The following is a 113,190-nucleotide window of genomic DNA, read 5'->3' on the forward strand; positions in this document are numbered from 1 at the left end:
GCGGCCTGCTGCTTCAGGCGGATCGCGGCCGACAGCCCGGCCGGGCCGCCGCCGACGATCACCACGTCGTATTCCATCGACTCGCGTGGGCCGTACTTTGCGATCAGATCACTGGACGACATATCTTCTTTCTTCCTTGCTTGCTGAGCGCTTTTAGCCGCCCGATCAAAACTGCACTTCGCTCAGCGCGAGCACGCCCGCGTCGCCCTTTGCGGCCAGAATCGACGTCTCGAGGCCGCCTGCCTGCGCGAGAATGTGCTCGGCGTAGAACTGCGCGATCGCAATTTTCGCGCCGTAAAACTCTGCGTCGTTCGCGAGTTCGCGTTGCGAGACGAGCAGCGCGCGCGCCATTTGCCAGCCGCACAGCACGATGCCCGCGAGCTTGAGGTACGGCACGCTGCCCGCGAACACCGCGTTCGGGTCGCGCTTGACGTTCGTAATCACGTAGTCGACGACGTTCGCGAGTGCGCGTGCCCCCTTCTCCAGTTGCTCGCGCATCGATGCTGCCGCCGAGCCGCCGGTCTGGCCCAGTTCTTCAGCGGTCCGGGCGATCTCGCCCAGCAGCGCCTTCGCAACCGCGCCGCCGTCGCGCACCGTCTTGCGGCCCACCAGGTCGTTCGCCTGGATCGCCGTGGTGCCTTCGTAGATGGCGAGAATGCGCGCGTCGCGGTAGTACTGGGCCGCGCCCGTTTCCTCGATGAAGCCCATACCGCCATGCACCTGGACGCCAAGGCTCGTCACTTCGTTGACCATTTCCGTGCTCCAGCCCTTCACGATCGGCACGAGGAATTCGTAGATCGCGAGATTGCGCGCGCGCACTTCGGGGTCGGCATGGTAGTGAGCGTGGTCGCTATAGGCGGCGGCGACATACGCGAGCGAGCGAGCGCCCTCGGTCATCGCGCGCATCGAGGCGAGCATGCGGCGCACGTCCGGATGATGGATGATGGTCGCCGGCTGCTTGAGCGAGCCGTCCACCGGGCGGCTCTGCACACGCTCCTTCGCGTACGCCACCGCCTTCTGGTACGCGCTGTCCGCCACGCCCACGCCCTGCATGCCCACGCCAAAGCGCGCCGCGTTCATCATGATGAACATGTATTCGAGGCCGCGGTTCTCCTCGCCCACCAGATAGCCGATCGCGCCGCCGTGGTCGCCGTACTGGAGCACGGCCGTCGGGCTCGCCTTGATGCCGAGCTTGTGTTCGATCGAAACGCAATGCACGTCGTTGCGCGCGCCGAGCGAGCCGTCGTCGTTGACGAGGAACTTCGGCACGACGAACAGCGAAATGCCTTTCACGCCTTCGGGCGCGCCGGGCGTGCGCGCCAGCACGAGGTGAACGATGTTCTCCGCCATGTCGTGCTCGCCCCACGTGATGAAGATCTTCGTGCCGAAGACCTTGTACGTACCGTCGCCTTGCGGTTCGGCGCGCGAGCGCACCAGCGCCAGGTCGGAGCCGGCCTGCGGCTCGGTAAGGTTCATCGTGCCGGTCCAGTCACCGGAGATGAGCTTCGGCACGTAACGCGCCTTCAGTTCGTCGCTGCCCGCGGTGAGCAGCGCCTCGATGGCGCCGTCGGTGAGCAGCGGGCACAGCGCGAACGAGAGGTTCGCCGCGTTGAGCATTTCGATGCAAGGCGTAGCGATCAGCTTGGGCAGCGCCTGGCCGCCGAATTCGGACGGATGCTGCAAACCCTGCCAGCCGCCCTCGACATACTGGCGGAACGCCCCTGCGAAGCCGGGCGTCGCCGTGACCTCGCCGTCGCGCCAGCTGCTGGGCGCGCGGTCGCCTTCCACGTTCAGCGGCGCGATGACTTCGCCGGAGAGCTTCGCGCACTCGTCGAGCACGGCCTGCGCAGTGTCGATACCGGCATCTTCGAAACCCGGCAGGGTTGCGACGGCGTCGATGCCGGCCAGCTCTTTCAGCACGAACAGCATGTCCTTGACGGGGGCGTTGTAGCTCATGATCGGTCCTTCCAGTCACTCAGGGTCAAATGGGATGCGCCGCCGGGCCAGGCTTGCCTGGGTGGCCACCTTGCGGCAGTACAGGACGGATCGTAGCGTCAACGGATCGCAAAACCACTGTCCAAACCGGACCACATGGTGACAATTCTGGCCACACTGTCGGCTGCGGCGCCCGCCCTTCATGGGCGGGCATCGTCACTCTGTGCCCGCCGACGCTCAACCGCGCCGGCGGTAAGTGCCGGGCGTGCTGCCCGTCCAGTGGCGAAAGGCGCGGTGAAAGGCGCTGGGGTCATCGAAACCCAGATCGCCGCCAATGGCCGCGATCGTGTCCTGGGTGTCGGTGAGGCGCTGGATCGCCACGTCGCGGCGCAGTTCGTCCTTGAGCGCCTGGAACGTGGTCTCCTCCGCGGCGAGGCGCCGGCAGAGCGTGCGCACCGAGCAGTGCAGGCTGCCGGCCGCCGCTTCGATGGTCGGCAGATCGGGCAGTTGCGCGGCCAGGTACTGGCGCACGTTGTGGCTCACGAGCTGCTCGCTGAAGGTTTCGAAGATCCAGTCGCCGGGCGAGCGCGCGAGAAACGCGCGCAGGTTGCGCTTGCTCTGCCGGATCGGCATGTCGAGATAGGCGGCGCTAAAGCGCATCAGCGTGGCTTCGCAGCCAAAACGCACAGGACCTGAGAAGAAATAGCGGTGATCGAGCGCGTGCGGCGGCTGCGCGCAGGCGAAATCGACTTGCAGGAGCGGAATGCGCTGGCCGATCAGCCAGGACGACACGCCGTGCGCGAGCTTGAGCATCAGCTCCTGGCCGAGCGGCCCGATCGCACCGAATGCCGGGTTGGCGCGTAATGCCACCTGGGCCACGAGCCCCTGGCGGCGCGATTCGAGCCGGAAATCGTCGAGCACGATGTGGAAGAACTGGTCGAAGCGGTGCAGCGCCGTTTCGAGGTTGCGCGCGTCGAGCAGGCTCAGGCAGAGAAACTTGAGCGTGCCGCTGCGCAGCGGCCGGCTGAAGATGCCGGGCATCTCGTCGTCGAGTTCGATGGCGAGCGTCTGGTAGAGCGTGGAGAACTGCTCTTCCGTGACTCGGCCGCCCGGCCTCGCGAGCAGTTCCAGCGCGATGCCCGCCTCGTTGAGATAGCGGCGGATCACGGCGGGCTCGGCGCCCGCGCCGGCGAGAAAGCCGTTGACGAGCGAGATGGGAACGGTGGCGCTAGGCGATGGCATGCGTTGACGATAGGAGGCCGCGAAAACGGACGGACATAGGTGTGCGCCCGCGCGCCATTCTAAATCGGCACGGCCGAAATCACCTGGCCCCCGCCCCTGGAATGTATTCAACCGCATTTGCTGGCGACGATGTCCGTTAACATCGCGCGCAATGAGACGTCGTGATTATTTCCAGTTTTTCGAACGAAACATGTAATTGAACACTTACGCGCGATCGATACTTTTGCCTTCCGATTTAATTTGAGATAAATCAGGATTCACATGCCCGGTTGTCCTGCACAAATAGTTCGAACCGCTTATTTACCTTGCGCCGCGCAATGCCTGTTTTGCCGGGAAAGTCCGGCGCATGGCCTGTTCCGTACGCAATTGGCATAACGCCCGTCATAAAACTGCAATCCATTGACGCCTTTAATTTGGCTAATTTCCGCCGATTCACCTCCCCTATCGGACCAAAGTCTTATTGCCAGACTGCGCGCCCGATATCAGATTGAGCGCGTAGCGGCACGGGTTCCGCTCTCGCGGCATGTGATCCGCGCTGCAGACTCAGGCACAAGCAAGTTGACGGCTTGGCGCGCAGCGCGAGATCTGCGACCCAACCGGCTCGTACAGGAGACCGCGCATGTCCGAATCGACGTCTACGCCCCACCCCGCTGCCAAGCCCGATAGCGCCGCCACGCCAGCCGCCGCCAACAAGCTTCGCCTCGGCGCGCTCACCGCCCTCGTCGTGGGCTCGATGGTGGGCGGCGGTATCTTCTCGCTGCCGCAAAACATGGCGGCCAGCGCCGACGCCGGCGCGGTGCTGATCGGCTGGGCGATCACCGCGGTCGGCATGCTCATGCTCGCGTTCGTGTTCCAGTCGCTGGCCATACGCAAGCCCGAACTCGACGGCGGCGTCTACGCTTTCGCGAAAGCCGGCTTCGGCGACTACATGGGCTTCGGCTCGGCATGGGGCTACTGGATCAGTGCGTGGCTCGGCAACGTCGGCTACTTCGTTCTCCTGTTCAGCACGCTCGGCTACTTCTTCCCGGTGTTCGGCGAGGGCAACACGCCGATCTCCATCCTCTGCGCCTCGGTGCTGCTCTGGGCGCTGCATTTTCTCGTGCTGCGGGGCATCAAGGAGGCCGCGATCGTCAACCAGATCACCACGGTCGCGAAGCTGGTGCCGCTGTGCCTGTTCATCATCATCTGCGCGTTTGCGTTCCGCTCCAGCACCTTCACGGCCGACTTCTGGGGACAAATGAATCCCAAGCTCGGCAGCGTGACGAACCAGGTCCGCGGCATGATGCTCGTGACCGTGTGGGTGTTCATCGGCATTGAGGGCGCGAGCATCTTCTCCGCGCGCGCGGAAAAGCGCAGCGATGTCGGCAAGGCCACGGTCATCGGTTTCGTCGGCGTGCTGCTCCTGCTCGTGCTCGTGAACGTGCTGTCGCTCGGCGTGCTCACGCAGCCGAAGCTGGCGGCCCTGCAAAACCCTTCGATGGCGGGCGTGCTCGAAAACGTGGTCGGCCACTGGGGCGCGATTCTCATCAGCGTGGGGCTCGTCGTGTCGCTCGCGGGTGCACTGCTCTCGTGGGTGCTGCTGTGCGCCGAAATCATCTTCTCGGCTGCGCGGGACCACACGATGCCAAACTTCCTGCGCAAGGAAAACGCGAAGCACGTACCGGCCAACGCGCTGTGGCTCACCAACGGCATGGTGCAGATCTTCCTCGTCATCACGCTGTTCTCTAAGGGCACGTATCTCTCGCTCATCTATCTCGCGACCTCGATGATCCTGCTGCCCTACTTCTGGTCGGCAGCCTACGCATTCCTGCTCGCGCTGCGCGGCGAAACGTATGAGGCCGACAGCGGCGAGCGCAACAAGGACCTCATCATTGCGGGCGTCGCCGTGATCTACGCGATCTGGCTGATTTACGCCGGCGGCCTCAAATACGTGCTGCTGTCCGCGTTGCTCTACGCACCGGGCATCGTGCTGTTCGCGCGCGCAAAACGCGAGGTCGGCCAGCCCGTGTTCACCAACGTCGAGAAGTTCGTGTTCGCCGCTGTGCTGATTGGCGCATTGCTGGCGGCTTTCGGCCTGTACAAGGGCTTTCTCACCCTCTGATTCGAGGAGTCTCATGATGACTACGGACACTGTCGCCTTCGGCGTCAATTCCGAGGCAGGCAAGCTGCGCAAGGTCATGGTATGCGCGCCGGGCCTCGCGCATCAACGCCTCACACCCAGCAACTGCGACGAGCTGCTTTACGACGACGTGATCTGGGTCAGCCAGGCGAAGCGCGACCACTTCGACTTCGTGACGAAGATGCGCGAGCGCGGCGTGGACGTCCTCGAAATGCACAATCTGCTCACGGAAACGGTGCAACACCCCGAAGCGCTCAAGTACATCCTCGATCGCAAGGTTCGCCCCGAGACCGTGGGCGTGTCGCTCGCCGGCGAGGTGCGCAGCTGGCTCGAAGGGCTCGAGCCGCGCAAGACCGCGGAATTCCTCATTGGCGGCGTGGTTGCCGAAGATATTCCGGATACCGAACAAAGCAAGATCCTCAAGGAATTTCGCCGTTATCTGGGCTATTCGAGCTTCGTGCTCGCGCCGCTGCCCAACAGCACCTTTACGCGCGACACGACCTGCTGGATCTACGGCGGCGTATCGCTCAACCCGATGTACTGGCCGGCGCGCCGGCAGGAAACGCTGCTCACCACGGCCATCTACCGGTATCACCCCGAATTCGCGGGCAAGGACTTCCAGGTGTGGTACGGCGACCCCGACGAGGACCATGGCGCGGCCACGCTCGAAGGCGGCGACGTGATGCCGATCGGCAACGGCGTCGTGCTGATCGGCATGGGCGAGCGCACGAGCCGCCAAGCGATCGGCCGTCTCGCGCAGAACATCTTCGCCAAGGGCGGCGCCGAGCGCATCGTCGTGGCGGGCCTGCCCAAGTCGCGCGCGGCCATGCACCTCGACACGGTGTTCAGCTTCTGCGACCGCGACCTCGTGACGATCTTCCCCGAAGTGGTCGACGAGATCGTGCCGTTCTCGATTCGCCCCGACGACAAGAGCCCATCGAAACTCGACCTGCGCCGCGAGGAAAAACCCTTCGTGGACGTCGTGGCCGAGGCGCTGGGTTTGAAGAGCCTGCGCATCGTCGAGACCGGCGGCAACGCGTTCGCGGCCGAGCGCGAGCAATGGGACGACGGCAACAATGTGGTGTGCGTCGAGCCCGGCGTCGTGATTGGCTATGACCGCAACACCTATACGAATACGCTGCTGCGCAAGGCCGGCGTGGAGGTCATCACGATCACGGCGAGCGAACTGGGCCGCGGGCGCGGCGGCGGCCACTGCATGACTTGCCCGATCATACGCGACGCCGTCGATCTCTGAGCGTCGCCACTTATGCGCATTCCCACTGCATTCGCAACGGAGAAACGACATGGCTTTCAACCTGCGCAACCGCAGCCTGCTTAGTCTGATCCATCACAGCAACCGCGAGCTGCGTTATCTGCTCGACCTCTCGCGCGACCTCAAGCGCGCCAAGTACACGGGCACCGAGCAGCAGCACCTCAAGGGCGTCAACATTGCGCTGATCTTCGAAAAGACCTCGACGCGCACGCGCTGCGCATTCGAAGTCGCGGCCTACGATCAGGGCGCGAACGTCACCTATATCGATCCGACCTCTTCGCAGATCGGCCACAAGGAGAGCATGAAGGACACGGCGCGCGTGCTGGGCCGCATGTACGACGCGATCGAGTACCGCGGCTTCAGGCAGGAGATCGTCGAGGAACTGGCGAAGTTCGCCGGCGTGCCGGTATTCAACGGACTGACCGACGAATACCACCCCACCCAAATGCTCGCCGACGTGCTCACCATGCGAGAGCATTCGGACAAGCCGCTCACGCAGATCAGCTACGCGTATCTCGGCGACGCGCGCAACAATATGGGCAACTCGCTGCTGCTCATCGGCGCGAAGCTCGGCATGGACGTGCGCATCGCGGCGCCGAAGTCGCTCTGGCCGCATGACGATCTCGTCGCCGACTGCAAGAAGTTCGCCGAGGAAAGCGGCGCGCGCATTCTGCTGACCGAGGACCCCAAGGCCGCCGTCAAGGACGTGGATTTCGTGCACACCGACGTGTGGGTCTCGATGGGCGAGCCCATGGAGGCGTGGGGCGAACGCATCAACGTACTGCTGCCCTATCAGGTGAACATGGCGCTCATGAAGGCGAGCGGCACGCCGCATACGCGCTTCATGCACTGTCTGCCCGCCTTCCACAACAGCGAGACGGTGATCGGCAAGCAGATCGCCGACAAGTATCCGGAGCTCAAGGGCGGTGTCGAGGTCACGGAGGAAGTGTTCGAGTCGCCGCTGAATCTGGCCTTCGAACAGGCGGAAAACCGCATGCACACGATCAAGGCGATTCTCGTCTCGACGCTCGCCGACATTTGAGCGCTACCGCTTGACGGCGCGCGTGCGCCGCGCGGCCGGGTTGCGAACCTGGCAACGCGGCGCATGCGCTCCGCTTCACCGACACGCATCACCTTGGGAGTCAGACATGCGAATCGTGATTGCGCTTGGCGGCAACGCACTGCTGCGTCGCGGCGAGCCGATGACGGCGGAGAACCAGCGCGAGAACGTGCGCCTCGCGGCCACCCAGATCGCGCAGATCGCGCAGGGCAACGAACTGGTGATCGCCCACGGCAACGGGCCGCAGGTCGGCCTGCTCGCGCTGCAGGGCGAGGCCTTCAAAGACGTGCCGGGCTACCCGCTCGACGTGCTCGGCGCGCAGACCGAGGGCATGATCGGCTACATGATCGAGCAGGAACTCGGCAATCTCCTGCCGTACGAGGTGCCCTTCGCGACCATCCTCACCCAGGTCGAAGTGGATGCCAACGATCCGGCGTTTCAGCATCCGAGCAAGCCGATCGGCCCGGTCTACACGAAGGAGCAGGCGGAAAAACTCGCCGCCGAGCGCGGCTGGGCCATCGCCCCGGACGGCGACAGGTTCCGCCGTGTCGTGGCGAGCCCGCGGCCGAAGCACATCTTCGAGATCCGCCCCGTGAAATGGCTGCTGGAGCGCGGCACGATCGTGATTTGCGCGGGCGGCGGCGGCATTCCCACGCTCTACGGCGAAGGCCACAAGCTGGGCGGCGTGGAGGCCGTGATCGACAAGGATCTGTGCTCTGCCCTGCTCGCGCAGGAACTGGAGGCCGACATGCTCATCATCGCCACCGACGTGAACGCCACCTACATCGACTGGAGCAAGCCGTCGCAAAAGGCGATCGCGAGCGCGCATCCCGACGAACTCGAGAAGCTGGGCTTCGCGGCGGGGTCGATGGGGCCGAAGGTCATGGCGGCCGCGGAGTTCGCACGCAACACCGGCAAGGATGCGGTGATCGGCGCGCTCGCCGATATCGTGGCGATTACCCAGGGCAAGGCGGGCACACGCGTGAGCACGCAGAGGCCTGGCTTGATCTTCTATTGAGGCTGGCCCGCCCGGCCTCGGAGCGGGCGCCTCGAAACGGCGCCTGAAAATGCAGGGCGCGCACCGCAGCCGGCGCAGCCGCGGTGTGCGCCCTGCTGTGTGTTTGCGTGGCGCCTACTCCTCGCGTGCCGGCGGCATGACCTGGGCGCTGATGGTGTGATCGCGCCAGAACAGGTTGTTAATGCGGCCCTGCAAGCGGCGCAATCCCTCCTCGCTCGCCGCGTGAAAGGTGAGCAGCGCGCCGGGACGGCCTGCCCCCTCGATGCGCTGAATCGCATCGTACGGCGGAAAACCGTAGCGCTCCAGAAACTCGTTGATTTCGGCGTCCGTGACGTGTTCGTCGATATTGCCCAACAGCAGCTCGGCCATGGTCTACCCCTCGTGAGCGTTCAATCGTGATGATAGTGTGGTTTGATCCGGCGCGACGACGAGCTGCGCCGGATCGAACGCGATGCCGCTCAGTACTTCTCCTGCACGTAGCGATAAGGATAGTCCGGGTCGCGGTAGCCTTGCGGCTTCTGGCGCTCGGGCAGTGTGACCTTTTCGCGCGGCAGCGCCTTGTACGGAATGGTGTTCAGAATATGGCTGATGACGTTCAGACGCGCGCGTTTCTTGTCATCGGATCGGACAACGAACCATGGAGATTCGGGCGTATCCGTCATGTCGAACATCTCGTCCCGCGCGCGTGAATAGTCGTACCACCGGCTATACGACAGGAGGTCCATGGGCGAAAGCTTCCAGATCTTGCGCGGATCGTTGATACGGCCTTCGAGGCGCCGGGTCTGCTCTTTCTGGCTCACTTCGAGCCAGAACTTGATGAGGATCGTGCCGGAGTCGATGATGGCGCGCTCGATGAGCGGCACGCCGCGCAGGAAATCCGTCGCCTGTGCCGAAGTGCAGAATCCCATCACGCGTTCGACGCCTGCGCGGTTGTACCAGCTGCGGTCGAACACCACGATCTCGCCCGCGGCGGGCAGCAGCGGCAGGTAGCGCTGGAAATACATTTGCGACTTTTCGCGCTCCGTCGGCGCGGGCAGCGCGAATACGCGAAACACGCGCGGGCTGACCCGTTCGGTGAGCGCCTTGATCGTGCCGCCTTTGCCTGCGCCATCGCGGCCTTCGAACAGGATGCAGACCCTGAGGCGCTTCTGGACCACCCACTCCTGCAAACGAACGAGTTCGCCATGCAGGCGTTCGAGTTCCTTTTGATAGGCCTTTTCGCTGAGTTTTTCCGCCGGTTCGGCTGCGCTCGCGGCCTTGACTTCCTCTTTCTTCGCCATAGAATCGCTCCCCGCTTCGGACGCCTCACACGAGGCAACATCCACTATGGTGTGTGGGCGAGGGGCGCGCAATAGGACTTTGGACTCAGGGACTTTGGACTCAGGTCCTGGCCGTCTTGACCTCAGGTCATCACGCTCGCGTACGAGCGCATCATTCGTGCGCGTAGTTGAACTCGGGCATGGCCTTCAACTGGGCCTTGTCGGCCTGCAGCACGATCTGTTTGCTGTCGATGCGCAGGTCGTTGAACGGCACGGCCACGAGATGCTGGCCCAGGCCGAGAAAGCCGCCCACGGAGAGAATCGCGAACGCGCCTTGATTGGGCGACTCGAGCACGATGTCGTCGATCGCGCCGATTTTGCTGCCGCTATTGTCGTAGACGTCGGAGCCCACGAGCTTCGAAGCGCGAAAGCCGGTCCCCGACTGCACTGTCGCCATGCGCTGCACGGCGATCGATTGCGCAGCGCCCTGCGCGAGCGCGGCAGACGGCACGCCCAGCGCGCACCCGAACGCGATGGCGAGCGCGCAGATGCGGTGACAAGCCAGCGCCTGCAAATCTGGCGGCGAATTCAACGCGCAATTCGATTGTGTCGTCATGGTATCCCCCTCCCTTGTGCGAATGCACGGTGAATACCGCCTCAATGCAAGCGCTGTGCCCGGCGCACTTCATGCCTGCGCGAGCCAATGCTCGATCAGCGGCCCGCGTTCGCCGTAGAGGGGATCGCTCGCGGGATAGGCAAGCGCCTGCATGGCGCGCAACTCCGCCGACGTCAACGCCTCGCGGCGGATGTCCCATTGCTGCCCGCGCGGATAGCCGCCCGCCACGCGGAACCCGCCCGCGAGCGATAGCAGGCAATGGCCCGTGCCGGCCGGCAGCAGCAGCGCGTCGCCGGCACGCACGCGCAGCACGCGCCCGCCCGGGCCGCCAAGAATCAGTTCGGCCGTGCCGGCGAACACGCCCAGCACTTCATGCGCCGTGGAGTGGAAATGGTGGTAGTCGAACACGCCGTCGAGCCATTGCACCGGCCAGCCGTTCGCCTCGAAACGCTCGTTGAACGCCTGTGCCAGGTCATGGGCGCCCGGCGCCAGCGCGCGCCGATAGACGATGACAGGAAGCCGGGCGTTGTTCGGCACCCATCCGTGCTCGGCCAGGAGAAAAGTTTCGACGCCGCTTTGGCGTTGGGCCGGACGGCTTTCGCGCAGATTGCGCGGAGAATGAAAGGCGCGATTTTCGTCCATCGTCTTACTCCCTCGCATCGCTGCCGCCCGCCGCAGCCGATGCGTTCGCCGCGCCGTTTGCCGTTTCTTTTGCTGCGCCCTTTACCGGCTGTTTCGGGCGATGCGGTTTGTGCTTCGAGGAATGCGTCGTTCGCGTGGGCTGTGCGCCTTTGCCGGCGGGCACGCCTTGCTCGACGCCCTGGGTCGGCGCCGGGTACACGCCGTTGGCCTTCGCCCCGCTCGACTCCGTGGCAGGCGCCGTGGTCGGCCGGTCCGCGCCGGTGTTGTCCTGCGCGAGCGCCACGCCCGCCGCGGCTCCCTCCTGGACGAGTGCCAGCGCGAGCGCGCCGGCCATGCAAACCTTCGTCGAGTGCAAAGTCATCGGTCCTCCTTCAATACGATGCGAGCCCGGGTGCGAGGACCCCGCGACGTCGCAGCGAGCGCAAAGTCCCCTCGCAAAGGAGCAGCAACCCGCGTACCGGCCCGGCCCGGGCGCGTCGCGTGGCACGGCGTTTGCGGCCAGCCGGGCAAATGGATTCGCGCGAAGACAAGGCCGAGGCGCCGCGGTGCCCCATCAGGCGCACGCTTCGCGCATCCCGGAGAGGTCTATGCCTGCGAATCTTCTGGCCGCCACCCGTGTTCGACGCGGTCCCGAGGCTCATCTGCCGACCGAGGAGCCCGACGACCCGCATCGCCCGCCACCCCCTCCCGTGCCGGACCCCGAGCCGCCGCCCGTGCCGGAAGGCGACCCGCCGCCTGAAGCGCCGCCCGAGCGGCTGTGCTGGCGCCACCGCGCCGCCAGGATGCGACAGTGCCCAGACGCCGGCTGTCTTCATGGGCGACCTTCCAGAAGCGCGTGTTCCCGACCAGGCGGCGGGCCTGCCGTTACAATCGCGTCCGGCGTCAACGCCGCGCAAGCCCGATGGCGCCGCCCGCCCCCATTTTTTCGCATCGCATCATGGCCCGCATCGAGCTCCACTTTCCCGAAGACCAGTTCTACTACTCGACGCATCTCACTGTGCGCGTCACCGACATCAATTCGGCCAATCACCTCGCCAACGATTCAATGATTTCGATGATTTCCGAGGCGCGCGCGCGATTTTTGTTCGACGCGGGCATCGAGGACATGAAGGACGCACACACGAGCATCATCGTGACCGATCTCGCCACGACCTATCGCGCAGAAGCCTACGCGCGCGACGCGCTGTGCTTCGAGGTGGGCATCATGGATTTCAACAAGTACGGCGGCGACGTCATCTTCCGCATCACGCGGCCCGCCGATGGCGCGCTCATCGCCATGGCGAAATCGGGTTTCGTGTTCTTCGACTACGAAGCGAAAAAGGTCGTGCCGATGCCGCAGGCCTTCCGCGACAAATTTCCGCGGGTCAATACGCTCGGCTGAGTCCAGGGCCGCTCAGCGCGGCTGGAACATGATGAGCGCCATGCCGGCGAGCGTGAAGCCGATGCCGGCCCAGTCCCACGGGCTCGGCCGGATCGCCTCGACGGCCCAGAGCCAGAGAATCGCCACGCAGACATAGACGCCGCCGTAGGCCGCATAGGTGCGGCCGGCGGCCGTGGGATGGAGCGTGAGCAGCCACGCGAAGAGCGCAAGCGAGGCCGCGGCGGGCACGAGGAGCCACGCGCTCGCGCCTTCGCGCAGCCAGCGGTAAGGCAGATAGCAACCGACGATCTCGGCGAGCGCGGTCACGACGAAAAGCACAAACGTCTTCATGGGCGGCGGCGAGTGGCTGGGGCGCCCATGGTAACGCAAGCGGCGAGGCCGCCTGCGCGATCTTCGCAAGGTACCGCCCAGTTCCCTTCTGGTCCCTTCCGGCGGCCTCAGGGCCGCTCTCCGCGGGCCAGCCGCGCTTCGATCTCGTTCACCACGGGCAGCAGATCGGCGACGCTGTCGATCACATAGTGCGCACCCGCCGCGCGCAGGCGTTCCGCGGCCGCGCCGCGGCGGCGCGCGAATTCTTCGGGCGCGAGGGCGCGGACTTCGGCCTCGGTCATGCCGAACGCGTTGCCGCTCACCGCGACACCCACCGCCCACGTTCCGCCGTTGATGCCCTCCTCGATGCCGACTTCGGTGTCGTCCACCTTGATCGCATCTCGCGCGAGCCACACGCCGAGTTGCGGCAGCGTGCGGTAGATCATGTACGGCGAAGGCCGGCCCTCGGGCGTGTCGCCCGTGCACACGATGCTGTCCGGATCGAAACCTTGCGCCTTCGCGCCCGGCACGATCTGGTCGATGATCTCGCGCGTGTAGCCCGTGGTCGAGCCGATGCGCACGCCGTCGGCGCGCAGTGCGGCGGTCACGGCCGCCACGCCCGGAATCACGTCGCTGTACTGCGCGGCCACGGCGATGTTCTTCGGCACGAAGACGTCGTACACGGCGTCGATATCGGCTTCGCCCGGCGCGTGGCCGTAGCGTGCTTCCCATGCCGCCGCGACGCGCGGCAGCGCCATCAGCGCCGCGATGTGCGGACGCTTGGCCATGCCCATCGGAGCGCGCGCCTCGTCGATCGTGACCGGCACGCCGAATTGCTCGAAGGTCTCGACGAAGGCGCCCATTGGCGCGCGCGATCCGTAGTCGACCACGGTGCCGGCCCAGTCGAAGATCACCGCCTTGACGTGTTTCATGACATGCATCCTGCTGAAAAATCGATGGTATGGAGTCTTGACGATCTGCGCGCGTCAAGTGTCAAGCGGCGAGCGCCTCGCGTGCGCCGAGGTCGACCGGCGCGGGCGCAGCGCTTGCCACGCCGAGCGTGCGCAGCGCGGCGCCGCACGCGGCCACGACGCGGCGCATGACGGTTTCGTCCAGCGCGCCGATGCAGCCGACGCGAAAGCTCTCCACGCTCGTCAGCTTGCCCGGATAGATGATGAAACCCTGCGTCTTCATCAGTTCGTAGAAGCGCGCGAAGTCGAATGCGGGATCGGCCGGCGAAAAAAACGTGACGATGATCGGCGAGCGCCAGGCTTCGGTCAGCAGCGGCTCGAAACCGAGCCCGCGCATGCCCTCGACGAGCACGTCGCGGTTGCGCGCATAGCGCGCGAGGCGCCCCGTCTGACCGCCTTCGAGCGCGTGCAGCCGCAGCGCCTCGATGAAAGCGGCCACCGCGTGCGTGGGCGGCGTGAAGCGCCACTGGCCGGTGCGGTTCATGACATCCCACTGGTCGTAGAGGTCGAGCGCGAGCGAGTGGCTCACACCCTTTGCGTTGTTCAGGACTTCTTTTTTCGCGATCACGAAGCCGAAGCCCGGCACGCCCTCGATGCACTTGTTAGCCGAGGAGACGAACGCGTCGCAAGGCAGCGTGCGCACGTCGAGCGGCACGGCGCCGAACGCGCTCATCGAGTCGATCAGAAGCCGTCGCCCGTGGCGGGCCGTCACGGCCGCGATCTCCTCGATCGGGTTCAGAATGCCGGAACTGGTCTCGCAATGGACGGCGACGACGTGCGTGATGCCGGGGTTCGCGACCAGCAGATGGTCGACGTCTTCGGCGCGCGGCGGCAGGTAGTCGCCGGTGTCGTGCACGGTGTGCTGGCGGCCGAGGTAGCGCAGCGTCGTGGCGATGCGCTTGCCATACGCGCCGTTGGCGAGCACGAGCGCGTGGCCGTCGCGCGGCACGAAGCTGCCGAGCATCGCCTCGACGCAATAGCTGCCGCTGCCCTGCAGCGGCACGCAGTCGTATTCCCCCTGCTCGTCGCCTGCAATCTGAAGCAGCGCGGCGCGCAACTGCGCGGTCATGGCACGGAAGTCGGCGTCCCACGAACCCCAGTCGCGCTGCATCGCGGCCTTGGTCGAGGCCGCGGTGGTAAGCGGCCCGGGGGTCAGGAGATACGGCTCGGCGTGGGTGGTCATGCGGGCTCCAGTAGGCGTCGGAACAGTCGATCCCGACACGTTAGCGCGACACGAGTCATCGGTAAAATCGATATAATCGATGTCGATATAAGCTGAACTTATCACCTGTTTCCGGAGTGCCTGGACATGCAATACGCGCAGTTGCGAGCTTTTCACGCGGTCGCCGAACACGGCGGGTTCTCGCGCGCCGCGCAGGCGCTCTCACTCACGCAGCCGGCCGTGTCCGATCACGTGCGGCGGCTCGAACAGGATTTCGGGGTCAAGCTTTTCGAGCGCGGGCCTCGCGGTGTGGAACTCACGGAACTCGGGCGACGGCTATTCGCAGTGACGCGTCAGATGGTGGCGGGCGAACGCGACGCGCGGAGGCTGCTCGAAGCGGCAGGAGCGCTCGAATCCGGCGAACTCGCCCTCGCCGCCGATGCGCCCGACCTCGCCATCAAGCTGATCGGGGCGTTCAGGCGGCGCTATCCAGGGGTGGTGATCAAGCTCTCGATCGCGAACGCGACCGAATGCATGCGCCGCGTCCTCGCGAGCGAAGCCGACGCCGCGATCACGGCGGCACGCCAGGTGCACAGCCGGCTGCAGGCCCGCGTGCTGCGCGAGGAACCGCTGGTCGCGGTCGTGCCCGCCGAGAGCCCCGCCGCGAAAAAGCGCCGCATGACTTACGAGGAACTCGTGCGCGAGCCGATGGTGTTTCGCGAGACGCATTCGGTCACACAGCAATTACTCGAAGCCGAACTTGTGCGTAAAGGACTCCAGGTCCAGCCTGTGCTCTACGTGGATGGACGCGAAGCGCTGCAGACGGCGATCGCGCAAGGCGTGGGTGCGGGCGTGATCGCGCATGCGGAATTCGGCGAGTCGCGGCGCATTCGCATGCTGCCGCTCGTGGACTGCCAGGTGCGCATGGTCGAATCGCTCGCGCGCCTCGCCGATACGTCCTCGTCGAATCTGCTCGACGCGCTCTTTGCCACCCCGCTCGATTGAGCGGCGGGAGAGCCGTCAGGACACCACGATAGCGGTGCCAACGGCATGGAGCAGATCGCGCAGCGTTTCGGCCTGCTCCATGCGCGCGCCGTGGCGCAGGTGAATGCGCAGCGCCCGGCCCGCGATGCCGTCGACCGGGCGCGCGAGCCACAGCTCGACGGCGAGCCCGAGGCCGTCGGGCGCATCGGGCACGACCGGTTCGACGACGCGCGGCTTGAAGGAGGCGGATTCGGACATGACGAGACCTCGTCGGTGGCGGGATCGACTTCATCGTAGCGAGGCGACACGCCCGCGCCAAACGAGAAATCCGCGTATGCAAATGAGCGCCGCCCCGCATTGGATCGCGCGGGCAGCGGTATGCGCGCCTCGCTCGCGCCGCGCGCCGCTTCGCGGCGCCTGCGGGCGTGCCTCTTTTACCAGCAGCGTGTGGTCGCGAGTGGCAAACTGAACGCATCGTTGCGCGGCCGTCCTGCAACGAGATGGGAGGACCTTTTCATGGAACGCCCCTTTACCGATCGCCGCGAAGCGGGCCGTTTGCTCGCCGGCCCGCTCTCGGCCTACGCGGGCAGACGCGACGTCATCGTGCTCGCGCTCCCGCGCGGCGGCGTGCCGATCGGCTATGAAGTCGCAAAGGCGCTGCGGGTGCCGCTCGATGTCCTGCCCGTGTGCAAGCTCGGCCTGCCCTGGCAGCCGGAACTCGCCATGGGCGCGCTGTCCTCGAACGGCGCGCAGTACGTGGACAGCGCGCTCGTACGCAGCGCCGGCGTGAGCGAGGCCCAGTTGCAGAGCGCCATGGCGCTCGCACGCATCGAGCTTGGCCGGCGCGAGGCGCGCTATCGCGGGGAGCGTGCCCCGCTTGCGGTGGCGGGCCGTGTGGCGGTCGTCGTCGACGACGGCATGGCAACGGGCGCGTCGCTCAAGGCGGCAGCGCTCGCGCTCGCCACGCTTGGCCCCGCGCGCATCGTCGCGGCGCTGCCGGTCGCGCCCGCGGGCTCGCAGGACCGGCTCGGCGGGACCGTAGACGAATTCGTCTGCGCGCGCACGCCCGCGGCGTTCTACAGCGTCGGCCAGTTCTATCTCGACTTCGATCAGGTCAGCGACGACACCGTCCGCGAACTGTTGGCTCAGGCGGCGGCGGACGACGCGAACGGCGCGGCGCAGATCTAGGCTGCGCCGGTTGCGCCGCCCTCACGGCCGCCGCCCTCGCGCCTTATCGCACCGGATTCGACGCCGCTTCGCCCACCACCGTTTGCCAGGGCCGCACGCGCCAATGCTTCACGAGCCCCGAGCGCACATACGGGTCGGCGCGCGCGAACGCTTCGGCCGCGGCGGGGCTGTCGCCCTGGAAAAGCAGCAGCGCGTTGTCGACGGGATCGGCAATCGCACCCGCCAGCAGCAACTCGCCGCGCTCGACGGCGGCCCACGCAAGCTTCAGATGCGCGCTGCGGTGTTCGGGGCGGCGTTCGAGGTAATCGTCTGCGAGTTCATACATCAAGAGGTAATGCATGCATGTTCTCCGTGCTGTTGCGGCCGCGCCGGGCCGGGTCGGCGGCCGATAGCGAACATTGTGCCGTAGCGCGCGCGTCAACCGAACACATTGCTGCGTCGTTTTAATGGCGGCTTTGCCATAATGGCGGCGCGCGCAAGGCGCACCGGCCATTCACGGCTGGCCGCACGTCAACTGAAAACGTCCAAAGTCAAGGGAGTGAACGATGAAGATGCAATCCGTCATGGCTGCAATCGTGTTGAGTGGCGCGCTGGCCGCGCCGGCCTTCGCACAGACCGCGGCACCGGCTTCCGCACCGGCGGCGAACAGCCAGCAGAACAAGATGAAGGCATGCAACGCCCAGGCCGGCGACAAGAAAGGCGACGACCGCAAGGCATTCATGAAGCAGTGCCTTTCGGCTGCCGGCGCCCCCGCTCCGGCGATGACCCAGCAGGAGCGCATGAAGGCGTGCAACACCCAGGCCGGCGACAAGAAGGGCGACGACCGCAAGGCATTCATGAAGACTTGCCTCTCGACGAAGAGCTGAGCGAAGCGGGTCCGGGCATCCTCCCGCACCCTGGTACCTCCTTCTGCACCCGCAGGAACCGCGCGCCGAAGCAGTTTTGCTGCGGCGCGTTTTTTTATGCGCCGGTTTTGTGCGTTGCAGCGGTTCCTCGGCCGCCGCGCGCCTGTGTCTTCGGTTGTGCGAATCAACGTCGACGTATGCGAAATCGCGTGGTTTCGCGCGGATTTGCGTCATTCCCTGCCTTCGGACGCGCCGTTTTTCTCCTATGATGGCTGCAGCGGCGGCCCCTCCCCGCGACATCACACATTAGCCATCGGGCTGCCGCGTTGACGTTGATGCCAATGGCATCGAACGGAGGCGCAGATGGCATGGAGACACAAGAACCGCTGGTTTCGCCGCTGGCTCATGGTGATCACCTTCTGGCTCGTGCCGGTGATGATCGTCGCGGTACGCGAGGTTCAGGACGAGATGGCGTATAACCGCGCGGATTTGCAGCGCGCGCTGACCACCTGGACCTTCACCGACGCCGAGCGCGACGCCGGCGCCCCGCTGCGCTGCCACGGCACGCCCGAAACCGCGCGTACCGCCGGCTGCCCCGCCGCGGTGCTCGCGGCGAATGCGCAGCGCCGGCAGGAAGCGCGCGACGAATACGCCGTTCGGCGCACGACGCTGGCCGGCTACCTGTGGCACGCGTTCGTCGGTTACTGGGTCGTGCCCGCTGCGGCGCTGCTCGCGATCGGCGTGCTGATCGGAGGCGTGAAGCGCGCCCTGCGGCGGCCCGCGGCCAAGCCCGTGCCGGAGCGCTAGCGTTTTTCGTGCCTGCCTCACCGCGCAGCGTGTGTGCTGCGCAGCCTCAAAGTGCGGGTCGGGACGTTCGGGTATAACGACTGGACGCCGTGACATCGCGGCGCCCGGAAACAAGAACGGAGAACAAGATGACCGCATCCCGCATTCTTTTGAAGGCTTCTGTCGCAATCGCCGTCGGCGTCGCGGCACTCTCGGGCTGCACGACCACCGGCAGCGAAGCCCCCAACGCCGCGACCAACGCGTCGCGCGCCCAGTCGATCAACGCCGACGTCGACGCCACCCTGTCGCGCCTCTTTCAAACCGTGCCAGGCTCGCGCGAGCTGGTCGGCAAGGCCCGCGGCATCCTCGTGTTTCCGCGCGTGATCCAGGCGGGCATCGGCGTCGGCGGCGAACACGGCGACGGCGCGCTGCGCGTGGGCGGCAGCACGGTCGGCTTCTACAGTACGTCGTCGGCTTCGGTCGGTGCGACGTTGGGCGTGCAGTCGAAGGCCGTCATTTATCTCTTCATGACCGAAGACGCGCTTGCGAAATTCCGCAATTCGAGCGGCTGGTCGGCAGGCGGCGACGCATCGGTCGCGCTCGTCAAGGTCGGCGCGAACGGCTCGATCGACACCACCACGGCCACCAAGCCCGTGCAGGTCTTCGTGCTCACCAACAGCGGGCTGATCGGCGACCTCTCGCTCGGCGGCACGAAAATCACGAAACTCGACCTCTAAGCGCACCGCGAACGTCCGCGTGCTCAACTCGCGGACGTATCGATCACCTTGAAGCGCGAGCGCTTGTTCGCGCGAATCACCGCCTCATACGCCTGCACGTACTCCTGCGCCATGCGGTGCGAGGTGAACCGCTCTTCGAAGCGGCGCCGCACGCCGGCGCGCGGCACGCGCGCGATACGGTTCACCGCCGCCACGGCGCCGATCTCGTCCTCGACGATAAAGCCCGTCACGCCCTCTTCCACCACCTCAGGCACCGCGCCGCGATTGAACGCGACCACGGGCGTGCCGCACGCCATCGCCTCGATCATCACGAGGCCGAACGGCTCGGGCCAGTCGATCGGGAACAGCAGCGCGTGCGCGCCGGAGAGGAATTCGGCCTTCTGGCCGTCGTTGATCTCGCCCACATACTCGACGTGCGGCAGCGCAAGCAATGGCTTGATATCGCGCTCGAAATACTCGCGGTCGGCTTCGTCGACCTTCGCGGCGATCCGGATCGGCAGCCCGCAGCGCCCGGCAATGCGTATCGCCGTGTCGACGCGTTTTTCAGGCGAAATACGGCCGAGAAACGCGAGATAGCGCGGCTCGACGGGCTGCGGCGTGTAGAGCGTCTCGGGCAGGCCGTGGTAGACCGTGCGCAGCCAGCGCGCCTGCGGCATCGGCTGGCGCTGTGCGTTCGAGATCGAGATGACGGGCGCGGTGTTGAACGTATCGAAGACCGGCTGCTGCTCAGGCAGGTCGAGACGGCCGTGCAGCGTCGTCACGAACGGCGTTTCCTGGCGCTTGAACACCGAAAACGAGTAGTAGTCCATATGGAAATGCAGCACGTCGAACTGGTCGGCCTGGCGGCGCACCATTTCCATGAGGAGCATGTGCGGTGCGATGCGGTCGCGAATGCCCGGGTCGAGCCGCAGCGCGCGTGGCCACACGGGCTCGAGCTTCGCGCTCGTGAGCGAATCGCCGCTCGCGAACAGCGTGACGTCGTGCCCGAGTTCGACCAGCGCTTCGGTGATATACGACACCGCGCGCTCGGTGCCGCCGTAGAGCTTCGGAGGGACAGATTCGGTCAGCGGGGCGATCTGCGCAATTCTCATCGAGTGTCTCCAGGAAACGGGGCCGCGTTGCCCGTTCTCGCGGTGCCGGCCATTCCAAGCCGGGTCCGGGCGCCCATCGGCGACGCAGCAGATGTCCCATTATTCGGCAAGTCGGGCGCGCGCGCCGCCAGTCTTTCAATTTCTATACGGTGTTACATGCCGAAACAACCCTGCGTTTGCCCTGACGGCCTACCTGGCGGGCCATTTCCAGGCCGGCACGTCGAGCGCGTCCGGATCGGCGAATCCGGTTGCGCCGAGGCGCCGTTCGAGCACGACCGACTGGCTGCCGGCCTCGCGCTCCAGCGCCGCCACGAGCCGCGCCGCATGCGAGACGACGATGACCTGCGAGTGCCGCGACGCCCGCGCGATGAGCCGCGCGAGCGACGGCAGCAGGTCCGGATGCAGGCTCGTCTCGGGCTCATCGAGCACCAGCAGGCCTGGCGGCCGCGGGCTCAGCAGCGCCGCCGCGAGCAACAGGTAGCGCAAGGTTCCGTCCGACAGTTCCGCGCCGCGCAGCGGCCGCAATAGCCCCTCCTGGCGCAGCGCCACTTCGAAGCGCCCTTCGTGATTCACGATTTCGACGCGCGCGCCCGGAAAGGCGTCGCCGATGGCGGTATCGAGCGCCCCGCCGTCGCCGATCTCGCGGATCGTCTGCAGCGCGGCGGCGAGGTTGGCGCCGTCGTCGGCGAGCACCGGCGAATGCGTGCCGATCTGCACCTGGCGCGCGCTCGCGTGCTCGTCGGTGCGGAAGTGGTCGTAGAAGCGCCAGGAACGAATCTGCTCGCGCACGGCGATCATTTCGGGCGCGCTGCGCGGGTCGGCGTACTCGGTCATCATGCTGTCGAAGCTCGCCACGGGCTGCGCAAGCGTCGTCCACTCGCCCGCGGCGTCGCGGATGCGGATCGTCGGCCCCTGGCGGTCCACGAGCAACGCCGAGGGCCGCAGGATCGGCCCGCTCCAGATGCATTCGCGCTTGATCGCCGGGTCGAGCGAAAACTGCGAAGTGGACGAAGGCAGCGGCAATCCCAGATCGATTGCGTAGCCGAAGGCGTCGCCCGCGAAGCCCAGGCGCAGGCTCACCGCATCCTTGCGCACCGTGCCCTGCACCGCGTATTCACCCGCCGCGACCGCGCGCGAGAAGCGCTCCGGCCCCGCCCACAGCGTGGACTGCAGGCCGCCCTCGCGCGCCAGCGACGGAATCACGCCGCCGCGCGCCGTGAGCGCGAGCAGGCGCAGCGCGCGATACAGATTCGACTTGCCGCTGCCGTTCGGACCGGTCACGACGTTGAGCGCACCGAGCGGCACGATGAGTTCGCGCAGCGAGCGGTAGTTGGCGATGGCGAGCGTGGTCAGCATGGAGGTGAGCGGGGGGTACGTGTCAGTTCCGTATCCGTTGCGTGGCGGGTGTCTCGATCAGCCACGCATCATACGCAATCGTGCCGGCGCGCGAACCGCCTGTGTGCCATATCCATCAGCGCGGCTGGGGCACCGCCGCCAGATCGCGCAGGAAGCTGTCTCGCCACACGCCGAGATCGTTGCGTCTAAGCGCCTCCATGTTGGTCCGGTAGCGCGCCTGACGCTCTTCGAGCGGCATCGACAGCGCGCGCTCCAGCGCTTCCGACATGCCGGTCGCATCATGAGGATTCACGAGCAATGCGCCCGTGAGCTCGGCCGCCGCGCCAGCGAAGATCGACAGCACGAGCACGCCCGGATCGTCGGGATTCTGCGCGGCCACGTACTCCTTGGCGACGAGGTTCATGCCGTCGTGCAGCGGCGTCACATAGCCTATCTGCGATTCGCGAAAGAGCGACATCAGTTTCCAGCGGTCGTACTGCTGGCTCAGATAGCGGATCGGCGTGTAATCGAGGCCCGAGTAGCGGCCGTTGATGCGCCCGGCCTCCCGCTCCAGTTCCTCGCGTATCACCTTGTAGCTCGCGACATCCGAGCGGGTCGGCGGCGCGATCTGCACGAGCGTGACCTTGCCGCGCCATTCGGGCGACGTTTCCAGCAACTGCTCGAACGCATGGAAACGCTCGACGAGCCCCTTCGAATAGTCGAGCCGGTCCACGCTCATGATGAGCTTGCGCCCTTCCAGACTCTGCTTGAGGTCGAGCACGTGCTGGCGGCTTTCGTAACGCGCGGCCTGCTCGGCGATCTCGTCCGGAAACACGCCGATGCGGTAGACCCCCGTGCGCAGCTTGCGGCCATACGCCTCGACCTCGCCGTGCTCGGGATTGTCGGCGCGCTCGCGGACCTTGCCGCGCGCCTCGCGCGCGATGTAGTCGTGGAACGCCTGCTGGTCGTTCTGCGTCTGGAAGCCTAAAAGGTCGTAACAGCACAGCGATCTCACGAGTTCGTCGTGCGGCGGAATGGTCTGCAGCACCTGCGGCGAAGGAAACGGAATATGCAGGAAGAAGCCGATGCGGTTGCGCACGCCTTCCGAGCGCAGCGCTTCGGCGAACGGAATCAGGTGATAGTCGTGAACCCAGATGTTGTCGTCCGGGTGGATCAGCTTCATGAGCTTGTGGGCGAGCCACGCGTTCACGCGGCGATAGCCCGCGTATTCGTCGCGCTCGTAGCGCGCGAGGTCGTTGCGGTAATGGAAGACCGGCCAGAGCGTGGCGTTCGAGAATCCGCGGTAGTACTGATCGTAGTCCTTGCGCGTGAGGCCGACGGTCGCAAAGGTGACGTGGCCTTCTTCGACGAGCGTCGGCCCGGCGTTCGCCACCGTCTCGCTCACCACGTCGCCGCTCCAGCCGAACCACACGCCGCCCGCGTCCTTCAGCGCGCCGAATACGCCGACCGCGAGCCCGCCTGCCGAGCCCTTCGTCTCCGTCGGCGTCGCCACGCGGTTGGAGACGACTATCAGTCTGCCCATCTTGCTGTTCCTCCTCCTTTCCCTCTCGACCGCTATCGGCGGCTATCGACCATTATCGCGGCGGTTTGGCTCGCGCGCCGGGCCGTGCGTCTCCAGTTCCTCGTTGCCCCCCGGCACGCGTGTGCCCGTCACGGGATCCGCTTCAGTATGTGCCGCCGTGCTCGCCGCCGCCTGCGGCGCCGGGCGGCGCACGAAGGACGGCAGTTCCCCGGTGCTGCTTTCGAGCTCCGCCGAAACCTCGGCGCGCGCGCGGGGCAGGAATTGCGCATAGTGCTCGTTGACGAAATCGAGCAGCCCTTCGCGCACGCGGCAGCGCAAATCGAAATTCAGGCCCGAGTCGCGCGAACTCACCAGCACGCGCACCTGCATGGCGCGCTCGTTGGCGTCGGTGACCTGCAAAACCTGCACACGGCGGTCCCATTCGGGCGCACCGTCGACGATGCGCGCGAGCGCCTCGCGCAGCGGCGCAAGCGGCATGCGGTAGTCGAGCCAAAGAAACACCGTGCCGATGATCTGCGAGCTGCTGCGCGTCCAGTTCGCGAACGGATTCTCGATGAACCATTGCAGCGGCACGATGAGCCGCCGCTGGTCCCAGATCCGCACCGAGACATAGGTGCCGGTGATTTCCTCGATGCGCCCCCACTCGCCCTCGATCACGACCACGTCGTCGAGCCGGATCGGCTGCGAGAGCGCGATCTGCAAGCCGGCGATCAGATTCGCTAGCACGGGGCGTGCCGCGATACCGGCAACGAGACCGGCAACCCCGGCCGAAGCGAGCAGGCTCGCGCCGATCTGCCTCACGTTCGGAAAGGTCATGAGCGCGGCGCCCACGCCCACGATGATGATGAGGACCATGACCGTGCGCGCCAGCACGCGGGCCTGGGTGTGGATGCGGCGGGCCTGGAGGTTGTCGGCGATGTCGAGCGGATGGGCGGCGATGATGGCCTCGCCGATGGCCGCCGCACAGCGCACCGAAAGCCAGGTGATCGCGGCGATCAGCGCGAACGCGCACAGCTCGCGCAGGCCGCTGATGTGCCGGAGCGTGTCGGGCGCCTGCCACCAGACGAATTCGATCGCGAGGATCGCGAGCACGGCGAGCGCCGGCTTGCGGATATGGCGCAAGAACACGCTGACCCGCGGATACGGGCGTGCGATGCGCAGCAGGATGCGGCCGCCGGCCCAGTGCAGGCCGAACGCGAAAACGAGCGCGAGCACGCTCACGAGCAACGTGCCGAGCCAGTCCTGCAGCGGCGCGTCGGTGAAATGGGAGAGATCGTCGAGTGTCGGCATCTGCGGCCAGTTCCTCCTGAGCATCCTGAGCACCAGGGCGACGCTTGGAAACGGCACGGGCGCCAAGCCCGCGGACGGCCACGGCGACGATTCAGCTGGCCTCGCAGCAGCCTCGATGGTGAACGGCGCGGCGGTGGTCGGTGCCGCGCCGTGTTCCAGCTATGTCTATCTACACGCTACGGGTTACGACTTGAACCGGCCGGCTTCAACTGCCGTTGCCGGTCTTGCAGGGAAACGCCTTGCCGAGCCCGAGCGAGATGGCGGTACTGGCGTTGTAGCCGGCCACGTTCGGGTTGTCGGCAATGTACTTGCGCACCGCGTCGGTGAGCTGCGCCGAGCGCGCATCGGGCGGCAGGCAGAAGTATTGACCCACGCGCGGCCCGGTCGTGCCGCCGATGGCGTCGATGGTGTTGAAGATGCCGTCCGCGGCACCTTCGATATAGGCAGCGCACGCGCTGCGCGAAGCCACGTCGGTCTTCGTGCACAGCCGGTTGAGGTCGCTTGCCGTGAATGCGAAAGCGGAGAGCGGCAGCGCCATCGCGCCCGCACAGATCAGAACCCGCAGCATGGTTCTCCTTGAGTTGTCTTGAGGAGCGGCGCTTCGATCACAGCGGGCGCCGCGGGCGGCCGGGTTGGTTCAGTGCGGCCGTCTTCATCCCCATTATTTTGCACTGTTTTGCGGCGCTGCCGGGCTCGCCGTGGAGAGGCCAGCCTGCGTCATGCGCGCCGTGAGGTCCTTGATCGCGTCCGGCGCCTTGTACTGGCGAGCGAAATCGAGCGCCGTCATGCCGATCTGGTTCTTCGCGCCAAGCGTCGCGCCGTGCTCGAGCAGCATCTGGAGCGTCGTGAGATGGTCGCCGCGCGCGGCCATCATGAGCGGCGTCGTGCCGTTGGGCGACAGCGCGTTGACGTCGGCCGAATAGCCTATCAGGAGTTTCGCGACATCGTCGTTGCCGTTCGCGGCGGCGTAGTGCAGCGGCGTCCAGCCCTTCTTGTTGACCTCGGCGCCCTTGGTGATGAGGAGCTTCACGAAGTCGACGTCGCCGTTGAGCGAGGCGAGCATCAGCGCGTTTTCGCCTGCACGGTCTTCGGCGGCGATGTTCGTCTTCGGGTTGTCGAGCAGCACCGCCCCGACCTTGTCGGACTTCTCGCGCGCTGCGATCACGAGGAGCGGCATGCCCTGGTCGTCGGTGGCGTTCGGGTCCATGCCGTCTGCGAGCGCTTTTTGCACGCCCTTGTCGTCGTCGAACTTGACGCTCTTGATGAGCGAGTCGATCGGGGCGGCATGTGCCGCGGCGCCGAACAGCGTGGCGGCGACGCCGAGCACGAGCGCGGCGGCGGTACGGCGAACGGGGTTGGCGGCGTGCGGAAGCGGTTTCGAGTTCATGTCAAGCCTTAACATTATCTTCTATCTAGTTGATATTTAGCACATTGGCAGCATGCGGTTCGCGATTCAGGCCTGTGGCCGGATCTTGAAGAGCCGGAAAAAGTTCTGCGTGGTGACAGCGCCAAGTTCGGCGTCCGGCAACCCGCGTTGCTGCGCAATGAATCTTCCGACATGGCTCACGTACGCAGGTTCATTGGGTTTGCCACGAAATGGCACGGGCGCGAGATAGGGCGAATCGGTTTCGATCAAAAGGCGCTCGATCGGCACGCGGCGCGCGACCTCCTGCACGTCCGTCGCGCTCTTGAACGTCACGATGCCCGAAAGCGAGATGTAAAAATTCTGCGCGAGCGCGCGCTCGGCAATCGCCCACGGCTCCGTGAAGCAATGCATCACGCCGCCAGGTTCCCCCGCGCGCTCTTCTTCCATGATGCGCAGGGTATCGTCCGAAGCGGCCCGCGTATGGACGATGAGCGGCTTGCCCGTGGCGTGCGCCGCACGAATGTGCGTGCGAAAGCGCTCGCGCTGCCACTCCATGTCGGCGATCGTGCGCTCGCCCAGACGATAGTAATCGAGCCCCGTTTCGCCGATCGCCACCACTTTCGGGTGCTCAGCCAGCTCGACCAACTCGGCCACGCTCGGCTCGCGCATGTGCTCGTGGTCGGGATGTACGCCCACCGACGCGTAGACGTTCTCGTAGCGGCTCGCGATGTCAAGCACCGAAGGCAGCGTCTCGAGGTCCACCGACACGCACAGCGCATGCGTGACGGCGTTCGCGCGCATGTTCTCGAGCACCTGCGGGAGGCGGTCGCCGAGGCCCTCGAAATTGATGTGGCAATGTGAATCGACAAACATGGGTGGTCCTGCGACGAAAGTTTCGGGCCTGACAGTGGACGTCAGGCGAACAGTTCACGATAGCCGAGAAAGAGTTCCTCGAACACGAGGCGCGCATTCAGCGGATGGTTTTCCACGGCGCGTTGCTGCGTAACCGTCTTCAGGTAGCGCGCGAGCGCTGCGGCGTCGAGCTTCGCGGCGCAGCGCGCAAGGCCGCCGGCGGCCTGCGGAAAGTAGCGCGGGCGGCCCGCCGTGCGTTCGGCGAGCAGATCGTAGACCCAGCGCTGCAGCCAGCCGAGCACGAGCGGCACCGGCAGTTTTTGCAGCGTCTCGCCGCAGGCAAAGGCGTCGCACGCCGGGCCCGCCGCGAGCTGCGTCAGAGTCCAGTCGCGCAGCGTGCGGTTTTCGTCATGCGCGAGCGCAAGCGCCGCGAGCGGCGCGCCGCCGGCCTGCGCGAGCAGCGCTGGCGCATCGTCCACGCCCTGCTGCGCGAGCCAGGCCGCGGCGGCTTCGGGCGCGGGCGTGGCCATGGGCCACTGGCGGCAACGGCTGATGATGGTCGGCAACAGGCGGTCGATGCGCGCCGACACCACGAGGAACACCACGCCTGAGGGCGGCTCTTCGAGCGTCTTCAGCAGCGCGTTCGCGGCAGCGACGTTGAGCGCCTCGGCCGGATACAGCACGACCACGCGCAGGCCGCCGCGATGCGAGCCCACGCTCGTGAAGTCGAGCAGCGCCCGCACCTGCTCGATACGGATTTCCTTGCTTGGCGCGCGCCCCTTCTTGCCCTCTTCACCTTCGGCTTTGTCAGCCTTTTCGGCTTTGGCCTCATCGTCGCCGGCCTGGCCGATTTCGGCCGCCAAGGCCTCGGGCACGACGATGCGGTAATCCGGATGATTGCCCTGGACAAACCAGTTGCATGCCGCACAGGCGCCGCACGGCTCGCCGTTGGCCTGCGGCGCTTCGCAGAGCAGCCCCTTCGCCAGATGCTGCGCGAACTGGAGCTTGCCGATGCCCGCCTGGCCATGCAGCAGGAGCGCGTGCGGCCAGTGGCTGCGCAGTTGCTGCAGGCGTTGCCAGTCGTCGGTTTGCCAAGGATAGATCATATTAAAAATCAATCGGTTAAACGATCTTTGGGAGAATTCACACGAAGATCGCGCAGCCCTATCAGAACGCCAAATATTGCCTTGAAATCAAAGCGCTGCGATCACATGCTCGAGTTTCTGGCGAATCGCATCGATACCTTGCGACGAATCGACGATGGCGAAACGATACGGCGCCTCTTCTGCGCGGCGCAGGTATTCGGTGCGCGTGCGCTTGAAGAACGCGTCGGACTCGCTTTCGAAGCGATCGGGCTCGCGCGCCGCGCCGCGCCGTTCGCTCGCCGTGTCCGGCGGCAGGTCGAACAGCACCGTCAGGTCCGGCTGGAAACCGCCCTGCACCCAGCGCTCCAGTGTTTCGAGCTTGTCGCGCGGCAGCCCGCGGCCGCCGCCCTGGTACGCGAAGGTGGCGTCGCTGAAACGGTCGGACAGCACCCAGTCGCCACGCGCGAGCGCGGGCTCGATCACCTTGGCGAGGTGCTCGCGGCGCGCCGCGAACATCAGGAGCGCCTCGGTTTCGAGGTCCATCGGCTGATGCAGCACGAGCTCCCGGATCGACTCGCCAAGCGGCGTGCCGCCGGGCTCGCGCGTCATGACGACCGTACGGCCCGTCGGCGCGAGTTTCTGGGCGAGCTGATCGCAAAACCACGCGAGATGCGTGGTCTTGCCTGCGCCGTCGATGCCCTCGAACGTGATGAATCGGCCCCGCGCCATTTAGTTACCCCGGATGTATTTGTCGACGGCCTTGTTCTGGTCGACAAGATTGTCAGAAAAAACGCTGCTGCCGTCGCCGCGCGCCACGAAGTAGAGCGCCGCCGTCGATGCCGGATTGAGTGCCGCCTGGATCGCCGCAGCGCCGGGCAGCGCAATGGGCGTTGGCGGCAACCCGAGGCGCAGATAAGTATTGTAAAGAGTGTCCGACTGCAGATCGCGCTTGCGCAAATGGCCTACGTAGTTCTCACCCAGACCGTAGATCACGGCGGGATCGGTCTGCAGCGGCATGCCCACTTTCAGGCGGTTCGAGAACACGGCCGCCACGAGCGCACGGTCGGCGGCGCGGCCCGTCTCCTTTTCGACGAGCGAAGCGAGCGTCAGCGCCTCGTAGGGCGACTTGAGCGGCAAGCCGGGCGCACGCGCGGTCCACGCTTCGTTCAGGCGCGTCTGCATCAGGCGGTACGCGCGCCGGTACACGTCGAGATCGCTCGAACCCTTGTCGAACAGATAGGTGTCGGGGAAAAACAACCCCTCGCCGCTGCCGTCCGGGGCGGGCGGCGCGCCGATCGCGGCAAGCAGTTCGGCATCGCTCATGTTTGCCGTGTCGTGGCGCAGCGCGGGGTTCGCGTCGAGTTCGGCGCGCATGTGCCTGAAGGTCCAGCCTTCGATGATGGTGGCGACGGACTCGTTCACGTCGCCTAGCGCCATCTTCTGCAGCACCTCATAGGGCGTGATACCCGCCTTGAACTCGTAGTTGCCCGATTTGAGCTGGCTCTGCAAGCCAAGCACGCGCGTCATGAGCACGAAAAGTTGCGTCTGCACGGGCACGCCGCCGCGCCGCAATTGCAGCGTGACGCTGCGCACGGTGCTGTGCGGTTTGATAGTGACGTCGAGCTGTGGAGCGGCAAGTTCGAGCGGCGTGGTGGCCCAGCGCCATACGCCGCCCGCCGCGGCGGCGCCAATCACGACTAGCGCGGCGCCGGCAACAAGGCATTTCTTCAGAAGGGACATGGAAACACGACTCAGGGGGACCTCATATAATAACTGCTTGCCTTCGCTAAAGTCAGGATTGACTGTTCCCCGAATCCATGAACTCATCGCTCGATCCCGCTTCCACGCTTTCCGCTCCTGAATCCACGGCCGGCTTCGACGCCGTTCTGAAAGGCGGCGCTTACGCGATCCTGCCGCAGTTCGGCGTGATCGACGCCAATGGCGACGACGCCGCGACCTTCCTGCACAGCCAGCTCACCAACGACGTCCAGCATCTCGACGCAGCCGGCGCGCGCCTCGCGGGCTACTGCTCGCCCAAGGGGCGTCTCCTCGCCTCGTTCCTCACCTGGAAAACCGGCGACACGATCCGTCTCCTGATCTCCAGGGACGTACAGGCAGCGGTGCAAAAGCGCCTGTCCATGTTCGTGCTGCGCGCCAAGGCCAAACTCACCGACGACAGCGACACGCTGCTCGTGGTGGGGCTCGCGGGCGACGTGCGCGGCGCGCTCGCGAGCGTGTTCGACGCATTGCCCGACGGCGTGCACGTGAAAGTGGACGACCCCGCGGGCACGCTGATCCGCGTGCCCGACGCGGCCGGCGTGCTGCGTTATCTGTGGGTCGGCCCGAAGGAAGCGGTGCAGGAACGACTCGCGAAGCTCGACGGTGCGCTCAAGCGCGTATCGCCTGCGGTTTGGGACTGGCTCGACATTCGCGCGGGCGAGCCGCGCATCACGCAAGCCGTAAGCGAGCAGTTCGTGCCGCAGATGGTCAATTACGACGTGCTGGGCGGCGTGAACTTCCGCAAGGGCTGCTACCCTGGCCAGGAAATCGTCGCGCGCAGCCAGTATCGCGGCACGATCAAGCGCCGTACCGCACTCGCCAATGTGGCCGCGAGTCTGGACGCCGCGCACGCGGGCGTCGAACTCTTCCATTCGGACGACCCGAGCCAGCCTTGCGGCATGGTCGTGAACGCCGCCGCCGCACCCGAGGGCGGTGTCGATCTGCTCGCCGAAATCAAGCTCGCCGCGCTCGAAACGGGCAGCGTGCACCTGGGCGCCGCGGACGGCCCCGCGCTGCGCGTGCTGCCGCTGCCGTACGCGTTGCCGGTCGAAATTTGACGCCGCTCGCTGTGTCCATCGCGAGCGAGGCGCCCTGCGTCTCACGTCGTGTGGGCGCGGCCCGACTCCCGACCCTGCAAGGGCCAACTGCATGTGCCTGATCGTCTTCGACTGGCGTCCGCGCGCGAGCGCCGGCGCGCTTTTCACGCTCGCGGCCAACCGCGACGAGTTCCTGCGCCGCACCGCCGACCCGCTGCACTGGTGGAACGCCTCGGACGACATCACGTCGCCAGGCAGTTCGGCAACGGGCGTGCTGGCGGGCCGCGATCTCGTGGGCGGCGGCACCTGGCTTGGCATGACGCGCAGCGGCCGCTTCGCCGCGCTCACGAACTATCGCGCGCCCAACGACATGCGCCCCGACGCGCCCACGCGCGGCACGCTCGTCTCGCGCTGGCTCACCGGCGCGCAGGGTCTGCCCGATACGCCGCTCGGTTATCTCGACGAGATCGCGCGCTCGGGCGACCTCTACAACGGCTTCAACCTGATCGTCGGCGACTGGGCGAGGCGCGAGATGGCGTGGTACTGCAATCGCGCGGACCGCGCGCCTGCCTTGCTGCCCGAAGGCACGCACGGCATTTCGAACGCCGTGCTCGACACGCCGTGGCCCAAGCTCGTGCGCAAGCGCGAGGAACTCGCGCAACTCGCGGGGGGCGACGCGCAAGTCCCGCTCGCGCGGCTCGTGGACATGATGCGCGACCCGCAGGTCGCGCCCGACCGCGAGTTGCCCGCCACGGGCATTTCACTGGAGCGCGAACGCGCGCTTTCCGCGGCATTCATCGAAACGCCCGACTACGGCACGCGCGGCACCACGGCGCTGCGCGTCACGCTGCGCGGCGCCCTGCTGGACGTGGAAGCGCTGGAGCGCAGCGACGACGATGGCTCGCACCGCGTCGTGCGCCCGGGCGCCTTCGAGCGGCGCGAGACCTATACGGTCGAAAGAGGCTGAGCGCGTTTCAGGTGCCCGTGCCGAACGCCAGGCGCAGCGCACGGGCGGCCTGCTGCTGCGCGCGCCGCGCTTATTGCGGCACTTTCTTGACTTCAGGTTTGAGCGAGAGCGGATCGGTCGGGTTGCGCAATGTTTCGATATCCTCATGACGCAGGTGCACCGAAGGGAGAATCTGCGGATGCGTGAGGATATAGAAGCGCCCTTCCCGCACGGCGTCGAACGTCGCCTTTGCGACGTCGTCGGGCGTGAGCTTGCCCGAACGCACCGCACGCTGCAACTGCAGGTCGGCGGCTTGCTGCGAGCGCGTGGGCGGCGCTTCGTTGCGCAAGTCTTCGGGGCGGCTGCGCCCGGCGTTTGCAATGCCGGTGGACACAAAGGCCGGACACAGCAGCGAGCAGCTCACCTTGTCGGTCACGTTCTTCAAGTCGTGATAGAGCGTTTCGGTGAGCGAGACCACAGCATGCTTCGACGCGTTGTACACGCCCATGGCGGGCGGCGAAAGCAGCCCCGCCACCGAAGCCGTGTTGACGATATGCGCGCGCTCGCCCTGCGCGAGCATCACCGGCGTGAAGCTGCGCACGCCATTGGCCACGCCCATCACGTTCACGCCGAACACCCAGTCCCAGTCCTTCGCGCTGCTTTCCCACACGAAGCCGCCGGTGCCGACGCCCGCGTTGTTGAAGAGTAGATGGACTTTGCCGTAGGCGTCGAGCGCAGCCTTTGCGAGTGCGTCGACCTGTGCGGCATCGCGCACATCGGTGCGCACGCCGACCGCCTGCGCGCCGCCTTCGCGCAACGCATTGACGGTTTCGTCGAGCAGCGCCTGATCGACATCGGCGAGCACGAGCTTCATGCCGAGCGCGGCGGCCTGCTGCGCGAACGCGCGGCCAAAGCCGCTTGCCGCGCCCGTGATGACGGCCACGCGGCCGTCGAACTCAAACGGTTCGGACATTGCGAATCCTGCGGTGAAGGTTGCGGTGAATACTGCGGACGGAAAAGCAAAGCGCCCTTTCCGGGCGCTTGCGCCAAACAGTGAAACGGTTAGATCAGCTTGACGAGTTGCTTGCCGAAGTTCTGGCCTTTGAGCATGCCGAGGAACGCGCCGGGCGCGTTCTCGAGCCCCTCGGCGACGGTCTCGCGATACACGAGCTGCTGCTTCGCGACGAGCGTACCCAGCTCCATCAACGCCTGCGGCCACACTTCCATGTGCTCGCTCACGATAAAGCCCTGCACGAGCAGGCGCTGCGTGAGCAGCAGTTGCGGATACTTGAGCGGCATAGGCTCGCGGTCGTAACTGGCGATCATCCCGCATAGCGCGATGCGGCCAAATGCGTTCATGCGCGCGAGCGTAGCGTCGAGCACCGCGCCGCCGACGTTCTCGAAATAGCCGTCCACGCCGTCCGGCGTTGCGGCCTTGAGGTCCTGATAGAGATTGCCGGCCTTGTAATCGACGCAGGCGTCGAAGCCGAGCGTCTCCACGACATAGCGGCATTTCTGCGCGCCGCCCGCGACACCCACCGCGCGGCAGCCCGCGCGCTTCGCGAGCTGGCCGACCACGCTGCCCACCGCGCCGCTCGCCGCGCTCACGACGACGGTTTGCCCCGCCTTCGGCTCGATGATGCGGTTCAGGCCGTACCACGCGGTGACACCCGGCATGCCCACCGGCCCGAGGTACGCGGAAAGCGGCACATGCGTCGTATCGACGACACGCATGTCGAGGCCGTCTGAGGTGCCGAACTCCTGCCAGCCGAACATGCCCACGACCTTGTCGCCGACCTTGAACTTCGCGTTGCGCGACTCGACCACTTCGCCCACCGTTCCGCCGATCATCACCGAGTCGAGCGGCTGCGGCGCCGCGTACGACTTGCTGTCGTTCATGCGCCCGCGCATGTACGGGTCGAGCGACAGGTAGTGGTTGCGCACGCGCACCTGGCCGTCTTCGAGCGGCGCGAGCGGTGTTTTGACGAGGCGGAAGTTATCGACGCTCGCGGCGCCTTCCGGGCGCGAAGCGAGCAGGATCTGGCGATTGGTCTGGGTCATGGCGTCCATGTTGCTTCGTTGGGCGCGGCGAGCGTTGTACACCTGCCGCGCAGGAAAACAGCAATCGGGTGCACACGAGCAACGCCCTCGCACGCGCCCGATCGCGCATTTAACCGTCGCTCGGGCCCGGCCGCGCACCGGGGTCGCTGCGCAGACGCTGACGCGTCACGTCGCGGCCCACCGCAAGCCGGCGCATGTACTTGAAGGTGCCGAGCGCCTTGGCGACGAAATGGCCTTCGCTGTCGCGAATCTCGCCTTCGCAATAGGCCATGGTGGTGGAACGGTGCAGCACGCGGCCAGTGGCGCGCAACTCGCCGCGCCCCGGCTGCATGAAGTTCACTTTCATTTCGACGGTGACGACGCCCACGCCGTCGGCGGCGACGCTGCGCGCCGCCATCGCGAGCGCGATATCGGCGAGCGTCATCGTGACGCCGCCGTGCGCGACGTCCCACGTATTCAGATGCCGTTCGGCGAGCGGCAGCACGACTTCGCTCGCGCCGTCGCGCGCGCTCACGAGTTGCGCGCCGAGATGCTCGACGAAGGGACTCTCGATGACCGTGAGCGACGCTTGCGGTTGTGGTGCGTCTTCGCCTTTTGGCGCGCCGCCGCCCTGCGATTGATCTGCGGTACTGGTCATGATGCGCCTCAGACCACGTAATCCACGCACTGGCGCGACTCGGCCACGAGCTTCGCGAACTGCTTCACGACGAGATGTTCGGGGTGGTCCTGATAGCCGTCGAGCGCGGCCTGATCGGCGAAATCGGCAATGAGTACGAGGTCGAACGTGGAAGCCAGGCCCGGCTCGGCCACACCGGCTTCGAGGTGCAGCGTGCCCGGCACGAGATCGCGGCAGCCTTCGAGCAAGGCCTTGAACTTCACGACATTCTCGGCACGCGTCGCGCCTTCGGCCGACTCCTTGAACCTCCACATCACGATATGACGAATCACGAACTCACCTCTTGCAGTCTGCATGGAAACAGGCGCCGCACCGTACGCGCGCCGACAGCCGTCATGATACCCGCAGCGGCTCGGGCGCGAGAGCGGCCCGGCGCGCGTATGGCGCGTATGGCGCGTATGGTGCGTACGGCAGCGGGAAAGCGATGAAATCGTGTGTGCGGCAGCGGGCATGTCCACTGCCGCACCGCGCATCACACGACTTCGAAGAGGCCGGCGGCGCCCTGCCCCCCACCGATGCACATCGTCACCACGACGAACTTCGCGCCGCGGCGCTTGCCTTCGACAAGCGCATGACCCGTGAGGCGCGCGCCCGACACGCCATACGGGTGGCCGACGGCAATCGCGCCGCCGTTCACGTTCAGGCGCTCGGCGGGAATGCCGAGCTTGTCGCGGCAATACAGCACCTGCACCGCAAACGCTTCGTTCAGCTCCCACAGGTCGATGTCCTCGACCTTCAGGCCCGTCTGCCTGAGCAGTTTGGGCACCGCGAACACGGGACCGATGCCCATCTCGTCCGGCTCGCAGCCCGCCACCGCGAAGCCGCGGAAAATGCCGAGCGGCTGCAGGCCTTCGCGCTCCGCGACTTTCGCGTTCATCACGACGCAGGCGCTCGCGCCATCCGAGAACTGGCTCGCGTTGCCGGCCGTGATGACGCCGCCCGGCATCGCCGTGCGGATCTTCGCAACGCCTTCGAGCGTGGTGTCGGCGCGAATGCCCTCGTCGGCGGCGATCGTCACTTCCTTCGTGACGAGTTGGCCCGTGGCCTTGTCGGCCACACCGGCAAGCACCGTCATCGGCACGATTTCGTCGTTGAAGAGACCCGCTGCCTGTGCGGCCGCCGCGCGCAACTGCGACTGCACGCCGTACTCGTCCTGGCGCTCCTTCGGGATTTCATAGCGCTTCGCGACGTTCTCGGCCGTTTGCAGCATGCTCCAGTAGATTTCGGGCTTGTGCTGGTTGAGCCAGCCTTCGGCCATCATGTGGCGGTTCATCTCGTTCTGCACGCACGAGATCGATTCCACACCGCCCGCGACGAACACATCGCCTTCCCCCGCGATCACGCGTTGCGCGGCAAGCGCGATCGTCTGGAGTCCGGACGAACAGAAGCGGTTCACCGTCATGCCCGGCACGCTCACGGGCAGGCCCGCACGCAACGCGATCTGGCGCGCGATGTTCGCACCCGTTGCGCCTTCGGGGTTCGCGCAGCCCATGATCACGTCTTCCACGCGCGCGGGGTCGATCTTCGCGCGCTCGACGGCGGCTTGCGTCACATGCCCGCCGAGCGTGGCGCCGTGCGTCATGTTGAAGGCGCCCTTCCAGGATTTGGCGAGGCCCGTGCGGGCGGTCGATACGATTACAGCGTCAGTCATGCGATGTCTCCCACTACGAATATTGAATCCAGAGGATGTCTTTGCCTGGACGTTCAAGCGGACAAGGCCAGCACCCCGGCCGATTGCGCGCGCTTCACACCGGCGGCAAGCAATTGCTGCCACGCGGCGGCAAGCGAGCCGTTCAGGTCGATGGCGCGCGAGGCATCTTCGATCAGCACGGTTTCGAAGCCCGCGGCGCGCGCGTCGAGCGCGGACCACGCCACGCAATAGTCGGTCGCGAGGCCGCAGCAGTACACGCGCTTCACACCCACGTCGCGCAGATAACCCGCGAGGCCCGTAGGCGTCTTGCGGTCGGCTTCGAGAAACGCCGAGTAGCTGTCCACATCGGCGTGATGACCCTTGCGGATCACCGCGCGCGCATGCGGCACGTCGAGGTCGCGATGCAGCGCGGCGCCTTCGGTGCCCTGCACGCAATGCACGGGCCACAGCACCTGCTCGCCGTAGGGCAGCGCCATCGTCCCGAACGGTGCGCGTCCCGCGTGGTTGGCCGCAAACGAAACGTGCTGCGCCGGGTGCCAGTCCTGCGTGAGCACCACGTTGCCGAAGCCCTGCGCGAGCCGGTTCGCGACCGGCACGACTTCATCGCCGAGCGCAACGGCAAGCGCGCCACCCGGCATGAAGTCGTATTGCAGGTCGATCAGCAGGAGCACGTCGTCTGCGCTTCTCATGATGTTCGTCCGCCTGTTCGTCCGCTTTTGCGTCCGTAAGTGATGCTTAGTTGAATGTACCGCCGCTCGCAGCCAGCTCGACGATCGAAGGCGCGACTTCCCACGCCTCGCCGTTGCGCTGCTGCGCATAGCGGCGAATCGCGCGCTCGACGTTGTAGAGGCCCACCGTGTCGGCGTACAGCATCGGGCCGCCGCGCCACAGCGGGAAACCGTAGCCCGTGAGATAGACCATGTCGACGTCCGACGCCTTGGAGGCGATGCCCTCCTCGAGAATCTTCGCGCCTTCGTTGACGAGCGAGAACACGAGACGCTCGACGATTTCCTCATCGCCGATCTTGCGGCGCTCCACGCCGGCTTCCTTCGAGTACGCCACGATCATCTCGTCGACGAGTTTCGACGGCAGCGCGTCGCGCTCGCCCGCCTTGTAGTCGTACCAGCCGGCGCCGGTCTTCTGCCCGAAGCGGCCGGTCTCGCACAGACGGTCGGCGATCTTCGAGTACTTCATGTCCGGGTGTTCCTGATAGCGGCGCTTGCGAATCGCCCAGCCGATATCGTTGCCGGCCAGGTCGCTCATGCGGAACGGGCCCATCGCGAAGCCGAACTTCTCGATCGCGCGGTCCACTTGCGCGGGCAGTGCGCCTTCCTCGAGCATATAGAGCGCCTGACGCACGTACTGCTCGATCATGCGGTTGCCGATGAAGCCGTCGCACACGCCCGACACCACAGCCGTCTTGCGGATCTTCTTCGCGACCTGCATGACGGTGGCGAGCACGTCCCTGGCCGTTTCCTTGCCGCGCACGACTTCTAGCAGCTTCATTACGTTGGCAGGACTGAAGAAGTGCAGGCCCACCACGTCCTGCGGGCGCTTCGTGAATGCCGCGATCTTGTCGACGTCGAGCGTCGAGGTGTTCGAGGCGAGGATCGCGCCAGCCTTGGCGACTTCGTCGAGGCGCTTGAACACCTGCTCCTTCACGCCGAGTTCTTCGAACACCGCTTCGATGACGAGATCGGCCTGCTTGAGGTCGTCGTAGGAGAGCGTCGGGCTGATGAGCGCCAGGCGCGCTTCCACCTTCTCCTGCGTGAGCTTGCCCTTCCTGACCTGCGCTTCGTAGTTCTTGCGGATCGTGGCGAGGCCGCGATCGAGCGCTTCCTGCTTCGTTTCCAGCAGCGTGACCGGCACGCCCGCGTTGAGGAAGTTCATCGTGATGCCGCCACCCATCGTGCCCGCGCCGATCACCGCAACTTTCTGGATCTCGCGCGTGGGCGTGCCCGCCGGCACATCGGGAATCTTGCTCGCCGCGCGCTCGCCGAAGAACGCGTGCCGCAGCGCACGGCTTTCCGGCGTCTGCACGAGTTCGAGGAAGCATTCGCGCTCGAACCCGAGGCCCAGGTCGAAGCCCTGCTTCACACCCGCCGCAACAGCATCGACACACTTCACCGGCGCGGGATAGTGCTTCGCCATCGCGCCAACGGTGTTGCGCGAGAACTGCAGGAAGCCTTCGGCGTTCGGATGTTCGATTTTGCGATTACGCACGAGCGGATGGGGGCCCGGCTTGTCGGCCGCCTTGCGCGCGAAAGCGACGGCCTCTTCGAGCAGATCGCCCTGCGCCATGGCGTCGAAGAGCCCCGACGTCGCGAGCTTTTCGCTCATCACCGGCGCGCCCGTGACGATCATGTTGAGCGCGGCTTCGAGGCCGATCGCACGCGGCAGACGCTGCGTGCCGCCCGCGCCCGGCAGAATGCCGAGCTTCACTTCGGGCAGTGCGATCTGCGCGCCGGCAGCGGCGACACGGTAGTGCGCGCCGAGCGCCAGTTCGAGACCGCCGCCCATGGCCACACTGTGGATCGCGGCCACGACCGGCTTCGCGCTCTTTTCGACCTCCCGGATGACGGTGTGGAGCGTGGGCTCCTGCATCGCCTTCGGCGTGTTGAATTCGGTGATATCCGCGCCGCCCGAGAACGCCTTGCCGGCGCCCGTGATCACAATGGCCGCAACGGCCGGATCGCCCGCGGCACGTGCGAGACCCTCGACAATGCCTGCGCGGGTCGAATGCCCGAGGCCGTTGACGGGCGGGTTATTGAGCGTGATGACGGCGACGCCGTCGCGAGTCGTGTAGTCCACTGCCATTTGCCTGCCTCCATGCTTGCGGGCCGCGAGGTGCGTCGTCGGCTTCATTGTCCGACATTCCCGGTCAGCAGGCAGAATACCCAAAAAAGAACGTTCGTTCAATTTTTTGCTGCGCTGCGGATGCCAGGGTTTGTACCGAACGGATGAAGCCGGCGGGTCGGCGGGCAAAAACCGGAAGAAAAAAACGCAGCCGGATGGCTGCGCCGGAGAACCTTGCGCGGCTGCGCGGGCGGTTCGGGGTGGCTTATCCGCGCTTCGCGGCGTCTTGTGCCGGATCGAACGGACAGCCCTCCACTGCGAGCGCGGTCGGCAACACGTAGGCGCGGAACTGCTCGCGCAGCTTGAGCTTTTGCAGCTTGCCCGTTGCCGTGTGCGGTAATTCGTCGACGAACACGGCGTCGTCGGGCAGCCACCATTTGGCGACCTTGCCTTCGAAGAAGGCGAGCAGTTCTTCACGCGTGACCGCCGCGCCGGGCCTCTTCACCGCGACGATGAGGGGCCGCTCGGTCCAGCGCGGGTGCGCGCAGGCAATGCACGCAGCCTCTGCGATGGCCGGATGCGCCACTGCGATGTTTTCGAGGTCGATCGAGCTGATCCACTCGCCACCCGACTTGATCACGTCCTTGCTTCGGTCGGTGATGTGCAGGAAGCCGTCGGGGTCGATCGTGGCGACGTCGCCGGTGGGGAACCAGCCCTCCACGAGCGGCGAGCCGCTTTCCTGGCGGAAGTAGCGGTCAATCACCCAGGGCCCGCGCACGTGCAGGTCGCCGAACGTCACCCCGTCCCACGGCAGTTCCCGCCCGTCCTCGCCGACGATCTTCATGTCCACGCCGAAAATCACGCGTCCCTGCTTTTCGAGCAGCGCGCGCTGGGCCTCGCGCGGCCGCTTCGATTGCGCCCAGTTGAGCTTCGAAAGCGTGCCGAGCGGCGACATCTCCGTCATGCCCCACGCGTGGATCACCTGCACGCCGTATTCGTCCTCGAAGGCGCGCAGCATGGCGGGCGGGCACGCCGAGCCGCCGATCACCGTGCGGTTGAGCGTGGAGAAGCGCACGCCCGCGCCGCGCATGTAGGCGAGCAGGCCGAGCCAGACAGTCGGCACGCCGGCCGAGGCAGTCACGCCTTCGGCCTCCATGAGTTCATAGAGCGACTTGCCGTCGAGATCCTTGCCGGGCAGCACGAGCTTCGTGCCCGCGAGCGGGGCCGCATGGGGAATGCCCCATGCGTTCACATGGAACATCGGCACGACGGGCAGAATCGCGTCGAGCGCGGAGAAGCCCATCGCATCGGGCAGCGCCGCTGCGTAAGCGTGCAGCACCGAAGACCGGTGCGTGTAGAGCGCCCCCTTCGGGTTGCCCGTGGTGCCGGAGGTGTAGCAAAGGTTCGAGGCGCTGCGCTCGTCGAGTTCGGGCCACGTGTAGCGGCCGTCCTGCGCGGCGAGCAGCGTTTCGTAGCAGAGCACTTGCGTGCGCATTGGCGGCCGGTGCGACTCGTCGCACAGCGCGATCCAGCCGCGCACGTTCGGGCATTGCGGCGCGAGCGTATCGACGAGCGCGGCGAACGTAATGTCGAACAGCACATAGCGGTCGTCGGCGTGATTGACGATCCAGGCGATCTGCTCGGGAAAGAGCCGCGGATTGATGGTATGACACACGGCACCGAAGCCGGTCACGCCAAAATAGGCTTCGAGGTGCCGGTAGCCGTTCCAGGCGAGCGTGCCCACGCGTTCGCCCGGCGCCACGCCCAGCGCGATGAGCGCCTGGGCGAGCTGCTTCGAGCGCGCCTCGCACTCGCGGTACGTGTAGCGATGAATGTCGCCCTCGATGCGGCGCGAGACGATCTGCGCGCTGCCATGGTGGCGCGCCGCATGCGCGATCAACGACGGGAGCGTGAGCGGCACATCCATCATCTGTCCCAGCAGCGGCGCACTCATCGGTAGCAGTCTCCTCGCGGTGATCGGCGTTGTGTGTCGTGTCTTTCGTGTTTGACTTCGCGTTGGCCTTTCGCGTATCGGGCCGGCACGCCGGCAAGCTTCGGACGCGCTCCAGCACGCCGCCGGGTGCGGACTTACAATATCGAGTATTCAACAGGCCCTCAATATGTCGTTTTCACCAGGCACTACCGAATCCCAAGGCGGCTCGTCCGCTGCGCACACGCCCGCCACCGGTCCGCTCGCCGACTTCGAGCGCGCATTGACCGTGCCGCGCGACAATGCCTTCGCCGCACTCGGCGCCCGCTTTTACACGCGCCTGCCCGGCGCGCCGCTGCCTGCGCCTTACGTCGTCGGCTTCTCGAAGGGCATGGCCGCGCAACTCGGGCTCGATGCATCGGTTGTTGGCGATCCCGCGTTCGCTGGGTTCTTCTGCGGGAATTTCACGCGCGAGCGCTCGCCTTCGACCATGTCGCACGCAACGGTCTACTCCGGCCACCAGTTCGGCGTATGGGCGGGCCAGCTCGGCGACGGCCGCGCGCTCACGCTCGGCGAGGTCGAGCACGACGGCAGGCGCAACGAGGTCCAGCTCAAGGGCGCGGGCCGCACGCCCTACTCGCGCATGGGCGACGGCCGCGCGGTGCTGCGCTCGTCGATCCGCGAGTATCTGTGCTCGGAGGCCATGCATCATCTCGGCATTCCGACGACGCGCGCCCTCACGGTGATCGGCTCCGACCAGCCCGTGCGCCGCGAAGAGATGGAAACGGCTGCAGTCGTCACGCGCGTGTCGCCGAGCTTCGTGCGCTTCGGCCACTTCGAGCACTTCTATTCCCACGACGACGTGGACGCGCTGCGCGCGCTCGCCGACCACGTGATCGCGCGCTTCTATCCGCAGCTGCGCGAAGCCGACGACCCGTACCTCGCCCTGCTCGACGAAGCGGTGCGCAGCACGGCCGCGCTGATGGTCGAGTGGCAGGCCGTGGGCTTCTGCCACGGCGTGATGAACACCGACAACATGTCGATCCTCGGCCTCACCATCGACTACGGTCCGTTCGGCTTCATGGACGGCTTCGACGCCAACCACATCTGCAATCATTCGGACTCGCAGGGCCGCTACGCGTACCGCATGCAGCCGCAGATCGCCTACTGGAATCTCTTTTGCCTCGCACAGGCGCTCGTGCCGCTGTTCGGCGCGCACTACGACATCGCCGACGAAAAGAAGCGCGGCGAGCGCGTGGTGGCCGACGCGCAAGGTGTGCTCGAACGCTTCAAGGGACACTTCGCGCCCGCGCTCGAAGCGCGCATGCGCGCGAAGCTCGGCCTCGAACACGAGCGCGAAGGCGACGACGCACTCGCGAACAAGCTGTTCGAAATCATGCATGCCAACCGTGCCGATTTCACGCTGACGTATCGCCATCTCGCGGGCGTTTCGAAGCATGACGCGAGCGGGGATGCGCCGGTGCGCGATCTCTTTCTCGATCGCGCCGCCTTCGACGCCTGGGCCGCCGACTACCGCGCGCGCCTTGCACACGAAACACGCGACGACGCCGCGCGCGCCGAGGCGATGAACCGCACGAATCCGAAATACGTGCTGCGCAATCACCTCGCGCAAACGGCGATCGAGCGCGCCGCCCAAAAGGACTTCAGCGAAGTCGAGCGGCTCGCGAGAGTGCTCGAGCGGCCATTCGACGAGCAGCCCGAGAACGCGTCGTACGCAGGGCTGCCGCCCGACTGGGCGAGTTCGCTCGAAGTCAGTTGCTCTTCGTGAACGCGCCCCCATCTATGCGATCCTTGTTTCCCACCCGACAGGAACCCGACATGAGCCAGGACGACCACAATTCCCCCTCCTACCCCGGCTACAAGTCCGACGAGCAATGGCGCGAGCAGCTCGACGAAGGCCAGTACCAGGTCACGCGCCATGCGGCCACCGAGCGCGCCTTCACGGGCAAGTACTGGGATCATTTCGATCGCGGCGTGTACGACTGCGTGTGCTGCGGCACGCCGCTCTTCGAGTCCGACACGAAATTCGACGCGGGTTGCGGCTGGCCGAGCTACTTCCGGCCGATCAACGGCGAGGTGATCGAGGAGAAAACCGACCGCACGCACGGCATGCTGCGCATCGAGGTGCGCTGCAGGAACTGCGGCGCGCACCTCGGCCATGTGTTCGAGGATGGTCCGGCCCCGACGGGCCTTCGGTATTGCATCAATTCGGCTGCGCTACAATTCGAGCCCAAGTGAACGCTGGCAAGGCAGCCCCGCGCCCCGCGCGGGGCGCCGCTGGGTAATCCGGGGCCTTGAAAGCGTCGTGCCCTCTTTTGCCGGGCTCATTTCGTCAACTCTCAGGCCGATAATGAAATTCCTGTTTGACCTGTTCCCGATCATCCTCTTTTTCGTCGCCTTCAAGCTGTGGGGCATCTTCACGGCGACGGCCGTGGCGATTGGCGCTACGCTCGTGCAGATCGCGTGGGTCGCGTTCCGTCACCGCAAGGTCGACCCGATGCTGTGGCTTTCGCTCGGTATCGTCGTCGTGTTCGGCGGCGCCACGCTGATGCTGCACGACGAAACCTTCATCAAGTGGAAGCCCACCGTGCTCTACTGGGCGTTCTCGGTCGTGCTGCTCGTTTCCCAGCTGGCATTCGGCAAGAACCTGATCGAAGCGATGATGGGCAAGCAGATCACGCTGCCGCCGCGCATCTGGACGCAACTGAACTTCGTCTGGTCGATCTTCTTCGCGCTGCTCGGCATTCTCAATCTTTTCGTGGCGTTCCACTTCTCCACCGACGCCTGGGTCGACTTCAAGCTCTTCGGCGCGACCGGCATCCTCGTGGTGTTCATCGTCGGCCAGAGCCTGTGGCTTTCGCGTTACATGAAGGAGGAAGAATGAGCGACGTCTTTCTCAACGCCAGCCCCGCCGAGCGCATGGCGCTCATCGAAACGCGCCTGAGTGCGGCGCTTGCGCCCGTTTCCATCGACGTGCGCGACGACAGCGCGCAGCACGCCGGACATGCGGGGGCCGCTGCCGGCGGTCACTATCATGTCACGATCGTTGCGCTCGCATTCGCGGGGAAAGCCCGCGTGGCAAGGCATCGCATGGTGTATGATGCGCTGGCCGAGGCCATGCAGCGCGGCATTCATGCACTCGCGATCACGGCGCTCACGCCCGAAGAAGCCGCGGCGCTGCCCCGGTAGCCCACGTTAGATTTCGTTGTTTTTGTTCGCCATTTTGGTTCGCCCCGTTAGGACTTTCCGATGACCTTGAAGAAAACCCATCTTTGGGTGTTGCTGGCTGCGTGCGCGGCGGCTCCCGCCTTTGCGCAGAACATCGCCGTCGTGAACGGCACGCCGATTCCCAAAGCGCGCGCCGATGCGCTGGTCGAGCAGCTCGTGCATCAAGGCCAGCAGGATTCGCCGCAGCTGCAGATGGCCGTGCGTGAAGAGCTCGTGAATCGCGAAATCCTCATGCAGGAAGCCATTCGCGAAGGCATTCCGAACAAGCCGGACGTCAAGGCGCAGATCGCCGTGGCACAGCAAACCGTCGTGCTGCGCGCGCTGATCGAAAACTTCGTGAAGAACAACCAGCCGAGCGACGCCGAAGTCAAGGCGCGCTACGACCAGTTGACCAAGGATGCGGGCGGCAGCGAATACCACCTGCACCACATCCTCGTGGACAACGAGCAGCAGGCCAGGGACCTCATCGCGAAGATCAAGGCCGGCGCCAGCTTCGAAGACCTCGCAAAGCAGTACTCGAAGGACCCGGGCTCGGCGAAGAACGGCGGCGACCTCGACTGGTCCGATCCGAAGGCTTATGTGCCGGAATTCGCGGCTGCGGCCACGCACCTGCAAAAAGGCCAGATGACCGATACGCCGGTGCACACGCAGTTCGGCTGGCACATCATCCGCGTGGACGACATCCGCCCGGTCACGCCGCCGCCGCTCGAGCAGGTGCGCCCGCAGATCGTCCAGCAGATCCAGCAGGAAAAGCTGCAGGCGTTCGAAGAAAATCTGCGCAAGCAAGCGAAGATTCAGTAAGGCTGCACGCGGCTCTGAGTGCTGCAAACAACCCCGCGACCGTCAAAGGCGCGGGGTTTTTGTTTGCCGCTACCCTGGCGCTCGTTGAACCGCCGCAAAAAATGCGGCGATTAACGCAGGTATTCGCCCCAAGACCTCACCGGGTAGCGCCCAAAAAGCAAAAACCCCGGCCCGCACTCGCCATCGAGGCATGACCGGGGTTTTCCGCCGGGGCGAGTTGCCCTGCCCCGGCATCAAACGTCCGCGAGGGGCGTCAGCCCACCCACTTGCGCGCGTTCTGGAATGCACGCATCCACGGGCTCGCCTCGCCCCAGGCTTCGGGGTGCCAGCTCATCGTCACCGTGCGCTGCACGCGCTCGGTGTGCGGCATCAGCACCGTGAAGCGGCCGTCGGGCGTCGTAACCGAGGTGATGCCTTGCGGCGAGCCGTTCGGATTGAACGGGTAGGCCTCGGTCGCCTGGGCGCGATGGTCGACGTAGCGCATCGCCACCGCCACCTTCGAGATGTCGCCCTGCTGCGAGAAGTCCGCGAAACCTTCGCCGTGCGCGACCGCCACCGGAATGCGCGAGCCTTCCATGCCATTGAAGAAGATCGACGGCGAGCCCTGCACTTCCACCAGCGAGAAGCGCGCTTCGAACTGCTCCGACTTGTTGCGCGTGAACTTCGGCCAGGCTTGCGCACCCGGAATCATCGAGGCGAGGCTCGACATCATCTGGCAGCCGTTGCAGATACCGAGCGCAAACGTGTCCTGACGCGCGAAGAACGCCGCGAACATGTCCGCGAGCTTCGCGTTGAAGCGGATCGTCTTGGCCCAGCCTTCGCCCGCTCCCAGCACGTCGCCGTACGAGAAGCCGCCGCAGGCCACCGCGCCCGCGAAGTCGGCGAGCGTGGCGCGGCCTTCGAGCAGGTCGCTCATGTGGACGTCGTGCGCGTCGAAGCCGGCGCGGTCGAACGCGTACGCGGTTTCGAGGTGCGAGTTCACGCCCTGCTCGCGCAGGATCGCCACACGCGGACGCGCACCCTTGCCGATGAACGGCGCGGCGACGTCCTCGGCCGGATCGAACGTGAGATGCGGCTGCATGCCCGGATCGGCGGCGTCGAGCAGCGCGTCGTATTCGGAATCGGCGCACGCGGGGTTGTCGCGCAGACGCGCAATGCGCCAGCTCACTTCGCTCCACACGCGTTGCAGTTGCGCACGCGGCGCTTCGTAGATGCGTTTCGCGTCGCGGTAGATTTCGATCGAGTCGCGATTGTTCAGCGTGCCGATCACGTGCGAGCACACCGACAGGCCATGCTGACGCAGCACGCCCATCACGGCGTCGCGCTGCTGTGCCGGCACCTGGATCACCGCGCCGAGTTCTTCGGAGAAGAGCGCGCGCAGCGTGCGGTCTTCGCGGCGGCCGCTCGTCTGCTTCGCCCAGTCCTTGGCGTCGCCGTAGTCCGATTCGTGCTCGCTGTCGAGCGTGAGCATGTCCACGTTCAGCGACACGCCGGTGTGACCCGCAAAGGCCATTTCGCAGACCGTCGCCCACAGGCCGCCGTCAGAACGGTCGTGGTACGCGAGCAGTTGCTCGTTCGCGTTCAGTTGCTGGATGGCCGTGAAGAACTGCTTGAGGTCTTCGGCGTTGTCCACGTCGGGCACCGCGTCTCCGACCTGCTGCGTGACCTGCGCGAAAATGCTGCCGCCCATGCGGTTCTTGCCGCGGCCCAGATCGATCGCGATCAGCACCGACTCGCCCACTTCGTCGGCGCGGCGCAGTTGCGGCGTGAGATGGCGGCGCACGTCGTCGACCGGCGCGAACGCCGAGATGATGAGCGAAACCGGCGCGACCACTTCCTTCGCCACGCCTGCTTCGTTCCACTTCGTGCGCATGGAGAGCGAATCCTTGCCCACCGGAATACCGATGCCCAGCGCCGGGCACAGCTCCATGCCGATCGCCTTCACGGTGTCGTACAGTGCGGCGTCCTCGCCCGGCGCGCCGCACGCGGCCATCCAGTTCGCAGAGAGCTTGAGCTTGTCGAGCGCCAGGATCGGTGCGCTCGCGATGTTGGTGATCGCCTCGCCCACGGCCATGCGGCCCGATGCGGGCGCATCGATCACGGCGAGCGGCGTGCGCTCGGCCATCGTCATCGCTTCGCCCTTGTAGCCGGCGTAGTCGAGCGCGGTGATCGCGCAGTCGGCCACCGGCACCTGCCACGGACCGACCATCTGGTCGCGCACCGTCGTGCCGCCCACCGAGCGGTCGCCGATGGTGATGAGGAACGACTTGCTGCCCACGGTCGGGTGGCGCAGCACGCTTTGCGCGACTTCGTCGAGCGAGACGCCCGTGACCTCGACCGGCGCCAGCGGCACGCTCGCGTGCTCGACGTTGCGGTGCATGCGCGGCGGCTTGCCGAGCAGGATGTCCATCGGCATGTCGACGGGCTGGTGGCCGCCGTTGGCCGCGAGCGCCGCTTCGTCGGTGTCGATGAGCTTCAGGTCGCGCGCGTCGGTCGCAACGCCCACGACGGCAAACGGGCAGCGTTCACGCTCGCAGATCGCCTGGAATTCCGCCAGATCGGCGGGTGCGATTGCGAGGACGTAGCGTTCCTGCGATTCGTTCGACCAGATTTCGCGCGGCGAAAGGCCCGACTCCTCGAGCTGCACCTTGCGCAGTTCGAAGCGCGCGCCCTTGTCCGCGCCGTCGACGAGTTCCGGGAAGGCGTTGGAAAGGCCGCCCGCGCCCACGTCGTGAATGCTCAGGATCGGGTTGCGCTCGCCCAGCTGCCAGCACGAATTGATGACTTCCTGCGCGCGACGCTCGATTTCCGGGTTGCCGCGCTGAACCGAGTCGAAGTCGAGTTCGGCGGTGTTGGTGCCGGTGGCCATCGAGCTGGCCGCGCCGCCGCCCATGCCGATGCGCATGCCCGGGCCGCCGATCTGGATGAGCAGCGTGCCGGCCGGCAGATCGTGCTTGTGCGTGTGTTGCGCGCTGATGTTGCCGAGGCCGCCCGCGATCATGATCGGCTTGTGATAGCCGCGCACGGTGCCCGCCACGTTCTGCTCGTAGGTGCGGAAATAGCCGCCGAGGTTCGGCCGGCCGAATTCGTTGTTGAACGCGGCGCCGCCGAGCGGGCCGTCGATCATGATCTGCAGCGGCGACGCGATGCGGTCCGGGCGGCCGTATGTTCCGTTCGCGCCCTGCGTGTCGGCCGGATTGCGCAGCGCGAGCGGCACGGCCGCGTCGCGGGCGTCTTCCCAGGCTTCGCGCGCGTCGGGCAGATCGAGGTTCGACACCGTGAAACCCGTGAGGCCGGCCTTCGGACGCGCGCCGCGGCCCGTCGCGCCTTCGTCGCGGATTTCGCCGCCCGAGCCCGTTGCCGCGCCCGCGAACGGCGAGATCGCCGTGGGGTGGTTGTGCGTCTCCACCTTCATCAGCGTGTGCGTGAGTTCGGTGTGGCGGCCGTAACGTTCAGCCGGCTCACCCGGCGTGCCTTCGGCGTTGCGCTTGCGCGGGAACCAGCGTTCCGCGACCGCGCCTTCCATGATCGACGAGTTGTCCGAGTACGCGACGATCGTGCCCTGCGGGCTGATCTTCTCGGTATTGCGGATCATCGCGAAAAGCGACATATCCTGATCCTGGCCGTCGATCGTCCAGCTCGCGTTGAAGATCTTGTGGCGGCAGTGCTCGCTGTTGGCCTGCGCGAACATCATCAGTTCGACGTCGGTCGGGTTGCGCTCGAGCTTCTTGAAGTTTTCGACGAGGTAGTCGATTTCATCGTCGGCGAGCGCGAGGCCCAGTTCGCCGTTGGCCGCTTCGAGGGCCGCACGGCCGTGGCCGAGCACGTCCACCGTCTGCATCGGCCTCGCCGGCAGTTCGTCGAACAGATGCAGTGCGGCGTCGCGCGAAGGCGCCACGCTTTCGGTCATGCGGTCGTGCAGCGCCGCGGCGACAGCGGCATGCGCCTCTTCCGAAAGCGTCTTCTTGCCGCCGAGCAGGCCCGACTTGAGCACCACCGTGTATTCGACGCCGCGCTCGATGCGGCGCACCTGCTCGAGGCCGCAATGATGCGCGATGTCCGTGGCTTTGCTCGCCCACGGCGACACCGTGCCGAAGCGCGGCACGACGAGGAACGCGAGCGCGCTGCCGCGCTCCTGCGGAGCCGCGAACGGCGCGCCGTAGTGCATCAGCGCTTCGATCTTCGCGCTGTCGTCGGCGGAAAGCTCCGCGGCCGAGTTGACGAAATGCAGATACTGGCCGTGCACGCCGACGATGTTGGCGTCGATACGCTGAAGCGTCTCGAGCAGGCGGGTCTGACGGAAGTCGGAAAGGGCCGAAGCACCGGGGAAACACGAGAAGTGGGCCATGGACTGGGGCGTTGCGTCGAGGTTGCGTCGAGGTTGCGTCAGAGTTGCGTCGCGGCTTCGCCTCGCGCGAAACACGTCGCAAGGTGGCGATGCGTCGCGCGGGGATGGCGACGGTCAGGCGAAGGGAGACCGCGATTATAACCCGGAAGACCCGTCCTGACCGCCCCGGCAGCCGCCCGGAACGCATGTGGCAACCGGGCCTCGCGCATGGCGACGCGCACGCTTTCGCTGCTATGATTGCGCGTTTCGTCTGATCGGCGCACCCGGGCATGGCTTCGGCGCGCCGCACGCCCCACCTTCGGCAGCACGCCCTCACCCGAGCGAGCGCCACCTGCCTGCAGATCGTATCGTCATGGATGTCATCGTCATCGGCGGCGGAATCGCCGGCATCGCTACCGCCTGGCAGCTGCGCGCGGCCGGGCATCGCGTCTGCGTGATCGAACGCCACGCCACCGTCGCGCAAGGCGCGACCTACGGGCATAGCGGCATTGCACTGCCCACGCCGCTCGACGTCTGGTTCGGCCCCACCTTCCTGCGCCATGGCCGTCAATCGTCCGGCGGCGTGATCAGCAAGACAGGCTGGCGCGGCGAGGCGCACGGTTTCGTCAAGCGCCTCGCCGCGCTGCACGGCTCCGAGGCGTTTGCCGGGCGCTATGCGCTGCTGCGCCCGCTCATCGAGTCGGCGCGAGCGGCGCTCGCCGACATCGATGCGCGTTTCCAGCTCGACTACGAGCAGCGCGACGGCCTGCTCTACCTCGTGCGCGGCAACGACGAATGGTCGCTCACGCAACCGGCCCTCGAACTGCTGCGCCGCTTCGAGACGCCGCATCACGCACTTTCGCCCGCGGAATGCGTGGCTTTCGACCCTGCCATTCCCGCCGATCCGCCGTTTGCGGGCGGCGTGCGCTTCGAGACCGGCCGGGTAGCCAACTGCCCGCTCTTCGTGAAGCTGCTCAAGCAGGGGCTCGACGCCCAGGGCGGCGTGCAGTTCGAGATGAGCCGGGAGGTCAGCGCGATCCGCCTGGAAGACCGGCGCGCGGCGGTAGAGCTTGCGCCGCCTGCGCACGAAGCGGGCCGCTCGCGCGACGTCGAGGTGATCTCGGGCGACGCCGTCGTGGTCGCCGCTGGCGCGCAAACGCCGCGGCTCGTCGCGCCGCTCGGCCACAGGATGCCGTTCTATCCGCTGCGCATGCACACGCTCAATTCGCCGGTGGCGCACGAGGAATGCGTGCCGCAGACCACCATCGTCGACGCCGGCAAGCGCATCGCCATCGCGCGCATGAATCACCGGCTGCGCATCTCGGGCGCCGCCGTGCTGCTGCGCGCGCAGGAAGTCGACGACGCCCTGCCCGAAGCGCTTACCGAAGACGCCCTCGCGCTGCTCGGCGAGGCGTCGCGCGACTGGGCGCCGGGTGCCGCGCGCATCTCGGCGGCGCTTGCGTGGGAAGGCATGAAGCTGCTTTCCGCCGACGGCCTGCCTGCGGTCGGCAGCGTGAGCCATCCGCGCCTGTACGTCAACGCGGGCCACGGGCCGGCAGGCTGGGCGCTTGCGCTCGGTTCGGCGCGTCTCATCGCCCAGCAGATCTCCAGCGCACCGCCCGACCTGCCGGCCGATACCATCAAGGCGCTCTGGCCGGGCCGCGATTGAACGGCGCCCGCCGGAGCGGCGTTGCCGCGCCGCCGTGCCGGTCCACCGCCCGCCTGGGGCATGCCGTCTGAGGGCTTGCTCGGGTATCGTTGCGATGTCGCCTCCGAGGACCGCATCGTCATGACGCACGCACCCCACTCCTTTGGCGCCGGGCAACCGGTGCTTCTCTTTCCGCACGATCGTGCGGTCCCGCTGCTCACCGTCGAACAGCTGCGCGGGGCCGAAGTCGCCGCGCAGTCGGCCCTGCCTGCCCACGCGCTCATGGCGCGGGCAGGCGCCGCCGCCGCGCACTTCCTGAGCGAGCAACTCGCGCACGCGCCCTCGTCGGCGAGCGACAAGCCGGTCTGGTTCGCCGCCGGGCCAGGCAACAACGGCGGCGACGCGCTCGTCGTCGCTACCGTTCTGCATCGCGCGGGCGTCGCCGTGGAAGTCTGCATGCCCGTCGAAGTCAAGCCCGACGACGCGCGCTGGGCGCTCGCCGAAGCGCACGCGGCGGGCGTGCCCGTCACCGCGTCGGCGCCCGCTTCGTTCGATGCTTATGGCTGGCTCGTCGACGGGATGTTCGGCATCGGCCTCGCACGCGGGCTCGAAGGCGTATTCGCCGAACTCGCCGAGAGCCTCTCGGCGCGCGCGCGCAGCCATGGCCACGTGCTCGCGCTCGACGTGCCAAGCGGGCTCGACAGCGACACCGGCAATGTGGTCGGCAGCGGCCCCGCGGTGCGCGCGACCCACACCGTGACCTTCATCGCGGCCAAGCCCGGCCTGTACACCGGCGTCGGGCGCGACCATGCAGGCGCCGTCGCGGTCGCGCCGATCGGCATCGACACCGAAGGCACGCCGGGCGCGGCGCGCCTGAACGCGCCCGCGCTCTTCGCGGCCGCGCTGCCCGCACGCGAGTTCGCCACCCACAAGGGCACGTTCGGCACGCTCGCCGTCGTGGGCGGCGACACGGGCATGTGCGGCGCGCCGATTCTCGCGGCGCGCGCGGCGCTCCTCACCGGCGCGGGCAAGGTTCACGTGGGCTTCCTGGGCAGCGACGCGCCGCCCTACGACGCGCCTCACCCCGAACTCATGCTGCACGCGGCCGCCAGGCTCGCGCTCGGCGCGATGGACGCCGTCGCCGCGGGCTGCGGCATGGGCGGCAGCGCCTCGGCGCGCCAGCTCGTGGACGCCATCCTGCGCCTTCGCGCCCCCGTGCTCCTCGATGCCGACGCGCTCAATCTGGTCGCGCGCGACGAGGCGCTCGCGGCACACGTCGCGCAATCGGCCGCCGCGCGCGGCGCGCCTTGCGTGCTCACGCCGCATCCGCTCGAGGCGGCGCGCCTCCTCGGCTGCGACACCGCCGCGGTGCAGCGCGACCGCCTCGCCGCAGCACGAACACTTGCCGGCCGCTATGCGGCGGTTGCCGTGCTCAAGGGCAGCGGCACCGTGGTCGCCGCGCCCGACGGCCGTGTCGCCGTCAACCCCACCGGCAACGCGGGCCTCGCCACGGGCGGGACCGGCGACGTGCTCGGCGGCATGATCGGCGCGCTGCTGGCCCAGCGCCTGCCGCCCTATGAAGCGGCACTCGCGGGTGTCTATCTGCACGGCCTCGCCGCCGACACGCTGTGCGCGCAAGGCGACGGCCCCGCGGGCCTCACGGCGGGCGAACTCGCGCCAGCGGCGCGCAAGCTCCTGAACCGGCTCTTTTATGCGCCGCCTTATGCCGCCTGAAGCCGCAGCTCGTACTTCCTGCGTCTCGCACGTCCGTTCGCGCGGCACGCGGCTTGCTCTGCCTGGAACGTCTGTCCGCCTCCCGCCCCCTCGCACGGCCGCAGGCATCACAACGCTGCGCAGTGTCGCGCGAGGCCGCTATACTGATCCTCCGCACACCGCCTTCCACCGGAGGCGGCCCGTGCTTCCCCGCGGCGCGCGAAGCGCGCGTTCGGCCACACCGGCGAACCGCACCTGCCGCCCTCCATTCGTGATCCCTCGCTAGACGAACATGACGAATCCGCTCCCCGCCTGGTCCGCGCTACAGACGCATTACGAACAGATCCGCGACGAAAAGCTGCGCGACTGGTTCGCCCCCGCCAACGACCCTGCGCCGACGCGCGCCGAACGCTTCACGTTTGCAGGCGCCGGACTCGGCGCCGACCTCTCGAAGAACCGCATCACCGACGCCACGCTCGAGCTGCTCGTGCAGCTCGCTCGCGAGGCCGGCGTGCAAGCGCGCCGCGATGCGATGTTCAAGGGCGAAGTCGTCAACCCGACTGAAGGCCGCGCAGCGCTGCACACCGCCTTGCGCGCCACCGAAGCCGATGCCCCGTTCCACGCGCAGATCGTCGCCGAGCGCGCGAAGATGGCGAAGTTCGCCGACGCCGTGCGCAGCGGCGCATGGACCGGCTACACGGGCAAGCGCATCCGCCATGTCGTGAATATCGGCATCGGCGGTTCGGACCTCGGGCCGAAAATGGTCGTGCACGCGCTCAAGCATCTCGAGCTGCCCGAGATCACCTCGCACTTCGTCTCGAACGTCGACGGCGCAGACCTGTGGCGCACGATCGAAAACATCGATCCGGAAGAGACGCTGGCGATCATCGTTTCGAAGACCTTCACGACGCTCGAAACCATGACCAACGCGCTGTCGATGCGCGACTGGTTCGTCAAGCATGGCTGCCCGGAAAGCGAACTCGCGAAGCACTTCGTGGGTGTCTCGGCTAACACGGCCGAAGTCGTGAAGTTCGGCATCGCCAAAGAAAACGTCTTCGAGATGTGGGACTGGGTCGGCGGCCGCTATTCGCTGTGGTCGGCCGTGGGTCTCTCGATCATGATCGCCATCGGGCCGCAGCAGTTCGACGAATTGCTCGCCGGTGCGCACGACATGGACAAGCACTTCCGCGAAGCGCCGCTGGAAAAGAACCTGCCCGTGCTGCTCGGCATGATCGGCGTCTGGTACCGCAACTTCTTCGGCTCGCAGAGCTATCTCGTCGCACCCTACTCCGAAGCGCTGCACTTCCTGCCTTCGTATCTCCAGCAGCTCGAAATGGAGAGCAACGGCAAGTCGGCGCGCCTCGACGGCAAGTTCGTCGATTACGCGACCTCGGCGATCACCTGGGGCGAGCCCGGCACGAACGGCCAGCACGCGTTCTTCCAGATGCTGCACCAGGGCACGACGATCGTGCCGATCGACTTCATCGCCGTGCTCACGCCCGAGCATCCGCTCGCCGACCATCATCCGAAACTGCTCGCGAACTGCTTTGCGCAGAGCGAGGCGCTGATGCTCGGCCGCACCGAAGAAGAAGCGCGCAAGATCGCGGGCCCGGACAAGCCCGAACTCGTGCCGCACATCATGTTCCCCGGCAACCGGCCGACCACCACGCTGCTCGTCGACGCGCTCACCGCCCGCTCGCTCGGCGCGATCATCGCGCTCTATGAGCACAAGGTGCTCGTGCAGGCCTGCGTGTGGGATATCAATCCGTTCGATCAGTGGGGCGTGGAACTCGGCAAGATCCTCGGCAAAGTGGTCGAAGCCGACTTGAACGCAGCAAGCGCCGATGTGAAGCCGCACGATTCGTCCACCGCCGCGCTGATCGCGCGCGCCCGTGCGGCGCTCAAGCGCTGACCGGCACAGAGGCGGCGTGCGTACGCACTGCGCACGCCGTTCACCGCTCAGGCGCTAACGCCCGGCTTCGACATTGCTCGCGTTGCGCGAGGCTGCTGCGCCATGCGGCGCATTGGGCACGCGGTGGCCCGCCTCGATCGTGATGATCGCGTCGCAACGCTGCGCAAGATCGACGTCGTGGGTGACGAGCACGAGCGTCGCCCCGTTGGCGCGATTGAGTTCGAACATCAGGTCGATGACGGCGTGGCCTGTGGCGGCGTCGAGGCTGCCCGTGGGCTCGTCGGCGAACAGCACGGCGGGGCGCGTCACGAAGGCGCGGGCGAGCGCCACACGCTGCTGTTCGCCGCCCGAGAGCAGCTTCGGGTAGTGGCCCGTGCGCCCGGCAAGACCCACGCGCTCGAGCAGCGTGCGGGCGCGGGCGAAAGCATCACGCGTCGACATGCCGCCCTGCAGTTCGAGCGGCAGCGCGACGTTTTCCAGAGCGGTGAGATGCGGCATCAACTGGAACGACTGGAACACGAAGCCCACCGAGCCGTTGCGCAGCGCCGCGCGCTGGTCTTCGGCCATCCCGGTAAGCTCATGGCCCAGCAGGCGCACCGAACCCGCGCTCGCGCTGTCGAGGCCGGCCAGCAGGCCGAGCAGCGTCGACTTGCCGGAACCGGAGGCGCCGACGATCGCCACGCTCCCGCCGGCCTGCACGGTAAGGTCGATGCCGTCGAGGATCGTCAGCTCGCCGGTGGCGTCGGTGACCCGCTTGCTCAAACCCCGTACTTCGATGACTGGATCGCTATTCATTCGCACATGATGACGCACAGGTTAGCCGTGAACCAGAAGCGCGCCGCGCGGCGCGCCGCCCCTTCCCGCGCCCGGTCCCGCTTCAGCGCGCTTGCCGCTATCGCCGCCTGGACCGCCGCTGCCTTGCTCGGTGCCTTCTGTGGCATGACCGGCACCGCGCTCGCGGCCACGCCCGTTTCTACGGCCGCCGCGGCGACGAACCCCGCCGCCACGGCAAAACCGAACATCGTCGTGCTCGGCGACAGCCTCTCGGCCGAATACGGCCTGCCGCGCGATACGGGCTGGGTGGCTCTACTGCGCCAGCGGCTCGCCGGCGAGCGAATCGATTATAACGTTGCGAATGCGAGCATCAGCGGGGACACGACGAGCGGCGGACTCACACGCCTGCCGCTCGTCATGCAGCGCATCAAGCCCGCGATCGTGATCGTCGAACTGGGCGCAAACGACGCGCTGCGCGGCGTGCCGCTCACGACGACCGAGAGCAATCTGCGCGCCATCGTCGCGCAGATCCGCAAGGGCGGCGCGCAACCCGTGCTCATCGGCATGTACGTGCCGCCTAACTACGGGGCCGACTACACGCGTGACTTCCACGCCATTTACGTGCGGCTTGCGAAGGATTCGAACGTTCCGCTCGTACCCTTTCTGCTCGCCGGCCTCGCCGACAAGCCCGAACTCTTCCAGGCCGATCAGATCCATCCCACCCAGCAGGCACAGCCATTGCTCCTCGACAACGTGTGGCCGACACTCAAGCCGCTGCTCGGCAGCGGCGTGCGGCGCTGACGCGGTAACCAGGCAAACGCGCGGGCGTCCTTACCGGGCGCCCTTTCTGAGGACCCCGACTTCGGTGCGTTCAAGCCGCTCCAGCCTCTTGGGCCGCGTGGCGGCAAGTAGCGGCGCCCACAGTTGGCCACCTTTTGTGTCAGACACGCGAGCCCGAGAAGCATCGCTGTCTGAATCCGACCGACCCTGACTGGAGGGAAGAAGCGTGAAATATTTACCTCTCATTGTCGTTACGGCAGCACTTGCTGCCTGCGCGAATCAGCCAATGCCGAGCGGAGCGCAGTCCGTCGGCACGAGCCAGCAGCCGCCCGCGACGGTTGCCCAATGCATCGCGCAAAAATGGGCCGACAAGTCGCAGCAGCAAGTCGTCTCGCAGTCCGTGCTCGCCAACGGCCAGGCTGTCGACGTCTACGTCCCTGGCCAGCAGCCGCCTAACGGCGCAGCGGCAACGGTGCGCCCGGCGTGGAGCGCCAGCGCGAAGACGTGGGTCGGCTTCCGCTCCGGCGGCGGCGCGGGTGGAGACGCCACCAGCGACATCAGCGCCTGCCTCTGATTTCGCGCTCGCCAGAACGCAAAAGCCCCGCGATGTTTCGCGGGGCTTTTTTGCGCCGGCTCTCGATGCCGGCGGACAGATGCTCGAGGCGGACTTACTGGGCGCCGTCGCCGTCGCCCGACTGGCCCGCGGCACCGAGCGAACCGTAGAGCTTTACCTTCGCGCGCTCGCGCAGCGCGTCGAGGTACGCCTGCACCTGCGACTGGCCGCCCACCTGGGCCAGTTGCTGCTGCGCGGCGGCCAGACGCGGGCCTTCTGCGGCCGGACCGTTGGTCACGCTGTTCACGCGGTAAATCGCATAGCCGTCGTTGCCGAGGTCCACGCCCACATAAGCGGGCAGCTTCTGCGAATCGGCCTTGAAGACCGCGGACAGCGCGCCGGGCGGCAACCCTTGGGCGTCGTTGCGCGACACCTTGAGCGCCGACGAGAACCCGTCGGTCGACTTCGACTTCTGCAGCTCCGCGAGCCTGGCCTCGCCCTCCTTGCGCGCCATGTCGGCGGCCTGCTGCGCGACCACCTTCTGGCGAACCGTATCCTTGACCGCGGCGAATGCGGGCACGGCGGCCGGCTGGTAGTTCGTTACGTGAGCCGAGATCAACGTGCTGTTGCCGACGTCGATTGCCTGGGTGTTGTTGTGCTGGTTCACCGAGTCGCTCGCGAATACGGCGTCGAGGAACTTCTGGTTGTTCAGCGGGCTATCCGGCGGCAGCGCTGCATTCGGCTTCGGCGTGACCGTGGCCGTCTGGATCGTCAGCTTGTACTTGTCCGCGGCCGGCTGCAGGCTCCTGGCCTGCTCGTAGACCACCGACGTGAAGCCATCGCTCGCGTCGGCGAGCAGCTTCGCGGCTTGCTGCGCCTTCACGTCGTTCGTGATCTGCGCCTTCACGTCGTCGAACGGTTTCGTGACCGCCGGCTTCAGGTCCGTGACCTTGACGATGTGATAGCCGAAGTCCGACTGGATCACGTCGCTGATCTCATCCTTCTTCAGCTTGAAGACCGCGGCGTCGAACGCCTGGCCGCCCGCGATCATGCCGGGGCCGAAGTAGCCGAGGTCGCCGCCCTTCGAGGCCGAACCCGGGTCCTGCGACTCCTTCTGCGCGATCTGCGCGAACTGATCCGGATGCGCCTTCACTTCGGCGAGGATCGATTCGGCCTTCTGCTTCGCCGCGTTGCGCACGTCGACGCTCGCGTCCTTCGGCACCGTGATCAGGATGTGGCTCGCGCGCACTTCCTCCTGCGTGCGGTAGTGCGCGATGTTGTCTTCGTAGTACTTCTTGAGATCGGCGTCGCTCGGCTGCACGCCAGCGGCAACCGTGGCCGCCGAGAGCACGAGATACTGGATCTGCGCCGTGGCCGGCATGGCGAAGGCGTTCTTGTTCGCGTCGTAGTACGCCTGCAGTTGCGCGTCGGTCGGCTGGACCTTGGGCGCATAGTCGCTCGCGTGGAAGGCGAGGCCCTGCACCTCGCGCTGCTGCTCCGAGAGACCCGTGAGCTGCTGCGCGAGCGCCTTCGGCGTAAACGCGCTGCTGATGATCGACGCCGGCAGCTGCTGCATGGCGAGGCTATAGCGCACGCGCTCGTCGTACTGCTCGGGCGTCATGCCCTGCATGGCGAGCAGTTGCTTGTACTGGTCGAGATTGATCGAGCCGTCAGGATTCTTGAGCGACGAAATCACCGGGTCGGCGAGCAACGCGCGTCGCACGGCGTCGTCCGAGGCGGTAAGGTGCAGGCGCTGCGTCTCGTCCACGAGCACGCGTTGCTGGATCAGACCGTCGAGGATGTCCTTGCGGTGCTGGGGCGTGTCGAACAGGCTCGCGTCGAATTGCGCGCCGAGGACCTGTCGAGCCTGGTCGAGTTGCTGACGTGCGGCGTTGTCGTACTCGACACGCGTGATCTTGTGCCCGTTGACGCTTGCGACATTCGCGCTTTCATCGAAGAAGCCGCGGAAACCTTGAATACCGACGAAGCCCAGCCCTGGCAGGACGACCAGGAGCAGCATGAACATCATCAGGCGTTTGTGATTGCGGAAAAAGTCGAGCATGCGTGACCAGACGTTGATGGCGCCAAAAAATGGAACGCCCGATATTACAACAGCGGCCAACAAAAAAGGCGAACCGGAGTTCGCCTTCTTGTCGAGATATCCTTGGCGGAGCGGACGGGGCTCGAACCCGCGACCCCCGGCGTGACAGGCCGGTATTCTAACCAACTGAACTACCGCTCCGTGCGAGCGCCTCCGTGCAAGCGCAATAGGTACTGGAGGTACCGGAGGTACCGGAACTGAAGCTGTGGTGGGTGCTGAGAGGCTCGAACTCCCGACCTACGCCTTGTAAGGGCGCCGCTCTACCAACTGAGCTAAGCACCCAGCTTCATGCTTTCCTGCGCTGCTTCCGGCACGGCGACTTCTGCTGCGCCACCTTTATCAGGTAGCGAGCCCGCTAGTTTAGCGCATCCTTCAGCGCTTTGCCAGGCCTAAATTTGGGTACCTTCGCGGCCTTGATCTTGATCGCGTCGCCAGTGCGCGGATTGCGGCCCGTGCGCGCCGTGCGCTTGCCGACGGCAAACGTGCCGAAGCCGACGAGCGTGACCGAGCCGCCCTTCTTGAGCGTGCCTTTGACGCCGCCGATCACGGCGTCGAGTGCGCGTCCCGCAGCCGCTTTCGAAATGTCGGCTTGTTGCGCGATATGGTCGATCAATTCCGTTTTGTTCATTCCAGCCCCCGAGAATGTGTTTGGGCAAACGTAAGAAAGAAGGTCAACTTATTGGATAGACGTCCCCCGCATAGCGCGGGGCCCGCTCATTTAACGGGGCCGAAAGTGCCGTGTCAAGCGGGGTTGAGCCTGATTCGGCGCGGGATTCGAGGGAACATTCGAGGGCGCCTTCGAACAAGTGGGAAAAGGCCGCAAAGAACGCTGGTTGTCATCACAACGTCAAGAATCGTGGCGCCAATAAAAAGCCCGCGGTGCGCCGCGGGCTTTGGGGATCCAACGCGCCGCGCCTGGGCGCGGCTTGTTGAAGGCGTACTGAACGCTTAGTGCTTGACCACTTCCGTCGCGCCCGCGTCCTTCGCTTCGGCCACGGGCGCCTTGGCGTCCTCGGCCTTCGCTTCTTCTTCCGGCAGCGGCTGCGGCACACGTTCGAGCGCGAGTTCGAGCACCTTGTCGATCCAGCGCACCGGCACGATCTCGATCGCGTTCTTCACGTTGTCCGGAATCTCGGTGAGATCCTTGACGTTCTCTTCCGGAATCAGCACGAGCTTGATGCCGCCGCGATGCGCCGCGAGCAGCTTCTCCTTCAGCCCGCCGATCGGCAGCACTTCGCCGCGCAGCGTGATCTCGCCCGTCATCGCGACATCGGCGCGCACCGGAATGCCCGTGAGCACGGACACCAGCGCCGTCGTCATCGCACCGCCTGCGGACGGACCGTCCTTCGGCGTCGCGCCTTCGGGCACGTGAATGTGGATGTCCTGCTTCTCGAACGCCTCATCCTTGATGCCAAGACGACGCGAACGCGAGCGCACCACCGAGCGTGCCGCTTCGACCGATTCCTTCATGACGTCGCCGAGCGAACCCGTGCGGATCACGTTGCCCTTGCCGGGCATGACCGCTGCTTCGATCGTCAGCAGATCGCCGCCGACTTCCGTCCACGCGAGGCCCGTGACCTGACCGATCTGGTTTTCCTTCGCGGCCAGACCGAAGTCGTACTTGCGCACGCCGAGGAAGGTGTCGAGGTTGGCGCTGTCCACCGTGACGGCCTTGTCGGCCTTCTTCAGCAGCAGCATCTTCACGACCTTGCGGCAGATCTTCGACACTTCGCGCTCGAGCGAACGCACGCCCGCTTCACGCGTGTAGTAGCGAATGATGTCGCGGATCGCGCCTTCGGTCACCTCGATCTCGCCAGGCTTGAGCCCATTGTTCTTCTTCTGCTTGGGCAGGAGATAACGCTGGGCGATGCTGACCTTCTCGTCTTCCGTGTAACCCGAGAGGCGGATGACTTCCATCCGGTCGAGCAGCGGCGGCGGAATGTTCAGCGAGTTCGACGTGGCGACGAACATCACATCGGAGAGGTCGAAATCGACTTCGATGTAGTGGTCGGCGAACGTGTGGTTCTGTTCCGGATCGAGCACCTCGAGCAGCGCCGACGACGGATCGCCGCGGAAATCCATGCCCATCTTGTCGACTTCGTCGAGCAGGAAAAGCGGATTGCGCACGCCGACCTTGGTCAGGCTCTGCAGGATCTTGCCGGGCATCGAACCGATGTACGTACGACGGTGACCGCGGATCTCGGCTTCGTCACGCACGCCGCCGAGCGCCATACGCACGAACTTGCGGTTCGTTGCGCGCGCAATCGACTGCCCGAGCGAGGTCTTGCCGACGCCCGGAGGCCCGACGAGGCACAGGATCGGCGCCTTGACCTTGTCCACACGCTGTTGCACCGCGAGATACTCGAGAATGCGTTCCTTCACCTTCTCGAGACCAAAGTGGTCTTCGTCGAGCACGGTTTCGGCGTTCGAGAGGTCGTTGTTGACCTTGCTCTTCTTGCGCCACGGCAGGCCGATCAGTGTGTCGATGTAGTTGCGCACGACCGTGGCTTCCGCCGACATCGGCGACATCAGCTTGAGCTTCTTGAGCTCGGCGTCTGCCTTCTTCTTGGCTTCCTTCGGCATGCGCGCGGCCGTGATGCGCTTCTCGAGTTCCTCGAGATCGGCACCCTCTTCGCCTTCGCCCAGTTCCTTCTGGATGGCCTTGACCTGCTCGTTCAGGTAGTACTCGCGCTGGCTCTTTTCCATCTGGCGCTTCACGCGGCCGCGGATGCGCTTTTCGACCTGGAGAATGTCGATTTCGGCTTCGAGTTGCGCAAGCAGGTGCTCCAGACGCTCCACGACCGGGAACATCTCGAGGATGTGCTGCTTCTGGTCGAGCTTGAGCGGCAGATGCGCGGCGATGGTGTCGGCAAGACGACCGGCCTCGTCGATGCCCGACAGCGACGTCAGGATCTCCGGCGGGATCTTCTTGTTGAGCTTCACGTACTGGTCGAACTGCGAGACGATCGCGCGGCGCAGCGCTTCGGTTTCCGCGCTGTCGGCGTGGTCCGGTTCGAGCGGCATCACTTCGCACGAGAACTGCGTTTCCTGCTCTTCGATGGAAAGCGTCTTCGCGCGCTGCAGGCCTTCCACCAGCACCTTCACGGTGCCGTCGGGCAGCTTGAGCATTTGCAGGATGTTGGCGACACACCCGACTTCATACATGTCTTTTTCGGTCGGCTCATCCTTCGCGGCGGTCTTCTGCGCGACGAGCATGATGTGCTTGCCGCCTTCCATCGCCGCTTCGAGGGCCTTGATCGATTTCGGTCGGCCCACGAAAAGGGGAATCACCATATGCGGGAAAACTACGACGTCTCGCAGCGGCAGCAGCGGGAGCGTGGTGCGTTCCGGCGGGAGGAGTTGGGTTCCTGACATTTCATTTCCCCATGAGTGGAATCAATTGTTCGGTAATTGAGGCCTGATATACCGATTGCAAGCCTCGCGCGTGTGGGAAAAGTTCAGTGACTCCAAAATAGTGCGCCATCGACCACAAGACTAAACGAAAAAGCCGTTCATCCCATTGTATGAACGGCCTTTTTCCGGAACTCTTTAGCCGATCGCCACCATCAGTTCGACCCTGCGACCTTCGGAGCGTCTTCGTAGATCAAGAGCGGTTTGCCGTCGCCGTCGATCACGTTGTCGTCGATGATGACCTTGCTCACGCCCTTCATGGCCGGCAGTTCGTACATCACGTCGAGCAATGCCTGTTCCAGGATCGAGCGCAGGCCGCGAGCCCCCGTCTTGCGGCGGATCGCCTTGCGGGCGACCGCCTGCAGCGCGGCCGGTCGAATTTCCAGCTCCACGCGCTCCATGTTGAAGAGCTTGTGATACTGCTTGACGAGCGCATTCTTCGGCTCGACCAGAATCTTCATGAGCGCGGCTTCGTCGAGCTTGCCGAGCGTGGCGACCACGGGCAAACGGCCGATCAGTTCGGGAATCAGGCCGAACTTGATCAGGTCTTCCGGTTCCGTTTCGCGCAGCACTTCGCCTGTGTCGCGCTCCTGCTTGCTCTTCACGCTCGCACCGAAGCCGATGCCGGTCTTTTCCGTGCGGTCGGTGATGACCTTCTCCAGCCCGTCGAACGCGCCGCCGCAAATGAACAGGATATTGGTCGTATCGACCTGGATGAAATCCTGGTTCGGATGCTTGCGGCCGCCCTGCGGCGGCACCGAAGCCATCGTGCCCTCGACGAGCTTGAGCAGCGCCTGCTGCACGCCCTCGCCGGAAACGTCGCGCGTGATCGACGGGTTGTCCGACTTGCGGCTGATCTTGTCGATTTCGTCGATATAGACGATGCCGCGCTGGGCCTTGTCGACCTCGTAATTGCAGTTCTGCAGCAGCTTCTGGATGATGTTCTCGACGTCTTCGCCCACGTAACCGGCTTCGGTCAGCGTGGTGGCGTCGGCGATGACGAACGGCACGTTCAGAAGTCGCGCGAGCGTCTGCGCGAGCAGCGTCTTGCCCGAGCCCGTGGGCCCGATCAAGAGGATGTTGCTCTTGGAGAGTTCGACGTCGTCCTTCTTGTCGAGGTGCTTCAGACGCTTGTAGTGGTTGTACACCGCCACTGCGAGAATCTTCTTCGCGCGTTCCTGGCCGATCACGTACTGGTCGAGGATGTCGCGGATCTCCTGCGGGCTCGGCAGGTCCGAGCGCGACAGCGCCGCGTCGACGCCCGCGCCGGCGGCTTCGTCGCGAATGATCTCGTTGCACAAGTCGATGCATTCATCGCAGATGAATACCGACGGACCAGCGATGAGCTTTTTCACCTCATGCTGGCTCTTGCCGCAGAACGAGCAATACAACAGCTTCTCGCTGTTAGAACCTTTCTTGTCCGCCATGGATAAATGAGCCTCCGGACACTCTGTTACATGATACGCCGTTTCCCCCGGCGAGGCCGGAGGGTGCGTGAACCGCTTGCTGTGACGGCGTTGGGGGCCGCAGGCCGCGAAGCGCGTTTGCCGATTATTTCACAAGGTCTGCGCGGCGTCGGCTATCCCCTTTTGTACGGGGGCCGAGCTGTTCCTTTACCTGCCTTTGCCGCGGCTTGCGCGCCCTTCGCAGGGTCGGACGCGCAAAACCGCCCGCGCAGCTCAAGGACGCTTGTGCAGGACCTGGTCGACGAGACCGTACGCCTGGGCGTCGTCACCCGACATGAAATTGTCGCGATCCGTGTCGCGCGCAATGCGCTCGACCGGCTGCCCCGTATGATGCGCGAGCAACTGGTTCAGGCGCTCCTTCAGATACAGGATTTCGCGAGCCTGGATTTCGATGTCCGAAGCCTGGCCGCGCGCGCCGCCGAGCGGCTGGTGAATCATCACGCGCGAGTTCGGCAGCGCGAAACGCTTGCCTCTCGCCCCCGACGCCAGCAGGAACGCGCCCATGCTGGCCGCGAGGCCCATGCAAAGGGTCGAAACGTCCGGCTTGATGAACTGCATCGTGTCGTAAATCGCCATGCCGGCCGACACCGAGCCACCCGGGCTGTTGATGTACAGGCTGATGTCCTTGTCCGGATTTTCGCTTTCGAGGAACAACAGCTGGGCGACCACGAGGTTGGCCGTCTGGTCGTTCACTTCGCCGACCAGGAACACCACGCGCTCCTTGAGCAGGCGCGAGTAGATGTCGTAGGAGCGTTCGCCGCGGCCGCTCGTTTCGACGACGATCGGCACGAGGCCGAGCGCCTGCGGGTCGAAGTCACGCGACGAGTGGGAGGTCAACGTATCCAGCGATTGAGCGCGAATGGTCATGCGGTGCATCCTTGTCTGGAAAAGTTCTTCTATATACCCGTATGGCGACGGACCCCGGTCAAATCAACCACACGGACAGCATGGCTAAAACCTGCGGATGCAAAAACGGCGTGCTGGCCGTCGGTCGCTCCGACAGCCGGCACGCCGTAGCGGGCAGTTTTAAGCCTGCGCCGTCGCGCTTGCCAGTTCTTCGAAGCTAACTTGCTTGTCCGTCACCTTGGCCTTGCCGAGCACGAAGTCCACGACGTTCGATTCGACGACATAGGCTTCCATTTCGGCCAGACGCTGCTGGTTGGAATAATACCAGCGCACGACCTCCTTCGGGTCCTCATAGCTTTTCGCGAATTCGTCGACTTCGGCACGGATCTGCTCCGGCTTCGCCTCGAGGCCGTTGGCCTTCACGAGTTCGGCGAGCACGAGGCCGAGCTTCACGCGGCGCTCGGCTTGTTCCTTGAACATTTCGGCCGGGATCGGTGCGTCCTTGGCGTTGGGCACGCCACGCTGCGTGAGGTCGGCGCGCGCCATTTCGACGAGGCGTTGCTGATCCTGCTCGACGAGCGCGTTCGGCACGTCGAGTTCGGCGATCTTCAGGAGCGCATCCATCACCTGGTTCTTGACGATGGACTGGGTGCGGCGCTTCGCTTCGCGCTCGAGGTTGTCCTTGATTTCGGCGCGCATCTTCACGAGGTCGCCGTCGGCGATGCCGAGCGACCTGGCGAATTCAGCGTCGATTTCCGGCAGGTGCGGCCACTCGATCTGCTGCATCGTGATCGTAAACTTCGCCGTCTTGCCGGCGACGTCCTTGCCGTGATAGTCCTCGGGGAACGCGAGGTCGAATTCGCGCGACTCGCCCTTCTTCAGGCCGATTGCCGCCTTTTCGAATTCCGGCAGCATGCGGCCTTCGCCCAGCACGAACGCGAAGCCTTCCGCGGTGCCGCCCTGGAACGCGACGTCGTCGATCTTGCCGACGAAGTCGACCGTCACGCGGTCGCCTTCCTTCGCTGCGGTGTCGGCGCCGCCGTCACCGTGCTCGCCCGCTTCGCCGCGCGCGTGGAAGTGCACGCGCTGCTTGCGCAGGATGTCGAGCGTGCGGTCGATTTCGGCTTCGGTGATGGCCGTGGTCGTGCGCTCGATTTCAGCCGTTGCGACGTCGCCCAGCTTCACTTCCGGGTAGACCTCGAAGGTCGCGTCGAACGCGTAGTCGCCTTCGGCGGCTTCCGACTTCGGCGCGAAGCTCGGCTGACCGGCAACGCGCAGGTTCTCGGCGCGGCTGATGTCGAAGAATTCCTTGCCGACCTTGTCGCTCAGGACTTCGGCTTCGACCTGGCCCGAATACTGCTGCGTGACCATCTTGAGCGGCACCTTGCCCGGACGGAAGCCCGGCATGCGCACGTTCTTCGCGAGTTTACGGATGCGCGAATCGATTTCTTTCTGCACGGCGTCCTTCGGCAGGGAAATCGTCACGCGGCGTTCGAGCTTGCCGAGGTTTTCAACAACGTTAGCCATGGCTTCAATCGTCCTAAAATTGTTCGAGCGAATCAGTAATCTGTGGTCTTTGCGAGCCGCGGTCTGCCTGGATCCGAATGGGTCAGACTGGGTCCGGCAACCCGCTTTGGAGCTGAACGCAGGCGCCTCGTGCGCCGCTCAACAGCGCCGAAGCGGGCGGCTTGCGGTGCGGTCCGTCAAAAGAGCCAAGTATTTTAGCAAACTATTTCCTGGTCCCACTGGAATTGCCGTTTGAGTGTGCCATGAGCCTGCTTTTGACCCGGTTTTGGCCCGCTTTTGCGCCGCCAGGAGCCTGAAATGCGCTCCGATGCGCGCTATCGCAACGCCGTTATCCAGCGCACGCGGCGAGGCTGTTAAGCTTAGGCTCGCGCCGGACGCCCCGCCGGCCGCAGCCGCTCCCAACACCATTATTCCAGCAGAGACACCATGCCGAATTCGTCGACTGACGCTCCCGTTATCGTCATTGCTCCTGACTCTTTCAAAGGCTCGCTCAGCGCGGACGGGGTCGCCGCCGCGATCGCCGAGGGCATCCGCCGCGTGCGCGCCGACGCCGATATCCGCATCCGCCCCATGGCCGACGGCGGCGAAGGCACGCTCGACGCGATGCTGTCGATGGGCGGCGAACGCCGCGTCCTCACCGTGGAAGGCGCAGCGGGCCCGAAGCGCGACGCCGCGGTGGGCCTGCTGCACGACGGCAGCGCGATCGTCGAGACCGCCGAGATCGTCGGCATCACGGACCCGGTGGGCATGGGCGTACCGGTCGACGCGCGCAGCACGCGCGGCATGGGCGAAGCGATCCGCGCGCTGCTCGACGAAGGCGTGCGGCGCTTTTACGTGGCACTCGGCGGCAGCAGCACCAACGACGCCGGCGCGGGGCTGCTCGCGGGCCTCGGCCTGCAACTGTTCGACGCCGCCGGCAAGCTTCTCGAGCCCACGCCACAAGCGCTCGCGCAGGTAGCGCGCGTGGACGTTTCCGGGCTCGACGAGCGGCTTGGCGAGGCATCGTTCGTCGGCATGTCGGACGTGGACAATCCGCTCACGGGCGAGCATGGCGCAACCGCCGTGTTCGGCCCGCAAAAAGGCGCGACGCCCGGGCAGGTCGCGCCGATCGACGCGGCGCTCGGCCGTTTCGCCGATCTGCTCGAAGCGGCGCTGGGCCGTCGCGTGCGCGACGAAGCAGGTTCGGGCGCGGCCGGCGGCCTGGGCTTTGCGCTGCGCATGCTCGGCGCGAGCTTCGAGCCCGGTGCCGAAGTCGTTGCGCGCACCATCGGTCTGGACAAAGCGCTCGATCGCGCGGACTGGCTTATCACCGGCGAGGGCCGCTCCGACGTTCAGACGCTGCACGGCAAGGCGCCGTTCATCGCCTGCCGCCACGCCGCGGCCGCGGGCGTGCCGGCCACACTGCTCTCAGGTGCCGTGGACGCAGCCGCCCTGCCGCGGCTCGCGGAGCATTTCAGCGGCTGCTTCTCGCCCGCACCGGGCCCCATCACGCTCGAAACCGCGATTCGCGACGCCGCACGCCTGCTCGCCAACGAGGCCGAGCAGCTCGCCCGCCTCAAATACGCTGCGCGTACATCCAACTAACATCCCGGCAGACCGGCCGGGGCCTGCCGTCCCGGCCTCGTCGCCGGAATCCGTGTGGCGGGATCGCGGCCAGACGCACGAGTTCGGGGCTACGCATTCCGCAGTAAGCGATTAATAGATTCGTGCACCGCACCGGATGCGCTGGACAAGGGTTAGGATGCGTTGACCCGCGCGCAAGATGGGGCAACAATCATGTAATCGCGACACGTTTCGCGCCCTTCCCAAGCGACCAGACCAGGACTCCCATGAAGGCAAGCAAAGCCGGACTCGAACAATTCCTTACCTATCGGCTGCATGTCCTGAACAAACTCTCCGAACGTGGCGCGAGCGAACGCTACCAGGCGAAGCTCGGCATCACACTTCCGGAGGCTCGGCTCATTGCAGCTGTGGGGGCGTTCGGCCCGTTTTCCGTGATGGAGCTTGCGCGTCACGCGAATCTCGACAAGAGCCAGGCAAGCCGTGCAGCCGAGGCTCTGATGCGCCGCGGCCTCATGCAGCGCGACACGAGCGAGGAGGACGGACGCCTCGTGCTCGTTTCGCTCACAACCGACGGACGCGCGCTGTATCGCAAGGTCATGCCCATCGCGCGCAAGTGGAATGTCGACCTCTTCGCGAGCCTGGACGACAAGGAACGCGACGCACTCGCACGCGCGCTCGACAAGGTGATCGAAGCCATGCAGGCCGAACTGTAAGGCAGTACGAACGAGCAGAGGCGATAAGCCAAACAGATGGCGACCGGAATCAAGCCGCCATCGCGAGTGCTTCGCGTAAGCAGCATCGGCATAGGGGACAGTCACATACGACTGCGCCCCTGCCACACCATCCGGCATGCGGGTCCACACCGGGCGGTTCGGGAAGTTGAGGTTATGAGAGTCGGGGCACACCCAGCCGATCGAAGCATGCGATGGTCAGCACGCTGTTGAGCGACCGGCCGCTGTTGCGCCACCAGCGGCGACTGTTCGCCGCCACCTGCCGCGCAACGTCAGCCGAGGCCCGCAGCGCACGCAGTTCCCGGTAGATGGTCGGGCCACACGGCACCAGTGTTTTAGCTGGATGGCACGCACCCGGTGACGCAGCCATTCGTCCAGCTCGCGCCAGACTTCGGGGTTTGCGCCAACCGGAAGTATGCCTTCCAACCCTGCACATAGGACCGTAACTGTTCCACCACGTCTTGCGTGCTGCGCCCGCCGCGGCGAGTCAGTTCACGAATGCGGTGCCTGAACGCCAGCAGCGGTTTGGCCGCCACCTTGCGCTTAACGACACCACCGGACGCTACCCACAGGCCGTAGCCCAGACATTCCAGCCCGAGTACGGCTGGTTGGCGGTGATCAGAAGGCTACGACGCTCGTATCTTTGCAGCCTGCAGCTTCTGCACAAGTTCGCTGGTCCGTGTGAACGGAACCCGGTAGCCGGCGTCGATCAGCGCGTGTCCAATGGCACATCCCGAGTGACTTCTTCCTGCCCCGGGCGGCCCAAACAGGAGCGCTGTGGCGCCTTTCTCAACCACCGGCTGCGCCGGGAGCTAGACCGCATCGGCCAGAGATTGAGCAAGATATAAAGCTTCAGGAAAGGTTATCTTTCCCATGATTTCCTTCAATTGGGTGCAGAAACAAGGTAGCCTCAAAGCGACTAGCCGGAATCAAATATCTACCACGCAAACTGAAATGGCAATCACAAAATTTTTACGCGAGGAATTGACTTATTAAATTAATGACGCAGAGATATTCCAACATAATCACCCATTCTCATTCAATGCAATTCTCGTTCATTCTGCTTCACGAAAAATATCCGACTTACGTTTTCGCATGAATACCTCACGCGCATCTCTTTCGCAACAGTCAACAGCATTTCAAGAAATCCCGAGCCGTGCCGTAAACACGGCAAAGGCGTTGCCTCTTGAGCTACGCCCGATTGTCAGCCACCGTTAACCTCACAACGACTAAATGAAACGTACTGTCCGCGACTTTGTGACACTGTTCAATGCCTTCTGGTATCGAGACTTCCCAGTTGCAGCAAATGGGAAAATTAGTGGAAGTCGAGCTGAGTGGACAACGCATATCGGAATTTGCGTCAGAAGTACTGCGGACATGATGGGGTATTTTACGTATTTCGAAGCGGGAAACCGGACCGATGCGGTAATCAAAGACGCGCGCGATGAACCGCAGGCGATAGCCAATGTTGAATGGGAATGGACGCAGCCTTTTAGTCCCGGTTTCAACGAATTAGAAAAACTCTACGAACGCCGCGCCGAAGTCGATTTTTCCGTTCTCGTTACTTATTCGCGAAAAGAGCATCACCAACAGAATCTGGAAAGGATTCGTGCGGTTTGGGATCACAGCGAAGAGCCGCTGCTCGTGTTCCTTGTTTGCTTCGAGTTTGCGGGGCACCGAAATTTCAGCAAGCTAGAAACCCACATTGCACAGCGTGGCGTCCTGCGCAAGGTTCGCGAGCAACCCGCGTTGCCCTGGATGGCGAAGGGTACACGTTGGTCACTTCAGGTCCAATCCGGGGACGAGCGCGACTCGGATTCCCTAGAGGTGACAGCCGAGTAATATCAGGCCGAGCACGCAAAGGGCGGCACTCAAGAGGATCGAAGCCAGGATAACGGCGGGAAGCGGAATCATGTCAATTAAGCGAACCCTTACATGACTCGATGTTATGCGCGTTGGCTTTCCGCTACTGTCAACAATTGTCAGAACCGCCATGTCAACCCGGCGTGTCCGCGCCAATGGTTTTACAGTTGCACTCACAACAAACGGCGTAGCCGTCTACATCGCTTCTCACACGAGGGGCAAGCTACGGCCCCCGAGGTGAGCCCAGCGATCTACCGCCGAAAGTATTGCGCAACGAAGGGCTTCGCTACCGCCTGCGCAAGAAACTCGACCGCACCGGACGGATTCACGCCCGCAAGTAGCGTCACGGAATGAATAGCGCCCCTTGATCCTCAGAGAATCCGGTGAATCCACGCGCCACAAAGGCGCACGCCGCCCCCAGCCGATATCAAGTCTCACCAATCACTGCCGATATGGCTATAACTACAAGCGAAGGCTGAAACCCCATGAAAATTTTGATCGCGTTGATGGCCTTTCCAGTCCTTTTCTTTGCAGTTCCCCCAGCTCTCTATGTGATGTGGATTTTCCGTTGGAGAGAATTTGAAGAGTTCGAGGACATGCACGGGATTGTAGCGACGGCGTTTGTCACCGCCGCGATTTACATCTTTTACCTATGTCACGGTGCCCCTGAAGAGTTCGCCCGCTCGCCGGAAATGTTGATCGTATCTACCGCGCTTAGTCTCGAAGTGGTCTATGACCGTATTGCGCTGTACCTTGAGGCGCGCCGCCGCAAAGTGCCATCGGTGCCGATAGCATCATGGATATTGGGGTTTGTTGCAGCAACCGTATGTGGCTTCGCGGGTTATTTCGTCTATCGCGATATCGGTCATGAAGTAGCGTTGGCGGTCACAGCGCAAAAAAACGAAGAAGTGTCATATTGGGTATCCCTGCTGTGGGTCATTTCCTTTGCGCTTGCCTTCGGGAACAAATATTGGCAGGGGCGCACGCGGGTCCGTGCGCGGAAAGCGGCAGAGGACGAGGCCGAAAAAACGCACGAGCCCGCGCAGCAGTGATATACGTACAGCAAAGAAGCCCCCACGGCTCCGCGTCAAAGGATGGGGGTATTCCGCGAACCGACCCAGCCAAATACCGCGACCCGCAACGGGGAAAAACGTGAAGCAGACAGGCAAAGATGGTGCCGCTTGTTCGGACAGGGTCCCAAGATTTTTAAGTGGAACGTCCGGAGCGATCATGCTGCCGAATTGATCGCTGGCAGCGTCGCGAAGTATGCCTTATCGGGCGTCTGATCCGCCAGGCTCGAATGAGGACGTTTGCGGTTGTACAGTGCTGTCGCGCCGGCCCTGCACAAAGACGGCTGCGCGGAAGCCGTCTTTGTATGGGGTGATGGATACCATCGTGCGGAATCCCGTGGGGAGAATTTGGGGATTCCATTCTATATTTTTGTGCAAACTACGCACAACCATGCCTGTATGGATTTACAGCATTGGTCTACCAAGTGCTTGTTTGTGCTAGTTTTTTCGTTTTATATCCAAACGTGCATCTGTCTCGTGGTGCGTGAGGCCGGACTCGAACCGGCACACCCTTGCGGGCGTCAGGACCTAAACCCAAATCCCGCGAACGCACACCAATATTATAACGCATTGATTTACAACGTTTTTTACACCTCCCCAAACTTTGGGAACGGCAATTTCCCAAACTTTTTCCCAAACTGACACCCATTTCCAGCTATGCTCCTGCACATCACGACAGGAGCACCAGCTTGGCTAATATTTCCAATCGCTCGCCTTGGTTCGTCGTTCTAAACAAGACCGAGACAAAATTTAGGCTCAAAAGTCAGGCTCAAGCATACATTGACAGCTTGAACAACACACGCGCAAAGATGCGCCAGCTTGAGACTTCTTTCGAAGTTCAAATCAAGCTCAAAGACCATCAGGGCAACACTGTAACGCGTTCAGCCACCCACCCCACTTATGCAGCCGCCGAACGATGGGCGCAGCAAGAAGAGGATGCAATCAAAAGTCTGAGAGAGAACGGCGGAACGTTCAATCTTGACTTTGAAACAATCACAGTTGAACAGGCATTAAAGCGATGCTGGGAGGAACATTACAAGCATCGCCCCTCTGCCGATGAGAACTTTCATCGCATCCCGAAACTTGTCGAAATTTTCGGAAAAGATACGCTATTGCGCCAGCTTAATAATCAAAAAATGCTTGGCTTGCGCAATAGACTAATCGAGCAACAGTATTCCGCTTCATCGGTTCGGAACTTCTTTGCCGTAATTTCCAGAACGCTTCAGCACGCAAAAGGCGAATGGCTTTTTCCTATCGAAAATTACGCAAGAGGCATCAAGCTTGCCAAACCTCAAAACGCGAAAAGCCGCTACTTCCAAGGCGACGAGAGAGAGCGTCTTTTCACTTCAATTGATAAGCATCGCCCTTGGCTTCGTCCGATTGTCGAGCTTTCGTTAGAAATGTCTTTCCGTCGCGGCGAACTTGTTCAACCCGCAAAGAAAAAGCGCGAGCAGGGATTAAAAGGCGGGCTTACATGGGAAGGCGTAGATTTTGAAAAAAACACGCTTAGGCTCTTTCAAGAAAAGAACGATTGGCAAAAAAAGAACACGGAGGAACGCGGCAGAGTCGTTCCCATGACCGAACGCATGAGAGAAATATTGCTCGACCTCTATCAAAAGTCATCGACAAAAACAGGCTTGGTTTTCTCTGCGACTGTCAATTCCGTGACGCATGCTTTTACTGATGCCTGCACGCTGGCAGAGCCACCACTTGAAGACCTCACATTCCATTCATGCCGAAAAATCGCGACATACGATATTTCAAAGAAAGTCCCTAACGCCATCCTGCTATCAAAGATTACTGGTCACAAAGACCTCAAAACGCTTGCTAGCCGTTACTATGCCGTCCCAATGGATGACTTGCAAGCGATGCTTTCTAAAGCTGATGAGAATACTTTAGAGGGGCGTGCAATCCTCGCTCTAAAGCGTGAGCTTGGATTTGAGGACACTTTGCGCTTTCTCGTATCAGTCAAAGAAACAGACGACTTAAATTCTCTCTTGATACCGAAAAAGTTATCTTAGTTCTATGTTGTGGATATGTTTGCTTCGCAAACAGCGCATTGACAACCTATTGACAAGCTTCGCTTGACAACAAGTTGCCAACACTTACCCACAACGCGCAATGGTTGCGACGACTCTTTTCTATCAATTTAGATTAAAGTTTTCCATTTAAATGCCGATAATACATAGACGAAGATTGGACCCATCTATCATGCTTCAATCAATCATTGAAAGATACTCCACTCCCATTCTTTCGTTTGTGTAAAATAATCTCTGTTGTTCAACCACACCCCGAGGACTCGAAAAAATGGCAACGATTGCAGAACTTCTCAAAAAAGGCTACCCCAACCTGAGCGCAGTAGAACGTCAAGAACTCATCGAACTGATGGCTCAAGATGCGAAGCAGGATGCAGAAAAACTCTTCAAAGATACTGTCGAAGAAATCAAGAAGCTCATCACTGGTAAAGGTCTGGAACTCGCCGATGTTGCCAAAGCCCTTGCAGGTCAAGCGACTGGCGCAGATGTTGTCTTTTTCAAAGTCCCGTATAAGGACAGCAAAAATAGCGACAAGGAGTATTTGTGGTGGTTTGGTAAATCCCCTGTCGGAAAGTCAGGCGCATATTATAAGAAGCTCAAAAGTGCAACCGAAGCAGAAAAGCGCGCATGGGCTACCCCCGAAGGTCTGGAATGGCTGGAAAGCGAACAAGGCAAGGAATGGCTCAAAGCTGCCTAAGCCGATGCCACTAAAAGACAAGCCCCCAATTTGGGGGCTTTTTTTATTTAGTCATATTTTTGTAGTCATCGCTTGCAAGATAGTCAGTCATCCACTGCGGTGCTTGAGAGATAGCAGTATAAGAGCCATCTTTATTCACATTGTAAGACGTGCTGCTATTTGGCATTTGATACATCAAAGTCCCATCGCTTTTCAGAGCTAAAAATTGCGGCTGCCCTGCAATGCCAAGAGTTTTGAAAACAAGTGTCCCGTCCGGAGTTACGAAATTGACTTTATAGATTGACCCTGGGGTTACAGACAGCGTGCTATCTTTACCATTCGGCAGATACATCGCTGAATATTGCCAAAATACGTTTGGAACTCTGTAGTATTGGCTGCCAGCTTTGCTATAAACATTAGAGTAATCATCAGACAGCCAAGATTTTACCGGCGCACTCGGTTGCGTGCTTCCGCCACTCTCAGCATAGTTGCAGGTATTTGGTAAGTATTCTTTCGGCGCGTCAGAAGAGCAATCCCAAGATAAATTTCCGGACGTTTCAATTTTTGGCGTAAGCATCACTTTCTTACCTTTAAGACCTTTTATAGCATCGCTTCCGAACGTCGCTACAATCTGCCCATTCGAGCCTAAAGCAGTGCCCTCTACCCACTTCCCCGCTACCTTGATACCACCCATCAAGTCAGCAGGAAATGACCCATTGTTCGCATGATATTCACTCACAAACGGCTTTGCACCATCAGCCAAGGTAATGCCCTCACTGACCTGCGAGCGAGCCGTATAGCTCTGATACATCGGCACCGCGATAGCAGACACAACACCAATAATCCCAACCGTAATCATTACTTCAATTAAGGTAAATCCCAATTTCATCTTTGTTTTGATTGCCTGCCTTTTCACCTCAGGCAGCGCTAACGGCTTATCTTCCGCAAGCTGCTTTGACAATTTATCAACGTCAGCACCGAAAAATTCGGACACGCGAAACGCCAACGTATTAGCCAAAAACTTTACTTTCTCACTATCAGAAAGTGTCTTATGCAAATCCCTTGGCGCATACCCGTCACCATCCCTCAGATGTTCTATAGCTATGTCTGAGATTGTCGCTCTTCTCTCAGCAAGCTTCACCACGTCATTCTGATTGAATGACGACATACGCATAACGAGATTATCAAAAAACACACTCATATCACACCCCCTCATGCTCTTTCTTCCATTCGAGCATAATTCCGTCGAGCGACATTTTATCTCTCAGCTTGTCATAATGCGCTTTTAATTGCTCTGTCACGTCCGATGTCGGATATTGACCTTTCCAGTCCTTGTAATATCTCAGAAAATCGCCAATCTTGTGCTCACTGAATACAGTGATGCTTTTCTGTTCCGCCTGGACTCCTCCCGCCGCTTTAATCTTCTCAATCTCTGAATTGACGCGCTCAGGTTCAATGTATCCTTTCGTATTCCATTCCGACATCTTTTTGAGAAGCTGTTTATTGTTCAGCCTATCTCTTTCATCCACCTTGGCGCAGTCTGGGACACTCTCGTAATAGAACGCGACCACTTCACGATAACGCCAGCGCATCTTTACCAGCGCTTTGACGGTGTGTCGATGGCTATAAAATTCCATCCCCTGCTTATGCGTCGTCTGTATCTCTTTGTTTTTTTCAGCGAGCTTCTTGTATAAGTCTTCCATACTTCCATTCTCCTTTCGTTATTCTTTAATCATAATAACTATTCATTTATTGTCAAATTGCTATACAGCTATTGACAAAGGCAAAAGATAAAAGAAGATAAAAGATAGGTAAGCAAGCCAACCCATTTGCTGTCATTTCTTCGAAATTTCGCATGGACTGTCTTGCAAGGGGCTTCCCCTTGACCCCGTTTGGGATGTATCCCAAGCCCTCAATAACAACAGGAGACTAAAACATGCTGACAAAGATTTTCTTTTATTTTACGGAGCGCAAAGTAAAGCGCGTCTATAACGAACTCATGAGCAAGCGCGCCTCTTTGAGTCGATACAAAAACGCTCTCATAGAGGTTGGAAATCGCGGTCCTGTGGCGATGATTTTATTTCTTCGCATGTGCTTGAACGACGATTTTCTTGAGCACTACGCAGACATAGATTTTGAGGAATTAAACAAATGAGAAAACAACTATGCCTCAGAATGACCGACGAGCAATATAAAGTCATGAACAACAAAAGGAAGCTTTTGCGCATCAACAAGATAAACGACTTTTTCCTTGCACTCATCGGAGAAAAAGAGAAGTTCGCAAAACTGCTAAGTCTTATCGTTTGGCACATGGGAAAGCAAGGAACGAACTTAAACCAGATAGCGCACGAAGTGAATAACTCAACTTCGCTGATGCCATCCGACGCAATCAGCATCAATCAAAAACTCGCTCAAATTTTTAGTCAAAACGAAAAACTGCTCAGAATAATAAAAAGAATGGAGAGGCGTCTAAATGTTAGTAAGCAACAATAAAAACGCGGGAACCGCGCGAAGTGCAATAGCCTATTTCTTTTCGCCAACAAACTGGAAAGGCGAACAAAGACCGCACAAACCGGAGCTTCTCAAAGGCAATCCAACGCTCACAATTGAAGCTGACGAACTATCTCAGAAGATACGACGCAAGAGCGACACTGAGCCTTTGATTTCCGGCGTCATCGCATTTGCAAAAGGCGAGCGCATCACTAAAAAGCAGATGCTTGAAGTGATAGGACGATTTGAAGATACGTTTTTCGGAAATATGAAAGACAGAGTTGCCCCAACATACGTTTTACACGATGAGAGGGATAGCTTCCACATTCATTATGCCTTTTCAAAATATGACTTATTGACAGGGAAAAGCTACAACCCTTTTCCACCAGGCACCATCACACGCGACTTGATGAAAGCATTCTCAGCACTGGAAAATCATAATTTCGGTTTTGAGCAAGTCAAAGAAAAATCCCTACGAACCTCGCAGCCGTTCAAAGATGAAGCTAAGGCAAAGGTTCATTCTGAGCACTCAGTCTATTTCGCTTCACTTTTTAAAAACTCGAAAGACAAGCGAACTTTCGAGCAAAGTTGCAAAGATTTAGTCAAATCTGGATTAGTGAAAAACCGCAGCGAACTCATTACTTTTCTCAAAGATGCTGGCTACAAGTTCTCACGCGAGAGCGATACATACATATCCATAGTTAATCCAAACGGGCGTAATTTTCGCCTCATGGGTGGCATCTTTGCCAATGGTTCGGACTATCAGCAGCGCATAGAAGAAAAGCGCGCACAAGTCAAAGCCTTTGACCCTGAGAAGACCGCCCATCAAATAAACCGCATCATCGAAGCGCGCAACAGCTACAACACCAAGCGATACGACACGACAGAGAAGCAGACGTATCAAGCAAAGGCGCAGGAACGCATTAAAACGCCCCCACAAGCCGCCAGCGCATCAGGTAGCACCGCTACCCCTCCACCTCTTCCAAAAACCGCACCTGGCGCAACGTCGCCAGCCTCTGGACAAACCAGAGCCGAGCAGGCGCAGGCTCCCACCAAGCAGGCAGAGGAAAACACCGCATCAGCAAGCGATTTTTCGTTGTCTGGTCATTCCGCAGCTTTGGACGCGATAGGCAGCGCAGAGGCTCAACTCACCGCCGCACTTGCTCAGGAAGCGAGCGCCACCACGCCAGCAGCGAAAAAGCAGGCGCAGCAGGCAGTTATTAATGCGCGAGTCGCGGTTGCGAGAGCGAAAGCTCGATGGCTAGAAGAACAAAGGCAGATTGGACAACAAGCCGCCAACAGAAAAGGAGGGATGAAAATATGAATATCAGAAAGCAAATCTTAGATGCACTTGATGAACGAAATCACGTTCATTCTGAGCTTGAGCAGCTAAACGCGTCTATATCATTCGACAAAGATACAGTGTTCCTAAGAACAAAACTCATGAGACGAAACTTTGAGATAAGCTATTTTTTATCTCAATTCACGCAAAATCAGATTGATGAAGCTATGTCGTTTCGCGAGAAAGTCAAAAAACTAAATCGCCATTTTCCACCAGATGATGAGCCGGAAGAACAAACACCAGAAGATAACGGACTCGCTACACTTCTACTTTGGATTATAGCAATGAGTGACGAGAAGCCGGAATACAAAGCGTTTCTCATGCTCGCAGTTTCAATTTTACTCGGAGATAAAAATGCAAAACGACATTCAAGAAGCTGAAGAACTCGCACAACACTATCGCGACGCGTGGCAAGCGATGATTTTTAGCGTCATCGTTCTTTCGATAGCATTGCTCGCGTCGATATTATTGTGAAGGAACCCTATGGCTATAATAAAAACAATACTAAGCCTCTTCAAAAAGCACGAACCAAAACACGCAGCTTTAAACGATGATGACCCTGATGATTTAACGGCAGAGCAACACGACGAGCTTGTAAATATTGGCGAGCTTTACGAGCAAACAAAACATGACGCCCGAGAGTATCAGCCTGAACTGATACCTATACGCAAAGAATACTCACGACAAAGCACTTATCAGATTTCCTTTCACTTCATCCCGCCACAACAGAACTATAAGAATGTGCGCAGTTGGATTGAGTTTAATCATGCGAACGACTCGCGCCCGTGGCAGCGATGGCAGGATTTACGCGTCGAATGCTTCAAAGCATGCAATCACGTTTGCCAGTCATGCAAGCAAATTTTCACGGATAAAACGTTAGAGCTTCACGAACTTTGGAGCTTTGACGAACAAGATGCAGAGCAAAAGCTTGTGTCACTCATCCCCCTTTGTAGCGATTGCCACGCTATCGCGCACATCTCGCGACACAAGAGAGACACTGGCAAAACGTCCGAGCTTTTGGAAAAATATTGCACTTACAACGATGTGAGCGAAGACCAAGCTTGGGATGATTACAAGTTCGCAGAGCAAGAACGCGAGCGACGAAGCCGCGTCAAATATAAACTTAATCTTTCCCTGCTTCGCAAATATGGTTTTGAGATTGACGACCTTTTCGACTGTCACGGCGTGACATTCAATCAATATATTGATGAGTTTTTCAAGAAATCAAAAGACGCACACGAATGACACGGAACCATCAGACTTCCAGCGGAAGCCCCTTATTTTTTCTGTTCATCTCAACCCCTCTCCTGATTAAATTGTTAATTTTCTGACTCAGATTGGGGTTTTGTTTGAAATAACTACACGTTTTTACGTCCGGCGACTCGTCGACGCTTGAATAACTTTGAATTACTATAACTCTATCGTTTTCGAATTTTTCTTTTTCTTCATCATCAACCAATTCCAAAGCAAAAGAAACATCCTCAAATCTTATCTGGCTTGGATTTGATATGAACTCATATTCAGTGTTAGTCACTTTGAAAACGTCAATCATTGAGCGATATTGTATCGCCTTTTCTTTTACGTTCTCGTATGCCTTAAACGCACCAGCGTTAGAAATATCTTTCTCATCGAGTCGTCTGATGTTTGCTTTTCTCGCATCTATACGCGCCGCGCTTTCTTCGTTAAGCACGTTCTCAGTTACTTCAAAAATACAGCGAACATCTTTTTTAATCACAACCGCCTGATGGAGATTGAGAAAAATGTTTTTCATCGGAAAAGCGCCCTCATTGTTTCCCGTCAAGTCATAAACCACAAAAGCAATCTGCCCTTTTGCTCGATGCACCTTGAAGAACTTTTCATACACTTTCAAAAACGTATAAAAGTCAAACATTTTGAGGCATGCGTTTAGTTCCATGCTGAAAAATTTCTCGTATTTTTCTCTATTCTGACACAAGAATTGAAATTTAGAGATTGACGACTCAACGCCGAAAAAATGAAATGCGCGAGCAGAGTAAAGCCAACGCAGAGCAGAGTTTTTCTTTGCAACATCATTTCCATTTGAAAGCGTCTTATTCATATACTTGAACAAATACGTCGCCCCTTGAGCGGGATTTTTCAGCCTCTCATTACAATGCGAAATATGGAAATTGATGTTTAGCTCTTTCGCTTTTTCGCAATCCAATCTTGACTTTATCTTGCTCACTTTAGCGAAACGCTCGTCCCTACGATTTTGTATTTCCCCTATATCACGCTCAAGCTTCTCATCAACCGCCAGGTTTCTTTTTCTATTGTTCGCCCTTCTTTTTTCAAGCTTCGCGACTTTTTTCTCTATGCGCTCATCATAGCGAGTGACTTTATCCGAAAATCTGCCGAACCTGTTTGATAGCACTTCTTGTTTATTTCTCTCTAATCTCTCAACGTTATTGATAACATCGACAATCAACTGCTTATGCTCCTTGGAGAAGAACATCATAATATGCTCATGGATTGTCGAGTCCTTATGCCCCTCCGGCACACCAACGCCCATAAAATCTACGCCAGCACGCAAGCCCGCTTTGTATAGATGCGAGCGGATACTTTGCCAGTATCTGACGATGTGACCGTGTGCCGCGCCTGGCAGCACACCATTAAATGATTTTCTGCCTTTCGTTGGATTGACGTGGTATTCAGGAGGTAGCGTTAGGGTCAGCATCATCCATGTCCAACCTCTATCTTTAGCAATCAGACTGATTGCGGAAGCAACTGAGTAAATCTGAGCTTGTCGTCTTCTCTCTTTCTCAGCAACAGACCCAAGACGCACAATTTGCCCACTTGTGGCTATTAGACGAAGATTGTCTAAAAATTGCTGCTGCTCTTCTAAGTCAGAATCATACATTTCAAGCAAAGACGGATTGACATAGTTCGAGCCACCTTTCCCAACAAGCCCGAGCAACTGAGACGAATAGAGCGAATATTCTTTCTTTTTCTTTTTATTGCTTCGCTTCTGAGTTCCGCGTAATTCCAAATTTTCATCGCACATGCTTTTCATTTCTTTAGTAAAGCACTCAGCAAACAAGCGATGATAAGAGACATATTTTGCAGTGTTGCCGCCAAATTGCTTTTGTATCTTCCAAGCAACTGGCGACATTTGCATAGCAGGAATGAGAGAAAGGAAGTATTGAACTTCATCGACTTTGTTAGACTCTTCTTTTACAAAGTCAAGAAAATCTTCTCTTAATTGATTGACATTATCGTTATTATTGTTTATTATACTCATAGTTCTTTGTTAGTTCATCAAAACTAATCTCCTGTTATTTTCGTTCTCGTAAAATTAAAATAACACAATTTAGCAAAAAGAAAAGCCCCAATTTAGGGGCTTTTTCTATTTCCGCGCTCGCATTTCACCCTCAAACACAATAGATGGTGTGTTTAGTTTTTACTACACTACTATATATAGCGTTTAAAAATATTTCCTTTATTTTGTCATCACACGTGTTGACATTTCTCAATTATCCGTTATAACTATTAAATAACAACGGAGAATTGAATGCCTAAAACAATAAAAGAAAAGCACGCATACGGAAAAACGAAATACATACACGTCAGAGTCGATGACAAATTGCACGAAATGATGAGGGCTTACGCCGACAGTCACTCGATAAATTGGTCAAGCTACGTGCGCAAATACATCGAAGCGACAATCAAATCCAATAAAAACAATAAAGGAGAATAAAATGCGCGTTCCAACATTCGAGGAATTTTTTTACTATGCATCATCGGTCTGTAACGAGCGTGAGTCCTGCCCTGGTTTATGTGTAAATACAGACACGGACGAACAAACGTCGTTCAACGGCTTTAGATACAGATTGAATGACATGGACATAGTTATCAGCTACCTATCCGACCACATGCGCATCAGCATTGAGTCAGAGCACAAGGAAATAAATATCATCCAAGGTTATGAAATGGAATTGATGCCGCAAGATGTAGCGCCTCAGCATCCAATTTTGCCGTCACTTTATCTCGCTATAGAGTTATTTCTTTTAAGAGGAAAGCTCAATCACGACTTGAAGAAAAAGACTACAGTTTCAAAAAAAGGAAAGATATAATATGGACAAGGAACCAAACTTTTTCGATAAATACTACACCATTCCGCTTATGAACTTCTTCAAACAAGCTTTTTTGTATGGCGTTTTCTTTATCTTCGTCATCATCGCACTTTTGTTTTTTGTAAATGGCTATTTTGCTATCGAGAGTCTTTTCAAGAACTCGCATACAGGTATCGCCACCTACATTTTTCAACGCTGGACGGACATTGGAAACTCATTAAGATGAAATAATATGGAGACTCTATGATAAGAACAATAACAAAGATAGCTTTACTTTTACTACTCTCTCAATCTGCCCTCGCGGCAAATCTGTTTGACCCATCAAGCGGCGATATTTCGCTAAAGGTTCTCGGTGCAATCTTTGGCGGGTTACTCGATAGCGGCGGTCAAAACCCTTTACTTGCTGGCATCAAAATCTTTAACGGCGGCGTCTTAATCATAGGCGGCGTTCTTGCTGCCTATACTATTTTTGCGGGTGTGCTTGGGACGGCAAACGATGGGTATTTAATGGGAAAGAAATTTTCTTCTCTTTGGATACCCATTCGCTATTCAGTAGGAACCGCTTTGGTGCTTCCAGTTATTGGTGGGGGTTATTGTGTGATGCAAGCCATCGTAATGTGGTTCGTTGTGCAAGGTATTGGTTTGGCTGACGGTGTATGGTCATCGTTTGCGAGCGCAAGCAATCTCATCACAAATAAAGATACTTCTATCGCCATGACGGGCGATAAAGGAAGTCTCACACTTGCTGAAGATGCTTACACAGCGGCATCATGTGTCTATTCCGCACAGAAAGCAATTACAGAAGCACCCGCAATTTTGAAGTGGGCTCTTAGCTATAATTACGCACGAAGTCAAGACGGCGATGTTATCCGCTTTGGCGACACAAAAGCTCTATTGAACAAGTCAAAATGTGGAAGTATCACACTTCCCGCAATGCCTACGGCAACCGTCGAAACTGGTGGTAAATCTTCGAATGCTGGCTATTTTGGCGATGTGTCTGGAATGTTTACGCCCGTCGATGTTTCGCCCATTGTGATGGCTCATCGCACGCAAACAATGCTTCTCATCTCAAAAGCAGAAGCAGCCGCGAAGAAAGCAATTGATGCAGGCGATAACTTAGATAGCCCCGCTATTTACAAAGAGCTTGAACAAGCGGCAGAGAACTACAATACGAACGTCGATAGCGTCGCACAATCATTCATCAATAGTCAGCAAGCAAACGACAAACTAAGTCAATACGGATGGCTCACGGCAGGTCTAACACCCGTCGCGAACATCAATACAAATAACGCAATCACGCAAGCCATCAAAGGCGTTTCTCAGTCAAGCGCGAGCATTGATAGCGGAGGCGTTGATAGCTGGTTTGTCGATGCACAGAAATATTTAAAGAATGCACGAACCGTTTTGCAGCAATCAAAAAATCCAGCAGTCTCAAACACCGTTATCACCTCCGACGAGAAAGGCGTAAAAGTCGAAACAGCAAACTCGCTATCTGGAAAGATTGGTGCAGCGATTGGAGAAGCTTTTACAAGCGTTAATCTCTACAAACTCAAAGACGATAGCCGCCATCCCATTATTATCGTTCAGGATATGGGAAATCGCTTGATTACGGCTAACTCTATCGTCATGGCAACAGGCGCAGGCATTGGCTTAGTTGCTGGAGCAGCGAGTTTGATTGCGGGCAATGGTGTAGTAGCGTCAATGAACTGGATAAGCGCGTTCATGTTGCTACCCTTCAATTTCGTATGGGTTTTGGGTTTCGTTGCCTTATTCGTTATCCCTTTCCGCCCAATCATGACATGGCTTGGGGTTCTCATTGGATGGACGTTATTAGTAATTGAGGCAATCATAGCCGCCCCGCTTTGGGCAATTATGCACCTACACCCACAGGGCGACGACCTAACAGGCAAAGGCGGAAATGGCTATTCGCTGATGCTTTCTTTATTGTTGCGTCCTGTTCTCGCAACGTTTGGCGTAATGTCTTTTATGATTATCTCTGGCGTCTTTGGAGAGCTACTAAACAAGATATTCTTTCAAGTGTTCGCTTCAACCGGCGCAATCCAAGGTTTTGGAGCTTTCATTGTTGTTCTCTTCGGCTTATCCATGTATTTCGCAGCCGTGTTTGTTTTGATTAATACAACGGCTTCAATCATTCACAAGCTACCCGACCAATTACTTAAATGGGTTGGCGGTGGTCAGGGCGGTTTAGGTGAGTTCGCTGGCGAGTTTGCAAGCAAAGGTGAAACCGCAGGAAACGTTGCAGCAGGAACAGCCGCAGGGGCAGCACACGGCGCGAAGAAAGGTCTTGAGGGATTGAATAATATTGCTCAAAAGCTTGGAAGCAACGAGCGCGGCATCAATTCTGATGGCAATAAAAACGCATTCAACGCTCACGGCGCGCGTGCAGGGTCAGCCGAAAGCCCCGAAAGTTTTGCATCACAGAGAGCAGCCCAAGCACAATCTGTTCAAGAGCAAAATAGAGAAGTAGCGGACAAAACTTCTGAGCTTTCTGAACCTTTGCAAGACTTTGCAAACAAGGTCAATCAAAGACAAGAAGATGAAGATGGGCGACCATTCTACAACCTCTCAAACGCCTCTAAGGCTATGCCAACGATAGAAAGAGCGGTCAATGATATTGGCAGCGCCAAAGCCTCAGAGATTGCTAAAGATGTTCTTTCGAAAGGAAACAAGCGCTCAAGCACCGACATGAAAGATTTCACTAATCAAGTGCAAGCGTTTAAAGATAGCCTAAAATAAAAAAAGCCCCGTGATGGGGCTTTTATCATACCTTTCTGCGCCAGCCGCTTATCGTTTTAACGTTAAGCCCAACATCGAGAAATGCTCTCTCAAGTTTTACTTTGACTTGATTTGCCAAATCTCGCACTTCGTTATAGTTTGGTTTCGCATCTTCCGTCTTATCACTCTCACCCTCAATCTCATCTACGCCATCGAAGAACGAACTCAAAGCCGTTCGCGCTTCTTCTTTAATGATAGCGATAGATAGCGCAGACTGAAAAGCAAGCGTGATTTTTGCGAGACCAGCGCCGCGAGGACGCCCACGTTTTTTCTGAACTATAACGGCATCCTTTAGTGCATCTTTCTTTGCTGGCGCTATTTGCTTGTCAAGATAGTTCGCAATCTCAACAATAGACACAAGTATCTTATCAGTTGTATCTATGAGCCGAAAAGGCAATTTCTTAGCGGAAGATAAGTTATAGATGTGCTTCTTGCTGACATGCAAGAGACTGGCAATGTCATCAACATCAAGCAAGATTTTGCTTGGAAACATTGCCGTCAGGATGGGAAGATGAGCGGACATAGCTGGCTTATTAGTGCATTGCCGCTATGCTACCTCGATGCGTGAGGGTCTGGTGCGAGAGAGGGGACTTGAACCCCTACGCCTTTCGGCACTGGCTTCTAAGACCAGCGTGTCTACCATTCCACCACTCTCGCGCAATCGAACATCTTAGCACGAGCAGAGCCGCGCTTTGTCCCTCAAAGTCCGGTGCATCCTGCCCCAACCGTTCCCAAACTCGCCCCAAACTGCACGCGTGAAACTGCAGGAAACAGGATGAACCACCATGAACCTGAGGGCCTACAACCGCGAGCCTTAAGCGCCTGATTTTTAAGCACTTTCCGGCAAAATCCTTGCTGCATCTGGCTTGGCGGCAACGTGGCAAAAACGCCACGATTTGGAACCTAAACCTGGTGCGTCTACCAATTTCGCCACTCACGCGAATTCTTTGCGCTTCGCTTCTTGCGCCCGGCAGGACCGCTCGCCCGTCTGCAGCGACGATTCATTATGTGCCGGCTGCGCGCTTCGAGCTAAGCCTCAAAAAGCGCAAGCGCGAGATTCTAACCGATTGGCTGGCGCTTGTCTGCATCCTGAAAACAGTGCGCGACGGGGCATGGCGGCGCATCAGCCCGTGCATGACCGGCGGCCCGACCCGCCCTGCCGGACCGGCCGAAAGCCGCGCCGATGCTAGAATCGCGGCTCTACCGTCGCGGCGCGCTCTGGCCGCCGCGCGAGCCGCTTCGCCCCACATCTCCGAACGCCGTGAACTTCGACGACTACTGCCTGCAAAAGGCGGCTCCCCCCGGTTCGAGCACCTACTATGCGCTGCGTCAGGCATACGCTGCACACCAGCCCCTCCTGACCGCCCTCTTCGCGCTGCGCCGCGAACTCGAGGAAACCGCGAAGGAAACAAGCGATCCCACCGTCGGCCGCACGAAGCTCGCCTGGTGGCAAAAAGAACTGGCCGCGCTCGCCGCGGGCAAACCCGCGCATCCTGTCACGCAGGCGCTCGCCGCGCATCTCGGCGACGCAAGCGCCGTCTATCCCGATCTGCAGGCACTGCTCGCCGGCTTCGAGATGGACTTCGAGCAGGCGCGATATCTCGATCTGCCGAATCTGCGCCGCTATATGCAGTGTGTAGGCGGCACGTTCGCCTCGCTGGTCGCGCAACTCAGCGCGCGCACCGATGCCGGCCGACAGGACGCCGCACGCTGGGCCGCGCCGCTTGGCAACGCGTTGATGCTCGCGCAGTTTGTGCCGGAAATCGGCAACGACGCGCGCCATGGCCGCATCTACGTGCCCATCGACGAACTGCAGCGCTACAACGTCACCGCCGCCGATCTCATCAACCGGCGCTACAGCGCGGAGTTCACCGAGCTGATGCAGTTCCAGACCTCGCGCGCGCGCGAATCGGTCCAGGCCGCCCTCGACGCGATTCCCGCTTCGGCGCGGCGCGACCAGCGCACCTTGCGTGCGCTCGCGGCGCTCGAACTCGCGCTGCTCGACGAAGTCGAGCGCGAAGGGTACCAGGTGCTGCATCAGCAGATCGTGCTTACGCCGGTGCGCAAGCTGTGGATCGCCTGGCGCGCCGCGCGGCGTAGTTGAATTGAAGTGCGCGTGAAATGCGCGCCCGCGCTACGCGCGCAGCAACGGCAGCGGCTCGAAGCGCTGCTGCAGCACGGACTGCGCGTCGAGGCCCCACCAGGGGCCTAGCACGGTCGCATAGATCTGCCTGAAATCGACGCCCACCGGCAGATTGCCGTTGCCGTCGAGCCGCGTGAGTTGCGGTGCCTGGCCATAGAGCCCGCCCGCCACCCGCCCGCCCGCCACGAAGTGCGCCGAAGCCGTACCGTGATCGGTGCCGCGGCTTTGATTCTCTCGCACGCGCCGCCCGAATTCCGCATACGTCACGATGAGCGTGCGGTCCCAGCGCCCGAGTTCCACGAGCGCCGAGCGCATCGCCGCCACGCCCATGGCGAACTGGCGCAGCAAGTCGGCGTGACGCTGCGGCTGGTTCTGGTGCGTGTCGAAGCCGTTCAGCGTCAGACGAATCACCGCGACGCCGCGCCCCGCCACCGGCGCGCCCTGCGAAGTGCCGCTCGAGGCAAGCGCCTGCATGGCCGTTTTGATCGAGGCGCCGAACGCGCCTGCCGCAAACGCGGTCTTCAGCGCGTAGCCGCCCGGACGCGGCCGCAGCGCATCGGCGGCGGCGCGCACGATGTCGTTGTCGACATCGCGGATATGCGCGAGCGCGGGCTGATGTTCCTTGAGCGAGACCGGCATGACGAGGCGCGACGCGCGCGCGAACTGCGCCGGGTTCACGAGCGCGATGGCGCGCGCGCCGTTCGCGAGCGGCCCCATCTCGGCGCTGCCGAGTACAAGCGCATCGGCAACGAATCCGGGCGGCACTGGCTCGCGTGCGAACGCGCGCGTGAGCCAGCCCTCGCGCAGATATTCGTTGGAGCGCGAAGCCGTGTCCCAGATCTCGATCGATCGAAAGTGCGAAAGATTCGGCTGCGCGTAGCTCACGCCCTGCACGATCGCAAGCTCCTGCGCGCGCCACATCGGCATGAGCGGCGCGAGCGCCGGGTGGAGCGCCGTGCGCTCGTCCAGTTGTATCGCCTGTGCGCGCGGCACGCCGATCGTTTGCCGGTGGCGGTAGTAGAGCGGATCGGCAAACGGCACGACGGTGTTCAGGCCGTCGTTGCCGCCCTTTAGCTCGACGAGAATGAGCAGGTTCTCGTAGCCGCTCGCCGTGCCCGGGTGCAGGGGCGCCGTGCCTTGCGCGTGCGCAGCGCGCGGAACCCATAGTGCAGAACCCGCCACCGCGGCGGCGGCCGTCGCACCGGCTGCAAGAAAGTCGCGTCGCTTCATGGCTTGCCTCGCTCGTCAGGGCGGCGGCGCACCTTGCCGCCAGGGATTCGGCCATTCTTGTTGATGCGTCACTTCGACTGATACACCGGATCCATCAGCAGTGCCTGGAGATATGGACCGCACGCCTTCACGTTCGGCGGATAGAACAGGGGCTCGCCCAATGCGGCCGGGCGGCGCGCGAACGGCAGCGTGTCGCCATACGCCACGTCGAAGCGCCGCATCGCGCCGACGATGAACTCCACCGGCGAACTCACAGGCACGCTCCGATTGCGTTCATCCCGGAACGCGGGAGTGACGAAGAGCGCAGCGCCGACTTCATAACCGCTTGCGCGAAAACGATCGGCAACGCTTGCGAGCTGCACGTCGTCGGGCGTCGCGCAAATGCACTCGCGCCAAAGCCTCGCCGTCGCCGCCCCATACCGGGCAGTTTGCGGCTGCGCGAGCAGGATGTCGAGCACCTGATCGCCGTCGAACGGACCGCTGTGTCGGCTGCGGCGAAACGAATGTTGACCGTGCAATTGCTGCGGTATTTTTCAGCGCGTTTCGGCGGGGCGAGTGCACGAATGCACGCTTGAATGCCGATAAAACAATGAAAGGCGTGAGAAAGGCGTGCGCGAGTTGCGAAGAGAAAATCGCGGCACAGCGGCATTGACGCGCGTTGCAGCGGTATTAGCGCTTGTACAGTTCGCGCACGGCGTCTTCGATATGCTGGCGCAGGAGGCGCCGCTCGTCGGGCGTCATATGGCCGTCGCGGCGACGCTGATCGAGATCGGGGGGAACCGCGGGACGCTGGTTGATGTCGGATGCGGGGCGCGGGATCGTGTCGCTGCGTATGCGCCGCATCGAGGGCTTGCCGCCGGGAGGGCGGGCGGCGGACTGCGAGTTCTCGTAGCGGTCTGCAGAGGGCTGGGCCCGGGCCGGCACCGACTCAATTGCAGCCGCCACGCCACCGGCTAGCGCCAGTGCAAGCATGGTGTGGCGCATTGTCGGCCTAACCCCTCCCATCGTTTTGTTCCCTTCTTGACGCGGCAAACGGCTACCTCGAATACATGTACGAACCCGGCTCGGCGCGGGCATGGATTTTAAAGTCGAATGAAGTATCTACCGAACTGCCGCTTTACGTAAAGAAGTCTATCTGCCGGTGCTTGCCGTCGTGGCACAGCACGGGTAAATTTTGTAACTGACTGTAACCTGATAATTGGTGCAAACTCGCATCAGTATCCAATCGCGCTAAGATGCCAGGCATGGAAACCAAAAACCCGTCCAAAATTCTCGTTGTCGATGACGATCCCCGGCTGCGGGATCTGCTGCGCCGCTACCTCGGCGAGCAAGGCTTCAATGTCTATGTCGCCGAAAACGCCCCCGCCATGAACAAGCTATGGGTGCGCGAGCGTTTCGACCTGCTGGTGCTCGACCTCATGCTGCCGGGCGAAGACGGCCTGTCGATCTGCCGGCGTCTGCGCGGCAGCAACGACCGCACGCCCATCATCATGCTCACCGCCAAGGGCGAGGACGTGGATCGCATCGTCGGCCTCGAAATGGGTGCCGACGACTATTTGCCCAAGCCCTTCAACCCGCGCGAACTCGTCGCGCGCATTCACGCGGTGCTGCGCCGCCAGGCGCCGTCCGAACTGCCGGGCGCGCCCTCGGAAACCACCGAAGTGTTCGAGTTCGGGGAATTCGCGCTGAATCTCGCCACGCGTACGCTCACCAAGGCGGGCCAGGAAATCCCGCTCACCACCGGCGAATTCTCGGTACTCAAGGTGTTCGCGCGTCATCCGCGCCAACCGCTCTCGCGCGAAAAGCTCATGGAGCTGGCGCGCGGCCGTGAATACGAAGTGTTCGACCGCAGCCTCGACGTACAGATCTCGCGCCTGCGCAAGCTCATCGAACCCGATCCGGGCAGCCCGCGTTTCATTCAAACGGTTTGGGGCCTCGGCTACGTGTTCATTCCCGACGGCGCCGCCTGATCCTGGATGGAGTCTCGTTGTCTGCACTGCCTCTGTTGAAACGGGAAGGGCCCATGCGGATTGACCGGCGTTTGCTCACGCTCGCGTTCGGCGATCTGTTCTGGCGCACCTTCCTGCTGATCGCCCTTCTCATCGCAGTGAGTCTCGCCGCGTGGTTCCAGAGCTTTCGCGTGATCGAGCGGGAGCCGCGCGCGCAGCGCGTGGCGCTCCAGCTCGTCGCGATCGTGAAACTCACGCGCACGGCGCTCCTCTACTCCGATCCCGATCTGCGCCGCGCGCTGCTGCAGGATCTCGAGAGCAACGAGGGCGTGCGCGTGTATCCGCGCGAAACCACCGACAAATACAAGCTCCAGCCCGACGAGTCGCTCAATCGCCTGATCGAGCATGACATTCGCGGGCGTCTTGGCGACGACACCGTGATCGCGCAGTCCGTGAACGACATTCCGGGCGTGTGGATCAGCTTCAAGATCGACGACGACGACTACTGGGTCGCGCTCGACCGCGACCAGCTCGACAATGTGACGGGCTTGCAGTGGGTCGGATGGGGCATCTCGGCGCTTGCGCTGTCGCTCTTCGGGGCGGCCTTCATCACAAGTCTCGTGAACCGGCCATTCGCGCGCCTCGCCATGTCGGCGCGCATGCTGGGCTCGGGGCAGCCGCCCGCTCCCTTGCCTGAGAGCGGCATGGGCGTCGCGGCCGAAACGAATCGCTCGTTCAACCAGATGGTGCGCGATCTCGAGCAGCTGGAGGCCGACCGCGCGTTGATGCTCGCGGGCATCTCGCACGATTTGCGCACGCCGCTCGCGCGACTGCGGCTCGAGACGGAGATGAGTCCGTCCGACCAGGCCACCAAGGACGCGATGATCGACGACATCGAGCAGATGGACATGATCATCGGCCGCTTCCTCGATTACGCCCGGCCTGCCCAGCGCATGCCCGAGCGCGTCGACCTCTCGGTCATTGCCGGCGAAATGGCCGCGCGCATGGCGAGCGAAGACGGCGTGCGTCTCATCACGCGGCTTGCGCCCTCGGCCATGATCGAAGCCGACGACACCGACATGCGCCGCGTCGTGGGCAATCTGATCGAGAACGCCCGCAAATACGGCGCGAGCGAAACCGACGGCATTCCGCACATCATGCTCGAAACGCGCGTCTCGCATTCGCGTGTCGAGCTTTCCGTGGTCGACGAAGGCCCCGGCATTCCCGAGGATCAGCTCCCGCTCGTCACGCGGCCGTTTTACCGCGTCGATACGGCCCGCACGCAGGCGAATGGCACGGGACTCGGCATGGCCATCGTGCAGCGCCTCGTGGGCCGCTATCGCGGTGCGCTGCGCCTGCGCAACCGGCTGCCAGGCCCCGGCCTCGAAGTGACGATCGAGTTCCCGCTCGCCAAGGGCGTCTGAGCCCCTTGCCCTCCTGAGCGAGACCCGGCGGCGCACCCTCGCACCACGCGCCGCCCGCACCTGCGACAATTATTTTCATCGGCACGCCGCGTTGCGCATCCCGCACGCGGCGGCAAAGCGGGCCGCCCGGCCCGTCTCTCGTCTGAGGACCACCGCCATGAAAACCGTCGGCGACAAACTCGAAGCCTTTACCGTCACGGCCGCCAAGCCCGGCTTCAACCATCCCGAAGAAAACGGCGAATCGGCGTTCACCGAGATCACCGAGCAGACCTTCGCCAACAAGTGGAAGGTCATCTATTTCTACCCCAAGGATTTCACGCTCGTTTGCCCCACCGAGATCGTCGCGTTCGCACGGCTCATCAAGGAATTCGATGACCGCGAAACGGTCGTGATGGGCGGCAGTTGCGACAACGAATATGTGAAGCTCGCGTGGCGACGCGAGGACAAGACACTCGATCGCCTCAATCACTATTCGTTCGGCGACGTGAAGGGCGAACTCATCGATCAGCTCGGCATACGCGACAAGGAAGCGGGTGTGGCGCTGCGCGCGACGTTCATCGTCGATCCCGACAATACGATCCAGCATGTCACGGTGAACAACCTGAACGTCGGGCGCAGCGCCGAAGAAGTGCTGCGCGTGCTCGATGGGCTGCAGACCGGCGAGCTGTGTCCGGACGGCCGCGAAGTCGGCGGCGGCACACTCTAGGCCGCGCTTGCGCATCACGTCCGGCTCGCAGCGGCGCGGGTGGGCAGGCGGTTGCGTATCGCCGTTTCGAGCGGCCGCTTCCACTCGAGCACGCGCTTTTCCAGCATCTGCCACGACAGATGCGCGAGCAGCACGGCCAGCGAGAATTGGAGCACGAGCGCGAGGACCGGCTGCGCCGCATCGGGCACATGGAACCTCGCATAGAGCCCCGGCGCCACGCCAAGACGCGCCGGCACGATGTTGTGAAACAGATAGAAGCCGTAGCTGATCGTGCCGAGCCAGGCCAGCGGCCGCACTTCCAGCACTGCGACGAGTACGCTGTCCTGACGACGCACGAGCCACAGGAACAGCGCGCCAAGCGAGAGCGCGAGCCCGATGTCGAAGCAGCCCGGCAGCATCGCCGCGCTCGGCACGCCTGCGGCACAGTCAGCACAATCGGCGCGCGCCAGCGCGAAACCGGCGATCGCCGCACACGCTCCGACGAACCACGCCGCGCTCAACGCCCCCGGACGCAACGGCACGCGCGCACCGCCCATCGCCAGTGCGCCGCCGAGCGCGAGGATGGCGAAATTCCACGGCGAGAATGCATAGATGAGCGGCGCGATCGCCCCTTCCCGGTAAAGCGCGAGATGCGCGAACGCGGCCGCCGCGATGACCACCGCGCAGAGCGCGAGATGGCGCGACGCGCGCACGAACAGCAGCGCGAATGGCGCGACGAGATAGAACTGCTGCTCGACCGCGAGACTCCAGAAATGCGACACGGTGCCGGGCCAACCGTCGTGCACCGCGCCGATCCAGTAATTGGAGAGGAATACGAAATGCCAGACGAGCCCGAGATCGACATCGCGCTGATAGAAGCTCGCATGCGCGACGGTGAGCGCAACGAGCAGCAGGTAATACACGGGAAAAATGCGCAGCGTGCGCTTCATGAAAAAGACGTACAGCAGCGCGGCCGTGCGTGCGCCGTGCTGCTCGATGCGGACCCGATTGCGATGCAGTTCACCGATGATCAGGTAGCCGCTGATCAGAAAGAACAGCCAGACGCCGATCTTGCCCGCATCGATCGCGTCGACATGCGCCTTGTGCGAGAGGAATACGAGCACCACTGCCAGCGCCCGCAGGCCGTCGAGGCCTTTCACGCGTCTTTCCACTCCCGCCATCGTCCTCCCCACTTCCGGTTACCGGTTCAGTATGGGACGAAAAAAATGGAAATTAATCGGCAAGAAAAGCCACGGTGATGATTGCGGCTGCCATCATCGCCGTCAGGTGCGCAGCAGCAGTACCGCGGCCTGCGCTTCGATCCCTTCGCTGCGGCCAAGATAGCCGAGCTTTTCATTCGTCTTCGCCTTCACGTTGACGCGCTCGACCGGCAGGTTCAGGTCTTCGGCGATCGTCTTGCGCATCGATTCGATGTGCGGCGCGAGCTTGGGCGCCTGCGCGATCACCGTGGTATCGACGTTCATGAGCGTGAAGCCCGCCTCCTGCACGCGGCGCAGGCATTCGCGCAGCAGCACGCGGCTGTTCGCGCCGTAAAACTGCTTGTCGGTGTCGGGGAAATGGCGGCCGATGTCGCCGAGCGCGGCGGCGCCGAACAGCGCGTCGGTGATGGCGTGCAGCAGCACGTCGGCGTCCGAGTGGCCGAGCAGGCCGCGATCGTAGGGGATCGTCACGCCGCCGAGCACGAGCGGGCGGCCGGGCACCAGCGCGTGCACGTCGTAGCCTTGTCCGATTCTGATGTCCATGTTTGGGGTTCCGGGTAAAGGGATTGCGGCGCGCTCACTCTGCGGGCCGGCTGAGGATCGCTTCGGCGAGCGCGAAATCTTCGGGGTACGTCACCTTGAAGTTGCGCAGGCTCCCCTGCACGAGTCGCGGCGCGTGGCCGAGCCATTCGATCGCACTCGCTTCGTCCGTGAGATCGTGGCCGTCTTGCTGCGCGCGCTCGATGGCCGTGCGCAGCATGCCGATGCGGAACATCTGCGGGGTCTGGGCCTGCCAGAGGCCGTCGCGCGATTCGGTGCGCGCGATATGCGCGCCGGGCGCCGCGGGATCCTTCGGCGCGACGCGCTTGAGCGTGTCGGCCACCGGCAGCGCCATGATGCCGCCCACGGGGTCGTCCCTGAGCGACTCCACGAGCGCGCGGATCAGCGCGGGCGTGATGCCGGGGCGCGCGGCGTCGTGCACGAGCACCCAGTCGTCGTCGGTTGCGCCGAATTCGGCGAGCGCGGCTAGGCCGTTGTAAACCGAAGCCTGGCGCGAAGCGCCGCCGCAGCGGCGCACGGCAAAGCGCAAGCCGCCGAAGCGCCGGGCGTCGAAGTGGTTGTCGTCGGGAGCAATCACCACGAGTGTCTGCGAGAATTCGTTGCAGGCGTCGAAAGCGGCAAGCGTATAGTGCAGGAGGTCGCGTCCGGCAACGATTCGATATTGTTTCGGCATGGCCGAGCCCGAACGGCTGCCGGTGCCGGCGCACGGAATCAGGGCAAAGAGGCGTGGAGTCACGGTGTCGCGAGCCGCATGAGTCAAAGTAAAGGACGGATTTTATAATACGTCCCTGAGCCGCACGCCGGACGCCCGCAAAACGGCCATGGAATGCCCGCGCAACGTAAGGAAAAGCGCGCCAAATTCGCTTGAAAACCGCAAACCGGCCCTCATATTCCGGCGTTGCACCGTGCCCGAACTGAACTGGCCACCATACCGACACCCGCGCCGACAACATTGTCGGCCACCCTGTTGCCCATGTCCGATATCGCTGCTTCCTCGCAAACTCCGTCCCCCGTTGCCGTCGTCAAGCCGGGGCAGCGCTACGCGTTCGACGGCACGCACGGCTCGTCCGACGCGCTCCTGATCGCCCGCTACCGCGACGCCGCGCGCGCGCGCGCCGCCCATGCGCCGCTGCTGGCCGTGATCTGCGCGAGTGCCGTGGACGCCCAGCGCCTCGCCCAGGAGATTCCGTTCTTCGCGCCCGAGGCGCGCGTGCGTCTGCTGCCCGACTGGGAAACGCTGCCGTACGACACGTTCTCGCCGCACCAGGACCTCGTTTCCGAGCGCCTCGCCACGCTGCACGATCTCGGCGAAGGCCGCTGCGACATTCTCATCGTGCCGGCCACCACGGCGCTCTATCGCATGCCGCCCGCCTCGTTCCTCGCGGCCTATACGTTCTCGTTCTCGCAGGGCGAGCGCCTCGACGAAGCGAAGCTCAAGTCGCAGCTCACGCTCGCGGGCTACGAGCACGTGAGCCAGGTGGTGCGCCCGGGCGAATACTGCGTGCGCGGCTCGCTCATCGACCTCTTTCCGATGGGCTCGCCGCTGCCCTACCGCATCGACCTCTTCGACGACCAGGTCGACTCGATCCGCGCGTTCGATCCGGACAGCCAGCGCAGCCTCTATCCCGTGAAGGATGTGCGCCTGCTGCCGGGCCGCGAGTTTCCGTTCGACGAAGCCGCGCGCACGGCGTTTCGCAGCCGCTGGCGCGAGGTGTTCGAGGGCGACCCGAGCCGCGCGACGATCTACAAGGACATGGGCAACGGCGTGCCGTCGGCCGGCATCGAATACTACCTGCCGCTCTTTTTCGAAGAGACGGCTACGCTCTTCCACTATCTGCCGGAAAACGCCCAGCTGGTGTTCTCGGGCGACCTCGACGCCGCGATCCGCCGCTTCACGAACGATACGAAGCAGCGCCACAGCTTCCTCTCGCACGACCGCGAGCGGCCGATCCTGGAGCCGCAGCGCCTGTTCCTGAGCGACGAGGACTTCTTCGCATTCGCGAAGCCCTTCGCGCGCCTCGTGCTGCCCGCCGCGAGCGCGGGCGGCTGGGCCACGGCGCTGCCGAACCTCGCGATCGACCGCCACGCCGACGACCCGCTCGCTTCGCTGCGCGCGTATCTCGACACGACGAAGAACCGCGTGCTGTTCGCGGTGGAATCGGCGGGCCGGCGCGAAACCATCGCGCAGCTGCTCGCCGACAACCATCTGCGCCCCGCGGGCGCGGACAGCTTCGAGGACTGGCTCACCGGCGACGAGCGTTTCGCGATGGGCGTAGCGCCCCTCTCCACCGGCTTCTCGCTGCCAGGCGAGGAACTCGCGATCATCACCGAGACCGAGCTTTACGGCCCGCTCGCGCGCCGCGCGGGGCGCCGCCGCCAGGAACAGGCGAGCAACGTCGATTCGATGGTGCGCGACCTCTCCGAACTCAAGGTGGGTGATCCGGTGGTGCATGCGCAGCACGGCATCGGCCGCTATCACGGCCTCGTGACGATGGACCTCGGCGAAGGCGACACCGAGTTCCTGCACCTCGAATACGCGAACGGCAGCAAGCTCTACGTGCCGGTGTCGCAGCTGCACGTGATTTCGCGCTACAGCGGCGCCGATCCCGATAGCGCGCCGCTGCACGCGCTCGGCTCGGGCCAGTGGGAAAAGGCGCGCCGCAAGGCTGCGCAGCAGATCCGCGACACGGCGGCCGAGCTCCTGAATCTCTACGCGCGCCGCGCCGCGCGCGAGGGCCATGCGTTCGCGCTCGAACCGCGCGACTACGTCAAGTTCGCGGAAAGTTTCGGCTTCGAGGAAACGCCCGACCAGGCCGCCGCGATCGCCGCCGTGATCGGCGACATGACGAGCGGCAAGCCGATGGACCGCCTCGTGTGCGGCGACGTGGGCTTCGGCAAGACCGAAGTGGCGTTGCGCGCGGCATTCATCGCCGTGATGGGCGGCAAGCAGGTGGCGATCCTCTCGCCCACCACGCTGCTCGCCGAGCAGCACACGCAGACCTTCACGGACCGCTTCGCCGACTGGCCCGTGCGCATCGCCGAGCTGTCGCGCTTCAAGTCCGCCAAGGAAGTGAGCGGCGCGATCCAGCAGATCAACGACGGCAGCGTCGATATCGTGATCGGCACACACAAGCTGCTTTCGTCCGATGTTCAGTTCAAGCGCCTCGGGCTCGTCATCATCGACGAGGAGCACCGTTTCGGCGTGCGCCAGAAGGAGGCGCTCAAGGCGCTGCGCGCGGAAGTGGACGTGCTCACGCTCACCGCCACGCCGATTCCGCGTACGCTCGGCATGGCGCTCGAAGGCCTGCGCGACTTCTCCGTAATCGCGACCGCGCCGCAAAAGCGCCTCGCCATCAAGACGTTCGTGCGCCGCGAGGAAGACAGCGTGATTCGCGAGGCCATGCTGCGCGAACTCAAGCGCGGCGGCCAGGTGTACTTCCTGCACAACGAGGTCGAGACCATCGAGAACCGCCGCGCGATGCTCGAAGCGCTCGTGCCGGAAGCGCGCATCGCCGTGGCGCACGGCCAGATGCACGAGCGCGAACTCGAAACCGTGATGCGCGATTTCGTGGCACAACGCGCGAACGTGCTGCTCTGTACGACGATCATCGAAACCGGCATCGACGTGCCGACCGCGAACACGATCCTCATTCACCGCTCCGACAAGTTCGGCCTCGCCCAGCTGCACCAGTTGCGCGGCCGCGTCGGGCGTTCGCACCACCAGGCGTACGCGTATCTGCTCGTGCACGATCCGCAAGGGCTCACGAAGCAGGCGCAGCGCCGGCTCGAAGCCATTCAGCAGATGGAGGAACTCGGTTCGGGCTTCTATCTGGCGATGCACGACCTCGAAATTCGCGGCACGGGCGAAGTGCTCGGCGACAAGCAGTCGGGCGAGATCCAGGAGATCGGCTTCCAGCTCTATACGGACATGCTCAACGACGCCGTGAAGGCGCTCAAGGACGGCCGCGAGCCCGATCTCAACGCGCCGCTCGCGGCGACCACCGAGATCAACCTGCACGCGCCCGCCATCCTGCCCGCCGATTATTGCGGCGACGTGCAGGAGCGCCTGTCGCTCTACAAGCGGCTCGCGAACTGCGAGCACGACGATTCGATCGACGGCATTCAGGAAGAGCTGATCGACCGCTTCGGCAAGATGCCGGCGCAGGCGCACGCGCTCATTGAAACGCACCGTCTGCGTCTGGCGGCCAAGCCGCTCGGCATCACGAAGATCGATGCGGGCGAAGCGGTCATCGGCCTGCAGTTCGTGCCGAATCCGCCCGTGGACGCCATGCGCATCATCGAGATGGTGCAGAAGCACAAGCACATCAAGCTCGCGGGCCAGGACAAGCTGCGCATCGAAACGCGCAGCCCCGATCTCGCGGTGCGCGTGGCGACCGTGAAGGAAACGTTGCGCGCGCTAGGTGCGCCCGGTCGCGCCGGCGCATCGCGCTGAACGCTTTTTTTCGCAGCATCGGACGCCCGCGCGGATTGCCCTGTGCGCGGGCGTTTTCACGTCATGCTGCAGCGCGTCATACCCATCGCGATCGCCTGCCGAGCGGGCCGCCGCATGGCCCGCCGCTTTGGCTTGCCGCATTCTTTTTGGGTAAGATGAAGGATACAAGCAAGCTGGAGTCCAACATGTCGCTCGCCGCTGAAACAGCGCAGTCGTCCACGCCTTCCGCCGCCCTTCCCGCCTCGCTCCCCTGGGTCACCCGTCTGGTTTCGATGGATACGGTCAGCCGCCATCCGAATCTCGGCCTGATCGAGACCGTGCGCGACGATCTGCGCGCGCGCGGCATCGAGTCGACGCTCACCTATGGCCGCGGCGGCAAATGGGCCAACCTGTTCGCCACGATCCCCGCGCACGACGGCGAGACGAACGGCGGCATCGTGCTCTCGGGCCACACCGACGTGGTGCCGGTGGACGGCCAGAAATGGGACAGCGACCCGTTCAAGCCCGAGATTCGCGACGGCCTGCTCTATGGCCGCGGCACCTGCGACATGAAGGGTTTCATCGGCGCGGCGCTTACGCTCCTGCCCGAGATCCAGCAGACGAAACTCGCGAAGCCCCTGCACCTCGCGCTCTCGTTCGACGAGGAAGTGGGCTGCGTGGGCGCGCCGCTCATGATCGAAGAACTCGTGAAGCGGGGCGTAAAGCCTGAAGGCTGCATCGTAGGCGAACCCACCAGCATGCGCCCCATCGTCGCGCACAAGGGCATCAACGCGTACCAGTGCTGCGTGCGCGGCCAGGCCGCCCATTCGTCGCTCACGCCGCGCGGCCTGAACGCGATCGAGTACGCGGCGCGCCTCATCTGCTACATCCGCGACATGGCCGACGCGTTCCGCGCGAACGGTCCGTTCGACGAGCTTTACGACGTGCCGTTCACGACCGCGCAGACGAGCACGATCGAAGGCGGCAACGCCATCAACACGGTGCCGGCCGAATGCCGCTTCGCGTTCGAGTTCCGCAATCTGCCGACGCTCGACCCCGACGCGATCTTCGCGCGCATCGAGCAGTACGCGCGCGAAACGCTCGTGCCGAAGATGCAGCGCGAGCACGCGGCGGGCGCGATCGAATTCACGAAGATCGCTGCAGCACCCGGCCTCGACGCCACCGAGCAGGCCGCGATCACGCAGCTCGTGCGCGCGCTCACCGCCGACCAGGCGCGCCGCAAGGTGGCCTACGGCACCGAGGCGGGTCTCTTCGCACGCGCGGGCATTCCGAGTGTGGTGTGCGGGCCCGGCGACATCCAGCAGGCGCACAAGCCGAACGAATACGTCTCGCTCGAACAGCTCGCGGCCTGCGAAGGTTTCCTGCGCAAGCTCGTGCACGGCATGTCCCTCGAAGCCCTGGCTCAGTGACCACGCTCAACGTACGATCATGTCCACCGCCGCGCCGCTGCCCACCAGCCACACGATAGACGGTGAGGCGATCCCCACGCTCGACGAGATCGCCTCGCAGCATTTCGCGCTCGCGCCGTGGGTGCTGCGCACGCCGGTGTTCGACCGCCACGATCTGTCCACGCTCGAAGCGACGCTCGTGAACTTCAAGTTCGAGCTGCTGCAGTCGAGCGGCAGCTTCAAGGTGCGCGGTGCGTTCACGCATCTGCTCGCGCTCGATGCCGCGCAGCGCAGCGCCGGCGTCACGTGCGTTTCGGGCGGCAATCACGCGATTGCGGTCGCGTATGCGGCGATGCGCCTTGGCATCAGCGCGAAGGTCGTGCTCTTTCGCAGCGCGAGCGCGGCACGCGTCGCGCAGTGCAAGCGCTTCGGCGCGGAAATCGTCGTGGCGGGCAACAGCAGCGAGGCGTTCGAGATCGTGCGCCGTATCGAGACCGACGAGGGACGCTATTTCGTGCACCCCTTCAACGGCTATCGCACGGTGCTCGGCACGGCCACGCTCGGCTACGAATGGGCCACTCAGGCGCCCGATCTCGACGCGGTCGTCGTGCCCATCGGCGGCGGCGGGCTCGCTGCGGGCGTCGCCACCGCGCTGCGCCTCGCCAATCCGCGTGTGCGCGTCTACGGCGTCGAGCCCGAGGGCGCGGACGTGATGAGCCGCAGCTTCGCCGCGAACCACACGGTACGCCTGAACCACATGCACTCGATCGCCGACTCGCTGATGGCGCCGCATGCGGAGCAATACAGCTATACGCTGTGCCGCCGTCATCTGGAGCGCATCGTCACGGTCTCCGACGACGCCTTGCGCAGCGCGATGCGCGTGCTCTTCGAGCAACTCAAGCTCGCCGTCGAGCCCGCCTGCGCCACCGCCACGGCGGGCTTGCTCGGGCCGCTGCGCGACACGCTGCAGGGCAAGCGCGTGGGCGTGCTGCTGTGTGGCACCAACACCGACCCGGCGACCTTCCACCAGCAGATCTCGCTCGCGCACTAGCGCGTCGCACACGCGTTGGGTACGCCGCGTGCGTTCGCCGGGACTTCGTCGCCGGTGCCCGGCAAAACGTCAGGGAATGTCAAATTGCTATCGCAATACAGAGGCGTTCGCTATGATTGCGCCAATATGTCGTATTGACCCCAGCCCCGTGCCGCGCCATTCAGGGAGAGCCGCTCATGAGTATCGTCCAGGAGTTCAAGGAATTCGCCGTTAAAGGCAACGTCATGGATCTCGCCGTCGGTGTGATCATCGGCGGTGCGTTCTCGAGCATTGTCAACTCGGTCGTGAAAGACCTCATCATGCCGGTCATCGGTGTGATCACGGGCGGCCTCGACTTCTCGAACATGTTCGTGCGGCTCGGCCACATTCCGGCCAGCTATAAAGGCAACCCCGAGTCGTACAAGGATCTGCAGACCGCGGGCGTGGCCGTGTTCGGCTATGGCTCGTTCATCACCGCGGTGATCAACTTCGTCATTCTCGCGTTCATCATCTTTTTGATGGTGAAGTTCATCAACAAGCTGCGCCAGCCGCAAGCCGCGGCGCCCTCCGAGCCGCCGCCCACGCCCGAAGATGTGCTGCTGCTGCGCGAAATCCGCGATTCGTTGCAGAACAATCCGCGCTAGACCCGCACGAGTCTCCAGACAACACGCCCGCGCCGCCGCAAGGCCGCGCGGGCTTTTTTTGCGTCCGCACAATCCGCACAAGACTGGGTCAGGAACGAGGCGCGTCGGAATCGGCTTCGGCTGCCGCGCTGCGCGAGGCAGCGGCCTCTTCGATCAGCCGTTCGAGCTGCTCGAAGTTGACGGGTTTCGTAAGATGCGCGGTAAAGCCCGCTTCGACACTGCGGCGCACGTCGTCGTCGGTGCCAAAGCCGGTAAGCGCGATGGCGGGCACCGTTGATTGAGCACGAAACGCCCGGATAAAGTCGATGCCCGAACCATCGGGCAGGCCAATGTCGCTCACCACGAGGTCGAAGGCCATGCTGGCCGTGAGCGCGAGCGCGCCGGCCACACTGCCCGCCACCGCCACCTCGTGGCCGCCCGCACGCATCAGCTGCGACATGACCTCGGCGGTGTCCTCGTGATCCTCGATCAGCAGGATATTCAGTGCGCCCACCCGGTGCGGCCCGCGCAGTTCGGCGGTCGCGGCCGCCCCCTCGCCCCGCGCCGCGGTCGGCAGCACGATGGTGAAGGTCGCGCCGCAATGCGCGCCGGGGCTCTTCGCGCTCACGTTCCCGCCGTGCGCCTCGGTCAGCGCCCGCGTCACGGCGAGACCCAGGCCGAGTCCGCCGAACTGGCGCGTGAGATTGTGGCTGCCCTGCTCGAAGGCATGAAAGAGCTTGCCGATCTGCTCAGGCGCGATGCCGATGCCCGTGTCCTCGACCTCGATTTCCACCTGCATGCGCTCGTCGCGCGTGCGCACGTAGATGTGGCCGCCGTCTGGCGTGAACTTCGCGGCGTTGCGCACGAGGTTCCAGAGCATCTGCTGCAGGCGCGCGCGGTCACCGCGCACATAATGCTGCTGCGCGCGCAGATCGACATGCACATCCTGCTGCTTGAACTGGATTTCGCTATGGAAGAGCTCGAGCACGGCCTCGATCACCTCGTGCACGTCGACCGTCTCGAGCGCAAGGCTCAGCTTGCCATTGGCCACGCGGGTGAGGTCGAGCAGGTCGTCGATCAGGCGCGCCTCGAGCTCGATATTGCGGCGGATCATCAGCACGCCCGCGCGCGCCGCCTCGGGCAGGCCCGGGATCTGCTCCAGCAGACGCGTGCCCGCGAGCACCGGCGTGAGCGGCGTGCGCAGCTCGTGCGAGAGCATGGCGAGGAAGCGGTCTTTCGCGCGGTTGGCTTCCTCGGCAGTCTGCCGCGCCGCCTGTTCCGAGGCGAGCAGGCGCTCGCGCTCCTGGGTCGCTTCGCGCTGCGCGTCGATGTCGGTGCAACTGCCGAACCATTTACTCACGCCGCCGCGCGGGTCGCGCATCGGAACGATTCGGACATCGAACCATCGATAAGCGCCATCGTGGCGGCGAATCCGCAACTCGTGACGGTAGTCGGCGGCGCCGCTGCTCACGGCCTTCAACCAGGTGTCGCGGATCTCTTCGCGATCGTCGGCATGCACGGCGTCGAGCCACGCGAGACCGTGGGACTGACCCGCGTCGAGACCCGTGTAGTCGAGCCACTGCTTCGAGACGAAGTCGCAATTGCCGTCCGCGCCGCAGGTGAGCACGAGGTGCGGCAAGGCTTCGGAGAGCGTGCGGTAGTGCTCTTCGCGGTCGCGCAGGAGCAGCGCTTCGTCGGAGGCGCGCTGCAGCGCCACCTGCGCGAGCACGCGCGCGACAGCTTCGGGCAGATAGTCGAGGTAGTCACCCGACTTCGGCACCACGTCCGAGACCCCCGCGCGCAGCGCCGCGATCACGCGGGATTCATCGGTGAAGCCGGTCACGAGGATGGCCGGCACGCGCACATCGTCGGCACGCAGGCGGCGGAAGAAGTCGAGGCCCGTTTCCGCGCCGTCGAGCTGATAGTCGAGCACGAGCACGTCAGGCGTCTGCGCAGCGAGCAGCGCGCGCGCCTGTCCGACACCCGTGCAGGCGTCCACGCGCGCACCGGCGCGCAGAAGCGATTTGCGGGCGAGGCGCAGGATGCCTTCGTCGTCGTCGACGACGAGCACACGCGCGCCGGCCAGCATGGTGGTTTCCTCAGTCATGCGCGAAGCGTCCCTTCGGGCACGGGTCCGGTTTGCCGCCGTTGTTCCATTCGATTGCCAATGCGTGATGCATGCGTGATGCGTTATTGGGCGCCAGCCGGCCGCGCCTGGACGAAGCGATGTCCCGGCGGCAGCTTGACGACCTGGAGAAAGAAGCCGAGCCTGCGAACGGCCTCGATGAACGCGTCATATTCGACCGGTTTCGTGATGTACACGTTGCAGCCGAGCTCATAACAGCGTTCGATCTCCCGCGGGTCGTCGGTCGTCGTGAGCACGATCACCGGCACCGACGCCGTCGCGGGCTCCGCTTTCAGGCGCCGCAGCACCTCGAAGCCGTCCACCCGCGGCATGCGCAGGTCGAGCAGCACGACAAAATTGCCGAGCGCATCGCGCGACGGCCAGTTCGCGCGCGCAGCCGGGTTGTCGCCCGGCGTGCCGAAAAAGTAATCGAGCGCTTCCTGGCCGTCGCGAAAACGCAGAAAGCCGTTCGAGATCCCCGAACGCCGCAGGTTACGCTCGACCAGCGTGGCATGCCCGTCGTCGTCTTCGATCAGCACGATGCTGACCTGTTCCCCGTTCGTCATCTCGACTCTCCTACGTCCTGCATGAACTTTTTAAGGCTTGTTGAAAGTATGTTGCAGTTCGTGCCAGATTACCCGCTATATGGAACGCAGCGGCTGGTCCGGCAGCGCGACGAAGAACGTCGAGCCCGCACCCTCGGTCGATTCGACCCAGATGCGCCCGCCATGCCGCTCCGCGATACGTTTGGCGAGCGCGAGGCCGGTGCCCTGCCCGGGCGATTCGCCGCCGTGCAGCCGCTGAAAGGCGCGGAACAGTTTGGGCAGATACGCCTGCGCGATACCAACGCCATTGTCGCGCACAAAATAAGTCCGCGTACGCTCGCCAGGCTCTCCGGCTGCTGATTTTTCGGGGTGTTTTCCCGCGCTCCTGGCGGATTCGCCGCCGGTTTCGCCGCCGGGCTCGAGCGCGCCGATCTCGACGCGACCGGCTCGCGCGGGATCGAGATGGTGCAGCGCGTTCTCGATGAGGCTGCCGAAGATCTGCTCGAGCGCCGCCGGATCGCCCCACGCGCTCGGCAACTCGCCCACCTCGATGCGCGCGGCCTTCGTGCGTTCCTCGGCGAGGCCGCCCAGCACGCGCTCGACGAGCCGCGCGACGTTGACGCGCTGCCAGCGGTATTCGAGGCGGCCGGCGCGCGAGATGCGCAACAGCGCGTCGATGATAGCCGCCGCGCGCGCCACCGCCTGACGCAGGAAGTGCAGCGATTCGTCGACATCGCCGTCGAGCACTTCGGCCATCGCGCGATATTCGTGTTCGGGCAGCCCGGCCGCGTCGACCTGCGCGCGCAGGTCGTCGCACGAGACCTGCAGTTCCTTCGAGAAACCCTGCAGGTTCACGAGCGGCGAGCGCAAATCGTGCGACACGCTGTAGATGAACATCTCGTTGTCCTGGCTCTCCTGGCGCAAATGCTCGTTGGCGCTCGCCAGGTCCGCGGCGCGCGCCTGCAGCTGCGCCTTCAACGCGGCCTGCTCGCGCTCGGCCACGCGCAGCCGCGCGCTCGTCTGATGCAGCACCGCATCGAGCGCGGCGATTTCATCGTCGCCCGAGAGTGGCGGCGCGAGCGGCGCCCCGTTGCCCAGACGCTCGGCGTTCGCGCCGAGCGCGGCGAGGCGCACGCCCACGTTGCGCGCAAACGCCATGGCCGTGAACGCCCAGATCAGCATGGAGCCCACCACGGCAATAATGAGCGCGTCCTGCTGGCGCTCGCGCGTCTCGCGCAGCATTGCCGTGCGGGCCTCGTCGAGCCGCGTCTCCTCGGCGATGAACTCGCCCAGCACCTCGCGCACCGTCTCGATCCCGGATGGCATGCCCTCACCCGCCGCGCGCGCGAACGGCGCGCTATGTCCCGTGCGCAGCGCATCGGCAATATCACCCGCTTCCTTGCGCCATGCATAGGCGGCGTCGCGCATGCGCTCGACGCGCGCGAGCTGGGGCGGATTGTCGGCGACCATGCGTGCGAGCAGCGTGATGCGGTCGGAGAACTCGGTCCAGACGGCGTGGCGATCGATGAAGGAAGGGTCGTCGAGCACGATGCCGGTACGCACGCGCGCGGCTTCGCGCAGCAACGGGTCGATGAGACTGTTGGCTTGCCAAAGGATTTGCTGCGTGTTCTCGGCGCGTTTGGCCGCGAGCGCGGCCTTTCCCTGCGTGTCGAACACGACGCCGAGCAGCGCCAGTTCGACGGCGCTCGGAATCGCAATCAGCAAGAGCCCCTTGGCGAAGAGTTTCATGTCGGCCTGTTTCGGTGGCGGGGCTGGGCGGCGCGCCGTGCTTTTTTGCAATGCGTTTTGCAAGCTCTCGCGCCGCATCCGCCCTCGCGATACGAGTCGGCTGAGGGCGCCGCAGGCAACCGCGGGCACCAGAACCGCAACATTATCTGCGCGATTTTTCGGGATGACAATGCATGTGACAACACACGCCTCGCGTCGCGGAAAACTCGCTTTTTTGCGGCAATTCGCCACACCGAGCGCACGCACAGGTCTATTATTGAGACGGAGACAAGCGAGAGAGCGCCGGGATATCTACATGAGCGCGACGTGCGATCCGGCATGGCGTTTGCGAACGCGATGAGGGTTTTGAAACAGGGGTAGCAAGCCGGGCCGCGCAGGCCGGATCGCTTCAGGCGGTCCGCGCGCCGTAAAAGCGGACCGTCCCCATCTTTATCCTCATGAACGCTGCAAATCCGTGTGCTATAAAGGATCGACGTGCGGCGCACCAGTCCGGGAGTGGTCGCATGGGAACGCTGCGTGTACTGCAATCCACCTTTTTCAGGCGAATTTTTATGTCCTTCCCGAAAAAGCGCAAACGCGTCAAGGCAGACGGCGATGAGTCATTTCTCGCCGTGCTGAGCCACTTCAAACCGTTCGGCCAACTGGATACCAAGATCGCGCGGGCGCGCGCACAGGACGAGCCCGTGCTCTATGCGCATATCCTGCCGGGGCTCGACGTGCTCCTGTGCAGCGTTCGCGGTGCGCAGCCGCCCTATCCGGGCACGAGCGAGCTGCGCAAGCGCTGCATCGAATCGATCGCTCATGCGCTCGAACAGCCGATCGAAGGTCTGGAGAACGGCGGTTACTGGTACGAGGCGGACGGCTTCGGCTTTCTCGTGTTCGCGAGCCGCGCGCGCGGCCGGGTCCTGCCCGAGTTCGGCGCGGCGCGTCCGGCCATCACCACCCGGCGCCTGACGCGCCGCCAGGACGCCGCCGGCGACACGGCGCCGCGTTCGTTGCGCTAGGGCCTGTTCCAGCGAAGTTCGCTACGCCACTGCGCCGGGTCCGCCGGGTCCGCCGGGTCCGCCGGGTCGATCGGCCCGGCGAGTCGTTTTCCGCCGCGGCTTTCCGAATCAGCTTCCCTTGTAAAGCGGCTCCTGCCCTTGCGTCGGCTTGCCCGCCGAGGCCGGCGACGGCGCATCGCGTGTTGCCGGGCCTGCTTTAGCGCCCTTGTCACCTTTATCGCCCTTCTCACCCTTGCCGGCCTTGTCCGTCGCCGCAGCCGCACTCGCGCCCGAACCGGCGCTGCCGAGGCCGGGCTTGGGCAGCGCGTGCATTTTCTGGCCCGGCGGCGGCGCCACGGGATGCTGACGCATCTGCGCAAACAGCGTGTCGCACGGCAGCGGCTTGTTGTTGCTCGGCGCGATGAGCGGAATCAGCGCGGCGAACGGGTTGATCAGCCCGAGCCCGATCATCGCGCCGCCGCGCAGCGCAAGCGCCGTCGCATCCACGCCCACGCGCGGGTTCTTGAAGGTGCCCTTCACGTAGAGCGGCGAGCGCAGCGTGAAAATGCGAAAGCCCTTGGTATGCGGATGGACCCTCATGTTCATCGACTCGTCGCGCAGATCGATCGGGCCGTCGATGTCGATCACGGCGTCGTCGGTGTCGAGCGCGAACACGCGCGGATCGAGCACGCCGTTGGTCGCGACGAAGTCGGCCGCCGCGCAATTGATGTTCACGTCGCGCGAGCCGAACAGCTTTTCGTAGACCACGTTCGCCACGTTCAGGCCAGCCGCCTCCATGAGCAGCATGCTGATCGTGCCCTGGGTGACGAGCAGCTTCACCTCGCCGTTCGAGGTCGCGGCGAGCGCCGCCGGCGAGTTTCCGGTCGCCGTGAGCGAAGCGTCGCCGTTGATCTCGCCGAGCGCCGACTGCATCGTCTTGAAGTTCGGGAATAGCTGCTTGAGCTTCAGGTGGCGCGCCTCCAGCGTGCCGCGCGCCTTGAGCGGCGCGCCGCTGCCGTCCAGGTTCAGCCGCGTGCCGAGCGTGCCGCCCGCCACGCCGAATTGCAGCGGGTCGAGCACGAGGACGCCGTTCGTCATCATGACGTGCGCGTAGAGGTCCTGAACCGGCAGGCTGCCCTGCTTGACGATGCGCCGGCCCGTGAACTTGACGTCGGCGTCGATCGCGCTCCAGCGGTCGGTGCGGAACGGCTCGACCGGAATCACGCGATCGGCCGGCTGGGTCGCGGTGTCGCCGCGCTTTTCCTTGCTCGCCTTGCTGTCGGCGCCGATGATCGGCGCGAGGTCCGAGAACTGCAGCAGGTTCGAGACGAGTTCGCCGCTCAGGAGCGGCCGCGGCGTGCGTTGCTGGTAGACCACCGTGCCGTTCAGATCGCTGCCGCCCACGCGGCCCGTGAAATTCTCATAGCGGAACACGCTCGCGCCGCGCCTGAAATTGCCGACGAAGCGGCCTTCGGTGGCATACGGCGGCGTTTCGGGCAGCGTCACGCCGGTGAGGTTGTACAGGTGCGCGAGGCTCTGCCCCTGCAGCCACAGACGCAGATCGACGGCGGCCAGATGCATGGGGTCGGTGAGCGTGCCGACCAGCGCAATGTGCATGTCGCCCGCGCGCACGTCGGCCTGGATCGGGAACGGACGCTTCGCGTCCTGCAGGGCGAGGACGCCGCCGAGCTTGCCATCGCCCGAGAGCGCCGTCTTGCCATACGTGCCCTTGATCGTCCAGCCGATCGCGTAGAACGGCTCGTTCACGGGCGGCTGTACACTCGCCGCGCCCGAGGCCGCGACGGCACTGCTGGCGCCGCTCGCGGCGAACGGCTGCGAGCCGGCGGCAGGCGCGCTTGTCGCGGCCGTCGTACCCGTGGTTGTGCGCGCAACACTCGCGGCGGCCGGCACACCCGAAGCCGCAGCTCCGCTAGCCGCGCTGGCGGCCGCCGCCTCCGAAGCCTGCTCCTTGTCGACCTGCTGCGTAAGCCGGGTCGCGCCCGCACGCCCGATGACCTGCGCGGAGCCTTGGCGCGATGCCGCTTCCTGCTCCTCCATCACCTTGCCGATCGGGATGCCTTGCCCGAGCAGGCTTACCACGATCTTCACGTCGGTTTTCGACTGCTGGTCGCTCACGGCGATATTGCCGCTCGAGAACGTGATGTCGTGGAGATTGAGCCGCCACGTCGACGGACCGCTCGAGGCGGGCAGCTTGAAGGTCCAGTTGTCGCGCCCGTCGGCGAGACGCTCGACGTCGACCGACGGATTCACGAGATTGATCGCAGGAATCACAATGTCGTGTGCGAGCAGCGGCAGCACGGCCACCTCGAAGTCGATTTCGTCGAGCGTGGCGAAGTGCGGGGACTTCGTCCAGTCCGGATTGGCGATCTGGATCTGCGTGGCGGAAAAACGCGGCCAGGGCACCCACGCTCGCCAGCCCGTTTCGCCGGGCGGCCTTTGCCAGCCCACCTTGAGATCGCCTTCGATCGCGAACGGCCGCCCAATGGCCTCGGTGACCTTCTCGTTCACGTAGGGTTTGGCGTGATTCCAGTCGAACGTCAGAATGAAGACGACGAGCACGGCAATCAACACGACGACAACCGCGACGAGCCATGCGATGATCCTGGCGAGCGTGCGGCCAGGGCGAAAAGGCTTGGGCTGCGGTGACGTCATGCGTACTCCACGTTATGCGTTGTTGTTTGGCCTGCTATGTTGCACTACCGCGAGAGCAGTCAGCGTGCCCGGTTACATCTGCATGACTGCCTCGCATGACCCATATGCGGGCCCAGTTTTTGCAATCTTTCGATGCTCAAGCACAAACCACTATCTCCCCCCCACGCCGATGGCGCGCCGCTCGTCGCGGCGCAGCAGATCGCCCGGCGCGATGCGCAACGCGGCCAGTGGCTGCTGCATCCCACCGATTTCGCCCTGCAAGCGGGCGAGCGCGCCGTGCTGACGGGACCGTCCGGCTCCGGCAAGAGTGTGTTCCTGCGCGCGCTCGCGCTGCTCGACCCGCTCGACGGCGGCGACGTGCGCTGGCATGGCGAATCGGTCACGCGCGGGCGCATTGTCCACTATCGGCGGCATATTGCGTACCTGCGGCAGCGGCCCGCACTGCTGGACGGCAGCGTCGAGGACAATCTGCGCTACCCCTACACGCTGGCGGTATACCGCGATGTGCGATTCGACCCGGCGCGCGCCAGCGCGCTCTTCGCCGCCACCGGCCGTTCCGGCGACTTCCTCGCGCGCGACACCTCCGAGCTTTCGGGCGGCGAAGCGCAAATCGTGGCGCTCGTGCGCGTGCTCCAGCTCGATCCCGACGCGCTGCTGCTCGACGAGCCGACCGCGTCTCTCGACCCCGAATCGGCGCGCGCCGTCGAAGCGCTCGTGGCCGGCTGGTTCGATGAGGCGCGCGCGGCGCGCGCCACGGTCTGGGTCTCGCACGATCCCGCCCAGGCGCAGCGCGTGGGTGCGCGGCATCTGACGATGCGCGCGGGTGTGCTCGAAGAACCCGCCACGCGCCCGGCATTCACCCTGGGAGCCGCACAATGAGCCCTGGCGTGCTGCAGAACCTCGGCATCGGCGACGTCGCGATTGCGGCGCTGCTCGTGTTCGTCAACGGCGCGGTCTCCGTGCTGCTCAAGCTCGACCTCGAGCGCAAGCTGGCCTGGGCCGCCGTGCGCACCGTCGTGCAGCTGCTCGCGATCGGTTACGTGCTCGGCTGGGTATTCGCGTTCAACCGCTGGTACGTCGTGCTGCCGCTCATGGTACTCATGACGCTGATCGCCGGCTTTGCGGGGGCGCAGCGCGGCGCGCGCACCTATGGCGGGCAACGCGCGGACAGCATCGTGTCGATCTGGGCAAGCGCGTGGCTCGTGGCGGCAGTCGGGCTCTTCGCGGTGATCCGCATCCGGCCGTGGTACGAGCCGCAATATGCGATTCCGATCCTCGGCATGATTCTCGGCAACACGCTGACGGGCGTTTCGCTCGGCGTGGAGCGCATGATGCAGGAGCTCACCGCGCGGCGCGACCGTGTGGAGAGCGCGCTCGCGCTGGGCGCGACACGCTGGGAAGCCGCGCAGGCGAGCGCCCGCGAGGCCGTGCGCGCCGGCATGATTCCGACGCTCAACCAGATGGCCGTGGTCGGCGTGGTGAGCCTGCCCGGCATGATGACGGGCCAGGTGCTGGCGGGGCAATCGCCGCTACAGGCCGTGCGCTATCAGATCGTGATCATGTTCCTGATCGCGGCTTCGTCGGCGCTCGGCACGGTAGGCGCGGTGCTGCTCGCATACCGGCGCCTCTTCTCGCCGGAGCATCGCTTTCTCGCCGCGCGGCTCATCGAGCGCAAGGCACGCGCTTGAGCCTGGGCGGCGTGCACGGCCGGCGTGCCTTGCGCGCCTGGCCGGCCATCGCACTCGAGGCGCGCCCTAGCGCTGCGCAGAAATCGTAATTTGCGTGCCGTCGCTGAGCTTGAGCGTCTTCGCGGTGCCGTTGGTGGGCATCGTGAGGTGCGCGACCTCGCTATGCGCAACCACGGCGGGGCACGTGAGCGTTGCGCCGTTGCTCGACAGCGTCTGCGTGCCGTGCGGCGCCTGGGCGCGAAAGCTCACCTGCACGGTGGCCGTGCCATTGCTCGCGACGATGGGCGCCAGACGCACCTGGGTCTGCCGAACCATCGCGCCGTTCGCGTCGAGCGGCAGCGAGGCGTAGTCCGGGCAGCCTTGCGGCGTCGCGACCGCACCGCCCGGCGGCGTGGTGCGCCACGTGAAGTCGTCGGTATCGCCCGAGCGCAGCGTGCGGGTCTCCTGGGCGTCGCCGAACGCCTTCGACGCGACCCGAACCGTGTAGCGGATCGGACCGTCGGTCGCGGCCTTCGAAGTAACGGTGATGGGCGTGGCCGCTAATGCCGGCAGCGCGACAGCGCAGGAAGCGGCGAGGACGAATGGGACGAGCGCCGCGTGGCGGCGGCGAGTATGGCGGGAGCTGCGGCAAGGCATGCGTCACCTCCTGGCGGGAACGGCCGCGCCCGCGAGCGAAAAGCGGCGTACGCAACGAACGCGGCAAGCCGCGAAACGCCAGGTACGACGCTCCGCTCCCGTGCGGCGGATGGTCTGTTAGCAGTCTAGCGCGCTGTGCGCTGCCTTGCGCCGAGCACATGCATCGAACGGACCAGGTTTTATCCGGCTTGTCATCGCGAGCAATTTGCTTGCCGGCCGACGGCGCGCCGTGATGCGCCGGGCGGCGTCTGCATTGCCGACTCGTCGTGCATACACGGCACACGCAAGCCCTCACCTTGCGCCGCTACTTGCCGCCTGTTTCGAGACCCAGCGTCAGTTCCGCCGTCAACGTCTGACGCACGCGCCCATAGGCCGCCCAGGGATCGGCGTGCTCGATCTGCGCGAGGCGCCCATCGATCGTCGCAAGCGTCCATTGCGCGCCACCCGTCGTCGCTTCCAGTTCGTCCCAGCCGATCGGCACGGACACGCCCATGCCTGGCCGCGCCCGCACGCCATAGGCAAGCGCCGTGCTCGCACCGCGCGCATTGCGCAGATAGTCGACGAAAATCTTCTTCTTGCGGTGCTCGGGGCCCATGGTAGCCGTGATCTGCGTGGGCCAGACCGAGGCCAGATGCTGCGCAACCGCACGAGCGAACGCCTTGGCGTCGTCCCAGCCAGCCTGCGGCGTGAACGGCACGACGATATGCAGCCCCTTGCCGCCGCTCGTTTTGCAGAACGATTCGAGCCCGAGTTCCGCAAGCAAGGCGCGCGTGGACTGCGCCGCCTCGATCATGCGGTCCCAGCTCAACGCCGGATCGGGGTCCAGGTCGAACACGACCCGATCGGGCCGCTCGATGTCGTGGATACTGGCATTCCAGGTGTGCAGCTCGATGACGTCCATCTGCGCCGCGCTCACCAGCGCTCTCGCCGTATCGATCGTGAGCAGCGGCGGATGGCCCGGGTCGAGCCCTTCGTGCTCGGTGAGTTCGGGTAGTTGCGCGCGAGCGCGGTGGCGCTGAAAGAACATCTCGCCGCTCAAGCCACGCGGTGCGCGCACGAGCGACACGGGGCGATCGCGCAAATGCGGCAGGATCCAGCGCGCGGCGCGCTCGTAGTAGCGCACGAGTTCGAGCTTGTGCGTGCCGCTGTCCGCATCGATGACGCGCCTTGCGCTCGTGATGCGGATGCCGTCGATTTCGCTGTCGGCAGCGTCGTCGCGCCGGCGCCGCGGGCTACGAGGCAAGCGGTGCACGGACGCGCCAGGCGTGGCCGGTGCGGCGGCGTCCGAGGTCGGGGCCCGCTCGCCGCGCGGCGTTCGGGCAGATGTCGTGGTTGGGGCCTTGCGAGCGTCCTGCAT

102 protein-coding genes, 3 tRNA genes and 2 pseudogenes are annotated in these 113,190 nt (G+C 63.2%); 47 read left to right on the forward strand and 60 right to left on the reverse strand.

The genetic code is table 11. The features are described 5' to 3' along the window. The 3 genes from C7411_RS29775 to C7411_RS29785 form a co-directional block, all read right to left on the reverse strand. The coding region (locus C7411_RS29775) for an FAD-dependent oxidoreductase (protein WP_116603297.1) at positions 1-122 on the reverse strand (122 nt) is incomplete at its 3' end. A gap of 43 nt (positions 123-165) precedes the next feature. Continuing rightward, entirely contained in the window at positions 166-1,956 is a 1,791-nt protein-coding gene (locus tag C7411_RS29780; RefSeq protein WP_110387574.1) for an acyl-CoA dehydrogenase, read from the reverse strand. Between the two features lie 216 nt (positions 1,957-2,172). Then, complete coding sequence (locus C7411_RS29785; RefSeq protein ID WP_110387575.1) at positions 2,173-3,177, reverse strand: AraC family transcriptional regulator; 1,005 nt, start codon at positions 3,175-3,177, stop codon at positions 2,173-2,175. Between the two features lie 733 nt (positions 3,178-3,910). On the opposite strand from C7411_RS29785, the gene arcD reads away from it, so the two are divergent. The 4 genes from arcD to arcC all read left to right on the forward strand — a co-directional run bounded on the left by arcD (position 3,911) and on the right by arcC (position 8,647). After that, a complete protein-coding gene (arcD, locus tag C7411_RS29790; RefSeq protein ID WP_243413398.1) occupies positions 3,911-5,278 on the forward strand; it encodes an arginine-ornithine antiporter in 1,368 nt (455 codons plus the stop codon). A gap of 13 nt (positions 5,279-5,291) precedes the next feature. Further along, a complete protein-coding gene (gene arcA / locus C7411_RS29795; RefSeq protein WP_373682696.1) occupies positions 5,292-6,551 on the forward strand; it encodes an arginine deiminase in 1,260 nt (419 codons plus the stop codon). A gap of 49 nt (positions 6,552-6,600) precedes the next feature. After that, positions 6,601-7,611 (forward strand): ornithine carbamoyltransferase, encoded by a 1,011-nt coding sequence (locus C7411_RS29800; RefSeq protein ID WP_110387577.1) that lies wholly within the window; start codon positions 6,601-6,603, stop codon positions 7,609-7,611. Between the two features lie 106 nt (positions 7,612-7,717). After that, positions 7,718-8,647, forward strand: coding sequence for a carbamate kinase (gene arcC / locus C7411_RS29805; protein ID WP_110387578.1), 930 nt, complete (start codon positions 7,718-7,720; stop codon positions 8,645-8,647). 114 nt (positions 8,648-8,761) lie between these two features. Here the strand turns inward: arcC and C7411_RS29810 are convergent, their stop codons facing one another. The 5 genes from C7411_RS29810 to C7411_RS29830 all read right to left on the reverse strand — a co-directional run bounded on the left by C7411_RS29810 (position 8,762) and on the right by C7411_RS29830 (position 11,525). Then, on the reverse strand, positions 8,762-9,016 hold the full coding sequence (locus C7411_RS29810; RefSeq protein ID WP_110387579.1) for an RNA-binding protein: 255 nt from the start codon (positions 9,014-9,016) through the stop codon (positions 8,762-8,764). 89 nt (positions 9,017-9,105) lie between these two features. Beyond that, positions 9,106-9,927, reverse strand: a complete 822-nt coding sequence (gene ppk2 / locus C7411_RS29815; RefSeq protein ID WP_110387580.1) for a polyphosphate kinase 2 — start codon at positions 9,925-9,927, stop codon at positions 9,106-9,108. A gap of 151 nt (positions 9,928-10,078) precedes the next feature. After that, a complete protein-coding gene (locus C7411_RS29820; RefSeq protein WP_110387581.1) occupies positions 10,079-10,522 on the reverse strand; it encodes a PRC-barrel domain-containing protein in 444 nt (147 codons plus the stop codon). 69 nt (positions 10,523-10,591) lie between these two features. After that, positions 10,592-11,164, reverse strand: coding sequence for a cupin (locus C7411_RS29825; RefSeq protein WP_243413394.1), 573 nt, complete (start codon positions 11,162-11,164; stop codon positions 10,592-10,594). Between the two features lie 4 nt (positions 11,165-11,168). Further along, positions 11,169-11,525, reverse strand: a complete 357-nt coding sequence (locus C7411_RS29830) for a hypothetical protein (protein WP_133253719.1) — start codon at positions 11,523-11,525, stop codon at positions 11,169-11,171. Between the two features lie 576 nt (positions 11,526-12,101). On the opposite strand from C7411_RS29830, the gene C7411_RS29840 reads away from it, so the two are divergent. Next, positions 12,102-12,545 (forward strand): thioesterase family protein, encoded by a 444-nt coding sequence (locus tag C7411_RS29840; protein ID WP_110387667.1) that lies wholly within the window; start codon positions 12,102-12,104, stop codon positions 12,543-12,545. 12 nt (positions 12,546-12,557) lie between these two features. Here C7411_RS29840 and C7411_RS29845 read toward each other — a convergent pair whose 3' ends face one another. The 3 genes from C7411_RS29845 to C7411_RS29855 all read right to left on the reverse strand — a co-directional run bounded on the left by C7411_RS29845 (position 12,558) and on the right by C7411_RS29855 (position 15,008). Beyond that, positions 12,558-12,875, reverse strand: a complete 318-nt coding sequence (locus C7411_RS29845; protein WP_110387583.1) for a YnfA family protein — start codon at positions 12,873-12,875, stop codon at positions 12,558-12,560. A 107-nt stretch (positions 12,876-12,982) separates the two neighbouring features. Continuing rightward, positions 12,983-13,786 carry a phosphonoacetaldehyde hydrolase gene (gene phnX / locus C7411_RS29850; RefSeq protein ID WP_110387584.1) on the reverse strand — a complete coding sequence of 268 codons (804 nt, stop codon included), beginning with the start codon at positions 13,784-13,786 and terminating at the stop codon, positions 12,983-12,985. Positions 13,787-13,847: 61 nt separating this feature from the next. Continuing rightward, positions 13,848-15,008: a 2-aminoethylphosphonate--pyruvate transaminase gene (locus C7411_RS29855; protein ID WP_110387585.1), complete on the reverse strand. Its 1,161-nt coding sequence runs from the start codon at positions 15,006-15,008 to the stop codon at positions 13,848-13,850. Positions 15,009-15,134: 126 nt separating this feature from the next. Here C7411_RS29855 and C7411_RS29860 point away from each other — a divergent pair, with 126 nt between their 5' ends. After that, entirely contained in the window at positions 15,135-15,992 is an 858-nt protein-coding gene (locus C7411_RS29860; protein WP_110387586.1) for a LysR substrate-binding domain-containing protein, read from the forward strand. Between the two features lie 15 nt (positions 15,993-16,007). Here the strand turns inward: C7411_RS29860 and C7411_RS29865 are convergent, their stop codons facing one another. After that, a complete protein-coding gene (locus tag C7411_RS29865) occupies positions 16,008-16,229 on the reverse strand; it encodes a hypothetical protein (RefSeq protein ID WP_069268061.1) in 222 nt (73 codons plus the stop codon). Between the two features lie 258 nt (positions 16,230-16,487). Here C7411_RS29865 and C7411_RS29870 point away from each other — a divergent pair, with 258 nt between their 5' ends. Beyond that, positions 16,488-17,159: a phosphoribosyltransferase gene (locus C7411_RS29870; RefSeq protein WP_110387668.1), complete on the forward strand. Its 672-nt coding sequence runs from the start codon at positions 16,488-16,490 to the stop codon at positions 17,157-17,159. A gap of 43 nt (positions 17,160-17,202) precedes the next feature. Here the strand turns inward: C7411_RS29870 and C7411_RS29875 are convergent, their stop codons facing one another. After that, the gene (locus tag C7411_RS29875) at positions 17,203-17,499 is read right to left on the reverse strand and encodes a YciI-like protein (protein ID WP_110387587.1); all 297 of its coding nucleotides are present in this window, start codon (positions 17,497-17,499) and stop codon (positions 17,203-17,205) included. A gap of 205 nt (positions 17,500-17,704) precedes the next feature. On the opposite strand from C7411_RS29875, the gene C7411_RS29880 reads away from it, so the two are divergent. The 3 genes from C7411_RS29880 to C7411_RS29890 all read left to right on the forward strand — a co-directional run bounded on the left by C7411_RS29880 (position 17,705) and on the right by C7411_RS29890 (position 19,527). Continuing rightward, positions 17,705-18,025, forward strand: a complete 321-nt coding sequence (locus C7411_RS29880) for a PsiF family protein (protein ID WP_110387588.1) — start codon at positions 17,705-17,707, stop codon at positions 18,023-18,025. A gap of 342 nt (positions 18,026-18,367) precedes the next feature. Continuing rightward, positions 18,368-18,811, forward strand: a complete 444-nt coding sequence (locus C7411_RS29885) for a hypothetical protein (protein ID WP_110387589.1) — start codon at positions 18,368-18,370, stop codon at positions 18,809-18,811. Positions 18,812-18,939: 128 nt separating this feature from the next. Further along, a complete protein-coding gene (locus tag C7411_RS29890) occupies positions 18,940-19,527 on the forward strand; it encodes a BPSL1445 family SYLF domain-containing lipoprotein (protein WP_110387590.1) in 588 nt (195 codons plus the stop codon). Positions 19,528-19,550: 23 nt separating this feature from the next. On the opposite strand, the gene C7411_RS29895 is transcribed toward C7411_RS29890, so the two are convergent. The 10 genes from C7411_RS29895 to mltG all read right to left on the reverse strand — a co-directional run bounded on the left by C7411_RS29895 (position 19,551) and on the right by mltG (position 29,829). Then, a complete protein-coding gene (locus C7411_RS29895) occupies positions 19,551-20,618 on the reverse strand; it encodes a glycosyltransferase family 4 protein (protein ID WP_110387591.1) in 1,068 nt (355 codons plus the stop codon). Between the two features lie 189 nt (positions 20,619-20,807). After that, positions 20,808-21,974 carry an AAA family ATPase gene (locus C7411_RS29900; protein WP_110387592.1) on the reverse strand — a complete coding sequence of 389 codons (1,167 nt, stop codon included), beginning with the start codon at positions 21,972-21,974 and terminating at the stop codon, positions 20,808-20,810. Between the two features lie 115 nt (positions 21,975-22,089). Beyond that, positions 22,090-23,496, reverse strand: a complete 1,407-nt coding sequence (gene otsA, locus C7411_RS29905; RefSeq protein WP_110387593.1) for an alpha,alpha-trehalose-phosphate synthase (UDP-forming) — start codon at positions 23,494-23,496, stop codon at positions 22,090-22,092. A 42-nt stretch (positions 23,497-23,538) separates the two neighbouring features. After that, entirely contained in the window at positions 23,539-24,786 is a 1,248-nt protein-coding gene (locus tag C7411_RS29910) for a mechanosensitive ion channel family protein (RefSeq protein ID WP_110387594.1), read from the reverse strand. 205 nt (positions 24,787-24,991) lie between these two features. Next, positions 24,992-25,354: a Rap1a/Tai family immunity protein gene (locus tag C7411_RS29915; RefSeq protein ID WP_028207010.1), complete on the reverse strand. Its 363-nt coding sequence runs from the start codon at positions 25,352-25,354 to the stop codon at positions 24,992-24,994. 93 nt (positions 25,355-25,447) lie between these two features. Continuing rightward, positions 25,448-26,173 (reverse strand): ankyrin repeat domain-containing protein, encoded by a 726-nt coding sequence (locus C7411_RS29920; RefSeq protein WP_243413395.1) that lies wholly within the window; start codon positions 26,171-26,173, stop codon positions 25,448-25,450. Between the two features lie 66 nt (positions 26,174-26,239). After that, positions 26,240-27,025 carry a TatD family hydrolase gene (locus C7411_RS29925; RefSeq protein WP_110387596.1) on the reverse strand — a complete coding sequence of 262 codons (786 nt, stop codon included), beginning with the start codon at positions 27,023-27,025 and terminating at the stop codon, positions 26,240-26,242. Positions 27,026-27,066: 41 nt separating this feature from the next. After that, positions 27,067-28,110 (reverse strand): DNA polymerase III subunit delta', encoded by a 1,044-nt coding sequence (locus tag C7411_RS29930; RefSeq protein WP_110387597.1) that lies wholly within the window; start codon positions 28,108-28,110, stop codon positions 27,067-27,069. A gap of 87 nt (positions 28,111-28,197) precedes the next feature. Next, the gene (tmk, locus tag C7411_RS29935; RefSeq protein ID WP_110387598.1) at positions 28,198-28,818 is read right to left on the reverse strand and encodes a dTMP kinase; all 621 of its coding nucleotides are present in this window, start codon (positions 28,816-28,818) and stop codon (positions 28,198-28,200) included. After that, entirely contained in the window at positions 28,819-29,829 is a 1,011-nt protein-coding gene (gene mltG / locus C7411_RS29940) for an endolytic transglycosylase MltG (protein WP_110387599.1), read from the reverse strand. A gap of 77 nt (positions 29,830-29,906) precedes the next feature. Here mltG and ygfZ point away from each other — a divergent pair, with 77 nt between their 5' ends. Both ygfZ and C7411_RS29950 read left to right on the forward strand, forming a co-directional pair. Beyond that, a complete protein-coding gene (gene ygfZ, locus C7411_RS29945) occupies positions 29,907-30,926 on the forward strand; it encodes a CAF17-like 4Fe-4S cluster assembly/insertion protein YgfZ (protein WP_110387600.1) in 1,020 nt (339 codons plus the stop codon). Positions 30,927-31,017: 91 nt separating this feature from the next. Continuing rightward, positions 31,018-31,872 (forward strand): NRDE family protein, encoded by an 855-nt coding sequence (locus tag C7411_RS29950; RefSeq protein WP_110387601.1) that lies wholly within the window; start codon positions 31,018-31,020, stop codon positions 31,870-31,872. Positions 31,873-31,942: 70 nt separating this feature from the next. Here the strand turns inward: C7411_RS29950 and C7411_RS29955 are convergent, their stop codons facing one another. From C7411_RS29955 to C7411_RS29990, 8 genes are all read right to left on the reverse strand, one after another. Then, positions 31,943-32,824, reverse strand: a complete 882-nt coding sequence (locus C7411_RS29955) for an SDR family oxidoreductase (protein WP_110387602.1) — start codon at positions 32,822-32,824, stop codon at positions 31,943-31,945. Positions 32,825-32,913: 89 nt separating this feature from the next. Beyond that, positions 32,914-33,912 carry an NADP-dependent oxidoreductase gene (locus tag C7411_RS29960; RefSeq protein WP_110387669.1) on the reverse strand — a complete coding sequence of 333 codons (999 nt, stop codon included), beginning with the start codon at positions 33,910-33,912 and terminating at the stop codon, positions 32,914-32,916. A gap of 109 nt (positions 33,913-34,021) precedes the next feature. Further along, positions 34,022-34,549, reverse strand: coding sequence for a PaaI family thioesterase (locus C7411_RS29965; RefSeq protein WP_110387603.1), 528 nt, complete (start codon positions 34,547-34,549; stop codon positions 34,022-34,024). A gap of 8 nt (positions 34,550-34,557) precedes the next feature. Then, positions 34,558-34,860: a Dabb family protein gene (locus C7411_RS29970; RefSeq protein WP_110387670.1), complete on the reverse strand. Its 303-nt coding sequence runs from the start codon at positions 34,858-34,860 to the stop codon at positions 34,558-34,560. A gap of 200 nt (positions 34,861-35,060) precedes the next feature. Beyond that, positions 35,061-36,239, reverse strand: coding sequence for an acetyl-CoA C-acyltransferase (locus tag C7411_RS29975; protein ID WP_110387604.1), 1,179 nt, complete (start codon positions 36,237-36,239; stop codon positions 35,061-35,063). 53 nt (positions 36,240-36,292) lie between these two features. After that, the gene (gene pncA, locus C7411_RS29980; protein WP_110387605.1) at positions 36,293-36,928 is read right to left on the reverse strand and encodes a bifunctional nicotinamidase/pyrazinamidase; all 636 of its coding nucleotides are present in this window, start codon (positions 36,926-36,928) and stop codon (positions 36,293-36,295) included. 46 nt (positions 36,929-36,974) lie between these two features. Beyond that, positions 36,975-39,056: a 3-hydroxyacyl-CoA dehydrogenase NAD-binding domain-containing protein gene (locus C7411_RS29985; protein WP_110387606.1), complete on the reverse strand. Its 2,082-nt coding sequence runs from the start codon at positions 39,054-39,056 to the stop codon at positions 36,975-36,977. A 244-nt stretch (positions 39,057-39,300) separates the two neighbouring features. Beyond that, on the reverse strand, positions 39,301-40,989 hold the full coding sequence (locus tag C7411_RS29990; protein WP_110387607.1) for a 3-(methylthio)propionyl-CoA ligase: 1,689 nt from the start codon (positions 40,987-40,989) through the stop codon (positions 39,301-39,303). Between the two features lie 166 nt (positions 40,990-41,155). On the opposite strand from C7411_RS29990, the gene C7411_RS29995 reads away from it, so the two are divergent. The 5 genes from C7411_RS29995 (at position 41,156) to C7411_RS30015 (ending at position 45,015) form a co-directional block, all read left to right on the forward strand. Next, on the forward strand, positions 41,156-42,754 hold the full coding sequence (locus C7411_RS29995) for a protein adenylyltransferase SelO (RefSeq protein ID WP_110387608.1): 1,599 nt from the start codon (positions 41,156-41,158) through the stop codon (positions 42,752-42,754). Between the two features lie 50 nt (positions 42,755-42,804). Continuing rightward, the gene (gene msrB / locus C7411_RS30000; RefSeq protein WP_110387609.1) at positions 42,805-43,224 is read left to right on the forward strand and encodes a peptide-methionine (R)-S-oxide reductase MsrB; all 420 of its coding nucleotides are present in this window, start codon (positions 42,805-42,807) and stop codon (positions 43,222-43,224) included. A gap of 112 nt (positions 43,225-43,336) precedes the next feature. Beyond that, entirely contained in the window at positions 43,337-43,870 is a 534-nt protein-coding gene (locus tag C7411_RS30005; protein ID WP_110387610.1) for a septation protein A, read from the forward strand. Further along, on the forward strand, positions 43,867-44,175 hold the full coding sequence (locus C7411_RS30010) for a BolA family protein (protein WP_110387611.1): 309 nt from the start codon (positions 43,867-43,869) through the stop codon (positions 44,173-44,175). The genes C7411_RS30005 and C7411_RS30010 overlap by 4 nt, the downstream gene beginning before the upstream one ends. Before the next feature lie 60 nt (positions 44,176-44,235). Beyond that, positions 44,236-45,015 carry a peptidylprolyl isomerase gene (locus C7411_RS30015; RefSeq protein ID WP_110387612.1) on the forward strand — a complete coding sequence of 260 codons (780 nt, stop codon included), beginning with the start codon at positions 44,236-44,238 and terminating at the stop codon, positions 45,013-45,015. A 253-nt stretch (positions 45,016-45,268) separates the two neighbouring features. Here the strand turns inward: C7411_RS30015 and purL are convergent, their stop codons facing one another. After that, the gene (gene purL, locus C7411_RS30020; protein WP_110387613.1) at positions 45,269-49,363 is read right to left on the reverse strand and encodes a phosphoribosylformylglycinamidine synthase; all 4,095 of its coding nucleotides are present in this window, start codon (positions 49,361-49,363) and stop codon (positions 45,269-45,271) included. 352 nt (positions 49,364-49,715) lie between these two features. Between purL and C7411_RS30025 the strand changes: the two genes are divergently transcribed. From C7411_RS30025 to pgi, 3 genes are all read left to right on the forward strand, one after another. Further along, a complete protein-coding gene (locus C7411_RS30025; RefSeq protein WP_110387614.1) occupies positions 49,716-51,011 on the forward strand; it encodes an FAD-dependent oxidoreductase in 1,296 nt (431 codons plus the stop codon). Between the two features lie 120 nt (positions 51,012-51,131). Continuing rightward, positions 51,132-52,724 carry an NAD(P)H-hydrate dehydratase gene (locus C7411_RS30030; RefSeq protein WP_110387615.1) on the forward strand — a complete coding sequence of 531 codons (1,593 nt, stop codon included), beginning with the start codon at positions 51,132-51,134 and terminating at the stop codon, positions 52,722-52,724. 271 nt (positions 52,725-52,995) lie between these two features. After that, on the forward strand, positions 52,996-54,615 hold the full coding sequence (gene pgi / locus C7411_RS30035) for a glucose-6-phosphate isomerase (protein ID WP_110387616.1): 1,620 nt from the start codon (positions 52,996-52,998) through the stop codon (positions 54,613-54,615). Positions 54,616-54,669: 54 nt separating this feature from the next. Here pgi and C7411_RS30040 read toward each other — a convergent pair whose 3' ends face one another. Beyond that, on the reverse strand, positions 54,670-55,410 hold the full coding sequence (locus C7411_RS30040) for an ABC transporter ATP-binding protein (protein ID WP_110387617.1): 741 nt from the start codon (positions 55,408-55,410) through the stop codon (positions 54,670-54,672). A 144-nt stretch (positions 55,411-55,554) separates the two neighbouring features. Between C7411_RS30040 and C7411_RS30045 the strand changes: the two genes are divergently transcribed. Beyond that, positions 55,555-56,190, forward strand: coding sequence for an arylesterase (locus tag C7411_RS30045; RefSeq protein WP_110857605.1), 636 nt, complete (start codon positions 55,555-55,557; stop codon positions 56,188-56,190). Between the two features lie 205 nt (positions 56,191-56,395). Beyond that, a complete protein-coding gene (locus C7411_RS30050; protein WP_028206982.1) occupies positions 56,396-56,743 on the forward strand; it encodes a hypothetical protein in 348 nt (115 codons plus the stop codon). A 94-nt stretch (positions 56,744-56,837) separates the two neighbouring features. Here the strand turns inward: C7411_RS30050 and C7411_RS30055 are convergent, their stop codons facing one another. The 8 genes from C7411_RS30055 to tig all read right to left on the reverse strand — a co-directional run bounded on the left by C7411_RS30055 (position 56,838) and on the right by tig (position 66,073). Next, a complete protein-coding gene (locus C7411_RS30055; protein ID WP_110387618.1) occupies positions 56,838-58,784 on the reverse strand; it encodes a SurA N-terminal domain-containing protein in 1,947 nt (648 codons plus the stop codon). A gap of 103 nt (positions 58,785-58,887) precedes the next feature. Beyond that, positions 58,888-58,964: transfer RNA gene (locus C7411_RS30060), tRNA-Asp, on the reverse strand. Between the two features lie 65 nt (positions 58,965-59,029). After that, positions 59,030-59,105: transfer RNA gene (locus C7411_RS30065), tRNA-Val, on the reverse strand. A 73-nt stretch (positions 59,106-59,178) separates the two neighbouring features. Next, positions 59,179-59,451 carry an HU family DNA-binding protein gene (locus tag C7411_RS30070; RefSeq protein ID WP_027796408.1) on the reverse strand — a complete coding sequence of 91 codons (273 nt, stop codon included), beginning with the start codon at positions 59,449-59,451 and terminating at the stop codon, positions 59,179-59,181. A 320-nt stretch (positions 59,452-59,771) separates the two neighbouring features. Then, positions 59,772-62,198, reverse strand: coding sequence for an endopeptidase La (gene lon / locus C7411_RS30075; RefSeq protein WP_110387619.1), 2,427 nt, complete (start codon positions 62,196-62,198; stop codon positions 59,772-59,774). Between the two features lie 191 nt (positions 62,199-62,389). Beyond that, entirely contained in the window at positions 62,390-63,661 is a 1,272-nt protein-coding gene (gene clpX, locus C7411_RS30080) for an ATP-dependent Clp protease ATP-binding subunit ClpX (protein ID WP_028216418.1), read from the reverse strand. 252 nt (positions 63,662-63,913) lie between these two features. Further along, positions 63,914-64,567: an ATP-dependent Clp endopeptidase proteolytic subunit ClpP gene (gene clpP / locus C7411_RS30085; protein ID WP_042269587.1), complete on the reverse strand. Its 654-nt coding sequence runs from the start codon at positions 64,565-64,567 to the stop codon at positions 63,914-63,916. A 159-nt stretch (positions 64,568-64,726) separates the two neighbouring features. After that, complete coding sequence (gene tig / locus C7411_RS30090) at positions 64,727-66,073, reverse strand: trigger factor (RefSeq protein WP_110387620.1); 1,347 nt, start codon at positions 66,071-66,073, stop codon at positions 64,727-64,729. A 426-nt stretch (positions 66,074-66,499) separates the two neighbouring features. Between tig and C7411_RS30095 the strand changes: the two genes are divergently transcribed. Next, positions 66,500-67,657: a glycerate kinase gene (locus C7411_RS30095; RefSeq protein ID WP_110387621.1), complete on the forward strand. Its 1,158-nt coding sequence runs from the start codon at positions 66,500-66,502 to the stop codon at positions 67,655-67,657. Between the two features lie 245 nt (positions 67,658-67,902). After that, positions 67,903-68,349 (forward strand): MarR family winged helix-turn-helix transcriptional regulator, encoded by a 447-nt coding sequence (locus C7411_RS30100; RefSeq protein ID WP_110387622.1) that lies wholly within the window; start codon positions 67,903-67,905, stop codon positions 68,347-68,349. A gap of 172 nt (positions 68,350-68,521) precedes the next feature. Here C7411_RS30100 and C7411_RS30105 read toward each other — a convergent pair. Next, a pseudogene (locus tag C7411_RS30105) lies at positions 68,522-68,963 on the reverse strand (group II intron maturase-specific domain-containing protein); the annotation flags it as partial. Then, positions 68,954-69,161 (reverse strand): annotated as a pseudogene (locus C7411_RS30110) (ATP-binding protein); the annotation flags it as partial. The pseudogenes C7411_RS30110 and C7411_RS30105, both read right to left, overlap by 10 nt. Before the next feature lie 439 nt (positions 69,162-69,600). On the opposite strand from C7411_RS30110, the gene C7411_RS30115 reads away from it, so the two are divergent. The 4 genes from C7411_RS30115 to C7411_RS37150 all read left to right on the forward strand — a co-directional run bounded on the left by C7411_RS30115 (position 69,601) and on the right by C7411_RS37150 (position 74,033). Further along, entirely contained in the window at positions 69,601-70,209 is a 609-nt protein-coding gene (locus tag C7411_RS30115; protein ID WP_133253720.1) for a hypothetical protein, read from the forward strand. 506 nt (positions 70,210-70,715) lie between these two features. Continuing rightward, a complete protein-coding gene (locus C7411_RS30120) occupies positions 70,716-71,282 on the forward strand; it encodes a hypothetical protein (RefSeq protein WP_110387624.1) in 567 nt (188 codons plus the stop codon). Between the two features lie 707 nt (positions 71,283-71,989). Beyond that, positions 71,990-73,321 (forward strand): tyrosine-type recombinase/integrase, encoded by a 1,332-nt coding sequence (locus C7411_RS30125; RefSeq protein WP_110387625.1) that lies wholly within the window; start codon positions 71,990-71,992, stop codon positions 73,319-73,321. Positions 73,322-73,607: 286 nt separating this feature from the next. Continuing rightward, entirely contained in the window at positions 73,608-74,033 is a 426-nt protein-coding gene (locus C7411_RS37150) for a hypothetical protein (RefSeq protein WP_133253721.1), read from the forward strand. Between the two features lie 43 nt (positions 74,034-74,076). Here C7411_RS37150 and C7411_RS38685 read toward each other — a convergent pair whose 3' ends face one another. Beyond that, entirely contained in the window at positions 74,077-75,213 is a 1,137-nt protein-coding gene (locus tag C7411_RS38685; RefSeq protein ID WP_165822919.1) for a pilin, read from the reverse strand. Position 75,214: 1 nt separating this feature from the next. Further along, positions 75,215-75,715 (reverse strand): hypothetical protein, encoded by a 501-nt coding sequence (locus C7411_RS30140; RefSeq protein ID WP_110387628.1) that lies wholly within the window; start codon positions 75,713-75,715, stop codon positions 75,215-75,217. A gap of 233 nt (positions 75,716-75,948) precedes the next feature. Between C7411_RS30140 and C7411_RS30145 the strand changes: the two genes are divergently transcribed. From C7411_RS30145 to C7411_RS30160, 5 genes are all read left to right on the forward strand, one after another. Beyond that, positions 75,949-76,167 (forward strand): hypothetical protein, encoded by a 219-nt coding sequence (locus C7411_RS30145; RefSeq protein ID WP_110387629.1) that lies wholly within the window; start codon positions 75,949-75,951, stop codon positions 76,165-76,167. Continuing rightward, a complete protein-coding gene (gene mobC / locus C7411_RS30150; RefSeq protein ID WP_116603298.1) occupies positions 76,164-76,505 on the forward strand; it encodes a plasmid mobilization relaxosome protein MobC in 342 nt (113 codons plus the stop codon). Before C7411_RS30145 ends, mobC begins: the two co-directional genes overlap by 4 nt. Beyond that, complete coding sequence (locus tag C7411_RS30155) at positions 76,486-77,826, forward strand: relaxase/mobilization nuclease domain-containing protein (RefSeq protein ID WP_110387631.1); 1,341 nt, start codon at positions 76,486-76,488, stop codon at positions 77,824-77,826. The genes mobC and C7411_RS30155 overlap by 20 nt, the downstream gene beginning before the upstream one ends. Continuing rightward, positions 77,823-78,224: a hypothetical protein gene (locus C7411_RS37155; RefSeq protein WP_133253722.1), complete on the forward strand. Its 402-nt coding sequence runs from the start codon at positions 77,823-77,825 to the stop codon at positions 78,222-78,224. Before C7411_RS30155 ends, C7411_RS37155 begins: the two co-directional genes overlap by 4 nt. Before the next feature lie 103 nt (positions 78,225-78,327). Continuing rightward, positions 78,328-79,089, forward strand: coding sequence for a hypothetical protein (locus tag C7411_RS30160; RefSeq protein ID WP_110387632.1), 762 nt, complete (start codon positions 78,328-78,330; stop codon positions 79,087-79,089). A 10-nt stretch (positions 79,090-79,099) separates the two neighbouring features. Here C7411_RS30160 and C7411_RS30165 read toward each other — a convergent pair whose 3' ends face one another. Continuing rightward, entirely contained in the window at positions 79,100-81,100 is a 2,001-nt protein-coding gene (locus C7411_RS30165) for a replication endonuclease (protein WP_110387633.1), read from the reverse strand. Positions 81,101-81,557: 457 nt separating this feature from the next. On the opposite strand from C7411_RS30165, the gene C7411_RS37160 reads away from it, so the two are divergent. From C7411_RS37160 to C7411_RS30180, 3 genes are read left to right on the forward strand one after another with little or no spacing between them, the layout of a single operon-like run. Next, positions 81,558-81,932 (forward strand): hypothetical protein, encoded by a 375-nt coding sequence (locus tag C7411_RS37160; protein WP_133253723.1) that lies wholly within the window; start codon positions 81,558-81,560, stop codon positions 81,930-81,932. Position 81,933: 1 nt separating this feature from the next. Next, positions 81,934-82,158 (forward strand): hypothetical protein, encoded by a 225-nt coding sequence (locus tag C7411_RS30175; RefSeq protein WP_110387635.1) that lies wholly within the window; start codon positions 81,934-81,936, stop codon positions 82,156-82,158. 17 nt (positions 82,159-82,175) lie between these two features. Then, positions 82,176-84,689, forward strand: a complete 2,514-nt coding sequence (locus C7411_RS30180; RefSeq protein ID WP_110387636.1) for a DotA/TraY family protein — start codon at positions 82,176-82,178, stop codon at positions 84,687-84,689. Between the two features lie 25 nt (positions 84,690-84,714). Here the strand turns inward: C7411_RS30180 and C7411_RS30185 are convergent, their stop codons facing one another. Beyond that, positions 84,715-85,251: a helix-turn-helix domain-containing protein gene (locus C7411_RS30185; protein WP_110387637.1), complete on the reverse strand. Its 537-nt coding sequence runs from the start codon at positions 85,249-85,251 to the stop codon at positions 84,715-84,717. Between the two features lie 50 nt (positions 85,252-85,301). Further along, positions 85,302-85,385, reverse strand: a tRNA-Leu gene (locus tag C7411_RS30190). Positions 85,386-85,989: 604 nt separating this feature from the next. Here C7411_RS30190 and C7411_RS30195 point away from each other — a divergent pair. Next, positions 85,990-86,832 carry a squalene/phytoene synthase family protein gene (locus C7411_RS30195; RefSeq protein ID WP_110387672.1) on the forward strand — a complete coding sequence of 281 codons (843 nt, stop codon included), beginning with the start codon at positions 85,990-85,992 and terminating at the stop codon, positions 86,830-86,832. Between the two features lie 30 nt (positions 86,833-86,862). On the opposite strand, the gene C7411_RS30200 is transcribed toward C7411_RS30195, so the two are convergent. The 3 genes from C7411_RS30200 to C7411_RS30210 form a co-directional block, all read right to left on the reverse strand. After that, positions 86,863-88,101, reverse strand: a complete 1,239-nt coding sequence (locus tag C7411_RS30200) for a DUF1501 domain-containing protein (RefSeq protein ID WP_110387638.1) — start codon at positions 88,099-88,101, stop codon at positions 86,863-86,865. Between the two features lie 68 nt (positions 88,102-88,169). After that, positions 88,170-88,619 (reverse strand): DUF1800 family protein, encoded by a 450-nt coding sequence (locus C7411_RS30205; RefSeq protein WP_221206715.1) that lies wholly within the window; start codon positions 88,617-88,619, stop codon positions 88,170-88,172. A 151-nt stretch (positions 88,620-88,770) separates the two neighbouring features. Continuing rightward, entirely contained in the window at positions 88,771-89,085 is a 315-nt protein-coding gene (locus C7411_RS30210; RefSeq protein ID WP_110387640.1) for a hypothetical protein, read from the reverse strand. A 251-nt stretch (positions 89,086-89,336) separates the two neighbouring features. Between C7411_RS30210 and ompR the strand changes: the two genes are divergently transcribed. From ompR to C7411_RS30225, 3 genes are all read left to right on the forward strand, one after another. After that, entirely contained in the window at positions 89,337-90,071 is a 735-nt protein-coding gene (gene ompR, locus C7411_RS30215) for an osmolarity response regulator transcription factor OmpR (protein WP_027814652.1), read from the forward strand. 53 nt (positions 90,072-90,124) lie between these two features. Continuing rightward, positions 90,125-91,474, forward strand: coding sequence for an ATP-binding protein (locus tag C7411_RS30220; RefSeq protein WP_110387641.1), 1,350 nt, complete (start codon positions 90,125-90,127; stop codon positions 91,472-91,474). 157 nt (positions 91,475-91,631) lie between these two features. Continuing rightward, entirely contained in the window at positions 91,632-92,180 is a 549-nt protein-coding gene (locus C7411_RS30225; RefSeq protein ID WP_069268103.1) for a peroxiredoxin, read from the forward strand. A 14-nt stretch (positions 92,181-92,194) separates the two neighbouring features. Here the strand turns inward: C7411_RS30225 and C7411_RS30230 are convergent, their stop codons facing one another. From C7411_RS30230 to ispD, 3 genes are all read right to left on the reverse strand, one after another. Beyond that, complete coding sequence (locus tag C7411_RS30230) at positions 92,195-93,340, reverse strand: acyltransferase family protein (RefSeq protein ID WP_110387642.1); 1,146 nt, start codon at positions 93,338-93,340, stop codon at positions 92,195-92,197. A gap of 102 nt (positions 93,341-93,442) precedes the next feature. Then, on the reverse strand, positions 93,443-93,922 hold the full coding sequence (ispF, locus tag C7411_RS30235) for a 2-C-methyl-D-erythritol 2,4-cyclodiphosphate synthase (protein ID WP_110387643.1): 480 nt from the start codon (positions 93,920-93,922) through the stop codon (positions 93,443-93,445). A 34-nt stretch (positions 93,923-93,956) separates the two neighbouring features. Continuing rightward, positions 93,957-94,676, reverse strand: a complete 720-nt coding sequence (gene ispD / locus C7411_RS30240; protein WP_110387644.1) for a 2-C-methyl-D-erythritol 4-phosphate cytidylyltransferase — start codon at positions 94,674-94,676, stop codon at positions 93,957-93,959. A gap of 237 nt (positions 94,677-94,913) precedes the next feature. Between ispD and mfd the strand changes: the two genes are divergently transcribed. The 4 genes from mfd (at position 94,914) to mscL (ending at position 101,455) form a co-directional block, all read left to right on the forward strand. After that, the gene (gene mfd / locus C7411_RS30245; RefSeq protein WP_110387645.1) at positions 94,914-98,393 is read left to right on the forward strand and encodes a transcription-repair coupling factor; all 3,480 of its coding nucleotides are present in this window, start codon (positions 94,914-94,916) and stop codon (positions 98,391-98,393) included. Positions 98,394-98,578: 185 nt separating this feature from the next. Continuing rightward, positions 98,579-99,802: an acetylornithine deacetylase gene (gene argE, locus C7411_RS30250; protein WP_110387646.1), complete on the forward strand. Its 1,224-nt coding sequence runs from the start codon at positions 98,579-98,581 to the stop codon at positions 99,800-99,802. 19 nt (positions 99,803-99,821) lie between these two features. After that, positions 99,822-100,832 (forward strand): threonine/serine dehydratase family protein, encoded by a 1,011-nt coding sequence (locus C7411_RS30255; RefSeq protein ID WP_110387647.1) that lies wholly within the window; start codon positions 99,822-99,824, stop codon positions 100,830-100,832. 176 nt (positions 100,833-101,008) lie between these two features. Next, entirely contained in the window at positions 101,009-101,455 is a 447-nt protein-coding gene (mscL, locus tag C7411_RS30260) for a large conductance mechanosensitive channel protein MscL (protein ID WP_110387648.1), read from the forward strand. 88 nt (positions 101,456-101,543) lie between these two features. Here mscL and C7411_RS30265 read toward each other — a convergent pair whose 3' ends face one another. The 3 genes from C7411_RS30265 to C7411_RS30275 form a co-directional block, all read right to left on the reverse strand. Further along, positions 101,544-103,541, reverse strand: coding sequence for a hybrid sensor histidine kinase/response regulator (locus tag C7411_RS30265; RefSeq protein ID WP_110387649.1), 1,998 nt, complete (start codon positions 103,539-103,541; stop codon positions 101,544-101,546). Positions 103,542-103,624: 83 nt separating this feature from the next. After that, on the reverse strand, positions 103,625-104,125 hold the full coding sequence (locus C7411_RS30270) for a response regulator (RefSeq protein WP_110387650.1): 501 nt from the start codon (positions 104,123-104,125) through the stop codon (positions 103,625-103,627). 75 nt (positions 104,126-104,200) lie between these two features. Continuing rightward, complete coding sequence (locus C7411_RS30275) at positions 104,201-105,853, reverse strand: sensor histidine kinase (RefSeq protein WP_110387651.1); 1,653 nt, start codon at positions 105,851-105,853, stop codon at positions 104,201-104,203. 503 nt (positions 105,854-106,356) lie between these two features. Between C7411_RS30275 and C7411_RS30280 the strand changes: the two genes are divergently transcribed. Beyond that, a complete protein-coding gene (locus C7411_RS30280; RefSeq protein ID WP_110387652.1) occupies positions 106,357-106,857 on the forward strand; it encodes a hypothetical protein in 501 nt (166 codons plus the stop codon). Between the two features lie 108 nt (positions 106,858-106,965). Here C7411_RS30280 and C7411_RS30285 read toward each other — a convergent pair whose 3' ends face one another. Then, positions 106,966-109,509, reverse strand: a complete 2,544-nt coding sequence (locus C7411_RS30285; protein WP_110387653.1) for an AsmA family protein — start codon at positions 109,507-109,509, stop codon at positions 106,966-106,968. Positions 109,510-109,641: 132 nt separating this feature from the next. Here C7411_RS30285 and C7411_RS30290 point away from each other — a divergent pair, with 132 nt between their 5' ends. Together C7411_RS30290 and C7411_RS30295 are read left to right on the forward strand one after the other, a co-directional pair. Next, on the forward strand, positions 109,642-110,388 hold the full coding sequence (locus tag C7411_RS30290) for an ABC transporter ATP-binding protein (RefSeq protein WP_110387654.1): 747 nt from the start codon (positions 109,642-109,644) through the stop codon (positions 110,386-110,388). Further along, positions 110,385-111,197, forward strand: a complete 813-nt coding sequence (locus C7411_RS30295) for an ABC transporter permease (RefSeq protein ID WP_110387655.1) — start codon at positions 110,385-110,387, stop codon at positions 111,195-111,197. Before C7411_RS30290 ends, C7411_RS30295 begins: the two co-directional genes overlap by 4 nt. 66 nt (positions 111,198-111,263) lie before the next feature. Here C7411_RS30295 and C7411_RS30300 read toward each other — a convergent pair whose 3' ends face one another. Both C7411_RS30300 and ligD read right to left on the reverse strand, forming a co-directional pair. Next, a complete protein-coding gene (locus tag C7411_RS30300; RefSeq protein ID WP_110387656.1) occupies positions 111,264-111,833 on the reverse strand; it encodes a DUF6013 family protein in 570 nt (189 codons plus the stop codon). 304 nt (positions 111,834-112,137) lie between these two features. Beyond that, positions 112,138-113,190: a non-homologous end-joining DNA ligase gene (ligD, locus tag C7411_RS30305; protein ID WP_243413397.1), complete on the reverse strand. Its 1,053-nt coding sequence runs from the start codon at positions 113,188-113,190 to the stop codon at positions 112,138-112,140.

Origin of the sequence: Paraburkholderia silvatlantica, assembly GCF_003096715.1 — a bacterium.
Classification (GTDB): Bacteria; Pseudomonadota; Gammaproteobacteria; order Burkholderiales; family Burkholderiaceae; genus Paraburkholderia; species Paraburkholderia silvatlantica.

Excerpts from the sequence above, each read along its gene's own strand:
- C7411_RS29780 (WP_110387574.1), bottom strand. The coding sequence starts at position 1,956 with ATGAGCTACAACGCCCCCGTCAAGGACATGCTGTTCGTGCTGAAAGAG.
- C7411_RS29785 (WP_110387575.1), bottom strand. The coding sequence starts at position 3,177 with ATGCCATCGCCTAGCGCCACCGTTCCCATCTCGCTCGTCAACGGCTTT.
- arcD (WP_243413398.1), top strand. The coding sequence starts at position 3,911 with ATGGTGGGCGGCGGTATCTTCTCGCTGCCGCAAAACATGGCGGCCAGC.
- arcA (WP_373682696.1), top strand. The coding sequence starts at position 5,292 with ATGATGACTACGGACACTGTCGCCTTCGGCGTCAATTCCGAGGCAGGC.
- C7411_RS29800 (WP_110387577.1), top strand. The coding sequence starts at position 6,601 with ATGGCTTTCAACCTGCGCAACCGCAGCCTGCTTAGTCTGATCCATCAC.
- arcC (WP_110387578.1), top strand. The coding sequence starts at position 7,718 with ATGCGAATCGTGATTGCGCTTGGCGGCAACGCACTGCTGCGTCGCGGC.
- C7411_RS29810 (WP_110387579.1), bottom strand. The coding sequence starts at position 9,016 with ATGGCCGAGCTGCTGTTGGGCAATATCGACGAACACGTCACGGACGCC.
- ppk2 (WP_110387580.1), bottom strand. The coding sequence starts at position 9,927 with ATGGCGAAGAAAGAGGAAGTCAAGGCCGCGAGCGCAGCCGAACCGGCG.
- C7411_RS29820 (WP_110387581.1), bottom strand. The coding sequence starts at position 10,522 with ATGACGACACAATCGAATTGCGCGTTGAATTCGCCGCCAGATTTGCAG.
- C7411_RS29825 (WP_243413394.1), bottom strand. The coding sequence starts at position 11,164 with ATGGACGAAAATCGCGCCTTTCATTCTCCGCGCAATCTGCGCGAAAGC.
- C7411_RS29830 (WP_133253719.1), bottom strand. The coding sequence starts at position 11,525 with ATGACTTTGCACTCGACGAAGGTTTGCATGGCCGGCGCGCTCGCGCTG.
- C7411_RS29840 (WP_110387667.1), top strand. The coding sequence starts at position 12,102 with ATGGCCCGCATCGAGCTCCACTTTCCCGAAGACCAGTTCTACTACTCG.
- C7411_RS29845 (WP_110387583.1), bottom strand. The coding sequence starts at position 12,875 with ATGAAGACGTTTGTGCTTTTCGTCGTGACCGCGCTCGCCGAGATCGTC.
- phnX (WP_110387584.1), bottom strand. The coding sequence starts at position 13,786 with ATGAAACACGTCAAGGCGGTGATCTTCGACTGGGCCGGCACCGTGGTC.
- C7411_RS29855 (WP_110387585.1), bottom strand. The coding sequence starts at position 15,008 with ATGACCACCCACGCCGAGCCGTATCTCCTGACCCCCGGGCCGCTTACC.
- C7411_RS29860 (WP_110387586.1), top strand. The coding sequence starts at position 15,135 with ATGCAATACGCGCAGTTGCGAGCTTTTCACGCGGTCGCCGAACACGGC.
- C7411_RS29865 (WP_069268061.1), bottom strand. The coding sequence starts at position 16,229 with ATGTCCGAATCCGCCTCCTTCAAGCCGCGCGTCGTCGAACCGGTCGTG.
- C7411_RS29870 (WP_110387668.1), top strand. The coding sequence starts at position 16,488 with ATGGAACGCCCCTTTACCGATCGCCGCGAAGCGGGCCGTTTGCTCGCC.
- C7411_RS29875 (WP_110387587.1), bottom strand. The coding sequence starts at position 17,499 with ATGCATTACCTCTTGATGTATGAACTCGCAGACGATTACCTCGAACGC.
- C7411_RS29880 (WP_110387588.1), top strand. The coding sequence starts at position 17,705 with ATGAAGATGCAATCCGTCATGGCTGCAATCGTGTTGAGTGGCGCGCTG.
- C7411_RS29885 (WP_110387589.1), top strand. The coding sequence starts at position 18,368 with ATGGCATGGAGACACAAGAACCGCTGGTTTCGCCGCTGGCTCATGGTG.
- C7411_RS29890 (WP_110387590.1), top strand. The coding sequence starts at position 18,940 with ATGACCGCATCCCGCATTCTTTTGAAGGCTTCTGTCGCAATCGCCGTC.
- C7411_RS29895 (WP_110387591.1), bottom strand. The coding sequence starts at position 20,618 with ATGAGAATTGCGCAGATCGCCCCGCTGACCGAATCTGTCCCTCCGAAG.
- C7411_RS29900 (WP_110387592.1), bottom strand. The coding sequence starts at position 21,974 with ATGCTGACCACGCTCGCCATCGCCAACTACCGCTCGCTGCGCGAACTC.
- otsA (WP_110387593.1), bottom strand. The coding sequence starts at position 23,496 with ATGGGCAGACTGATAGTCGTCTCCAACCGCGTGGCGACGCCGACGGAG.
- C7411_RS29910 (WP_110387594.1), bottom strand. The coding sequence starts at position 24,786 with ATGCCGACACTCGACGATCTCTCCCATTTCACCGACGCGCCGCTGCAG.
- C7411_RS29915 (WP_028207010.1), bottom strand. The coding sequence starts at position 25,354 with ATGCTGCGGGTTCTGATCTGTGCGGGCGCGATGGCGCTGCCGCTCTCC.
- C7411_RS29920 (WP_243413395.1), bottom strand. The coding sequence starts at position 26,173 with ATGAACTCGAAACCGCTTCCGCACGCCGCCAACCCCGTTCGCCGTACC.
- C7411_RS29925 (WP_110387596.1), bottom strand. The coding sequence starts at position 27,025 with ATGTTTGTCGATTCACATTGCCACATCAATTTCGAGGGCCTCGGCGAC.
- C7411_RS29930 (WP_110387597.1), bottom strand. The coding sequence starts at position 28,110 with ATGATCTATCCTTGGCAAACCGACGACTGGCAACGCCTGCAGCAACTG.
- tmk (WP_110387598.1), bottom strand. The coding sequence starts at position 28,818 with ATGGCGCGGGGCCGATTCATCACGTTCGAGGGCATCGACGGCGCAGGC.
- mltG (WP_110387599.1), bottom strand. The coding sequence starts at position 29,829 with ATGTCCCTTCTGAAGAAATGCCTTGTTGCCGGCGCCGCGCTAGTCGTG.
- ygfZ (WP_110387600.1), top strand. The coding sequence starts at position 29,907 with ATGAACTCATCGCTCGATCCCGCTTCCACGCTTTCCGCTCCTGAATCC.
- C7411_RS29950 (WP_110387601.1), top strand. The coding sequence starts at position 31,018 with ATGTGCCTGATCGTCTTCGACTGGCGTCCGCGCGCGAGCGCCGGCGCG.
- C7411_RS29955 (WP_110387602.1), bottom strand. The coding sequence starts at position 32,824 with ATGTCCGAACCGTTTGAGTTCGACGGCCGCGTGGCCGTCATCACGGGC.
- C7411_RS29960 (WP_110387669.1), bottom strand. The coding sequence starts at position 33,912 with ATGACCCAGACCAATCGCCAGATCCTGCTCGCTTCGCGCCCGGAAGGC.
- C7411_RS29965 (WP_110387603.1), bottom strand. The coding sequence starts at position 34,549 with ATGACCAGTACCGCAGATCAATCGCAGGGCGGCGGCGCGCCAAAAGGC.
- C7411_RS29975 (WP_110387604.1), bottom strand. The coding sequence starts at position 36,239 with ATGACTGACGCTGTAATCGTATCGACCGCCCGCACGGGCCTCGCCAAA.
- pncA (WP_110387605.1), bottom strand. The coding sequence starts at position 36,928 with ATGAGAAGCGCAGACGACGTGCTCCTGCTGATCGACCTGCAATACGAC.
- C7411_RS29985 (WP_110387606.1), bottom strand. The coding sequence starts at position 39,056 with ATGGCAGTGGACTACACGACTCGCGACGGCGTCGCCGTCATCACGCTC.
- C7411_RS29990 (WP_110387607.1), bottom strand. The coding sequence starts at position 40,989 with ATGAGTGCGCCGCTGCTGGGACAGATGATGGATGTGCCGCTCACGCTC.
- C7411_RS29995 (WP_110387608.1), top strand. The coding sequence starts at position 41,156 with ATGTCGTTTTCACCAGGCACTACCGAATCCCAAGGCGGCTCGTCCGCT.
- msrB (WP_110387609.1), top strand. The coding sequence starts at position 42,805 with ATGAGCCAGGACGACCACAATTCCCCCTCCTACCCCGGCTACAAGTCC.
- C7411_RS30005 (WP_110387610.1), top strand. The coding sequence starts at position 43,337 with ATGAAATTCCTGTTTGACCTGTTCCCGATCATCCTCTTTTTCGTCGCC.
- C7411_RS30010 (WP_110387611.1), top strand. The coding sequence starts at position 43,867 with ATGAGCGACGTCTTTCTCAACGCCAGCCCCGCCGAGCGCATGGCGCTC.
- C7411_RS30015 (WP_110387612.1), top strand. The coding sequence starts at position 44,236 with ATGACCTTGAAGAAAACCCATCTTTGGGTGTTGCTGGCTGCGTGCGCG.
- purL (WP_110387613.1), bottom strand. The coding sequence starts at position 49,363 with ATGGCCCACTTCTCGTGTTTCCCCGGTGCTTCGGCCCTTTCCGACTTC.
- C7411_RS30025 (WP_110387614.1), top strand. The coding sequence starts at position 49,716 with ATGGATGTCATCGTCATCGGCGGCGGAATCGCCGGCATCGCTACCGCC.
- C7411_RS30030 (WP_110387615.1), top strand. The coding sequence starts at position 51,132 with ATGACGCACGCACCCCACTCCTTTGGCGCCGGGCAACCGGTGCTTCTC.
- pgi (WP_110387616.1), top strand. The coding sequence starts at position 52,996 with ATGACGAATCCGCTCCCCGCCTGGTCCGCGCTACAGACGCATTACGAA.
- C7411_RS30040 (WP_110387617.1), bottom strand. The coding sequence starts at position 55,410 with ATGAATAGCGATCCAGTCATCGAAGTACGGGGTTTGAGCAAGCGGGTC.
- C7411_RS30045 (WP_110857605.1), top strand. The coding sequence starts at position 55,555 with ATGACCGGCACCGCGCTCGCGGCCACGCCCGTTTCTACGGCCGCCGCG.
- C7411_RS30055 (WP_110387618.1), bottom strand. The coding sequence starts at position 58,784 with ATGCTCGACTTTTTCCGCAATCACAAACGCCTGATGATGTTCATGCTG.
- C7411_RS30070 (WP_027796408.1), bottom strand. The coding sequence starts at position 59,451 with ATGAACAAAACGGAATTGATCGACCATATCGCGCAACAAGCCGACATT.
- lon (WP_110387619.1), bottom strand. The coding sequence starts at position 62,198 with ATGTCAGGAACCCAACTCCTCCCGCCGGAACGCACCACGCTCCCGCTG.
- clpX (WP_028216418.1), bottom strand. The coding sequence starts at position 63,661 with ATGGCGGACAAGAAAGGTTCTAACAGCGAGAAGCTGTTGTATTGCTCG.
- clpP (WP_042269587.1), bottom strand. The coding sequence starts at position 64,567 with ATGACCATTCGCGCTCAATCGCTGGATACGTTGACCTCCCACTCGTCG.
- tig (WP_110387620.1), bottom strand. The coding sequence starts at position 66,073 with ATGGCTAACGTTGTTGAAAACCTCGGCAAGCTCGAACGCCGCGTGACG.
- C7411_RS30095 (WP_110387621.1), top strand. The coding sequence starts at position 66,500 with ATGCCGAATTCGTCGACTGACGCTCCCGTTATCGTCATTGCTCCTGAC.
- C7411_RS30100 (WP_110387622.1), top strand. The coding sequence starts at position 67,903 with ATGAAGGCAAGCAAAGCCGGACTCGAACAATTCCTTACCTATCGGCTG.
- C7411_RS30115 (WP_133253720.1), top strand. The coding sequence starts at position 69,601 with ATGAAACGTACTGTCCGCGACTTTGTGACACTGTTCAATGCCTTCTGG.
- C7411_RS30120 (WP_110387624.1), top strand. The coding sequence starts at position 70,716 with ATGAAAATTTTGATCGCGTTGATGGCCTTTCCAGTCCTTTTCTTTGCA.
- C7411_RS37150 (WP_133253721.1), top strand. The coding sequence starts at position 73,608 with ATGGCAACGATTGCAGAACTTCTCAAAAAAGGCTACCCCAACCTGAGC.
- C7411_RS38685 (WP_165822919.1), bottom strand. The coding sequence starts at position 75,213 with ATGAGTGTGTTTTTTGATAATCTCGTTATGCGTATGTCGTCATTCAAT.
- C7411_RS30140 (WP_110387628.1), bottom strand. The coding sequence starts at position 75,715 with ATGGAAGACTTATACAAGAAGCTCGCTGAAAAAAACAAAGAGATACAG.
- C7411_RS30145 (WP_110387629.1), top strand. The coding sequence starts at position 75,949 with ATGCTGACAAAGATTTTCTTTTATTTTACGGAGCGCAAAGTAAAGCGC.
- mobC (WP_116603298.1), top strand. The coding sequence starts at position 76,164 with ATGAGAAAACAACTATGCCTCAGAATGACCGACGAGCAATATAAAGTC.
- C7411_RS30155 (WP_110387631.1), top strand. The coding sequence starts at position 76,486 with ATGTTAGTAAGCAACAATAAAAACGCGGGAACCGCGCGAAGTGCAATA.
- C7411_RS37155 (WP_133253722.1), top strand. The coding sequence starts at position 77,823 with ATGAATATCAGAAAGCAAATCTTAGATGCACTTGATGAACGAAATCAC.
- C7411_RS30160 (WP_110387632.1), top strand. The coding sequence starts at position 78,328 with ATGGCTATAATAAAAACAATACTAAGCCTCTTCAAAAAGCACGAACCA.
- C7411_RS30165 (WP_110387633.1), bottom strand. The coding sequence starts at position 81,100 with ATGAGTATAATAAACAATAATAACGATAATGTCAATCAATTAAGAGAA.
- C7411_RS37160 (WP_133253723.1), top strand. The coding sequence starts at position 81,558 with ATGCGCGTTCCAACATTCGAGGAATTTTTTTACTATGCATCATCGGTC.
- C7411_RS30175 (WP_110387635.1), top strand. The coding sequence starts at position 81,934 with ATGGACAAGGAACCAAACTTTTTCGATAAATACTACACCATTCCGCTT.
- C7411_RS30180 (WP_110387636.1), top strand. The coding sequence starts at position 82,176 with ATGATAAGAACAATAACAAAGATAGCTTTACTTTTACTACTCTCTCAA.
- C7411_RS30185 (WP_110387637.1), bottom strand. The coding sequence starts at position 85,251 with ATGTCCGCTCATCTTCCCATCCTGACGGCAATGTTTCCAAGCAAAATC.
- C7411_RS30200 (WP_110387638.1), bottom strand. The coding sequence starts at position 88,101 with ATGAAGCGACGCGACTTTCTTGCAGCCGGTGCGACGGCCGCCGCCGCG.
- C7411_RS30210 (WP_110387640.1), bottom strand. The coding sequence starts at position 89,085 with ATGCGCCACACCATGCTTGCACTGGCGCTAGCCGGTGGCGTGGCGGCT.
- ompR (WP_027814652.1), top strand. The coding sequence starts at position 89,337 with ATGCCAGGCATGGAAACCAAAAACCCGTCCAAAATTCTCGTTGTCGAT.
- C7411_RS30220 (WP_110387641.1), top strand. The coding sequence starts at position 90,125 with ATGCGGATTGACCGGCGTTTGCTCACGCTCGCGTTCGGCGATCTGTTC.
- C7411_RS30225 (WP_069268103.1), top strand. The coding sequence starts at position 91,632 with ATGAAAACCGTCGGCGACAAACTCGAAGCCTTTACCGTCACGGCCGCC.
- C7411_RS30230 (WP_110387642.1), bottom strand. The coding sequence starts at position 93,340 with ATGGCGGGAGTGGAAAGACGCGTGAAAGGCCTCGACGGCCTGCGGGCG.
- ispF (WP_110387643.1), bottom strand. The coding sequence starts at position 93,922 with ATGGACATCAGAATCGGACAAGGCTACGACGTGCACGCGCTGGTGCCC.
- mfd (WP_110387645.1), top strand. The coding sequence starts at position 94,914 with ATGTCCGATATCGCTGCTTCCTCGCAAACTCCGTCCCCCGTTGCCGTC.
- argE (WP_110387646.1), top strand. The coding sequence starts at position 98,579 with ATGTCGCTCGCCGCTGAAACAGCGCAGTCGTCCACGCCTTCCGCCGCC.
- C7411_RS30255 (WP_110387647.1), top strand. The coding sequence starts at position 99,822 with ATGTCCACCGCCGCGCCGCTGCCCACCAGCCACACGATAGACGGTGAG.
- mscL (WP_110387648.1), top strand. The coding sequence starts at position 101,009 with ATGAGTATCGTCCAGGAGTTCAAGGAATTCGCCGTTAAAGGCAACGTC.
- C7411_RS30265 (WP_110387649.1), bottom strand. The coding sequence starts at position 103,541 with ATGACTGAGGAAACCACCATGCTGGCCGGCGCGCGTGTGCTCGTCGTC.
- C7411_RS30270 (WP_110387650.1), bottom strand. The coding sequence starts at position 104,125 with ATGACGAACGGGGAACAGGTCAGCATCGTGCTGATCGAAGACGACGAC.
- C7411_RS30275 (WP_110387651.1), bottom strand. The coding sequence starts at position 105,853 with ATGAAACTCTTCGCCAAGGGGCTCTTGCTGATTGCGATTCCGAGCGCC.
- C7411_RS30280 (WP_110387652.1), top strand. The coding sequence starts at position 106,357 with ATGGGAACGCTGCGTGTACTGCAATCCACCTTTTTCAGGCGAATTTTT.
- C7411_RS30285 (WP_110387653.1), bottom strand. The coding sequence starts at position 109,509 with ATGACGTCACCGCAGCCCAAGCCTTTTCGCCCTGGCCGCACGCTCGCC.
- C7411_RS30290 (WP_110387654.1), top strand. The coding sequence starts at position 109,642 with ATGCTCAAGCACAAACCACTATCTCCCCCCCACGCCGATGGCGCGCCG.
- C7411_RS30295 (WP_110387655.1), top strand. The coding sequence starts at position 110,385 with ATGAGCCCTGGCGTGCTGCAGAACCTCGGCATCGGCGACGTCGCGATT.
- C7411_RS30300 (WP_110387656.1), bottom strand. The coding sequence starts at position 111,833 with ATGCCTTGCCGCAGCTCCCGCCATACTCGCCGCCGCCACGCGGCGCTC.
- ligD (WP_243413397.1), bottom strand. The coding sequence starts at position 113,190 with ATGCAGGACGCTCGCAAGGCCCCAACCACGACATCTGCCCGAACGCCG.